The organism is Pandoraea sp. LA3, assembly GCF_022696215.1.
Classification (GTDB): domain Bacteria; phylum Pseudomonadota; class Gammaproteobacteria; order Burkholderiales; family Burkholderiaceae; genus Pandoraea; species Pandoraea capi.
Window position 1 is genome coordinate 230,687 of sequence record NZ_PTPY01000030.1, and the last position, 115,343, is coordinate 346,029.

General features: G+C 63.2%; 92 protein-coding genes and 2 tRNA genes (2 of these 94 running past the window's edge). 45 read left to right on the forward strand and 49 right to left on the reverse strand.

What is annotated here, in order from left to right; all coding sequences use genetic code 11:
• The 4 genes from C5N93_RS11150 to C5N93_RS11165 all read right to left on the reverse strand — a co-directional run.
• Nucleotides 1–141 carry the 5' portion of a DSD1 family PLP-dependent enzyme gene (locus tag C5N93_RS11150; protein ID WP_242559309.1) on the reverse strand. 1,044 nt of this gene lie to the left of the window's left edge, so only the first 141 of its 1,185 coding nucleotides appear in the window; its start codon is at nt 139–141; its stop codon lies off the left edge, out of view.
• 49 nt (nt 142–190) lie between these two features.
• Nucleotides 191–3,292: an FAD-binding and (Fe-S)-binding domain-containing protein gene (locus C5N93_RS11155; protein WP_242559310.1), complete on the reverse strand. Its 3,102-nt coding sequence runs from the start codon at nt 3,290–3,292 to the stop codon at nt 191–193.
• 176 nt (nt 3,293–3,468) lie between these two features.
• Complete coding sequence (locus C5N93_RS11160) at nt 3,469–4,746, reverse strand: MFS transporter (protein ID WP_069343354.1); 1,278 nt, start codon at nt 4,744–4,746, stop codon at nt 3,469–3,471.
• Nucleotides 4,747–4,948: 202 nt separating this feature from the next.
• Nucleotides 4,949–6,169: an aminotransferase class V-fold PLP-dependent enzyme gene (locus tag C5N93_RS11165; protein WP_242559311.1), complete on the reverse strand. Its 1,221-nt coding sequence runs from the start codon at nt 6,167–6,169 to the stop codon at nt 4,949–4,951.
• Nucleotides 6,170–6,356: 187 nt separating this feature from the next.
• Between C5N93_RS11165 and C5N93_RS11170 the strand changes: the two genes are divergently transcribed.
• Entirely contained in the window at nt 6,357–7,073 is a 717-nt protein-coding gene (locus C5N93_RS11170) for a GntR family transcriptional regulator (protein ID WP_150721267.1), read from the forward strand.
• A 153-nt stretch (nt 7,074–7,226) separates the two neighbouring features.
• Here the strand turns inward: C5N93_RS11170 and C5N93_RS11175 are convergent, their stop codons facing one another.
• Both C5N93_RS11175 and C5N93_RS11180 read right to left on the reverse strand, forming a co-directional pair.
• Nucleotides 7,227–7,883 carry a flavodoxin family protein gene (locus C5N93_RS11175; protein ID WP_242559312.1) on the reverse strand — a complete coding sequence of 219 codons (657 nt, stop codon included), beginning with the start codon at nt 7,881–7,883 and terminating at the stop codon, nt 7,227–7,229.
• A 559-nt stretch (nt 7,884–8,442) separates the two neighbouring features.
• Nucleotides 8,443–9,279: an IclR family transcriptional regulator gene (locus tag C5N93_RS11180; protein ID WP_242559313.1), complete on the reverse strand. Its 837-nt coding sequence runs from the start codon at nt 9,277–9,279 to the stop codon at nt 8,443–8,445.
• 288 nt (nt 9,280–9,567) lie between these two features.
• Here C5N93_RS11180 and C5N93_RS11185 point away from each other — a divergent pair, with 288 nt between their 5' ends.
• The 8 genes from C5N93_RS11185 to C5N93_RS11220 all read left to right on the forward strand — a co-directional run bounded on the left by C5N93_RS11185 (nt 9,568) and on the right by C5N93_RS11220 (nt 18,611).
• The gene (locus tag C5N93_RS11185; protein ID WP_242559314.1) at nt 9,568–11,016 is read left to right on the forward strand and encodes an NAD-dependent succinate-semialdehyde dehydrogenase; all 1,449 of its coding nucleotides are present in this window, start codon (nt 9,568–9,570) and stop codon (nt 11,014–11,016) included.
• 122 nt (nt 11,017–11,138) lie between these two features.
• Complete coding sequence (locus tag C5N93_RS11190) at nt 11,139–12,431, forward strand: ABC transporter substrate-binding protein (RefSeq protein ID WP_240493611.1); 1,293 nt, start codon at nt 11,139–11,141, stop codon at nt 12,429–12,431.
• A gap of 187 nt (nt 12,432–12,618) precedes the next feature.
• Nucleotides 12,619–13,515 (forward strand): branched-chain amino acid ABC transporter permease, encoded by an 897-nt coding sequence (locus C5N93_RS11195; RefSeq protein ID WP_069343349.1) that lies wholly within the window; start codon nt 12,619–12,621, stop codon nt 13,513–13,515.
• Nucleotides 13,512–14,519, forward strand: coding sequence for a branched-chain amino acid ABC transporter permease (locus tag C5N93_RS11200; protein ID WP_083254045.1), 1,008 nt, complete (start codon nt 13,512–13,514; stop codon nt 14,517–14,519). Before C5N93_RS11195 ends, C5N93_RS11200 begins: the two co-directional genes overlap by 4 nt.
• Before the next feature lie 16 nt (nt 14,520–14,535).
• Nucleotides 14,536–15,327 carry an ATP-binding cassette domain-containing protein gene (locus tag C5N93_RS11205; RefSeq protein ID WP_242559315.1) on the forward strand — a complete coding sequence of 264 codons (792 nt, stop codon included), beginning with the start codon at nt 14,536–14,538 and terminating at the stop codon, nt 15,325–15,327.
• Nucleotides 15,320–15,961 (forward strand): ABC transporter ATP-binding protein, encoded by a 642-nt coding sequence (locus C5N93_RS11210; RefSeq protein ID WP_242559316.1) that lies wholly within the window; start codon nt 15,320–15,322, stop codon nt 15,959–15,961. Before C5N93_RS11205 ends, C5N93_RS11210 begins: the two co-directional genes overlap by 8 nt.
• A 60-nt stretch (nt 15,962–16,021) precedes the next feature.
• Nucleotides 16,022–17,182, forward strand: a complete 1,161-nt coding sequence (locus tag C5N93_RS11215) for an iron-containing alcohol dehydrogenase (RefSeq protein WP_242559317.1) — start codon at nt 16,022–16,024, stop codon at nt 17,180–17,182.
• Between the two features lie 715 nt (nt 17,183–17,897).
• Nucleotides 17,898–18,611 carry an autoinducer binding domain-containing protein gene (locus C5N93_RS11220; protein WP_242559318.1) on the forward strand — a complete coding sequence of 238 codons (714 nt, stop codon included), beginning with the start codon at nt 17,898–17,900 and terminating at the stop codon, nt 18,609–18,611.
• An 80-nt stretch (nt 18,612–18,691) separates the two neighbouring features.
• On the opposite strand, the gene C5N93_RS11225 is transcribed toward C5N93_RS11220, so the two are convergent.
• The 3 genes from C5N93_RS11225 to C5N93_RS11235 form a co-directional block, all read right to left on the reverse strand.
• Nucleotides 18,692–19,375 (reverse strand): acyl-homoserine-lactone synthase, encoded by a 684-nt coding sequence (locus C5N93_RS11225; protein ID WP_242559319.1) that lies wholly within the window; start codon nt 19,373–19,375, stop codon nt 18,692–18,694.
• Between the two features lie 430 nt (nt 19,376–19,805).
• Entirely contained in the window at nt 19,806–24,188 is a 4,383-nt protein-coding gene (locus C5N93_RS11230) for an Ig-like domain-containing protein (RefSeq protein WP_242559320.1), read from the reverse strand.
• A 310-nt stretch (nt 24,189–24,498) separates the two neighbouring features.
• On the reverse strand, nt 24,499–28,887 hold the full coding sequence (locus C5N93_RS11235; RefSeq protein ID WP_242559321.1) for a hypothetical protein: 4,389 nt from the start codon (nt 28,885–28,887) through the stop codon (nt 24,499–24,501).
• Between the two features lie 211 nt (nt 28,888–29,098).
• Here C5N93_RS11235 and C5N93_RS11240 point away from each other — a divergent pair, with 211 nt between their 5' ends.
• The 3 genes from C5N93_RS11240 (at nt 29,099) to C5N93_RS11250 (ending at nt 33,142) form a co-directional block, all read left to right on the forward strand.
• Nucleotides 29,099–31,468: a hypothetical protein gene (locus C5N93_RS11240; protein WP_242559322.1), complete on the forward strand. Its 2,370-nt coding sequence runs from the start codon at nt 29,099–29,101 to the stop codon at nt 31,466–31,468.
• A 106-nt stretch (nt 31,469–31,574) separates the two neighbouring features.
• Nucleotides 31,575–32,603, forward strand: a complete 1,029-nt coding sequence (locus C5N93_RS11245; RefSeq protein ID WP_242559323.1) for a winged helix-turn-helix domain-containing protein — start codon at nt 31,575–31,577, stop codon at nt 32,601–32,603.
• A complete protein-coding gene (locus tag C5N93_RS11250; protein ID WP_242559324.1) occupies nt 32,600–33,142 on the forward strand; it encodes a hypothetical protein in 543 nt (180 codons plus the stop codon). Before C5N93_RS11245 ends, C5N93_RS11250 begins: the two co-directional genes overlap by 4 nt.
• Nucleotides 33,143–33,275: 133 nt before the next feature.
• On the opposite strand, the gene C5N93_RS11255 is transcribed toward C5N93_RS11250, so the two are convergent.
• From C5N93_RS11255 to C5N93_RS11280, 6 genes are all read right to left on the reverse strand, one after another.
• The gene (locus tag C5N93_RS11255) at nt 33,276–35,528 is read right to left on the reverse strand and encodes an autotransporter outer membrane beta-barrel domain-containing protein (RefSeq protein ID WP_242559325.1); all 2,253 of its coding nucleotides are present in this window, start codon (nt 35,526–35,528) and stop codon (nt 33,276–33,278) included.
• Between the two features lie 171 nt (nt 35,529–35,699).
• Nucleotides 35,700–37,949 carry an autotransporter outer membrane beta-barrel domain-containing protein gene (locus C5N93_RS11260; protein ID WP_242559326.1) on the reverse strand — a complete coding sequence of 750 codons (2,250 nt, stop codon included), beginning with the start codon at nt 37,947–37,949 and terminating at the stop codon, nt 35,700–35,702.
• Between the two features lie 387 nt (nt 37,950–38,336).
• On the reverse strand, nt 38,337–39,461 hold the full coding sequence (locus C5N93_RS11265; RefSeq protein WP_242559327.1) for a glycosyltransferase family 9 protein: 1,125 nt from the start codon (nt 39,459–39,461) through the stop codon (nt 38,337–38,339).
• Between the two features lie 188 nt (nt 39,462–39,649).
• The gene (locus C5N93_RS11270) at nt 39,650–41,230 is read right to left on the reverse strand and encodes a rhodanese-related sulfurtransferase (RefSeq protein WP_242559437.1); all 1,581 of its coding nucleotides are present in this window, start codon (nt 41,228–41,230) and stop codon (nt 39,650–39,652) included.
• A 152-nt stretch (nt 41,231–41,382) separates the two neighbouring features.
• Complete coding sequence (locus tag C5N93_RS11275; RefSeq protein ID WP_242559328.1) at nt 41,383–42,048, reverse strand: cysteine dioxygenase; 666 nt, start codon at nt 42,046–42,048, stop codon at nt 41,383–41,385.
• Nucleotides 42,045–43,316, reverse strand: coding sequence for an acyl-CoA dehydrogenase family protein (locus C5N93_RS11280; RefSeq protein WP_242559329.1), 1,272 nt, complete (start codon nt 43,314–43,316; stop codon nt 42,045–42,047). Before C5N93_RS11280 ends, C5N93_RS11275 begins: the two co-directional genes overlap by 4 nt.
• A 261-nt stretch (nt 43,317–43,577) precedes the next feature.
• Between C5N93_RS11280 and C5N93_RS11285 the strand changes: the two genes are divergently transcribed.
• From C5N93_RS11285 to C5N93_RS11325, 9 genes are all read left to right on the forward strand, one after another.
• Nucleotides 43,578–44,675: an LLM class flavin-dependent oxidoreductase gene (locus C5N93_RS11285; protein ID WP_242559330.1), complete on the forward strand. Its 1,098-nt coding sequence runs from the start codon at nt 43,578–43,580 to the stop codon at nt 44,673–44,675.
• Between the two features lie 49 nt (nt 44,676–44,724).
• Nucleotides 44,725–45,624: a class II aldolase/adducin family protein gene (locus tag C5N93_RS11290; RefSeq protein WP_242559331.1), complete on the forward strand. Its 900-nt coding sequence runs from the start codon at nt 44,725–44,727 to the stop codon at nt 45,622–45,624.
• An 81-nt stretch (nt 45,625–45,705) separates the two neighbouring features.
• A complete protein-coding gene (locus C5N93_RS11295) occupies nt 45,706–46,758 on the forward strand; it encodes an ABC transporter substrate-binding protein (RefSeq protein WP_242559332.1) in 1,053 nt (350 codons plus the stop codon).
• A gap of 25 nt (nt 46,759–46,783) precedes the next feature.
• A complete protein-coding gene (locus tag C5N93_RS11300) occupies nt 46,784–47,932 on the forward strand; it encodes an ABC transporter permease subunit (protein WP_242559333.1) in 1,149 nt (382 codons plus the stop codon).
• The gene (locus C5N93_RS11305) at nt 47,926–48,819 is read left to right on the forward strand and encodes an ABC transporter ATP-binding protein (protein WP_242559334.1); all 894 of its coding nucleotides are present in this window, start codon (nt 47,926–47,928) and stop codon (nt 48,817–48,819) included. The genes C5N93_RS11300 and C5N93_RS11305 overlap by 7 nt, the downstream gene beginning before the upstream one ends.
• A gap of 120 nt (nt 48,820–48,939) precedes the next feature.
• On the forward strand, nt 48,940–50,181 hold the full coding sequence (locus C5N93_RS11310; RefSeq protein ID WP_242559335.1) for a cytochrome c: 1,242 nt from the start codon (nt 48,940–48,942) through the stop codon (nt 50,179–50,181).
• A gap of 75 nt (nt 50,182–50,256) precedes the next feature.
• Complete coding sequence (locus C5N93_RS11315; protein ID WP_242559336.1) at nt 50,257–51,234, forward strand: ABC transporter substrate-binding protein; 978 nt, start codon at nt 50,257–50,259, stop codon at nt 51,232–51,234.
• Between the two features lie 247 nt (nt 51,235–51,481).
• Nucleotides 51,482–52,123: a LysE family translocator gene (locus tag C5N93_RS11320; protein ID WP_242559337.1), complete on the forward strand. Its 642-nt coding sequence runs from the start codon at nt 51,482–51,484 to the stop codon at nt 52,121–52,123.
• Nucleotides 52,124–52,225: 102 nt separating this feature from the next.
• Nucleotides 52,226–52,468 (forward strand): DUF3820 family protein, encoded by a 243-nt coding sequence (locus tag C5N93_RS11325; protein ID WP_069343331.1) that lies wholly within the window; start codon nt 52,226–52,228, stop codon nt 52,466–52,468.
• Between the two features lie 68 nt (nt 52,469–52,536).
• On the opposite strand, the gene C5N93_RS11330 is transcribed toward C5N93_RS11325, so the two are convergent.
• From C5N93_RS11330 to C5N93_RS11340, 3 genes are all read right to left on the reverse strand, one after another.
• The gene (locus tag C5N93_RS11330) at nt 52,537–54,108 is read right to left on the reverse strand and encodes an amidase (protein ID WP_242559338.1); all 1,572 of its coding nucleotides are present in this window, start codon (nt 54,106–54,108) and stop codon (nt 52,537–52,539) included.
• 227 nt (nt 54,109–54,335) lie between these two features.
• On the reverse strand, nt 54,336–55,076 hold the full coding sequence (locus C5N93_RS11335; RefSeq protein ID WP_174981002.1) for a substrate-binding domain-containing protein: 741 nt from the start codon (nt 55,074–55,076) through the stop codon (nt 54,336–54,338).
• A gap of 201 nt (nt 55,077–55,277) precedes the next feature.
• The gene (locus C5N93_RS11340) at nt 55,278–56,597 is read right to left on the reverse strand and encodes an MFS transporter (protein WP_242559339.1); all 1,320 of its coding nucleotides are present in this window, start codon (nt 56,595–56,597) and stop codon (nt 55,278–55,280) included.
• A 363-nt stretch (nt 56,598–56,960) separates the two neighbouring features.
• Here C5N93_RS11340 and C5N93_RS11345 point away from each other — a divergent pair, with 363 nt between their 5' ends.
• Together C5N93_RS11345 and C5N93_RS11350 are read left to right on the forward strand one after the other, a co-directional pair.
• Complete coding sequence (locus C5N93_RS11345; RefSeq protein WP_242559340.1) at nt 56,961–57,929, forward strand: LysR family transcriptional regulator; 969 nt, start codon at nt 56,961–56,963, stop codon at nt 57,927–57,929.
• A 119-nt stretch (nt 57,930–58,048) separates the two neighbouring features.
• On the forward strand, nt 58,049–58,477 hold the full coding sequence (locus C5N93_RS11350; protein ID WP_069343327.1) for a hypothetical protein: 429 nt from the start codon (nt 58,049–58,051) through the stop codon (nt 58,475–58,477).
• 36 nt (nt 58,478–58,513) lie between these two features.
• Here the strand turns inward: C5N93_RS11350 and C5N93_RS11355 are convergent, their stop codons facing one another.
• From C5N93_RS11355 to C5N93_RS11385, 7 genes are all read right to left on the reverse strand, one after another.
• Nucleotides 58,514–59,236 (reverse strand): GntR family transcriptional regulator, encoded by a 723-nt coding sequence (locus C5N93_RS11355; RefSeq protein ID WP_242559341.1) that lies wholly within the window; start codon nt 59,234–59,236, stop codon nt 58,514–58,516.
• A 47-nt stretch (nt 59,237–59,283) separates the two neighbouring features.
• A complete protein-coding gene (gene uca / locus C5N93_RS11360) occupies nt 59,284–62,886 on the reverse strand; it encodes an urea carboxylase (protein WP_242559342.1) in 3,603 nt (1,200 codons plus the stop codon).
• 11 nt (nt 62,887–62,897) lie between these two features.
• Nucleotides 62,898–64,820 carry an allophanate hydrolase gene (atzF, locus tag C5N93_RS11365; RefSeq protein WP_242559343.1) on the reverse strand — a complete coding sequence of 641 codons (1,923 nt, stop codon included), beginning with the start codon at nt 64,818–64,820 and terminating at the stop codon, nt 62,898–62,900.
• 217 nt (nt 64,821–65,037) lie between these two features.
• Nucleotides 65,038–65,457, reverse strand: a complete 420-nt coding sequence (locus C5N93_RS11370) for a type II toxin-antitoxin system HicB family antitoxin (protein WP_242559344.1) — start codon at nt 65,455–65,457, stop codon at nt 65,038–65,040.
• 44 nt (nt 65,458–65,501) lie between these two features.
• Nucleotides 65,502–65,687: a type II toxin-antitoxin system HicA family toxin gene (locus C5N93_RS11375; RefSeq protein ID WP_242559345.1), complete on the reverse strand. Its 186-nt coding sequence runs from the start codon at nt 65,685–65,687 to the stop codon at nt 65,502–65,504.
• A gap of 247 nt (nt 65,688–65,934) precedes the next feature.
• Nucleotides 65,935–67,122, reverse strand: coding sequence for an alpha-hydroxy acid oxidase (locus C5N93_RS11380; RefSeq protein ID WP_150721299.1), 1,188 nt, complete (start codon nt 67,120–67,122; stop codon nt 65,935–65,937).
• A gap of 65 nt (nt 67,123–67,187) precedes the next feature.
• Nucleotides 67,188–67,661, reverse strand: coding sequence for an Lrp/AsnC family transcriptional regulator (locus C5N93_RS11385; RefSeq protein ID WP_058377695.1), 474 nt, complete (start codon nt 67,659–67,661; stop codon nt 67,188–67,190).
• 270 nt (nt 67,662–67,931) lie between these two features.
• Here C5N93_RS11385 and C5N93_RS11390 point away from each other — a divergent pair, with 270 nt between their 5' ends.
• Both C5N93_RS11390 and C5N93_RS11395 read left to right on the forward strand, forming a co-directional pair.
• Nucleotides 67,932–69,020 (forward strand): porin, encoded by a 1,089-nt coding sequence (locus C5N93_RS11390; RefSeq protein ID WP_150721300.1) that lies wholly within the window; start codon nt 67,932–67,934, stop codon nt 69,018–69,020.
• Between the two features lie 279 nt (nt 69,021–69,299).
• Complete coding sequence (locus tag C5N93_RS11395) at nt 69,300–70,784, forward strand: amino acid permease (protein ID WP_242559346.1); 1,485 nt, start codon at nt 69,300–69,302, stop codon at nt 70,782–70,784.
• 144 nt (nt 70,785–70,928) lie between these two features.
• Here C5N93_RS11395 and C5N93_RS11400 read toward each other — a convergent pair whose 3' ends face one another.
• The gene (locus tag C5N93_RS11400) at nt 70,929–71,681 is read right to left on the reverse strand and encodes a CerR family C-terminal domain-containing protein (protein WP_242559347.1); all 753 of its coding nucleotides are present in this window, start codon (nt 71,679–71,681) and stop codon (nt 70,929–70,931) included.
• 244 nt (nt 71,682–71,925) lie between these two features.
• Here C5N93_RS11400 and C5N93_RS11405 point away from each other — a divergent pair, with 244 nt between their 5' ends.
• Genes C5N93_RS11405 through C5N93_RS11415 form a run of 3 tightly spaced genes read left to right on the forward strand, consistent with a single transcriptional unit; the run spans nt 71,926 to nt 76,156 of the window.
• The gene (locus C5N93_RS11405; RefSeq protein ID WP_242559438.1) at nt 71,926–73,110 is read left to right on the forward strand and encodes an HlyD family secretion protein; all 1,185 of its coding nucleotides are present in this window, start codon (nt 71,926–71,928) and stop codon (nt 73,108–73,110) included.
• Complete coding sequence (locus tag C5N93_RS11410; RefSeq protein ID WP_242559348.1) at nt 73,103–74,701, forward strand: DHA2 family efflux MFS transporter permease subunit; 1,599 nt, start codon at nt 73,103–73,105, stop codon at nt 74,699–74,701. The genes C5N93_RS11405 and C5N93_RS11410 overlap by 8 nt, the downstream gene beginning before the upstream one ends.
• Nucleotides 74,702–74,707: 6 nt before the next feature.
• Nucleotides 74,708–76,156: an efflux transporter outer membrane subunit gene (locus tag C5N93_RS11415; protein WP_242559349.1), complete on the forward strand. Its 1,449-nt coding sequence runs from the start codon at nt 74,708–74,710 to the stop codon at nt 76,154–76,156.
• 217 nt (nt 76,157–76,373) lie between these two features.
• On the opposite strand, the gene C5N93_RS11420 is transcribed toward C5N93_RS11415, so the two are convergent.
• Nucleotides 76,374–76,450: transfer RNA gene (locus tag C5N93_RS11420), tRNA-Arg, on the reverse strand.
• 148 nt (nt 76,451–76,598) lie between these two features.
• Nucleotides 76,599–76,675, reverse strand: a tRNA-Arg gene (locus C5N93_RS11425).
• Nucleotides 76,676–77,082: 407 nt separating this feature from the next.
• Here C5N93_RS11425 and C5N93_RS11430 point away from each other — a divergent pair.
• Nucleotides 77,083–78,735 (forward strand): AMP-binding protein, encoded by a 1,653-nt coding sequence (locus C5N93_RS11430; protein ID WP_242559350.1) that lies wholly within the window; start codon nt 77,083–77,085, stop codon nt 78,733–78,735.
• Between the two features lie 309 nt (nt 78,736–79,044).
• Here the strand turns inward: C5N93_RS11430 and tcdA are convergent, their stop codons facing one another.
• Nucleotides 79,045–79,881 carry a tRNA cyclic N6-threonylcarbamoyladenosine(37) synthase TcdA gene (gene tcdA, locus C5N93_RS11435; RefSeq protein WP_242559351.1) on the reverse strand — a complete coding sequence of 279 codons (837 nt, stop codon included), beginning with the start codon at nt 79,879–79,881 and terminating at the stop codon, nt 79,045–79,047.
• Here tcdA and C5N93_RS11440 point away from each other — a divergent pair.
• The 4 genes from C5N93_RS11440 (at nt 79,880) to C5N93_RS11455 (ending at nt 85,486) form a co-directional block, all read left to right on the forward strand.
• Complete coding sequence (locus C5N93_RS11440; protein WP_242559352.1) at nt 79,880–81,970, forward strand: AsmA family protein; 2,091 nt, start codon at nt 79,880–79,882, stop codon at nt 81,968–81,970. The two genes, tcdA and C5N93_RS11440, sit on opposite strands and share 2 nt — an antisense overlap.
• Before the next feature lie 372 nt (nt 81,971–82,342).
• Nucleotides 82,343–82,990, forward strand: a complete 648-nt coding sequence (gene pdxH, locus C5N93_RS11445) for a pyridoxamine 5'-phosphate oxidase (protein WP_242559353.1) — start codon at nt 82,343–82,345, stop codon at nt 82,988–82,990.
• 115 nt (nt 82,991–83,105) lie between these two features.
• The gene (locus tag C5N93_RS11450; protein WP_242559354.1) at nt 83,106–84,317 is read left to right on the forward strand and encodes a cyclopropane-fatty-acyl-phospholipid synthase family protein; all 1,212 of its coding nucleotides are present in this window, start codon (nt 83,106–83,108) and stop codon (nt 84,315–84,317) included.
• Nucleotides 84,314–85,486: a DUF72 domain-containing protein gene (locus C5N93_RS11455; RefSeq protein WP_242559355.1), complete on the forward strand. Its 1,173-nt coding sequence runs from the start codon at nt 84,314–84,316 to the stop codon at nt 85,484–85,486. The genes C5N93_RS11450 and C5N93_RS11455 overlap by 4 nt, the downstream gene beginning before the upstream one ends.
• A 117-nt stretch (nt 85,487–85,603) precedes the next feature.
• Here C5N93_RS11455 and fabV read toward each other — a convergent pair whose 3' ends face one another.
• On the reverse strand, nt 85,604–86,797 hold the full coding sequence (gene fabV / locus C5N93_RS11460; protein ID WP_242559356.1) for an enoyl-ACP reductase FabV: 1,194 nt from the start codon (nt 86,795–86,797) through the stop codon (nt 85,604–85,606).
• A gap of 167 nt (nt 86,798–86,964) precedes the next feature.
• Nucleotides 86,965–88,503, reverse strand: a complete 1,539-nt coding sequence (locus C5N93_RS11465; protein ID WP_242559439.1) for an MFS transporter — start codon at nt 88,501–88,503, stop codon at nt 86,965–86,967.
• Between the two features lie 479 nt (nt 88,504–88,982).
• On the opposite strand from C5N93_RS11465, the gene C5N93_RS11470 reads away from it, so the two are divergent.
• From C5N93_RS11470 to C5N93_RS11480, 3 genes are all read left to right on the forward strand, one after another.
• Complete coding sequence (locus tag C5N93_RS11470; protein WP_242559357.1) at nt 88,983–89,354, forward strand: hypothetical protein; 372 nt, start codon at nt 88,983–88,985, stop codon at nt 89,352–89,354.
• A gap of 80 nt (nt 89,355–89,434) precedes the next feature.
• Nucleotides 89,435–90,268 carry a hypothetical protein gene (locus tag C5N93_RS11475; protein ID WP_242559358.1) on the forward strand — a complete coding sequence of 278 codons (834 nt, stop codon included), beginning with the start codon at nt 89,435–89,437 and terminating at the stop codon, nt 90,266–90,268.
• A gap of 17 nt (nt 90,269–90,285) precedes the next feature.
• The gene (locus C5N93_RS11480; RefSeq protein WP_242559359.1) at nt 90,286–91,266 is read left to right on the forward strand and encodes a hypothetical protein; all 981 of its coding nucleotides are present in this window, start codon (nt 90,286–90,288) and stop codon (nt 91,264–91,266) included.
• A gap of 68 nt (nt 91,267–91,334) precedes the next feature.
• On the opposite strand, the gene msrA is transcribed toward C5N93_RS11480, so the two are convergent.
• From msrA to C5N93_RS11530, 10 genes are all read right to left on the reverse strand, one after another.
• The gene (gene msrA / locus C5N93_RS11485; protein WP_069342682.1) at nt 91,335–91,907 is read right to left on the reverse strand and encodes a peptide-methionine (S)-S-oxide reductase MsrA; all 573 of its coding nucleotides are present in this window, start codon (nt 91,905–91,907) and stop codon (nt 91,335–91,337) included.
• A gap of 273 nt (nt 91,908–92,180) precedes the next feature.
• A complete protein-coding gene (hutG, locus tag C5N93_RS11490) occupies nt 92,181–93,137 on the reverse strand; it encodes a formimidoylglutamase (RefSeq protein WP_242559360.1) in 957 nt (318 codons plus the stop codon).
• Nucleotides 93,138–93,264: 127 nt separating this feature from the next.
• Nucleotides 93,265–94,047 carry an amino acid ABC transporter ATP-binding protein gene (locus C5N93_RS11495; protein ID WP_069342680.1) on the reverse strand — a complete coding sequence of 261 codons (783 nt, stop codon included), beginning with the start codon at nt 94,045–94,047 and terminating at the stop codon, nt 93,265–93,267.
• Nucleotides 94,044–94,712 carry an amino acid ABC transporter permease gene (locus C5N93_RS11500; protein ID WP_069342679.1) on the reverse strand — a complete coding sequence of 223 codons (669 nt, stop codon included), beginning with the start codon at nt 94,710–94,712 and terminating at the stop codon, nt 94,044–94,046. The genes C5N93_RS11495 and C5N93_RS11500 overlap by 4 nt, the downstream gene beginning before the upstream one ends.
• Before the next feature lie 184 nt (nt 94,713–94,896).
• Complete coding sequence (locus C5N93_RS11505; protein WP_242559361.1) at nt 94,897–95,634, reverse strand: transporter substrate-binding domain-containing protein; 738 nt, start codon at nt 95,632–95,634, stop codon at nt 94,897–94,899.
• A gap of 39 nt (nt 95,635–95,673) precedes the next feature.
• Complete coding sequence (locus C5N93_RS11510; RefSeq protein ID WP_242559362.1) at nt 95,674–96,420, reverse strand: IclR family transcriptional regulator; 747 nt, start codon at nt 96,418–96,420, stop codon at nt 95,674–95,676.
• A gap of 266 nt (nt 96,421–96,686) precedes the next feature.
• Nucleotides 96,687–98,216 carry an AMP-binding protein gene (locus C5N93_RS11515; protein WP_242559363.1) on the reverse strand — a complete coding sequence of 510 codons (1,530 nt, stop codon included), beginning with the start codon at nt 98,214–98,216 and terminating at the stop codon, nt 96,687–96,689.
• Between the two features lie 176 nt (nt 98,217–98,392).
• Nucleotides 98,393–99,637, reverse strand: a complete 1,245-nt coding sequence (locus tag C5N93_RS11520; protein WP_242559364.1) for an acyl-CoA dehydrogenase family protein — start codon at nt 99,635–99,637, stop codon at nt 98,393–98,395.
• A 50-nt stretch (nt 99,638–99,687) separates the two neighbouring features.
• Nucleotides 99,688–100,542, reverse strand: coding sequence for an alpha/beta hydrolase (locus tag C5N93_RS11525; protein ID WP_242559365.1), 855 nt, complete (start codon nt 100,540–100,542; stop codon nt 99,688–99,690).
• Complete coding sequence (locus C5N93_RS11530) at nt 100,539–101,585, reverse strand: peptidase M29 (protein WP_150721319.1); 1,047 nt, start codon at nt 101,583–101,585, stop codon at nt 100,539–100,541. Before C5N93_RS11530 ends, C5N93_RS11525 begins: the two co-directional genes overlap by 4 nt.
• A 136-nt stretch (nt 101,586–101,721) precedes the next feature.
• Between C5N93_RS11530 and C5N93_RS11535 the strand changes: the two genes are divergently transcribed.
• From C5N93_RS11535 to kynA, 5 genes are all read left to right on the forward strand, one after another.
• Nucleotides 101,722–102,261, forward strand: coding sequence for a flavin reductase family protein (locus tag C5N93_RS11535; protein WP_069342672.1), 540 nt, complete (start codon nt 101,722–101,724; stop codon nt 102,259–102,261).
• An 8-nt stretch (nt 102,262–102,269) separates the two neighbouring features.
• A complete protein-coding gene (locus C5N93_RS11540; protein WP_242559366.1) occupies nt 102,270–102,716 on the forward strand; it encodes a MarR family winged helix-turn-helix transcriptional regulator in 447 nt (148 codons plus the stop codon).
• A 247-nt stretch (nt 102,717–102,963) separates the two neighbouring features.
• Nucleotides 102,964–103,650: an arylformamidase gene (kynB, locus tag C5N93_RS11545; protein ID WP_242559367.1), complete on the forward strand. Its 687-nt coding sequence runs from the start codon at nt 102,964–102,966 to the stop codon at nt 103,648–103,650.
• A 65-nt stretch (nt 103,651–103,715) separates the two neighbouring features.
• Complete coding sequence (gene kynU / locus C5N93_RS11550; protein WP_069342670.1) at nt 103,716–104,969, forward strand: kynureninase; 1,254 nt, start codon at nt 103,716–103,718, stop codon at nt 104,967–104,969.
• Between the two features lie 16 nt (nt 104,970–104,985).
• Nucleotides 104,986–105,984 (forward strand): tryptophan 2,3-dioxygenase, encoded by a 999-nt coding sequence (gene kynA, locus C5N93_RS11555; protein WP_242559368.1) that lies wholly within the window; start codon nt 104,986–104,988, stop codon nt 105,982–105,984.
• A 362-nt stretch (nt 105,985–106,346) separates the two neighbouring features.
• Here the strand turns inward: kynA and C5N93_RS11560 are convergent, their stop codons facing one another.
• A complete protein-coding gene (locus tag C5N93_RS11560; protein WP_242559369.1) occupies nt 106,347–107,195 on the reverse strand; it encodes an IclR family transcriptional regulator in 849 nt (282 codons plus the stop codon).
• Between the two features lie 153 nt (nt 107,196–107,348).
• On the opposite strand from C5N93_RS11560, the gene C5N93_RS11565 reads away from it, so the two are divergent.
• Nucleotides 107,349–108,542, forward strand: coding sequence for an acyl-CoA dehydrogenase (locus tag C5N93_RS11565; protein ID WP_150721324.1), 1,194 nt, complete (start codon nt 107,349–107,351; stop codon nt 108,540–108,542).
• A 352-nt stretch (nt 108,543–108,894) separates the two neighbouring features.
• On the opposite strand, the gene C5N93_RS11570 is transcribed toward C5N93_RS11565, so the two are convergent.
• Complete coding sequence (locus C5N93_RS11570) at nt 108,895–109,533, reverse strand: peroxiredoxin (protein ID WP_069342667.1); 639 nt, start codon at nt 109,531–109,533, stop codon at nt 108,895–108,897.
• Between the two features lie 225 nt (nt 109,534–109,758).
• Between C5N93_RS11570 and C5N93_RS11575 the strand changes: the two genes are divergently transcribed.
• From C5N93_RS11575 to C5N93_RS11585, 3 genes are all read left to right on the forward strand, one after another.
• A complete protein-coding gene (locus C5N93_RS11575) occupies nt 109,759–110,067 on the forward strand; it encodes a YqjD family protein (RefSeq protein ID WP_069342666.1) in 309 nt (102 codons plus the stop codon).
• A 93-nt stretch (nt 110,068–110,160) separates the two neighbouring features.
• The gene (locus tag C5N93_RS11580) at nt 110,161–110,544 is read left to right on the forward strand and encodes a phage holin family protein (RefSeq protein ID WP_150721326.1); all 384 of its coding nucleotides are present in this window, start codon (nt 110,161–110,163) and stop codon (nt 110,542–110,544) included.
• 13 nt (nt 110,545–110,557) lie between these two features.
• Nucleotides 110,558–111,088 carry a DUF3318 domain-containing protein gene (locus tag C5N93_RS11585; RefSeq protein ID WP_242559370.1) on the forward strand — a complete coding sequence of 177 codons (531 nt, stop codon included), beginning with the start codon at nt 110,558–110,560 and terminating at the stop codon, nt 111,086–111,088.
• 167 nt (nt 111,089–111,255) lie between these two features.
• On the opposite strand, the gene C5N93_RS11590 is transcribed toward C5N93_RS11585, so the two are convergent.
• The 6 genes from C5N93_RS11590 to adeC all read right to left on the reverse strand — a co-directional run.
• The gene (locus C5N93_RS11590; protein ID WP_242559371.1) at nt 111,256–111,744 is read right to left on the reverse strand and encodes a GspH/FimT family pseudopilin; all 489 of its coding nucleotides are present in this window, start codon (nt 111,742–111,744) and stop codon (nt 111,256–111,258) included.
• 19 nt (nt 111,745–111,763) lie between these two features.
• Nucleotides 111,764–112,405, reverse strand: coding sequence for a pilus assembly protein (locus C5N93_RS11595; protein WP_242559372.1), 642 nt, complete (start codon nt 112,403–112,405; stop codon nt 111,764–111,766).
• Complete coding sequence (locus tag C5N93_RS11600; protein ID WP_242559373.1) at nt 112,384–113,352, reverse strand: PilW family protein; 969 nt, start codon at nt 113,350–113,352, stop codon at nt 112,384–112,386. Before C5N93_RS11600 ends, C5N93_RS11595 begins: the two co-directional genes overlap by 22 nt.
• A complete protein-coding gene (locus C5N93_RS11605) occupies nt 113,349–114,011 on the reverse strand; it encodes a hypothetical protein (RefSeq protein ID WP_242559374.1) in 663 nt (220 codons plus the stop codon). Before C5N93_RS11605 ends, C5N93_RS11600 begins: the two co-directional genes overlap by 4 nt.
• Nucleotides 114,012–114,294: 283 nt before the next feature.
• Nucleotides 114,295–114,552, reverse strand: a complete 258-nt coding sequence (locus C5N93_RS11610) for an acyl-CoA-binding protein (protein ID WP_069342659.1) — start codon at nt 114,550–114,552, stop codon at nt 114,295–114,297.
• A gap of 420 nt (nt 114,553–114,972) precedes the next feature.
• Nucleotides 114,973–115,343, reverse strand: the final stretch of a protein-coding gene (adeC, locus tag C5N93_RS11615) for an AdeC/AdeK/OprM family multidrug efflux complex outer membrane factor (RefSeq protein ID WP_069342658.1). 1,111 nt of this gene lie beyond the right edge of the window; 371 of the gene's 1,482 nt are visible here — the last part of the coding sequence; its start codon lies off the right edge, out of view — the gene reads right to left on this strand; its stop codon occupies nt 114,973–114,975.

Genomic DNA, 115,343 nt, shown 5'->3' on the forward strand with positions numbered 1-115,343 from the left:
ATCGAACGCGTCGAGATCGAGCAACAGCGAAGGCGTGGCGACCTGCGCAAGCGCATCGCCCACGCGCGCCACGGGCGGCACGGCAATCCCACCGGCCGCAGCGCTTGCAGACGTCGAAACCGTATTGACTGAATCTGGCATCACAATCCTTTGAAGGGCGTTCGCAGAAATTCGCACAAAACGTCGGCCATCAGACGGACGAGGCAACCGGCGAAGCAGGCAACGCACGCGCCAGCACGCGCGCGACGTGCAACGCCTGCGCCTGCGCCTGCGCACCGTCGTGAATCTGATGTCGGCAACTCGTGCCGTCTGCCACCACGATGGCGTTGTCGCTGCGCTGACGTATCGCCGGCAACAGCGTCAATTCCGACATGGCGCGCGACGTGTCGTAATGCTCCGCCTCGTAACCGAAGCTGCCCGCCATGCCGCAGCACGACGATTCGATCGATGATACCTTCAGCCCCGGCACCCATCCAAGCACCGCCGTGACAGGCGAGTAGGCATCGAACGCCTTCTGATGGCAGTGACCGTGCACCAGCGCTTCGCCCACGCCATCCGGCAGCGACTGCCAGGCGACGTCGAGCCGCCCCGCCGCCTTCTCGCGAACCAGAAATTCCTCAAACAGGAACGCGTTGTCGGCCAACTTGCGGGCCGCATCGCCGAAGCCATACCCCAGCACTTCGTCACGCAGCGACAGCAGGCAAGACGGCTCCAGCCCCACGATCGGCACGCCACGCTCGACGAACGGCATCACGGCATCGAGCAGGCGCCGGGCTTCGGCTTTCGCTTCGTCCACCAGCCCCGCCGCGAGGAAGGTGCGTCCGCAGCACAGCGGCCGCTCGCCCGCGCGACGATTGACATGGACGGTGTACCCCGCCGCTTCGAGCACCCGTTTCGCGGCGAGCGCGTTCTCGGGCTCCATATAGTTATTGAACGTATCGACGAACAGCAAGACCTGCCGCTCACCGTGCGCCACCGCGGCCTCGCCCAGCGCGCGCTGCCGATCGAGAAACGACGCCTTCAGCGCGGGCACCGAACGCTCCAGCGCCAGCCCCAGCCAGCGCTTGGCCGCGTTGCTGCCCGGTAAACGCTGCGCCGCATCCAGCAGCCCGCCCACACGACTGGCCCACGGGGCGTAGCGCGGCAGATACGCGATCAGTTTGTCGCGCAACGACACGCCGTGTCGCCTGGCACGTGCATGACGCGCCTCGATCTTGAAACGCGCCATGTCGATGCCCGTCGGGCAATCGCGCTTGCAGCCCTTGCATGACACGCACAGGTCGAGCGCGGCCTTCACGTCGTCGCTCGCGAGCCCCTCCTCGCCCAACTGACCGGAGACCGCCAGACGCAGCGTATTCGCGCGGCCGCGCGTGACGTGCTGTTCGTCGCGTGTGACCCGATAGCTCGGGCACATCGTGCCCGCGTCGAACTTGCGGCAATGCCCGTTGTTGTTGCACATCTCCACGGCGGACGCCAGGCCGTGCGTCGCATCGCTGCCGGTATCGGGCGCGCTCTGCTCGCCGGTCAGGGCATCGCGTTTGACGTTCCACGCCGTCCAGTCGAGCGCCGGTGTGAGGGGCTTTGCCGCGTAGCCCGGCGCGAAGCGGAACAGTTCGCGCGTGTCCATCTTCGGCGGGCGCACCATCTTGTCGGGATTGAAGCGGTTCTCCGGATCGAACAGTTGCTTGATCTCTCCGAACGCCGCATTGATGCGCGGCCCGTACTGCCATGCCACCCATTCGCCGCGACACAATCCGTCGCCGTGCTCGCCCGAGTACGCACCCTTGTATTCGCGCACAAGCGCCGCCGCTTCCTCGGCGATCTCGCGCATCTTCACGGCGCCATCGCGACGCATGTCCAGAATCGGCCGCACGTGCAGCGTGCCGACACTCGCGTGGGCGTACCAGGTGCCCTCCGTACCGTTGCGATGGAACACCTCGGTCAACCGGCGCGTGTACTCCGCCAGATGCTCCAGCGGCACCGCGCAGTCTTCGATGAAGGACACCGGCTTGCCGTCGCCCTTCATGCTCATCATGATGTTCAGCCCCGCCTTGCGCACTTCCCACAGCGCCTTTTGCGGCCCGGCGTCCGGCATCTTCACCACGCTGTCGGGCAGTCCGAGATCGGCCATCAGGGTGGCGAGGTCGTCGAGCTTCGCACGCAACACCGCAGGATCGTCGCCCGCAAACTCCACCAGCAGAATCGCCTGCGGATCCCCCGTGAGCGCCTTTTCGATCACGGGCCGGAACGCTGCGTTATCCATCGCCAGATCGATCATCGTGCGGTCGACCAGTTCCACCGCCACCGGTCCGAGCTTCACGATGTGCTGCGTGAGATCCATTGCCTGATAGAACGTCGGGAAGTTCACGACCCCGAGCGTCTTGTGCTGCGGCAGCGGCGCGAGCCTGAGCGTGATCTGACGGCTGTACGCGAGCGTGCCTTCCGAGCCGACCAGCAGATGCGAGAGATTGGCCACGCCGTCGTCGGTGTACGCGCGCGGGTTGAGGCAATCGAACAGATCGAGGTTGTAACCCGCCACACGACGCAACACGCGCGGCACACGCTCGCGCAGTTCCGCCTGCTCACGCACGGCGATCTCGTGAACGCTGGCGAGCAGCGCCTTCGTGCGGGCATCCGTCGGGGGCGTGTGCAACGAGCCGAAATGCAGTTGCGCACCGTCCGCGAGCACGGCATCGATGGACAGCACGTTGTGCACCATGTTGCCGTATTCGATGGAGCGCGAACCGCACGAGTTGTTACCCGTCATGCCGCCGATGGTGCACTGCGCTGCCGTCGACACGTCGACCGGAAACCACAGCCCGTGCGGCTTGAGCCACGCATTCAGGTGATCCAGCACGATGCCCGGTTCGACGGTCACGGTACGCGCCTCGGCATCGAACGCCACCACACGGTTCAGCCACTTGCTGTTGTCGATGACGAGCGCTTCGCCGATGGTCTGGCCGCACTGGCTCGTGCCCGCGCCGCGCGCGAGCACCGGCACGTGCTGGTCGCGTGCGATGTCGAGGGCGCGGATCAAGTCCTCCTGATCGCGCGGCACCACGACCCCGATGGGGAAAATCTGATAGATCGATGCGTCCGTCGCATAGCGGCCACGGCTCGCGCGATCGAAGAGCACGTCGCCGCGCATTTCACGGCGCAGGCGTTCCTGCAACGGCGTGAGGGCCACGCCGCCGCGCTGCATCGGCATCAGATGCACGGGCTGGCTGACGAGGTTCGGACCCATGGCGGGATGGGGAGAGTGCGGCTCGCGGGCGTTCGATTGGGGATTCATGGCGTGGCTGGCGTAACAGGTCGGCCGGATACCCGGCTGCCCGGCAGGGGCTTTGCGGGGAGATGTCGCGGCTGTCGAACCTCCGACAGCCGCGACGATCAGGGAGACATCGTGCGCTTCATTTTGACTTCGAATGGCGCGTCATTCGTGCACCGGTTCGTGCACCTATCTGCCCATCAGGCAGGCTGGCGCGCATTACTCGTCTGCGCGGCGTCGCCCGCCACCGAGAACTTGCTCTCGGGCTGCATGCGGAAGGCCAGCACCACACCGACGGCCATCAGAATCATGCTGCCCACGAACGGCAGTTCCCAGTTGCCCGTGCGATCGATCAGATACCCCGAGAGCACCGGCGAGATGATCGCCGCCAGCGCCGAACCGGTGTTCATCATGCCGCTGGCCGTGCCCGAGTATTCCGGCGCGACGTCCATCGGGATCGCCCACATCGGGCCGATCGTCATTTCCGCGAAGAAGAAGCCGAACGCCAGACAGGCCATCGACACGTACAGATGGTGCGTGAACATCATCGGCACGAGCGAGATCAGCGTGAGCGCCATGCAGACCGAGACCATCCAGCTACGGGCGCGCTTCAGATTGCCCGTGCGCTCGTAGAGCTTGTCGGTGACGATCCCGCCGAGCGTGTCGCCGATCACACCGGCAAAGAACACGCTGGAGGCGAACAGCGCCGACTTCTTCAGATCGAGGTCATAGCTGTGCAGGAAGTATTGCGGAATCCACGACAGGAACAGCCACAGCGTCCATCCGTAGCAGAAGTACACGATGGTGACGGGCATCATGCGCTTGAACAGCGGGCCCCACGGCACCGAACCGCTCTTGGCCTTGAGCGCCGGCAGCACGGCAAGTTCTTCCGTCGTGATGCGCGGGTGATCCTGCGGACGCTCGGTGAACGTCAGTGCCCACACCGCTACCCAGACCAGACTCACGATACCGCACAGGTAGAACGATTCGCGCCAGCCGTGCGTGGCCATGATGAACACTACGACAGCCGGTGCCACGGCGTTACCGATACGCGAAGCCGCGTGCGTAATGCCCTGCGCAAAGCCCCGCTTCTCCTTCGGAATCCAGCGCGACATGGCCGACGTGGCCGCCGGGAACGTCGCCCCTTCGCCCAGGCCGAGCAACAGACGCGCCAGCAACAGCGTGACGAGACCGCCCGCCATACCGGTCAGGATCGTCGCCACCGCCCACAACGCGCCGCACACGAGCAACGTGCGCTTCGCACCGAAGCGGTCGCTGACCCAGCCGCCGATGATTTGAAAGACCAGATAGGGATAGGCAAATGCCGAGAAGACAAGACCGATTTCCGTCTTGCTCAGATTGAACTCTTTACCGAAGCCGGCCGCAGCCGTACTGACGTTGACACGATCGAGGTAGGTGATGAAATACATGACGCATAGCATCACCAGCACGACCCTTGTCGCTCTGAAAAGCTTCATTGCATGTCTCCTGAAACATCCTGTGAAGCGCCGCCCGCAGCTAGCCGGCAACGCAAAGGTGTTGCTGCGTCACGGGCTCTTCTGTCATGAAGCCCTGTGACGCGTGAATGACAATTAAAGCGTTTACTTCAGAGGCGCTGCTTACCCAGCATTACCGCCACGCGGCGCCCCTCGTCTCCTGGTAAGGACTACTAACGGCAGATCAGGCAGCGACCTTGAGCGACGGCATGTCATTTGCCTGAGCGAGGTAGTCCATGGCGGCCACGACACCCGAACCGGCGAGCTTCACGCCGGAGATTTGCAGGCCCATCTCGCAGCCGGAGAGCGTGGCCATGAGCGTGAGGTCGTTGCAGTCGCCGAGGTGACCGATACGGAACATCGTGCCGCGAATCTTGCCGAGCGCCTGACCGAGCGACATGTCGAAGCGTTCGTAGATGCGCTTGCGCACTTCGTCGGCGTCCACGCCCTGCGGCATCACCACACCGGTGAGCACGGGGCTGTACACGGCCGGGTCCTGACACTGAATCTCGAGACCCCAGGCGTTCACGGCACGACGCGTGGCCTCGGCCAGACGCTGGTGACGCGCGAAGACGTTGTCCAGCCCTTCTTCGAGAATCATGTCGAGCGCTTCGGACAGCCCATAGAGCAGGTTCGTGTTCGGCGTGTACGGCCAGTAGCCGTTCTTGTTCGCCTCGATGATTTCCTGCCAGCCCCAGAAAGCGCGCGGCAACTTCGCCTGCTTGCCGGCTTCGAGGGCCTTCGGCGAGACCGCGTTGAAGCTGATGCCCGGCGGCAGCATCAGGCCCTTTTGCGAGCCCGAAACGGTAACGTCTACGCCCCATTCGTCGTGACGATAGTCCGCCGAGCCGAGGCCCGAAATCGTGTCGACGAGCAGCAACGCCGGATGACCTGCGGCGTCGATGGCGCGGCGCACCGCCGCGATGTCCGACGTCACGCCCGTGGAGGTTTCGTTATGCACCACACACACCGCCTTGATGGCGTGCGCGGTATCGGCGCGCAGACGCGCTTCGATCATGTCCGGCTGCACGCCACGGCGCCAGCCTTCGGTGCCGGGCAGGCCGATGAACTCCGGCTTGAGGCCGAGGTTTTCGGCCATCTTCTTCCAGAGCGTCGAGAAATGCCCGGTCTCGAACATGAGGACGGTGTCGCCCGGCGAGAGCGTGTTCGACAACGCGGCTTCCCACGCACCGGTGCCCGAGGCCGGATAAATCACCACCGGCTGTTCCGTCTTGAAAATCTTCTTGATGTCGGCGAGTACCTTGCGACCGAGGGCGCCGAATTCGGGACCACGATGATCGATCGTCGGATAGCTCATGGCGCGCAGAATACGATCCGGCACCGGGCTCGGACCAGGAATCTGCAGGAAATGGCGACCCGAGGGATGGAAATCGAGCTTCAACATGAACGTCTATCTCCTCTTCAAAAATTCGCTTTTGAATTTTGCATGCAAAATACTTTAGCAGAGCGCGAGACTTTCGCAAGGGGTGAGAAGCGCTTTTAATACAGTCGTTTACCCTAGAGATACGGTTGCCTGATACCGTGCGTTACAATCCCGCCCATACGGCTTGACGATGGCAGGATGATTTTGAATGCAAAACATGGATAACACGTCGACGATTTCCGCCCCAGAGATTCCGCGTGTCGAGCGTCTTCGCTTGCACGATACGGTCGTCGAGCACCTGCGCCGCCTCATCATCGAGGGGGTGCTCTCCCCCGGCGTCAAACTCAACGAGCGCGAGTTGTGCGAGACGCTCGGTATCTCCCGCACGCCATTGCGCGAAGCCTTCAAGGTGCTCGCGGCGGAGGGACTCATCGAGATTGCGCCGAATCGCGGGGCGAGCGTCGCACGCATGACGGAGAAGGAAATTCGCGAGATGTTCGAGCTCATGAGTGCGCTCGAAGCCTTCTCGGGCGAGTTGGCCGCCGAGCGGATGACGCCGGTCGAACTCGCCGAGATCAAGGCGCTGCACTACGCCATGCTCGCGTGCCGCGCACAACAGGATCTGCCGGGCTATTACGCGCGCAATCAGGCGATTCACGATCGCATCAACGAAGCTGCGCGCAACGGGGCCCTGCGTCAGACCTATGTGTCGATCAACCGGCGCCTGATGGCCCTGCGCTTTCGCTCGAACTTCCGTACGGACAAATGGGATCGCGCCATCGACGAGCACGAGCAGATGATCGATGCGCTCGAAAAGCGCGATGGCAAACGTCTGGGCGAGATTCTGCGCAAGCACCTGCTGGCCAAGCGCGACGCCGTCCTGCAAATCCACGCCGAACCGGCAGAGAGCGCCCCGAGCAACTGACGTCACCGCGGGTTTCCGTACCAGGAATCACATCCCGCAAAGACAAACGGCACGCGAGTGAGATCACTCGACGTGCCGTTTGTCTTCACTGGCCTGGCTGCCCCGACGCACGCCCTGCGTGCGGCCGACGCGGCTGGCTTTCCTTCCTTCGCTTTACAGACGACGCTCCGCTGCCTCCAGCGCCCGACGTGCGAGCACCGCCGGCGATTCCAGCACTTCGCCGGCCAGACGCGCCACCAGCGCTGCGACATTGCGGCCGTACTGCTTGCCGGCAATGACATCGGCCGGGTCGAGCGCGTAGGCCGCGTCGACCTCCACGCCCGGTGCCGTGACCGCCGGAAAATCTCCGGCGAAGCGCGTGATTGGCGAACGCGCCGCGCCGCGCATCTCGAAGTCGGTGTCATCGGCTTCGGCGTCGGCCCACACCATGCCGTGCTGTGCAGCCAGCGCGGCAAAGTAGTCGAGCGTGTTGCGCTTGTCTTCGCCCGAACGGCAGCTGAACGAGAAGCCGCCCGCGACCTTGTTGCGCCAGCTACGGGCGCGCCACATGCCGGTGGTCGCGTCGGCAAACGCCTTGAATGCCGTCGCGATACCGCCCTGGAAGGCCGGTGCGCCGAAGATGATGGCATCGGCTGCGGCCAGACGCGACAGCATGGCTTCGTCGTGCCATTGCCCATCGACGAACTGGTGCGGCTCGATGCTGAAAAGTTGTGCGTGTGCGCCGGCGTCGTTCACGCCTTGCGCGACGGAATGAGCAATCATGGCGGTCGCGCCGCCTTGCGAGTAATAAACGATTGCGATATTGGACATGGCGTAGTGCTTCCCTATTGGATGTCCGCCCCATGGCACCGCCGGGATCGCGCTTCCCTACGCTTCCTCTGGCTTGTCTGGACATCAGTCAAGGCCAGATAATGCCAGTGATAACCCCTAGGGAATAGCCCGCATTCGTGGACATGACTGTTCCGCTAAAGATAACAATCGAATGACTGCGGGACGCTGTCGGACGACGAACGTGAAACTGACAGGCAGATGACGGCACGCTGACAGCGAAGCCGGGCGGTGAAAACACGCCGCAGAGCGAGGGATCGCGCGGTGCGCGATGCGCACGCACGCGCTGGCCGCGACCGAAGGGCGTGAATGCTCAATTCACGTGCGATTCGCCTTCAATTCCCCTGTAAATCGCGGGGCAATTATAGGGAGATTCGCGGCGTCAGGCGCAGCAGGTTGCGTGCGTTTGCGAAACAGTTCCCCGAATACGACGTGAGATCCATTCAATGACACACGAACGTCACGTCCGACACATGACTGCGTTTTCCCCCATCCGCATGAGGGTTTTCGTGACGTTTCGTGAGGATGTCGCCACGCAATCTCAACGCCGCGACGGCGCGCCAAGACGCACCGACAACTGATCGGCCAGCTCGCGCATCTGACGCCCGATCCGCTGCCCGGTCTGCGCGTCGATTTCGTTGGTCAGGAAACTGACCGCCAGTCCCGCGACGGCACGCTCGCCACTCGCATCGAACACCGGCGCGCCGAAACAGATCATGCCCTCGCGCATCTGCCCGTTATCGATCGAGTAACCGTCGCGCCGCACCTGCGCCATTTCCTCCGCCAAAGCCGGATACGTACCCACACTGGCGCGCGTGAGCGGCACCGGCCAGGCGCCCGCGAGCAGGTCGGCCGCCTCGCCCGGCGGTAGCGTCGAGAGCATGGCCTTGCCGGTGGCGGTGTACGGCGCGGGCAAGCGCATGCCAATGCGGAACGTCACGCCCAGCGGGCGATTGCCGTTATGACAGGCCAGATAGATGACCTCGGCGCCATCGAGCACGGACAGCGTCACCGTCTCCTGCGCAAACGCACGCGAGGCTTCCCAGACCGCCCGGAACTCCTCGGTGATATTGGTCTGCGACAGAAACGCGTTCGCCCATCCCATCACGTACGACCCCATCGTCATGCCGCCATTGGCGTGACGCTTCACCAGCCGCAGCTTGACCAGCGTATCGCACAGCCCATGCAGCGTGCTCTTGGGCACGCCGGTCTCCCGCGCCAGATCGGCCAGCGCCACCGGTTCAGACGAGGCCGCAATCACATCGAGGATGTGCACCGCGCGCACCACGGCAGGCGCGGTGGTCTTGAGCGGCTCGTCGGAATGGGGGGCAGCAGCGAGAGAGGCGTTGGCAGGCAGATCGAGTTTGCGCTTTGGCATGAATCGGAAGTCTCGGGGATCTCTGGAAAAGTTGTCGACATCGTGCTGCGGCGCGGGTCACGTCTTCATGCCGGGCGCGCACGCCGCCAGCATGGTACGGGCAAGTCATTCTCATTGACGCCCTAGGAAAACCCCTTAGTTGCACCCGAAACGTTCAATACGTAGAATCACATTCAATACATAGAATACTGTTCAATAGATCGAACGGCAAGCGACAAACTGAGACACTGCCGCGGGCCGCTCCTCGTTCCTTCCAGAAGGAAACGCCGGCATCGCCGGCCAACTGCCATGCAACTCAAAGACACCCAACTCTTCAAGACACTCGCCTGGGTCGACGGTCAATGGATCGCGGCTGACAGCGGCAAGACTTTCGACGTGCTCGACCCCGCCACCGGCGAAGTACTGGCGAAGGTGCCGGAACTCGGCGCGGAAGAAACCACGCGTGCCGTGGCTGCCGCCGAAGCGGCACAAAAGCCGTGGGCCGCACGCACCGGCAAGGAGCGCGCCAATGTGCTGCGCCGCTGGTTCGACCTGATGATCGCGAACACGGAAGATCTCGCGTACCTCATGACCCGCGAGCAGGGTAAGCCGCTGTCCGAAGCACGCGGCGAAATCGCTTACGCCGCCAGTTTCATCGAGTGGTTCGCCGAAGAAGCCAAACGGGTGGATGGCGACGTGCTCGCCACGCCCGCCGCCGACAAGCGCATCGTCACGCTCAAGCAGCCGGTCGGCGTGTGCGCGGCCATCACGCCGTGGAACTTCCCGGCAGCGATGATTACGCGCAAGGTCGCGCCGGCGCTGGCCGCCGGCTGCGCCATCGTCGTCAAGCCGTCGGAACTCACGCCGCTGTCCGCCTTCGCGCTAGCCGAACTCGCGCACCGCGCCGGTATTCCGGCCGGGGTGTTCCAGGTCGTCACCGGTGACGCCCGCGCCGTGGGTGGCGTGCTGACGTCTCACCCGAGCGTGCGCAAGCTGTCGTTCACCGGGTCGACCGGCGTGGGCCGCCTGCTCATGGCGCAGTGCGCCCCCACGATCAAGCGCCTGTCGCTGGAACTCGGCGGCAACGCACCGTTCATCGTGTTCGACGATGCCGATATCGATGCCGCCGTCGAGGGCGCGCTCGCAGCGAAGTACCGCAATGGCGGTCAGACGTGCGTCTGCGCGAACCGCTTCTATATTCAGGACGGCATCTACGACACCTTCGCCGAGAAGTTCGCCGCACGTGTGGCCGAGATGAAGGTCGGCAACGGGCTGGAAGACGGCGTGGTCATCGGCCCGCTGATCGAAGGCAAGGCCGTGGACAAGGTCGTGACGCTCGTGGAAGACGCCAAGTCGCGCGGCGCACGCGTGCTCGTGGGCGGCGCCGCGCATGCGCTGGGCGGCACCTATTACGCGCCGACCGTGCTCGCCGACGCCACCGCGCAAATGCGCATGGCCCGCGAAGAAATCTTCGGCCCGGTCGCCCCGCTCTTCCGCTTCACCCGCGACGAAGACGCCATCGCGCTGGCGAACGACACCGAATTCGGCCTCGCCGCCTATCTGTATACACGCGACATCGCACGCGCCTGGCGCACGTCAGAGGCACTAGAGTACGGCATGGTCGGCCTGAACACCGGCCTCATCTCCAACGAAGTCGCCCCGTTCGGCGGCATCAAGCAATCCGGGGTGGGCCGCGAAGGCTCGCGCTACGGCATCGAGGAATACCTCGAAATGAAGTACCTGTGCCTGCAAGTGTGAGGTAAGGGGCCGGCCGGATGACGTCAACGCCTCCGGCCGGCCCGGGCACCGCACCGGGGCATCAGACTCCGCACGTCCCAAAGTCGACCGGCAAGGTCGCAACACCACCAAAGGAAACCAGTATGAAGCGCGTCATCCAGCGCGGCATGAAGCCGCTCGCTCTCGCACTTGCGGCCGGCGCCGCCATCGCCTCGGTTGCCACCACGGCACACGCCGATGCGAAGCCGATCAAGATCGGCATCGTCACCTTCATGTCGGGCGCCGCGGCCGGTCCGTTCGGTGTGCCGGCGAAGAACGCCGCAGAAGTCACCGCAGCCGAACTCAACGCCGGCAAGGTGCCTGCGCCGTACGCCACGAAGGGCTTCGGTGGCGCGCCGATCGAACTCGTCTACATCGACGAAGCGGGCAGCACGAGCAAGCAGGTCAGCGAGTACCGCAACCTGCTCAATCAGGGCGTGGACTATGTCGTTGGCTACACGTCGTCGGGCAACTGCCTGGCCATCGCCCCGGTCGCCGAAGAAATGAAGAAGGTCACGCTGTTCTTCGATTGCGGCACGCCGCGCGTGTTCGAAGACGCCAGCTTCAAGTACGTGTTCCGTCCGGTCGCCACGGCCACGATGGACAACGTCGGCGCCGCGCGTTACGTCGCCGAGCGCAAGCCCGATCTGCAAACGTACGCCGGGATCAACCAGAACTACGCCTGGGGTCAGGACGCCTGGGCCGACTTCGAAGGCACGCTCAAGGTCCTCAAGCCGAACGCGAAATCCGTGAGCTCGCAAATGCCGCAACTGGGCGCGGGTCAGTACAACGCCGGTATTTCGAGCCTGCTCGCCGCACACCCGGATGTGCTGCATTCGAGCTTCTGGGGCGGCGATCTGGAAGGTCTCGTGGTGCAGGCCGGACCCCGCGATCTGTTCAAGAAGTCGCTGACGGTGCTGACCGCCGGTGAGACCGCCACGCACGGCAAGACCCGTCTGCCTGACGGCGTGATCATCGGCGCACGCGGCATGTACGGCATGTTTGCCCCGGACAACGCGCTGAACCGCTGGCTGCGCACGGCCTACAGCGCCAAGTTCAACGACACCCCGAGCTACCCGTCGTACAAGATGAACCAGAGCATTCTGGCGCTCAAGGCCGCCTATGAGAAGGCGCAGGCGGCCAACGGCGGCAAGCAGCCGACGCCCGAGCAGGTCATCGCGTCGTTCGAACATCTCGCCTTCGACGCACCGGCCGGGAAGATCGGTCTGACGCTGGGCAAGGGCCATCAGGCCGCGCAAGGCACGGCGTTCGGCATCGTGAAGAACGTGAATGGCAAGGTCACCGTGACCGACGTGAAGCAGTACTCGATCGCGGAAGTCACGCCGCCCGAAGGCGTGAAGTCGGCCGACTGGATCAAGGGCGGCCTGAAGCACTAAGTCCAAGCCCTACGCCCGCATCACCGGGGCATCAAGACGTAATTGAAGACGTCCTTCAGGACGTTTTACAAGGCACCAAGCCGGGACGGGCGAGTCCGCTCGCCCTCCCGGAAATGAAGCAGTACCCGCAGAGCCGGACCGACGCACCTAAGTCGCTCCCCGCTCTGCGTTCCAAGGAGAATGCGAGATGTCGCAGATCTACGCCGTCCTGGTGGACGGGGTGATGTACGCCGCGTGGCTGTTCCTGGTTGCTCTGGGACTGACCCTCGTCTACGGCGTGCTCAAAATCTTGAACATGGCACACGGCAGCCTCTACGCGTTGGGCGCGTACGCCGGCGTGACGCTGATCGGCCCGTGGGTCGCCCAGGGCGGCAACCTCTACGTGAGCTATCTGTTGCTCGTGCTGGCGGCCATCGTCGCCGGCGGCGCGATTGGCTTCATCATGGAGCGCGGCATTCTGAAGCGCTTCTACGGGCAGGACCCTGTGGTGCTGCTGCTCGTGACATACGCCCTCTTCCTGATCATGGAAGACGCGATCAAGCTCGTCTGGGGCGTCGATCCGTATTCGGTGTCCGAGCCGTACAGCTTCCTCGGCAACTTCGATCTCGGCGACCTTTCCTATCCGAACTACAACTTCCTGATCGTGGGCGTGGCGCTCGTCGCCGGCATCGGCCTCACGGCGTTCCTGAAGTACACCCGTAGCGGCCGTCTGCTGCGCGCGGTGATTCATGACCGCGAAGTCAGTCAGGCGATGGGCATTCGCGTGAGCCGCTACTTCGTGGTGACGTTCATGGCAGGCGCCGTGCTCGCGGCCATCGGCGGTGCGCTCACCGCCCCCACGGTGTCGGTCGCGCCCGGCATGGGCGTCGAGATCGTGGTGCTCACGTTCGCGGTGGTCGTCATTGGCGGACTCGGCTCGCTGCCCGGCGCAGCGTTCGGTGCGTTGCTCGTGGGCCTGGTACGCGCCAGCGCCGTGCACTACTGGCCGCAAGGCGAGCTGTTCTCCATCTACATCGTCATGGCGCTGGTGCTGGCTGTGCGTCCGAAAGGCATCTTCGCTCCGCTGGAGGCTCGCAAGATATGAGTTCCGCAATCTGTTCCCAACTGCGCGCGCCCGGCACGTGGCTCGCCGTGGCCGGCTTCGTGGTGATCGGCGCCGCTGGCCTCGCACTGCCGCAGTGGCAATTTCTGGTGTCGGTGGCGTTGTCCAAGGGCATCGTCGCGCTGGGTCTCGCGCTGCTGTTGCGCACCGGACTCGCGTCGTTCGGTCAGGCGTTGTTCTTCGCCGTCGGCGCGTATTGCGTCGGCCTTGGCATGAACTATTACGGCCTGACGGAGCTGTTCGCACTGCTTGCCCTCTCGATGGTCGTCTCGGCAGTGCTCGCGTTCGTGCTCGGCTTCCTGCTCGCGCGCTATCGCGACATCTTCTTCGCGATGCTCACGCTCGCGCTGTCGATGATCTGCTATGGCCTGCTGCTCAATAACGTCGAACTCGGCGGCAGCGACGGCTTCAACGTGAACGCGCCGACGCTCGGCAGCAGTGCCGAGCCGTGGCAACTCACGGGCACGAACCTGTTCGCCGTGGGCTTCATTGCGGCCATCGTGTGCGTGATGGTCGTGGCGCTGTACATGCGCTCCACGCCGGGACGTCTGGGCCCCGCCATCAAGGACAACGAGATCCGTGTGGAGTATCTGGGCACGTCGGCTCGCGCGAACATTCATCTGACGTACGTGATCGCCGGCGCGCTCGCCGGACTGGGCGGCGCGTTGCAGGCGTTCAACATCGGGCACATCGATCCGGACATGGCGTTCTGGACGACCTCGGGCGAATTCGTCTTCATCGCCGTGCTCTCCGGCACCCGCTTCGCCTTCTCGCCGTTCATTGGTGCACTGCTGCTGGAAGTCGCACGCGCCATGGCCTATCGCTATGCCCCGAACACGTGGCAGATCGTGATGGGCGCGATCATGCTCGCGATCATTGCGTTCCTGCCGGGCGGGCTGACGAGTCTGGGCCTGGGCCGTCGCAAGTCCACGGCGGCGCATCCGGTCACGCAGACGTCGACCGCCACCGCCTCGGGCGATGCCTGATACGAAGGGGCCCCCTATGACATCGAAACACATCATTGAAGCCACGGGTCTGCACAAGACCTTCGGCAGCGTCACGCCCGCGAAGGACATCACCGTCAACATCGACGCGCAGAGCGTGGTCGGACTGATTGGCACGAACGGCGCGGGCAAGACGACCTTCGTCAACATGCTCACGGGCTATATCAAGCCGGATCGCGGTGAAATCGTCTTCCGTGGCAAGCGCATCACGGGTCTCGCGCCGCGCAAGATTACGCGGCTGGGCATCGCGCGTTCGTTCCAGATTCCGCAGCTCTTCGGCTCGCAGACCGCACGCGAGAACATCGAGATCGCACTCGCGATCTCCGGTCTGCCCGCCGAGCTGGCCAACGAGAGTCTGGCGCGTCTTGGCGTGCTGGAGTTTGCCGACATGATTTCGGGCACGCTGCCTGAAGGCGTTCGCAAGCTGCTGGACATCGCGCTCGCCATGGTCTGCAAACCGGAAGTCCTGCTGCTCGACGAGCCGACCTCGGGCGTGGCCGCGGAAGAGAAGTTCGACGTGATGAACCGCGTGCTCGACGCCGCGCGCGCGCTCGGCATCACGGTGCTCTTCGTCGAACACGACATGGAAATCGTGCGCCGTTACAGCCATCGCGTGCTGGCATTCTGCGACGGCCGCATTCTGGCCGACGGCACCCCCGACGTGGTGCTGGCCGACGCACAGGTGCGCGAATTGATCATTGGCGAGACGGTGGCTGCGACGCCCGCTGCCGGCCATGCAGCCCATTCAGGAAATGCGGGAAATACGACAGCCGGAGTGCACCATGCTTGAAGTCGACAACCTGAACGTGCGCTTCGGCGCGACCGACATTCTTCGCGGGGTGCGCTTCTCGGTGCCGAAAGGCGCCATCGTCGGCCTCATCGGCCGTAACGGCGCAGGCAAGACCACCACGCTGCGCGCGATCATGGGACTGGTGAAGTCCAACGGCGGCTCGCTGTCGTTCGACGGTGTGGATCTGGTCAAGGCGCCCTCGCACGAACGCACGTCGCTGGGCATCGGCTACGCGCCGGAAGATCGCCGTCTGATTCCGGACATGACGGTCGAAGAGAACCTCTGCGTGCCTGCCTGGGCACTGAAGGCGAAAGACGTGCAAACGCGTCTGGACAAGGTGTATCGCATCATTCCGGAAGCCCGCGAATGGGCGCCGCGTCGCGCCTTGCAATTGTCGGGAGGTCAGCAGAAACTGGTGGCCGTCGGACGCGCCCTGATGACGAGTTCGCGCCTGCTGATGCTCGACGAACCGTTCGAAGGCGTGGCCCCTGCACTGTCGAAACGCATTGCCGAAGTGATCGGACAGATGCGTGGCGAAGGCCTTGCCGTGATTCTCTCCGGCGCCGACTTGCAGCACGCCGGCGCCGTGCTCGACGACGTCTACCGAATCGATCGCGGCCAGATGGTCGTGTAACGCCAGCCGTCGCCCCGGTCGTATCGCTCATTACCCACAAGCTTCACAAGGAAAACGATCATGAATGCGTTTCGTTTCCAGACGGTCCCCACCGTCGTCGTCGAATTCGGTGCAGCGCGCCGTCTCGGCGCCCTGCTGCGCGAGCAGTTTCCCGCAGGCAAGCGTCTGTGCGTCGTCACGGACGGCTTCCTGCACAAGAGCGGCTTGCTCGCCCCGGCGCTGGCCGATCTGGCCAAACACGACTGGCAAGTCGCCGTGATCGACGACGTGATCGCCGATCCGCCCGAGCACGTGGTGCTCGAAGCCGCCGAGCGCGCACGTGCCGCCGACGCCGAGATCGTGCTGGGTCTGGGCGGCGGTTCGTCGATGGACGTGGCCAAGCTGCTCGCCGTGCTGCTGCCGGGCACGCAGTCGATCAAGGAGATGTACGGTGTGAAGAAGGTGACGGGCTCGCGCCTGCCGCTCGTCCAGATGCCGACGACCGCCGGTACCGGCTCCGAAGTCACCGCCGTGTCGATCGTCACGACCGGCGAGACGACGAAGATGGGTGTGGTCGCACCGCAACTCTTCGCGGATCTGGCGATTCTCGACGCGGAACTCACGCTCGGCCTGCCGCGCGCAGCCACCGCCGCCACTGGCATCGACGCGATGGTGCACGCCATCGAAGCCTACACGTCTGCGCATCTGAAGAACCCGATCTCGGACATGCTCGCCGTCAAGGCGCTGGAACTGCTCTCGCGCAATCTGCTACCCGCCTGCAACGACGGCAACGATCGCCGCGCGCGTGAAGCGATGCTCGTGGGCGCCATGTTCGCCGGACAGTCGTTCGCGAACTCGCCGGTGGCTGCCGTTCACGCGCTGGCCTATCCGATCGGCGGCATCTTCCACGTCGCACACGGCCTGTCGAACGCCCTGGTGCTCTCTCACGTCATGCGCTTCAACGCGAGCGCCGCGAGCGCGCTTTACGCCGAACTGGCCGACGTGATTCTGCCGGGCGGCGCCACGGGCAGCGATGAAGCGAAGACCGATGCCCTCATCCGGCACATCGAATCGATGATCGTCGACACCGCCATTCCCCGCACGCTGCGCGAAGTCGGCGTCAAGCAGGATGACATCGCGCGCATGGCCAGCGACGCCATGCTCCAGACCCGCCTGCTGGTGAACAACCCCCGCGAAGTGAAGGAAGCCGACGCTTTCGCAATCTACAGCGCGGCGTTCTGAGCGGGGCTTTGAGCGGCCTCACGATGGCTCGGGCGGCGTGCCTGCCCGAACCCCGTGAGTGCCGCGCCGTGCGCTATCGCATATTGTGTGCAAATTAACTCAACGAGATCGAAGACAATAAATCAACTTCTTCAACCATCCGTTTGATAAAGCGATAACACACGGGCACCAGAATCCAAATACCAATTAAATGAAAAATTAATTAACACTTGCAAAATTAAGCATAAACCCCTAGCATCACTGAAAATCATTCTCAACAAAACATCGGGCAAAAAAATACAAGTACAGCAGCCCCATAAACGAGTGTGATTTTCAGACAAATTTTTTAATTCTACGCCGAAAAAAACAACGAAATAATATCTTGAAATTCGAGAGGTCTCGTTTTTCGATATTTTCGATGCGCACATTGAAATCGCCTAACTCGCTTGATATTCTTCAGCGCATCGGTGTACGAATCTAAGTTCATACATGCAACCAGCGTTGCTCGACACCGATACGTAGCTTTCGATTTATTGCATTGCCACGGCGTGCGAAACGATTGCAAACGTCAGCGACACCATCTTTTTTGTATTCAATTTAAAACTCCGACGCATTAAATCGACCCAGGGGCCGGCATGGTGACATTCACCGTGAAGGGGCGTCTTGCGCTTTGGAAAATGGTGTCTCTAACAACAGTTGAACGCACAAGCATCAGCCTCATTCCCCTGGAGACATCATGTCTGCCTTGATGCATTTGCTTGAGACCATTCACGACGATTGCAACGGGATTACCGACTCCCAGAAGCTTTTTCAGCGAATCGATTCGTTTTCCAAACGCATTGGATTCGAATATTGCTGCTACGGCTTTCGTCATCACCGTAGCGCGACACAATCAGAAGTCCGAGTCTTCGACAGCTATCCGACCGGATGGATGGCGCACTATGGCGCGAGCGGATATCTGGACATTGATCCAACGGTCGCCGTTGGTGCGCATACGGATCAGCTTTTGTCCTGGCGCGATCCCGCCTTGCCTGCGGCGCCCGAGTTATGGCGTGACGCTAACGACTTCGGTCTCAACCACGGCGTTGCGCGATCGAGTTGGGGCCCTCACGGCGAGTTCGGGTTGCTGAGTTTCGGTCGCTCGACAGAAATCCTCACTTCCGTCGAGCTGAACTCATTGCAGATCGGCATGGGTGTCCTGGCAAACTACACACACGAGTCGATGAGCCGATTGCTGCGCCCGCAACGGCCGCCATTCGACATCATGTCGTTGTCGACCCGGGAACGTGAGGTGCTGCTCTGGACCGCAGAAGGGAAAACCGCCGATGAAATCGGCGACATTCTGGGTATCTCGACACGCACGGTCAACTTTCATATTCGCAACTGCCTCGACAAGACAGGTTGCAGGAACAAGGTACAAAGCGCTATCCGGCTCGTAATGTGGCGTTAATACGGCGATAGCTTAGGGTTGCCGTCAAGACATCGAGGACACGGGAAGCGCCGGCGCAGCGATGCGCCGACTTAATTACGTTAGTTCGTCATGCTGCGCCAGGACAAGCCCAGGGCAGTGCATGTCGTCGCGTCGATGTCGATCCGGTACGCCGCCACCAGACGGCCATCGATGCGGTAAGCCGCACCGAGCTTGTGTGTCGGCACGCCAATGCGCACGAACAAACGCGCCAGACTGACGAATGTGACACCGATCAGCCGTCGCGCTCCTAACGAACTGGCGGTGAATACCGCAGCACGCAACAATTCCCGAGCCCCTTGCATGGACTGCTGCCCCGGGGCGCAGTCGGACTCAAAACCCTCGGCATGCGGCGGCTCCCAAGCGAATCGTGAAAGCTCCCATACGGGCGTATGCGATGCGCCATGCGCGTAAGCGCCTTCCCCCATGTCGAAACCGTCTCCCATGTGAATCGCCGCCGGAAGATCGTCTACGAGATGGGGAAAATGATCGCCGAGCAGATAGCGATGCGTAGCCGGCAACAGGCGGGCACATCCGACGATAGCGTCCTCATGCCGAAGCGTGACATAAATAGTGTCGTCCCGATCATATTCATCGGATTCCTCACCATCCTTCGACATTCCGAACTGAGATGAAGACTTCATCTCCCATCCAAGTTTCTGCACGAAGACCCGATGGCGAAAGCGCGCGAGTTCGCCTCTTGCAGATGGGATCAACTGAGCACCGCGCATGACATCGACTCGCATTCCAAACCTCCATCGTTAGTAGATGAAGGCAGATTAGCGAGGGCGAAATGCAGCGAAAACTGTCAACGTTGACAGGTATGAAAATCATCAAGCAGACCGCAGGAATTAACCTTCAAAGATCGCTCATTTTTTGAGATAGCCAAGTGAATTCCGGAGTGTTTCGGTTAAGCACTCCGGGATCCGAACGAATCTGCAAGGCAATGATGCCAACAGCCTTTGCAACCCACACGGCCCGCAGGGTCGATAAGTCTGGGGGCGATCTCTCGAATAATGAGGAAGGATGAAAAAATGCAAGAGCGGGCATGGCGATAAGATCGCCATGCCCGCTTTGGTGAGAGAGAAGATTAGACGGCTATCGCGTCATTGCACGCACTGAACATCAATGCTGAACATCCGGCCGACAGTGAAAGTGAAATCGACTGGCCTGCTATCAGGGTCTAGGAACCAGGCACCATGCACTATACGCCGCGCCGTAGCCGTTATAGTTCGCGACACACGTCAGGCCAGCGGTCCCTCTGATATAGAGAAGACCAAATCCTTGCTCACATTGACCCTGCACATCACTCCAGAGATAGTGCTTGGAGCTGGCAGGAAATGGCGTCGTGTACACCTTTTTCATGATGTCCATTTCAGTAGTGCCAATTCTCCGCGCGGTCGATACTGAGTTGATCCAGTTCGCAGCGTGCGCGCGTTCGTAAAATTGCATCGAATGCGCATGAACGATAACTGCATACACATTGCTTACCACAACCGGATAAGACACGGCACTTCCCGCCTGGTCAGTGACTGTAATAGTCGCACTGCCGTTGCGTTCGCCCGAGACCTTCCCATCGATGTCTACCGTTGCGATCCGTGGATTACTCGATACGTATCGGTACGGGGGCACGCCTCCCGTCGCCTGACGCGTTTCGGTGTTGCCATCCGCGTCCTCCCCGGTCGGGGTCCAGTCTCCCATCTTTACGACGAACCCACTCAACGTCATCGTCCCCGGCTCAATCGCGATCGCCTCCGAGAGATCCATCGTATAGCGACGTTGCGGGAAAGTCAGCGCGCGCTGTTCATCGGTGGTGGCGTCGAACGTCACCTTCAATTCCACGCGCAAGTCCGACTTGTCCCGCAACGCTTCGAGCCGCGCACGTGGAATCGCCACATCCAGCCCATCCGTCACTTCCGCGGCCGAGACCGATGACGCTTTCGCCAGCTCGATCATGTCTTCCGTGCCGTTTTCCAGCGTGCCGTAACAGCGCAGCCAGTACTTCTGGCCGAGGGCTATCGCCGGCCACGGTGCTACCGTGACCTGTGCGTTGCCCTGGAAACTCGACAGCTTCAGTACGTTGTTGGCAGCCTGCGGAATGACCGGATCCGGCAGTTCGCCCGCGTCGAAGTCGTCGATGGCCAGATCCAGCACACCGGACGGCGTCGTCGCTGCATTTCGCGTCACCGTGTAATGCACTGGCAACGTTTTTCCGAGGTACGGGACCACCTTATCGGCCACAACGTCGATCTCCACCGAACCGCTCGCATCGCCCGCCACCTGCCCGACAGACTCACCGTCCCAGAACAGCTCGATCTGGTCGGTCGCCGCCATGTCCTCATAGGTCACCTGGACGGTGACACCGTCGATGGCGTCGATGGCATCGATTTCGTCGTTCACCGCACCGATGACTTCCGGCGCGGGCAGCGAGAGTCCCTGCGAGAAGCGCAGTGTTCGCACGCGGAACACCACGGCATCCGCTTCGTTCGGGCTGCCGTCGAGCGTGACCTTGACCTCCAGAGTGAAGTCCGAGCCGTCCTGAAGCTTCTCCAGATCCACACGACGCAGCAACCGGTCCAGAGGCTTGCCCGCTTCGGCGGCCGTAATCGCATGCCCGCTCTCGAACGTGATCGTCAGACGGTTGCCGTTGATCTGCGTGCCGTACAGGCGCCACCAGATTCGCTGCCCTTCGGCCATGAGCGGCCATGCAGGCTGGCGTGCCGTGGCATCGCCCTCGAAGTCCGACAAGCTCAACACGCCGCCCTTTTGCTCGACCACGGTCGCGAGCGGCAAATTGCCCGGCAGGAAGTCCTGGACAATCAGATTGAGCGTCGGCGACTCGGTACCGAACCCGTTACGGTCGACCGTGTACTTCACCGGAATCGTGCGCCCGACGGTGGGGGCGATTTTTTCCGGCGGCACGGTAATCGTCACGGAGCCGGACGGATCGCCCGCGACGGCCGCAAAGCTGGCGTCGCCGTCCCAATCCAACTGGATCGAGTCGTCTGCCGTCATGCCCTCGTAACTGATGACGACGGTGGCGCCCTGACGCACGTCGATAGGCTTGAGCACGCCCTGCGTCGCCTCTCTCACATCAGGTGCCGTGAGGTTCGGCACCGCCAGTGCCACACGAAGATTGAGCACCTCCGATGGCATCACCCGATTGCCGCGTGTGATGGTGTAGTACACCGGCACTTGCTGCTCGAACCACTGGTCGACGATGTCCTTTTCGATCCGGAACTCGTAGTTCTCCGGGTCGTCGATGCCGATGCCGTCGTGGTACTGCTGCGGCGGCTCTCCCCAGTAGATGTCGAGTTCGTCGCCCGGCCGCATGCTCGTATGCCATGTCACGACCATCGTCGCGCCGCGCGGGTAGGCCCCGTCGGGGAGATAGTCGCCAGTGGCTTCCTTCACCGTCGGCGCTGGCCACACGATGGTCTTGCTCACCTCGATCATCAAATCTTCCGACGCCGTGATCACCCCCTCTTTCTCAACCGTGTAGGTGACGATGATCTTCAGGCCATCGAGCCGCTCGACGTTCTCACGCGGCACGTACAGCTTCACCGGGTTGCCCACGCCATTGTCGGTAATCTTGAATTCGTCCCAGAACTCGGCCACGGAGTCCTTGGCGAACCAGATCGTCACGACATCGTTGCGCGCCATGCCTTCGTACGCTTCCACAATCACGGTCGCGTCGAGTTCGAGGTCATCGGGATCGAGAATGCCGTCGATGGCCTCCTCCACACGCGGTGGCGGCAACCGTGCGGAGCCCAGCGGGAGCACGTTGAACTCTCTCGCCAACGACGTCAGCGGCTCGCCCCCTGCAGGTGCGACCTGATACAGCACGCTCACCCGGTCACGGCCGTTGGCGTTCGCTTCGATCACCGCACGCGGCACCACCACTTCGATCGGACCGACCTCAGAGACCTGCACCGTATCCGAGGCACTGCCCCCCTCCGCCATGCCGTTCCAGAACCACGTCGCGTAATCGCCTACGGCCATGCCCGGCCACGCGGGAATCGTGAGCTTGGCGCCATCGGGTACGAGGGCGGGGTCCAGCTCACCGCCCACTTCGCCCTGCACGATCGGCGGGGGGAGCTGAGTCGTCTCCAGCACTGACAGCGTGAGCGTGTCCGAGTCGCGGAAGCTGTCGCCGGAGCGCACCGTATAGGAGACGGTGACCTGTCCGCCCGCCAACGCCAGCACCTTGTTGAACGGCACAATGAAATGCACCGGTTCGCCCTCCTGACCGAATTCCACCAAGGCCTGATCGTAGTGACTCTCGGACTCGCCGTCGGCATTGGTGCCGACCCACTGCAACATCACCAGGTCGCCGGGAGCCATGCCTGCCCAGGCTTCGATGTCGACATTCGCCCCGCCCTGTGCTTTCGCCGGATCCAGTTGATCGCCCTCGGCTTCGCGCACGACCGGAGCGGCTAATTGCTGCGGGGTGCCCGTGATCGTGTAATGTGCCCGACGCGAGCGCCCTTTGCTCACCCCGCCGCTATCGGTCACCCGATAGAACAGCGACCCTTCACCCGGCACGACGGGCGCGAGGCTCGCGTTAGGCAGCAGGAACTCGACCATCGGGTCTGCCCACGGGTGCGTCACCGAGAAGGTCACCGGCAGACCGTCGTCGGAACGTCCGTCGAAGACCAGTTCGACGATGTCGCCTGCGCTCAGGTCGCCATTCATCATCACAATCGCCGTTGCATCGCGCCCGCCCAGTCCGTCGAAGTCAAGCACGTTGCCGGGTGCACCGATCAATGCCGGTGGCGTGTAGATCGCATCGCCCACATCCACTTCGATGAACGCGGGCGGCGCACGCAGCGAGTAGTTCGTGACAGCATCGTAAATGCCGTAGGTAACCGCCAGCTTGTCGCTGTCACCGGCTTCCTTGATGGTCTCCTCGTCGACCATCACCACGATGTCATTGCCGACGTCGCCGGGCTGCATCGTAACCGTGGGCAGCGTTTGCGAACCCCAGTACACGGTGAGCCGGTCGCCCTCGGCCATGTTCAGCCACTTCGGGATCGTGACCGGCAGTCCTTCGGCAGGAATCGGCGGCTCAATCGGACCGGGAGGCAACACCGCTTTGAGCAGATTTTCGTTGATCGACGGCGTGGACTGGTCGGGATCTTCACCGCCGGGGATCGTCTGCTTGACCAGAATCTGCACGACGGGCGACTTCGTGATCTCGCCACTGATGTTCGACACCTGATCGAACCAGACGTCGATCAGGCCGTCGCCGATATCGAGCACATGCTGTACCGGCACGTCCAGCGGATACGACGCGTCGTTCACATTGCGGATGATCGTCGCAGCAGCCGGCACGTCATCCAGCCCCCAGTAGAGCCGCAGCGTGTCGTTCTGCTGGAAATCGTTGCTCCACGGCACCAGCACGACAATCGGTTGCCCGATGTTGTGCAAACTCCGATAGCCGATCCCGCCGTAAGTCTCCGCGTCCAGCACGCGCGGCGCTTGCAGCACCATTGTGCCGACGCTATCGTCCTGAGTGCGCAGTCGCGGCATGAGACGGAACGAATCTCTGAAGTTCATGATCGATCTCCGGGATAAAGCATGGCCATACGGGCGCATGCATGACGAGGCGGGAAAAAACGGCACACGTGGCGATCATCGGGCGCCGCGTGTGCCAATGTCCTCATCTCACTACTGAGATCGATGCCCGGCAACTGTCAACGTTGACAGGCGACGTGGGAATTTCATGAGGTGATCAATGGCATAAAAAATGCCACGGCGTGGAATGCCGTGGCATGAGGTGATGCTCCGTTTATCGGAGATTGAGGATTGATGAAAAGGCGGACTTAGAAAAATGATTGGTCTGCGCTATTCGCTTTTCCGATCGGTGTCATCCATTCCTTGGGACCAAGCAAGCGGCTTTCGCGTGCGTCGTGCCACCGCTTCCCGGAGTCGAACAAGATATCGTGAGATACCAGATGTCGATCATCATCGAGCTATTCGCTCCACAAGTGGAGTTAGTGCATGACCAGTAATAGTAAGACGCCCCATCTGGGTAATATCCTTGTACATAGAGAGATTTGAGCAGCTCGATCTCGGTGTGCGCTATTCCTCGTCCGCCTAAGCTGTTCGCCCACGCGATCGCTTGAGAATACGATATGCCGTAGTTTTGATTGAAGGCAAAGCGATATACGTTGCTGACGACCACCGGATAGGAAACGGTCGCCCCCCGGCTGTCCCGGATGGTAATCGTGGCGCTGCCGTTCCCGATGCCCGACACCTTGCCCGCACCGTTGACTGTCGCCACCGATGGGCGGCTTGAACTGTACGTGTACGGCGGTACACCGCCGGTGCCGACACGCGTTCCCGTATTGCCCGGCGCATCCCGCCCTGTTGATGGCCACCCATCCTGCCTGACCGCAAGCCCGTTAAGCACCATCTGACTCGGCTCAACCCCCAGATCCGGCGCTACCTCGATCTTCAACCGCAGTTCGGGGAACAGACTGGCTTGCGCTTCATCGCTGCCGCCATCGAACGTCACCTTCATTTCTACACGAAGGTCCGAGGCGTCCTTCAACGCTTCCAGACGCGCACGCGGAATCGCCTTCGACAGCCCGGCCGTGACCTCCCCTGCCGTCACCCCCGACGCCTGCCACAGCACAATCGTGTCGCTCTGACCGTTCGCCAGCGTGCCATGCACCCGCAGCCACACTTTCTGTCCCACTGCGATGGCGCGCCACGGCTCAACCGTCACACGAGGATCGCCGTCGAAGTCCGCCAGACGCAATACGCCCCCGTCTGCCTGCGGAATCTCCGGGGTCGGCAGATCGCCCGGCTCGAACTCATTGACGGTCAGATCCAGCACGCCGGAGGCGTAGTACCCCGACTCCCGAATCACCATGTAATGCACCGTCACCGTCTTGCCGATGTACGCCAGCACCTTGTCCGCATCCACTTCGATGTCCACGAAGCCTGCCGCAGTCCCCGGCACCTGACCGAAGTCCGAACCGCCGTCCCACACCAGTTCGATGAGATCGGTCGGCTCCATGTCGTCGTACTGAACACGTACCGTTACGCCGTCGAGCGCGTCGATCGCATCCAGCTCGCCGTCGGGCGCGTCAACGACCAGCGGCTCCGGCAATGGCAGCGTGTGCGCAATGCGCAACGTGCGCACTCGGAACGGCACCGCGTCATCCTCGTTGTCACTGCCGTCGAACGTCACCTTCACTTCGATACGAAGCTCGGATCCATCTTTCAGTTTCTCCAGATCGGCACGTTCGAGCACGCTATTGAAGGGTTTGCCGCCTTCCGCTTCGGTCACGACATGACCGTTCTCCAGCGTGATCGTTGTCGGCCGATCCGTATCCAGCGTGCCAAGGACGCGCACCCAGATGCGCTGTCCCGCCGCCATCAACGGCCAACTCGGCTGCCGCACCGTCGCATCACCCGTGAAGCTCGGCAGCGACACCACGCCATCCTCCTGCTCAACCACATTGGCTAACGGCAAATTGGTCGGCACGAAATTGTTCACGGTCAGGTTCAACGTATCGGAGTCAATCTCCTTTTCCCCTCGCTTGAGCGTGTACATCACCGGCACCGTGCGACCGAGGCTCATCGCAACCTTGCCCGGCGGCACCACGATCTCCAACGTGCCGCTCGGATCGCCTGAAGCTTCAGCGAAGCTTGTATCGCCATCCCAGCTCAGTTGGATCTTGTCGGTGACCTGCATATCTTCGTATGTGATGACCACCGTCGCCCCGTCGCGCGCATCGGTCGGCTTGAGCACACCCTGCTGCGCTTCGGCAACCTCGGGGGCACCCAGCGTCGGCAGGAACAGGCCGACTCGCAGGTTCAGCACCTCGGACTCCATCACCCGGTTGCCTCGCGTGATGGTGTAGTACACCGGCACTTCCTGCATCAGGAATCGATCCACTACGCTCTTTGGCACGATCAACTCATAATCCATTGGGCCGACGATGCGAATACTGTCGTGGTACTCGTCGGCGCCTTCGCCCCAATAGATGTCCAGCATGTCATCGACTTTCATACCCTCATGCCACGACACGACGGTCGTTGCCCCCCGACCGTAAGCCTCTTCCGGCAGATAGTCGCCATCTGCCTCCCGCACGTACGGTGCCGGCCACTGAATCGCCGTGCTGACCTCCAGCAGCAGGTCTTCCGACGGGGTCACAACGTCACCGACTTTCACGGTGTAGTTCACGGTCACGATCAGGCCGTCGACAAGCACCACATTCTCATGCGGCACATACATTGCGATGTCCTGCCCTACCGTGTTGTCGCTCACAAAGAATGTGCGGGTGAACTCGCCGACCGTGCCTTTTGCGAACCACACCGTCACCACATCGTCGCGCGCCATCCCCGGGTAGGCCTTGACGGTCACCGTGGCATCGTCCACGGCATCGCTCGGGTCGAGCACACCGTCGACCGCTTCTTCGACCAAGGGCGCTGGCAGTCGCACCGGCGGCAGCGGCAACACCTTGAACTGATATGACTCCGAATCCTGCTCCGCGCCGCTCGCGCGCTTGATTCGGTAGAGCACCGTCACGGTGTCGCCACCGTTGGCATTGGCCTCTACGACGCCGCGTGAAATCGGAACTTCAACGTGACCCACCGTCGAGACCTGAACGGTTTTGGTCTCTTGTCCACCATCCGACGTCCCCAGCCAGAACCAGGTCACCGAATCGCCTTCCGCCATGCTGGGCCACTGAGGGATCACCATCAGCGCGCCGTCGGGACCAGGTCCCGGATCGTATTCCCCGTCGGCTTCGGATACGACGTAAGGCGGCGGCAGTTCGACGGTCGAGAGCACCGATAACGTGATCGGCTCCGACTGGCGCAGGCTCGTGCCGGACAGGACCGTGTAATACACATCGACCGTGCCGCCCGCCAATGCGTCGACCTTGCTCTTGGGCACCACAAATGTCACCGTCTCCCCGATATGCGTGTCGTCAAGCGTTACCGACTCCTGATGGGTGACCGGCGTGCCGTCGACGGCGGTCCCGATCCAATGCACCGTGACGATGTTGTCTTCCGCCATGCCCTCCCACTCGGCAATGTCCACATGCGCACCGTCCGGCGCCAGCGTGGGATCAAGCTCCTCGCCATTGGCTTCGCGTACGACCGGCGCGGGCAACGACTGCGACGCGCCGGTAATGGTGTAATACGTCCGGCGAGAGCGCCCCTTGCTTGTGCCACTGCTGTCGGTCACGCGATAGAAGATCGACCCCTCGCCCGGCACCACCGGCGCAAGGCTCGCATTGGCGAGCATGAATTCCGTCATGGGATCGGTCCAGGACGCCGTCACCGAGAACATCACCGGCAGACCGTCGTAGGAGCGTCCGTCGAACACCAGTTCCAGCGTGTCGCCGTCGGTGAGATCGCCGTTCACCATCGCGATCGCCATCACGTCGCGACCGTCCAGTGCATCGAAGTCGAGCACACCGCCGGGCGCACCGACCAACGCCGGCGGCGCATAGATGGAATCACCAACTTCCACCTCGATGAATGCCGGAGGCGCGCGAAGCGAATAGTTCGTCACCACGTCGTAGACATCGTAAGTGACCGCCATGTCCTCGCCGTCGCCAGCCTCCTTGATAGTCTCCTCATCGACCATCACGACAATGTCCGTATCAACCTCGTCGAGCGATATCGTTTTCACCGGTAGCGACTGCGATCCCCAATACACTGTCAACCGGTCGCCTTGCGCCATGTTCAGCCATCGCGGAATCGTCAGCGCGATCCCTTCCGGAGGAATCGGCGGCTCGATCGGGCCGGCGGGCAGCACCGCCAGCGCCAGCCGCTCGTTGATCGGCGGCGTCGACTGGTCCGGGTCAAGTCCGCCCGGAATCGTGCGCTTGACACGAATCAATGCCGGCGGCGACCGTGTCACCTCGCCGCTGATGTTCGACACCAACTCGTACCACACCTCCACTTCGCCGTCGTCCTGATTCAACACGTGCTGCACCTGAACTTCCATCTGATACGACGTGTCGTCTGCATTCGTGATGATGATCGCATGCGCAACGAGGTCGGCTCGCCCCCAATACAGCCGCAGCGTATCGTTTCGCTCGAACTCGTTTGCCCACGGCACCAACACCGTGATCGGCTGCCCGATGTTGTGCAGACTCCGGTAGCCGATACCGCCCCACGTTTCGGCGTCGGGTACGCGCGGCGCCTGAAGGACTCGGGTATCGGCCCGCTCTTCGTCGGCGCTCAGCCGCGATAGCTCGGGAAACAGGGATGCATCTCTGATATTCATGACGGACCTCCGGACGAGCATGGCCTTGGGGGCACATGCGTGACAGACGGGGAAAAACGGCACACGTCGCGCGCATTCGGCGTGGCGTGTGCCGACCCCCTCATCTCACTGCTTCGGTCGATGCCCGACAACTGTCAACGTTGACAGTTACCCGGCGAAACTTGCAGGGCGACACTTGGCAAACCCTTCCCTCTCCGAATGGAGGTTTGTCATGACAGTCAAGCGCAAGGCCCTTTTACGCACGGACAACAAGGCGGCGAGCCTCAATGTGCCTGCGACCCAGCCATCTGCGGAGGAAGATCCACTCTTCCAGCCTACCCCCCCGATTATCGACCCGAACGCGCTGGCCGATCGGGAGAACATCCCCGACAACGTCTACCCGTTCAACATCGTGAAGGCGACATTTGAGGGACAGCCCATCAACTTCACTGCGCCCATCGAGGCCCACTACACGCTGGGCTATCGAACCCGGTATTACGTGGACGGTGTGTCTGATGGCGTGGAGGGCTCGATCGGGCAACCGGATTTGGACGCAGGCTTCTTCACCATCGGGGTCCAGCCGACGTTGCTGACGCACGGGATGCACACGCTGACATACGGCGTGAAACCGGAGTTCGACCCCGATTGGGGCGAGAACTCACTGGAGACGTACTTCACACTGGACTTCGAGGCACCGGAGAATCTCGGCGAGGGCGAAGTGCCGGTAGAGGCAGAGAACGGACTGACCGACCAGATTCTCACGGATCTGGATAACGTTTTGGAGGTCACCCTCCCCAGTTGGGGCAACCAGTTCTACCTGGATAAGATCGTCGGCATCATCCGGCAGGTCGGTGGCGCGGATCATACAATCCCGGAAGTCAAGATCCCCTACCCTTACGACTTTTCGGACCCCGTGGTACTGGAATTCCCCCGCGCGCTTCTCGAACAGGTCGGCGACGGGATTCTCGAAATCACCTACAAGATCACCGACCTCGCTGGCAACGAGTCGGACGAAGCGTTCGTCAAACTCATCGACGTGTTCATTCAGGGCGGGATCGACGATCTGGAACCGCCCGAGGTTCCGCTGCACGAAGACGATGGTCTCATTGTGGAAGAGGATGCCCGCACGCCAGTGGTCGTACGGATCCCTGGGCATGCGAGCGTCGAACCCGGCTTTACCATCGTGGTGCTATGGGGCAGTCGCGCGCTGGACGGCGTCGTTTTCAATGGTGATAACACGCAACCGTTCATGCTCGATGTCGAAGTGCCCTATGGCGTGGTCGCCGCCGAATGGAATGAGAACAAGGACGCCGAGGAGTACGCCGATATCGACGTGAACTATGTCGTCTATGGCGCCGGAGGCCGGGAAGTCGGGCGCCCCGACACCGCGACCCCGGTTCGCGTGAATCTGAGTCAGGCCGGCGGCGAAGATCCCGATGAGGAAACCCCGGAAAACGAAGCACTTGGCGCACCCACCGTGCGGCATTCGGCATGGCAGGAAGGGGAGCGCGAGAACCATATTCCCGATGCCTCTGTCCAGGTCGACCATAAGATCATCATTCCCTGGTTCGTTAGAGCAGCAGATGGCACGATCACGGATCAGCATGCCTTCTTGCCCGGCGACAAGATCATCTTCATGTATGACGGCGTTGCCGCAGGTGAATACACGATAGGCAATCACGACGTGGTGAACGAGATCGATCTCGAGCGTCCGCTGCTGTGGCAGACGGTGGAAGCTGCGGGCAGCGGCGAAAAAGATGTCCAGTACATCGTGGAACGCACGCTGATTCCCGACGGACAAGTCAACACCAGTCTTTCTCCCCCCACTGCCGTGGAAGCCGAAGACACCGGCGATCTTCCCGGCGGGGGCGAGCCCCTCGATGACGCATATTTCAACGACGCCGTCATTACCTGGCGAATCGTCGTCGAACATGGCGGCTTCGCGCCGATGACGGTGCCCCTCTATGCAAATCAGGAGATCGGCGATCGCGTTCGGGTACACGTGCTGTGTAACGCATGGGCCAGCGGTCAACCCGACGGCGCGCCTCTGCCCGATGCGGAGTGGGGAGGTCCCGACGAAGTGAACGAGGTCCCCGGGTTCGATTTCGAAACCATCATCACCGACCGGAATGCCGGCGCGGATCTGACATTTGCGTGGCCGCAGGCAGTGCTGGTCAATGCCTATCCCCTGGCCCGGGCACGTATCCAATACTCAGTGTCGCGAAATGACGGTTCCGGCGCCGTGACTTCGAACGAGGGCGGCAGACACATCGTCGAGCTCGGCAACATGCCGAACCCGCCACAACCGGCTGGCACGCAAGCGGTCGGTAGCCGATCGGTACGCCGTCACCGTCCGACACTCGCAGAAGCCCTTGCCGGCGTGGGCAGATCGCCGGAGGCACGGCAGGCCGCACTCAATGCCTACGTGCGCGCCTGGCGAACCACTTCGTCGCAGCGACGTGCCTTCCGGGAATACAAGCAGGAGCGCGAGGCACAACTGCTGAAGCTCAGCAAAACCGAGCACCGGATCGACGATCCGCTGCAACGAAAGCTCGCCGAGATCGCGGCTCGCCCAACGCCAGATCCATTTAAGAAGGAGTAACATTTGGCGACGACGGCGTGACGCTGTCTCAAAACGAAAGCGTCACGACCTCGTCGCACTTCCAAACTCTCTACCGCCAGGGTGTTCCACACCTTGGCGATTTGCTATGGTCAAGTTCCTCATCGGCGACATTGCAGGCTTCGATACGGACACCTTCACGCTAGTCTCGCAGCATGACGCGAGTCTAAGCGTACCGCTCGGCGCCGCCGCCGGGCGTTGCCTTCAGGTGCTGCTAGAGGCCGAGGGCGAGATCGTGACCAAGCGTAATTTGCTCACGCAAGGCTGGGAACAGTACGGCGCAGTCGTCTCCGACAACAATCTAAGTCAGTCCATCGTACGCATCAGACGCGGCTTGCAGCAACTCGGTGTCGACCCCACCGTGCTGGCGACGTTGCCACGAATCGGATACCGCCTGACTAACGCGAAACGAATCAGTCCGTTCGTCGATGCGCTCACGAGCGCTCCGCTCCGCCCTGAAAACGGACCGGCCATTGCCGCCTCACCTTGGGATAACGCTCAAATTGTCGGCATTTCTGAAGCAACGTCCAATGACGGAAGCAACTCCGCTCAAACACCGGTTTCCCCGAACGCATCCAGCTTGACAACGCACCCGGCCTCGGCGCCCTCCGTGGCCATATCACTTCGCAACGTCGAGCCCCACGATGCTTCGCCGAACGCCGATCGAAAGCCGGTCGGCGAAACCGCGCCGGCATCGTCCAACGCCGTTGCGACACCCGCCGCACATCCCCAATGGCGGCCCGGATGGTCCACCGCGAGCGTCTGGTCAGGGGTGGCTATCGTAAGTGCCATATTGGCCGGCTGGGGCCTTCCCTCGTTACGCGGCGACCTGCGAACCAATGCGAGCATCGCTCAATGGACGCCACTCGAAGACGCCCCCGACAATCGCGTCTTCATCGCTCCCGATTTCAAACAGGATACGGACTTCGTCAAACAACGTCTCGCACGGCTCGCAAGTACTCCACCGCTGAGCATCGGCGACGCGCATGAACGATACGTCTACATCAACGGTTCGGGCGGTCTCGACGTCTTCAGTTACTTCCTGTGTCGCGAACCGATCGGACGCGCCAATTCCGATTGTCTGTCTTACTTGCTGATCGACCACACCAACTCATGACGTCCCCTGCCCCCAGCACTTCGCGCGAATCCACCCGACTTCGTCGTCGCACCGTTTGGCTGGGCGTGATCGTAGCTGCCATCGTGCCCTGGGGCGCAGCATGGTGGCTGATACCGGATGACCGTGCCGAATGGCGATGTCTGGCAAATATCGAATTCGACACCCATATTTCCGATGGCACCCGCGTTCAGGTTTTCGGCACGATGGAGTCGAACTATCACCGGGATGGCACAGGCACAGCCCGTTTCACGGGGCGCGTGCGGCAAGGCGAAACGTCGAGCGTCGTCCATCGGGCAAGCGAGTTCGAGTACGTTGCGCTACGAAGCTGGCTGCGTGTGCATACCGTACGTACGAGCCGCCTGAAAAACGACGATACGCCGGACGATCTGGTCTACCGTTTCGTGTATCGCGGCTTTCAGGCGGACTACACCGATTATTTCCAGGCGATGCGCGTGGGCGATGGCGCCAGCGTCGGCTATAACGATCAGCCTCGCGTGTATTGCGCGCCTGAAGCGCCAGAATCGCGCCCGCCTGCCTGAAACACCGTCCGACTTCAAGACCACGCCAAGAAAAAAGCCCGACACCCTTGCGGGCAGTCAGGCCAAATGGAGAACATGGAACAACAACACTTCTCGGGCGACGCGCGCACGTCACCCTTGAACCGCAGACACCTCAGAATCGATAGCGCACGCCGACGTTGACACCCCACGGCTTATCGAGACGTTTGCCGATCGAGTAACTGCCTTCCGCATACGCCTGCAAATTCTTCGCCATCTGCGCGGCGAGACCCGCGCCGACTTCGAAGCGAGTGCCCGAGATGTCCTGCTGCAGATCGATACCGTTCACACGTACCGAGTTGCTGCGCACGAATTCGTGCGTCACCGCAAGCTTGCCGTACGGCTGGAAAGTGCCCTTGGCCGTCTCGAACGTCTTACCGAAGTGCATACCCACCGTACCGAGCAGCGACTTCGTGCTGCTGGTCGTTGCATGCATACCGTTATCGAGCGTGAAATCCGATCCATTTGCCCACATGCCGGCCACCTGCCCGAACGGCTCGATAAACCAGCGATTGCCGAATTCGATCTTGCGCCCGACTTCTGCCGACAGACCCACGCCATGATTGACGAAATCGCCCTTGCTGCGCATACCGTCGCTCATCCGAACATCCAGCTCGGAGCCGAATCGGTTGTACTTGAGCACACCGTCGAAATAGAAACCGTTATTCGCCAGCCAGGTCGCGTATGCGCCGACGGTATGGCTCTCGATCGTGCCGCGCGAACCGTTATTGAACTTCAGGCGGCTGGTGCTGGTGCCGAACATGCCACCGACCAGCCAGCGCCCCGCGTCGTTTTGCATCACGATGGCGTCGCCACCGGCGATGACACCCCACTGGTCCTGACTGTATCCCGTACCCACATCAGGGCGTGCGTTGTACCGGCTACCGAACGTACGCGCCCAAACACCGCCCGTATCGCCCTCGCCCAGACGCACTTCGCCCAGTCGCGAACGCAACACGGTGTGCTCACCGAGCCACGCGGTCGGCAATGCGCTGTGAATGTTCACGACCGCGTCGGTCCCTGGCGTAAGCTCTTCGGTGCGCTCCAGATACCACGATCGCTCGCCACCGGATTCACCGGTCGATTTCAGTACGTACGAATACACGCCAGCATCGACCTTGTCGCCCACGAGGGAGAACAAGCCGTCACCACCGCCCTGTTCGACCAGAAGCTGCGTTTCGACACCGCCGTCCGTACCCGTGTTCTTCACGTGCAACTGGTGCGCACCGGTGGCGTTTTCGACGTCAAGCAAATCGGCGCCGCCCACTTGCAGGTCAGCCTGCATCTGGAACGTGCCGTTGCCGGATAGATCGGTGACATCGAGCTTGTGGAACGTGCCGTCGGCCGCCGTGCCATGGATATCGACGAAGCCGCCGTCCATCGTCATCAGGGCCATGCTGCTGTCGCCAGTCAGTGCCCATTTACCGTTTGAATTCACGGCCAGCGAGTCAACGTTGATCAGTGCCCCGGTCAACGAGCCGTGATTCTGCAACGTCAGATCCAGCCTTGCGCTGCCGTCGCTCACGATGTCGCCGGTCAGTTGGGCGTTGTCGACGGTGACGGTCGAATCAAGCCCCTCCCTGAGTTCGATCAACTTGCCGTCGGCCCCTGAAATCGTCGTGCCATTCGCAATCGTCAGCGATACGGTCTTGCCATCGACATGGTCCTCGTCGGCCTGGATCAGAATGCCAGCGCCCTCGATGCCTTCGATATGCGTTCCGTTGAGCACGGCCACGGATTCGTTGCCGTTCGGGCCGCTGGACAGCCAGATTCCGTTCATCATCCCGGTCACGGATCCGCCATTGATCAATACCCGGGAGTCCCGTGAGTACAGACCAGCGTTGTGCGTGCCGATCACGCCTTCCAGGCTGCTGACATGCGTGTCGTTCAGCTCGATCGTGGCCCCCGCACCCATATGCACACCGAACCCATAACCTTTCACGGTGCTGTTGATGAGCGTCGCAACCGAACCTTCCGTATTTCCCCCGGCGGCACCGAGCCACAAACCGGCGCCTTGTGCACTCGAAATGTTGGAGTTCGCAATCGTCGCGGTCGTATTCTCCAGCGAGATCCCGGCGTTTACTCCCCCAGTGGAGTGGATTTCCGCGCCGTCGACATGCAACTTGCCACCGTTAGCGACCCGAATCCAGTTGGTTGCGGCCCCCGGATGGATTGTCAGCGTGCTGCCGTTGAGCACTTGCCACATCTCCAAGGCATCGCCAGGTCCATAGAGATCGTGCTGGCCGCCATCGATCAGGTTAGCCGCGTTCGCGGTAGTGCTCAGGCAGGCAAGAAGAATTGCGACACCTTGGGCGATCCGGTGTCGATGGGGTGACGCAGCTAAGCGCTGCGGCGTTGTCGTACGCATGATGGTCGTTTCCGAAAAAAGTCAGAACGACGCGAAGCGTACGGAAAAACCCTAAAAAAACACGATTAATGCGATCAAATACACCAATATTCACTGAAATTCACTGACACTTCACCTGAATCGCGAATCACAGCCCTATTTTTTCACTTTCAATACCCGGCATCGAACCGATCAGAAAGTGTAACGAACCCCCAATTGCACACCCCAAGGCTGGTTGATGTGACGTCCCACGCTGGATTCGATTTCTGAGTAAATCTGAAGATTGCGACGCACTTGCCCTGTCACCCCGGCACCGAATTCGAAGCGAGTACCCGAAAGATCGCTGTTGAAACCAATGCCGTTGACCGTAACCTGATTGCTTTTGATGAACTCCTGGACCAGCGCAAGCTTGAGATAGGGTTGAATGACGCCACCGCCCGACAGCGACAATGTTTTGCCAAATGCGGCCCCCACACGCAGTTGCACCGAGCCGGTGCGCGACGTATTGGATTGCATGCCGTTGGTCAGCGTAAAGTCGTCGCCACCGACACGCAACAGCGCGAGGTGGGCGTACGGCTCAAGGAACCAGTCACCATTGAATTTCATGTGACGACCGAATTCGAAGGTCGCCCCGAAGCTGTTTTCGCCAAAGCTGCCGTGCGCGCCTTCACCATCGCTCATGATGACGTTGGCGTCGTTCTGGAAGTGGTTGTAACGCACCACCGTCTCGAAGTAGTAGCCTGTGGCGCCGAGCCACGTCCCGTACAGACCCGCCGTGTAGCTGTTCACACCGCCGGTAGAACCACCATCGAACGAAAGCTTGCTGTGGCTCGTGCCGAGCAACCCGCCGACAAGCCAGGTCCCGCCCCAGGCCTTGCCGACGACGGCATCCGCCCCTCCCATGACACCGTACTGCGTCTGACGGTAGTCGACACCCGACGTGGGTGTCGCGTGAAACTGCTTGCCGAACGTGCGCACCCACGCGCCGCTGTTGCCCTGGTCCTGAAGACGCACGTCGCCGAGTCGGGATCTCAAGATAGCCTGCTCGCCGTACCAGACTGTCGGCGCCACGCCCGAAATGCCGATGACAGTCTGTGCGCCCGGCGTGAGATCCGGTCCACCCGGTTCCCCTGGCTGCGCGTCAGTATTGAGCACCCAATTGTTACCGTCCTGCCGCAAGTCGTAGCTATAGACACCCGCATCGACCTTGCCGCCGACGAGTGAGAACGCGGCCCCACCGCCGCCGGTCGTCACCACCGTCAACGGCGCAATCACACTCGGCTCAGCCCCGGAATTCGTGATGTGAAGCTGATACGTGCCCGTCGCGTTGCCCGTGATCGCCAGCAGATCGCCCGAATGGGTGGCGATGTTGGTGTTCATGTTGAAAGCGCCGTTACCCGAAAGTGTGCCGAGCGTGAGCGTGTGGAACGTGCCGGTGCCTGCAGCGGTGCCGGAAATATCGATCGTGCCGCTATTCATCGTCACAGTCGGCACCGTGTTGTTGCCTGTCAGCACCCACTTCCCGCCGGAATTCACAGCAAGTGAGTTCAGATTGACAAGCGAGCCGGTGAGCGACGCGTTGTTCTGAAGGGTGAGATCCACGACCGCCGTTCCATCGCCTGTCACGTTGCCCGTCAGTTGCGAATTGTCCACGACGACCGTCGAGGTGATTGCACCGACCGCTTTGATGACGTTGCCATCGCTTCCTGTGATCTTGGAGCCGTTTTCGATATTGACGCTTGCGGTTCTCGCGCCGGTGACGCCGGGTTGCGGCTGTATCAGAATGCCCGGGCCCGTATTACCCGTCACTGTCGTGCCGCTAAGCGTCGTGGTAGACGCGGTGCCATTCGTCGCCGTCGCGACCCACACCCCGTTCAACCCGCTCACGCTGCCACCAGTGACGGAAAGCGTCGAATCGAAGTTCGCCAGGCCAGCGTGAAATGGCCCCGTTCCGCTGCTGGTCAAGGTGCTGTTGGTAATCGTAAGGGTACCCTTCGTGCCAACCGTCGCACCGAATGTTGCCCCTGAGATCGTGCTGTTGGAAATCGTGACTACGGGAGCTATCGTTGACCCGCCGAAAGAGCCCATCGAAACACCGGCGCCACTGTTGCTGCTCACGGTCGAGTTCGAGATCGTGCCTGTCGTATTGAGAAACTGGATGCCGTCGTTCGCACCAATCGTGGCCGATACCGTCGCCCCATCGACGCTCGTCGAACTTCCCGATTCGACCGTAATGAAGTTAGTAGCGGCTCCCGGCGAGACCGTGAGCGTTCCGCCGTTGATGACCTGCCACGATTCGGCCGGATCTCCTGGCGCCGCCACCGTTTGGGAAACTCCATCCACGATCGCGCCATGAGCTTGGGCGGCCATACAGGCGACACATACGGCAACGGCCTGGGCTATCGGGCGACGCGTGAGCGCCTTGGGCTTTAGCGTTTTCATACGGTTCTCCCACACATAGGCATGACAAACCGATCGATACGACAAAATCGGCGGACGCTCCCACCAAGCGAACCGCCGAAAACCGAGCCCCTAGCCTGTCCACGCCATCGCCCCCGAGGTCACGGACTGTCGCGCCGCCCTCTCCGTACAAGGGAAAACCCTATGCAATCATGAGGTTGCAGCATCTTTGTTGATTGAACGTTAGGTTCCGGCGCACGAAACCGCACCTGTCAACGTTGACAGGTGTCTCCACGGTGCTTTCGTGTAATGCTCGGGACGCGGCCGTCTCGGCGCGTGACACGCCTAGGGGCGGCGCAACAGGGGAAAAGCTGCCTCAGTTGCAGCGGCGGGAGGGTAAGACGAGGGCCCGTCGGACAGGGATATGGATTAATTCGGCAGGCGCGACGACGTGGCTGCAAGCGTTGCAACGATCGTCTGCGCCAGTTCGACCGGATCGACGGCGCTCACATCACTCTGGGTTTGCAAAGGTGTGGACTGGCAACGCGGCGTGAGGCGCAGATACGGCGGCTCGGCCGCAGCGAACAGCGTGACGCTTGGTGCGCGTGTCGTATGCGCCACGTGCATCAGGCCACCGTCCGCGCCGACGAATAGCGACGCATTCGCGATGACACGCTTCGCGTCACGCAACGTCAGCTCGCCAACGAATGAGACCAGCTCGAGGTGCGGGAACTTCGTCTGCATGAGTTCACGGGCGGCATCTGCACCGTTGCCCGAACCCAACAGCACGATGCCCGTTGGCATGCCCGGTGCCAACGCCACTTCGTAAGCGTCGAGACATTCGCGCCAATGGGTATAGGTGCGGCGCGGTTCGACCCCGCCCATCGCCAGCACAATGAACGGTCCGGACGGCAAACGATTGACGATCGCTTGCGGCAAATCCATCTCTTCGCGCAGATACGGTTTTGCTCGGGCGAAGAGTTCGTCGGGGGCGAGTTGCAGGTCGAAGACGTCGTTGACGGCGGCCAGACTGAACTGTGTCTGATTGCGATCCGGCCCATGGAAGAAGCGGAACAGGCAGGCGAACGGCAGTGCCGCGAAAAAGCGGCGTTTGATGCGCAGCGTCGGGTAGTTGAATTCCTGCAAGACCACGACATCGTAGTTCGCAGGATCGACGGCCGCCGGATCGTCGTAGACATTCCGGAAGATATCGTCGCCGTCGAACACGGCCTTCAGGCCCGACCCGATGAGCAGGTCGACCGGGCCTTCGCGATCACGCAACAAGGCGCGGCCCGACATGTCCATCACGGCATCGCCAACGGAAGCCTTGCCGCCATAGATCCACAACACGCGAGCCTGCGGCGCGACGTGCCGCACCTCCCGACCCGCCTGACCGCTGAGCGCGAGACGCAGGCGGCGATGGAGGTACTTCTTGGCGACGGAGAACTTCGAGGTGCGTTGCAGGAAGACGTCCGGCTCGTGGTACACCCACTCGTAAGGAATACGGGTGCACGGATCGATGAGGCTGGCGAAGCGGCGCTGCGGCTGTGACATGGATGGATCGGTCGGATCGAAGGCAGGTCGGCCGCTGCGCAGGCTCCGCGTCACATGGCGCGCTCATGGAGAACCCATTGAACACTTACGGGGGCGCGCGAAGCGGCTCTTGAAGTTCGGGAGTATGCCACGAGCGCGTTCCCGCGACGGGTGGCTCCCCTCACACGCATCCGTCCATGAGTGCGTCCTTACACGACCTGAAAGTGATGCGTGCCGTCGCGATGCAACTGATCGACGAGACCGAACTCCCAGTCGAGGTAAGCCTGCATGGCCTCGGCGGCATTGTCGGTGCCTTCGTACGGACGACGGTAGCGGTCGTCGCGCGCGCTGGCCAGATGCGTCTCGCCGGATTCGAGCGGCAACCCGGCATTGATCCACGCCTGCGTGCCGCCATCGAGCACCACGATCTCGGCATCGGTCAGACGCCGCAGATCGGCTGCCGCGAAGCGTGCCAGCAGGCTGGAGCCGCAGGTCAGCACGTAACGCTGCACGGGGCCGATCTCACGCAGTGCCTGCGCCAGACGCGCCCGAATCACGAACCATGCGCCCGGGATATGACGCTTGACGTAGTTGACGCCCGACGTGAAGTCGAGCACCGCGATCTGACCGGGCGTCGCATCGTCGAGCCAGCGTGCGAGCAATGCGGGCGTGACCGCGTCCACATCGGGCGCGCTCGGCGTATGCAGCGGCCAGCCGCCCTGCGCGTCGCGCGCCTCGTCGCCATGCGGCTCGACCACATACACCGTCCAGCCCATCTGGGCGAGCCAAGAGCCGGTCATGTCGGCACGCACGCCGTCGTTGTCCGCGAGCACGATCCATGCGCCGCGCACCGGCGCCTGATGGTCCGTCTCCTGCACCAGTTGGCCGCCCGGGGCGTTCGCAAAATCGGGAAGATGCCCAGCCGCGTACTCCTCTGGCGTGCGCACGTCGAACCGGTAGACGGTGCGCCCCGGGGCATTCAGGGACGGCAGCTCTGCCAACGCAATCCGGCGCACCCCGGCACGATCCGCCACGTCGCGTGCGCCTTCGCGGGCGACGGCCAGCGTGGCATCACGCACGGTCGACGGGTGACGACGGTCGGCGCCGCGTTCCAGCGTCTGACCGGCAAGCGTCCAGCCGATGGTGCCGTTGCGCAGGGCCGCGACGGGATTCGGCAGACCGGCGTTGACAAGCGATTGCGTGCCGATGATGCTGCGCGTGCGTCCCGCGCAATTGACGATCACCCGCGTGGCCGGATCGGGCGCGAGTTCGCGCACGCGCAGCACCAGTTCCGCGCCTGGCACACTCGTCGAGCCGGGAATGTTCATCGTCTGGTATTCGTCGAAACGGCGGGCGTCAACGACGACCACGTCCGCGTCGGCATCGAGCAACGCCTGTACTTCCTGCGCCGAGAGCGACGGCGTATGCCGCAGCCCTTCCACCCACTCGCCGAACGCTTTGCTCGGCACGTTCACATCGCGGAAGACTTCGCCGCCGGCCGCGATCCAGCCGTCGAGGCCGCCCGCGAGCAGATTGACGTCGGTGTAGCCGAGCTTGCGCAGCACGGCGGCGGCACGCGGCGCGAGATCCTCACCGTCATGCACGCCATAGACGACGATGCGCGTGTCACGGCGCGGAATGCGCGCCCAGGCGTCGATCTCCACGCGCGAGAGCGGCAGGTTGGCGGCCCACAGCGGGTGGGTCTGCGCGAACGGGTCTTCCTCGCGCACGTCGAGCAAGGCGATTTCGTTACGCGCGAGCAACGCGGCGCGCACCTCGGCATAGGTCAGTTCGGGAAACGCGGCGTCTGCGGTCTGCGACGATACGTCGTTGGATGTAGGGGATGCGGTGGTCGATTGCACGGACACGGTAATTCCTTGAATTCGTCGAATGCCGACGCCTGCCGGCCGGTCAGGCCGCATCTGGCGCGTCGGGCGTTTGTCTATTGTTTGTCGGCGGGCGGCGCAGCCTTGCCCCACGGGTTCGGCAGTTGCGCGTTGGCATAGCCGGAGACGAAGCCCTTACGCTCGCCCGACTCGGTGAAGACGCTGCGGTGCACCGCCCCGATGTTCGCGCCGTAGACGTGGATGCTCACCGACACGCGGTCGTCGTAAGCATTGCTCACGCGGTGGATGTCGCCCAGACGCGGCGACAGCACCTCCACGTCGCCCGGCGTGAGCCGCACCGGCTCCCCTGCGATGACGGGCACGCCTTGCGCGTCCAGCACGTAGGGCTGCGAGTCTTCCGCCCCGCGCAACATGCCGATCAGTCCCCACACGGTGTGATCGTGAATCGGCGTGCGCTGGCCCGGCCCCCACACGAAACTCACGATGGAGAACCGTTGCGCGGAATCGCAGTGCAACAGAAATTGCTGGTAATGCTCGGGATGCGGCGTAGCGAACGCCTCGGGCAACCAGTCGTCGCGGGCGACGAGTTGCGCCAGCAGTCCGGCGCCCTCTTCGAGCAGCGTGGTTTCGTGCGGACGCCGCTCCAGCAGTCGCGAAAACGCAGCGACGAAGGTGCGCAGCGGGTCGAGCGCGTCGTAATCATGTGCGGGCAAATCGCGCGACAAGGCGATGCCATCGAGCACTTCGGTCGTACCTGTCATGCAGATTCCCGGAAAGCGGCGAGCGCCTGCCTGCCGGCAGCGCCCAGAATGGTGTCGTTTTGCGGCGTGTGGATGCGGCTGCACAGCACGTCGCGATGATAGCGCTCAAGCGGGTTGTTGCGCGAAAGCCCATGGTTGCCCGACAGTTGCAGGGCCAGTTCCAGCACCCGGATCGCGTTGCCCGTCACCGTGAACTTTAGCGCACCGCTGGCAATGTCGTCATCGGGTTCTCCCGCATCGGCTGCGTGCGCCGCAGCATCGAGCAGACGCTGATTGACGTGCAGCAGCGTTGCGATCTCCCCCACGGTCTCCTGAACACGCGGCAAGGTCGCCAGCGGCGCGCCGAGATTGCCCGGCACGCGTGTATTCAGGAACGTCACGAGCCAGTCGACACCCGCACGGGCGACGGCGTCATAGAGCGTGCCGAGCAAGACACTCATCCACGCCTGCTGCTCGATATGGGCGTCGTTGTCGCGCTGCCCGATGCCCGCCGGCGCCCACTCGGACGGCGCACGAATGTCCACCGCATTGCCGAACGGCAGATCGACGTCTTCCAGAATGACCTCATGACTGGCAGACGCCCGCAGGCCGAGGTGATCCCAGTTCTGCACCACGCGAATGCCCGGCCGATCGGGCGACGCGTCGGCACCCGCAGGACGCGGCACGAGAAACACGCCGACACGCGGTTCCGCTTCGTCCGTGCGCGCCCACACCGAGAGCCAGCGCAGCGCCGGAATGCCGGTGCAATACAGCTTGCGCCCGGACAGCCGCCAGCCGGTTTCGGTACGCCGTGCAATGGTCGACGGCAAGCCGCCACGCGCCGGCGTGCCGAGATCGGGCTCGACGCGCAACGCATTGATGAGCGCGCCGTCACGCACCGCGCTTTCGAACACCGCGCGACGCTGCGCTTCGGGCCAGCGCGTGCTGGTCCTCACGAGCGAGCGATGCTGGAGATAGGTCATCGTCAGTACGAGCGCCGTGGCCGATTCGCCGGCGGCGACAGCTCCCACGATGTGGCGCGCCGTCGCCAATCCACCGCCACCGCCGCCCTCCGCACGCGGCACGATTTCGGCGATCAGGCCATGACGATGCAGCAGCGCAAAGTTCTCGAACGGAAAACGGGCATCGCGATCGAGCGACGCCGCGCCCTCGGCCAACGCGCGCGTGATGGGCGGCAGCAGCGCGTCCAGTTGAGCCAGGCGTGCGGGGCCGTCGGCACGCGGCAGGGGCAGCACCGCCCCGGAAGGTGCGAGACCGGAAGAAGACATGATTTTGGAATAAGCAAATTCGCGTTCGGCGCCCTGTGCGCTTCACTGCGTGTCGGTATGACCGTGCCCATAGCGTAAGGCCCGGCATGGCGCGGCCCAACCATCCATATCGAATAATCTTTGCGGAAATGATTATTTAACGGCCGGAGATTGTTTGCGTAGGCTCACTCCCATTCACCGTCTGTTCCGATCGATGGGCGTGTAGCGCAAACCGACCCACGTCGCCGTGCACGCGTCCCCTGTCAAGAAATGGAGAGCGTCATGAGCGTCGAAATCATCGGCATGATTCAAAGCAGTAAGCAATCCGAAATTCATCCCAAGAGCGGTCCGGTCGTCGACCGCGACTACGTGCGCAATTTCGCGCGGGCGCACGAGCAATCGGGCTTCGACCGCATTCTCGTGCCGCATCACTCGACCAGCCCGTCGGCCACGCTCACGATTGCCTACGCGTCGGCCGTGACCGAGAACATCCACTTCATGCTCGCGCATCGTCCGGGGTTCGTCGCCCCGACGCTGGCCGCGCGTCAGATCGCCACGCTCGACCAGTTCAGCGGCGGACGTCTGGGCGTTCACTTCATCTCCGGCGGCTCCGACGAGGAACAGCAGCGCGACGGCGACTTCCTGCTGCACGACGAACGCTATGCGCGCACGGACGAGTACCTGAGCATTCTGCGTCGCATCTGGACGGAAGACACGCCGTTCGATCACGACGGCAAGTACTACCGCTTCAAGCAAGGCTTCTCCGAAGTCAAACCCGTGCAGCAACCGCACGTGCCGATTTTCTTTGGCGGCGCCTCCGAGGCTGCGCTGGAAGTCGCGGCCAGGCATGCGGACATCTATGCGCTGTGGGGCGAGTCGCTCGATCAGGTACGCGAAATCACCACGCGCGTACGCGCCGCAGCGGCGGTATATGGCCGCGTGCCGCGCTTCTCGGTGTCGTTCCGTCCGATTCTGGCCGAGACGGAAACCAAGGCCTGGGAGCGCGCCGACAAGATTCTTGCGCAGGCGAAGGCCATTCGCGAAGCCGCGGGGCTGCCGCAGGGCTCGGCACTGCAAAGCGAGGGCGCTCGCCGCCTGCTCGCCGCCGCCGACAAGGGCGCGCGTCTGGACAAGGTGCTGTGGACCGAGATCGCCAAGCTTATCGGCGGACGTTCGAACTCCACCGCGCTCGTGGGCACGCCGGAGCAGGTCGCCGACGCCCTGCTCGATTACTACGACCTTGGGGTCACGACGTTCCTCATTCGCGGCTTCGATCCGCTGGGCGACGCCATCGACTACGGACGCGAGCTGATTCCGCGCCTGCGCACGCTGGTCGCCGAGCGCGACCGTCAGCACGACGCCACGCGCCGCGCCGCCTGACGGGCCAGTCGCCCCGCCACTTCCCCACTCGACGCCAAGGAGAAACTCAATGGCTGCCGTTCTGCCCGTCGACACCCACAGCTTCGGACGTACCTCGCCCACCTCGCCGGCGCCCATCACCCCGGCCACCGTCACCACGCCGACCGGCCTTGTGCTCAACGCGGCCCCGGCGCAGCGCTTCTGGTTCGACGCGCCGCCCGTGCGCAGCGACATCGTCGCCGAGCGGCGCCATCGTCAGACACGTCTTGCCGCCGCGTTCCGCATCTTCGCGCGTCACGGCTTCGACCTCGGTCTGGCCGGCCACATCACCGCGCGCGATCCCGAGCTGACCGACCACTTCTGGGTCAATCCGCTCGGCGTGCACTTCTCGCGCATCAAGGTCTCCGACCTGCTGCTCGTGAACGCCAAGGGTGAGACCGTCGTGGGCGATCGGCCCCTCAACAAGGCGGCGTTCGCGATTCATGCGGCGATTCACGAAGCGCATCCGCATCTGGTCGCCGCTGCGCACACCCATTCGACCTATGGCAAGGCATGGTCGACGCTGGGCCGCGCACTCGATCCGCTCACGCAGGACTCGTGCGGCTTCTTCGAAGACCACGCGCTCTTCGACGACTTCACCGGCATGGTGGTCGACGACAGCGAAGGCAACCGCATCGCGCACGCACTGAACAAGCCCGACGGCAGCGGCACGGTCAAGGGCGTGATCCTCAAGAACCACGGCATTCTCACGGCGGGCCCGACGGTCGAGGCCGCTGCGTGGTGGTACATCGCGCTGGAGAACGTTGCGCACACGCAGTTGCTCGCCGAGGCCGCCGGCACGCCGCAACTGATTGATGAGGCGACGGCGCGTCACACGCACAGTCAGGTCGGTGGCCCCGAAGGCGCGCTGTATTCGTTCGAGAGCCTTTACGAGGGCCTCGTCGAAGCCGAGCCAGATCTGCTCGACTGATTTTGATCCGCTGACTTTGCACCACTGAGGTACACGCAAACTCACGTACAAACATCACAAATCAACAGGGGAGTCGTATCCATGAAGTTCCGCCACACCGACAAGACCATCGATGTCGCCACACCCGTCACACCCGCCACCGTGCACGCAGGCCGCCGCAAGGTGCTGCGCGCGGGCACGGCCGTGGCGCTCGCCGCGCCCGCGTTGCTGCTCGGGCGTCAGGCATGGTCGCAACCGAAGAAGCTCACGTTCGCGTGGAACCAGAACTCGTTCTGCCTGACGCCCATCGTTGCGGCGCAGGAGCGCGGCTTCTTCGAAAAGAACGGCTTGCAGGTCGACCTCATCAACTACAGCGGCTCGACCGATCAGTTGCTCGAATCCATCGCCACAGGCAAGGCAGACGCCGCCGTGGGCATGATTCACCGCTGGCTCAAGCCGCTGGAATCGGGTTTCGACGTGAAGATCATCGGTAGCTCGCACGGCGGCTGCGTGCGTTTGCTCGGCTCGAAGGCGGCAGGGATCACGTCGCTCGCCGCGCTCAAGGGCAAGACCGTCGGCGTGTCGGATCTGGCCGCACCGGGCAAGCACTTCTTCCAGATTCTGCTCGCGAAGAACGGCATCGACGCCGAGCGCGACATCACCTGGCGTCAGTACCCGGCCGACCTGCTCGGCGTGGCCGTGGACAAGGGCGAGATTCAGGCGATTGCCGACGGCGACCCGAACCTCTATCTGCTGGAAAAGCGCACCAACGGCGCTTACGTCGAACTGGCGACGAACCTCAGCGGCGAATACGCCCGCAAGGTGTGCTGCGTGATCGGCGCACGCGGCGATCTCGTGCGCAACGACCGGGCAGCCGCGAGCGCGCTGGCACGCTCGATCGTGCAGGCCACGGAATTCGTCAACGAGAATCCGAACGAGGCCGCGAAGATCTTCGCCAAGTACTCGCCGAAGATCAGCCCCGAGGATCTGCGCAAGCTGTACGCCACGCTCACCTATACCCACCACCCGACCGGTGCCGATCTGCGCGACGAGATCGCGTATTTCGCCGACGACTTCCGTCGTATCGGCGTGCTCAAGAAGACGACCGATCCGCAGAAACTCGCGCAGCACGTCTACGCCAATGTGCTGGGCTGACGCTGCGATTTTTGGATAAGCCACCATGAGTGCAATCCTCGACAATGCCGCACTGCGCGGCGCCTCGCCCGCCGGTGCACTGGAATTGACGGAACACACGGAAGGCTCGGCGCTGCGCGCGACGGCGTCGGCGGTGTCGACGACGTCCTCGCATCTGCCAGTATTCGACGACACCGACATCGATCAACTGTTTGCCGCGCCGCGCGCCCCGGCGCTGTGGGGCGCGGGCTTCGCGGCCGCGCTCGCCTGGGCGGCCTTCGGCTCGCTCACGCTGCGCTGGCCCAACAAGATCGTGGGGTTCGCCGACTGGGCGTTCACCGACGAGTTGGGCGTGTTCGCACTGGTCGTCGCTGCGCTGCTCGCAGTGCTGTCGGTCGCGGGGCGCGCCACACCGCCGCTGCTGCGACTGCGCGAAGCGCTGACCGGCGCGGGACCCTGGCTCGTCGCCATTCCGGTGGCGCTGTCTGCGTGGGAAATCCTCACCGCCAAGACGGGTGCACTGCCCACGCCCTTCTTCGCCCCGCCGCAAGCGCTCATCGAGGTCTACACCGAAGATTGGCGACGGCTTGGCGACAGCGCAGTGAACACACTCAAGCTGCTCGGCCTCGGCTTCGGGTTCGGCGCGATTGCCGGCTTTCTGATCGGCGTGTCGATCGGCTGGTCGCGCGCCATCGGCTATTGGGTGCATCCGGTGCTGCGCGTGCTCGGCCCGGTGCCCGCCACCGCGCTCCTGCCGCTGACCTTCTACTTCTTCCCATCGAGCTATTCCGCCGCCGCGTTCCTCATCGCACTGTCGACGGCCTTCCCGGTGGCAGTGCTCACGTGGTCCGGCGTTGCGGGCGTGAACAAGAGCTACTACGACGTAGCGCGCACGCTTGGCGCCTCGGAAGCGTTTCTGGTGCTGCGTGTGGCGATTCCTGCCGCCTTGCCGAACGTCTTCGTCGGTCTGTTCATGGGCCTCGGCGCGTCGTTCTCGGTACTCGTGACGGCCGAGATGATGGGCGTGAAGTCCGGCCTCGGCTGGTATCTCACCTGGGCACAGGGCTGGGCATCTTACGTGAACATGTACGCCGCGCTGATCGTCATGGCATTGCTCTTCTCGGGCGTCATCACGCTGCTCTTTACCGTGCGCGACCGTGCGCTCGCCTGGCAGAAAGGAACCGTCAAATGGTAAGCGCCGCCACCACTTCACCCACATTCGCCGGCGCGGATGCCGAGACGCCGCAATCCTCGGCATCGCAAACGTCGCCGGAGTCGGTTCAGTCGCCCGAAACGGGCCATCGCCCGAATGCCTCGGCCAACGACACCGGCGCACAAATCGACATCCAGGGCGTGAGTCACTGGTTCGGCTCGCGGCAGGCGCCGTTGCAGGTGCTCGATGGTGTCGACCTGCACGTCGCGCCCGGCGAGTTCGTCGCCTTGCTCGGCCCCAGCGGTTGCGGCAAGTCCACGCTGCTGCGCCTCGTTGCCGGACTGGAGACGGCCACGCGTGGCGCGATCCAGCAGGACGGCGCCGACATCACGCGACCCGATCCGTCACGCATCGTCGTGTTCCAGGACCCGACGCTTTACCCGTGGCGCACGGTGCGCGATAACGTCGCGCTCGGTCTGCAGGCGCGCGGCGTGCTCGCGAAGGAACGTCCCCGTGTCGACGCCGCGCTGGCACGCGTGGGCCTGTCCGAGTTCGCCGACGCCTTCCCGCATCAACTCTCCGGCGGCATGGCGCAACGTGTGGCGCTCGCCCGTGCACTCGTCAACGATCCGCGTCTGCTGGTGCTCGACGAGCCGCTCGGCAAGCTCGACTCGCTCACCCGGCTGGCGATGCAAAGCGAACTCGTCGATCTGTGGCAACGCGCTGGTTTCTCTGCGTTGCTCGTCACGCACGATGTCGAGGAAGCGCTGTTCCTCGCGCAACGGGTGATCGTCTTCAGTGCGCGCCCCGCGAGAATCGTGGCGGAGTTGCGCGTCGATCTGCCGTACCCGCGTCATCGCGGCGACCCTCGCATTACCGAACTGCGCCACGAAGCGCTCCGACATCTGGGGCTCGATGCCAGTTGGTAAACCTGCACGTGTCGTGGCTGTCGTGAATCGATTTACCGTGCGTCGTTCTGCGATGCGGGCGACGTCGACGCGCCCGCCGTCATCGGACTGCTGCCCGACAAAACCACTTCGGCAGCACCGATGACATCGCCGCCCTCTCATCTCTGGCTCAATGCCTTGCTTCAGGCGTTGCAGTTCGCGCAGTCCACATGGCTGAGCGCGATGTATGCGCTCGGCATTACCGACGATTCGCACGGTGCCCCGGCGTGGCCGTGGGCGTCGCGCATCGCCGGTGAAAACCTCATCATCGACGTCTCCCTCGCCCGGCAATTCGCGTGGATGCTCGCAGCGATCGCTTTCGCGCTCCTCTGCCTGACGATCGCCCTGTGCTGGCGGCGTGCCTGGCGCTGGCTGACGGTGGCCGCCATCGGTGCACTGGTCATCGCACCCTGGCCGTCGCCATCGCTGTGGCTTGCCGCCGCCGTGCCGACGAGCTTCCACACGAGTCCGACGGGCTTCACCGTCGAGAGCATCGCGCGCGGCGCGCGGATCTACGCCTTGCAATGTGTCGCGTGTCACGGGGACGACGGGCGCGGCGAAGGGCCACTGGCCCAGACGCTCAGACGCTGGCCGCCCACGATGGCGAGCGCACTGCTGAGTCGTCGTGCTGACGGCGAACTCTTCTGGCATGTGTTGTACGGCATGCACGACGATCAGGGCGTGACGATGCCCGGCTTCGTCGGGCGGCTGAGCGACCGCGAAGTCTGGGCTGCGCTCGATTACATGCGCGTGCTCTCCGCGTCGGGGGGTATGGCGGCGGGCGGCAGTTGGCCGGTGCCGATCGCCATACCGTCCGTTGCCGTGAAATGCGCCAATGGCGCGGACACGCCCGTCGCCGCGTGGCGCGGCCGTCAGCGCGTGCGTGTCGTTGCCGTGGACGCCGCGCATCCCGCACCGTTCGAAGATCCGCGCTTTCTCACGCTGCTGATCCGCACCGCAGATTCGTCGACGGCATCGACAACATCGACCGCATCAACCGTACGTGCCGTTCGCACGGCGGCGTCGCCACGGACACCCGCCAATGTCACACCGCTGTTCGGCGCGCGCGCGGACTGCATTGCCGATTCGCCGGAGGCATGGCAGGTCTTCGCGCAGATCGCCGGGGCGTCGCCTTCGACGCTCGCCGGTACCGAATGGCTGGCGGACCGCGACGGCTGGCTGCGCGCGCTCGCTCCGGCCGGGCGTCGCGGCTGGGCGGACGGCGGTCTCATGTGCACGACGACGACCGCCCTGGCGACCACCACCGGCGACCCACTGACCGCCACGCTGCGTCAGATGGACGACGATCCCGTGCGCTTCGTCAAAGGCGGGTTCGTGCATTAGCGCCGCCGTGCGCTCACCGTTGCCAACCTTTACAACACGTTCTTACGCTTTAGCTATCCACGACAGGCTTTCCTCATGACGATCTCCCGACGCCGATTCTTGCAGTACCTCACCACGACGAGCGCCGCAGGCACCGTAACTACAATGGCCTCGCTGGCCGCCCCCGGTCTCGCCTTCGCGCAATCCGGCCGCCCGGTACTCAAGGCAGGCGACCAGAAAGGCGGTCTGCGCGCGCTGCTCGAAGCCGCCGACGAGTTGAAGCAACTGCCCTACGACATCCAGTGGACGGAATTCCCCGCCGCCGCGCCGCTCGCCGAAGCACTCAATGCGGGCGCCGTCGACTGTGGCCCGATCGGCGACGCGCCGGTGATCTTCGCGCTCTCCGCCGGTGCCGCGATCAAGATCATCGGCGCCAACCGCTCGGACGCCTTTGGGACCGCCGTGCTGGTGCGCCCCGATTCGACGCTGCGCACGGCCGCCGACCTCAAGGGCAAGAACATCGGCACGACGCGCGGCTCCATCGGGCACTTCGTCACGCTCAAGGCGATCACGGCCGCGGGCCTCTCGCCGAGCGACGTCAACTTCCGCTTCCTGCCGCCGGCCGACACCGTCACGGCGCTGGCGAGCGGTTCGGTCGACGCGTGGGCCACCTGGGAGCCGTACACGGCCGTGGCCGAGACCACCGGACGCGCCCGCGTGCTCGTGAACGGCCGGGGGCTCTGGTCGGGCCTGAGCTATCTGGCGGCCACCGACGCGGCGATTGCGGCGAAACAGGAAGTGTTGCGCGACTTCCTCGCCCGGGTCGTGCGCGCGCAGGTCTGGTCGTATCAGCACGTCGACGCGTTCTCCGCCGCGATGGCGCGCATCATCGGCATTCCGCCCGAGGCCGCGAAGCTCCAGTTCTCGAGACGCGCCACGAAATGGCGCAACATCGACGACACGCTCGTCGCCGAACAGCAACGCACGGCCGACTTCTACTCGCAGGTCGGGCTGCTGCGTCAGCCGCTCGATGTTCGGCCGACGTTCGACAAACGCTTTCCGATCAAGGTCTGAACACGCACGGCGATCGGTGCCATGACGAAGCGCCCCGGCCCATCGGCCCCATCCGGCGGTTCGACGATGGCGAACGGGGGATCGGAGGATGAGCCGACGCCCCGTGCGGCGTCCCCGGCGTCCAACTGGCTTGGCGGGAATTCGCCGAAGTGTCTATGGCACGCGCCGTGGCGTGCCCCGACACTTGGACATTGCCCGCTGTGCCGTGTGCGGGCTCGACATCCCTCTGGGTTCGCCGGAATTCGTCATGACTGCCAACGCCGCACTCTCCACGCATTTGCTGATCGCCTTCACGGCGTACTTCGTCAACGCCGCCAGCCCGGGGCCGAGCAATCTGGCGATCATGTCGATTGCGGCCAATCACGGACGTCGCCCGGCGCTCTCCTTCGCACTCGGTGTCATGTCCGGCTCGCTGTTCTGGGCGATGGTCGCGATGCTGGGCATCTCCGCGACGTTGCTCGCCTATGCGCAGTTCCTCGTGGCCATCAAGATTTTCGGCGGCGCCTACCTGCTGTGGCTCGCGTTCAAGTCGGGGCGTGCGGCACTGCGTCCCTCGCCATCGACCACCTTCGTCCCCATGGATGCCGACGGCAAGCCCTCGCTCAAACGTCTTTATGCGCGCGGCACCCTGCTCCATCTGACTAATCCGAAGGCCGTGCTGGGATGGATGTCGGTCGTCGCACTGTCATCCGCACCGGACGGCACGATGCCTGTGGCCGTCGTGCCCGGCTGCGCCGCGCTCGGGCTCACGATTTTCTGCGGGTATGCCTTGCTGTTCTCCACGCGTGCGGCGCGGCAGATCTACCTTCGGATCCGCCGCTGGCTCGACGGCTGTCTCGCAGTCGTGTTCGGTGCGGCGGGCTGGCAACTGCTGACGTCGCGCCTCTGATCGGCATACACAGGGGACGCTAAAGGGCGCGACGCACGACCGCCTGTGGTAGCGTGTTGCCTTCCCTTCGATCTGCGCGCCACGCGCGCGCCCGCACCATCCATGCTGGATTTCGACGCCGACGCCCTGATGCGTCTCGTAACCACGCCCATGCCGTACGGCAAGCACAAGGGCACGATGATCGCCGACCTGCCGGGCAACTATCTGAGCTGGTTCGCCCGCGAAGGCTTCCCGTCAGGCGAGATCGGCCGTCTGCTTGCGCTCATGCACGAGATCGATCACAACGCGCTCGGTGAATTGCTCAAACCGTTGCGTGCACACGCACAGGGCGCGCGGCCGAAGTAACCGACACGCCGCGTGCATTCAATGCAATTTAGTGAGATATCGTTCGACTCGATAAACGGCAGATGACGTCAGACGCCCGTGAGCATCGACGGCAAACGACGTTGCACCCACTGCGTCTGCTTCTCGTGCGCATGCGCCAGTTGCAGCACCGCGAGGTCGGCCTGCGCCGGGCCGATGATCTGCAAACCCATCGGCAAGCCGCGCGCGTCGAACCCGACCGGCACGCTGATGGCCGGCAGCCCTGCCAGCGTCGGCCCGATCACGACTTCCATCCAGCGGTGATAGGTGTCCATCGACTTACCCGCCACCGACGTCGGCCAATGCAGGTCAGCGTCAAACGGGAAGACCTGCGCCGACGGCAACAGCAGGAAGTCGTAACGCTCGAACAGACGCGCCAGCGAGCGGTACCACTCGCTGCGGTCGATGGACGCACGAAACACGTCGGCCGCGCGCAGGGTCTCGCCCCCCGCCGCCTCCCACTGCGCCTCTGGCTTGAGCCTGTCGCGCCGTGCCGGGTCGGCGTACATCTCGCCGAGCGAGCCATTCACCATCCAGTGACGCAGCGTCAGCCACGTCTGCCAGAGGCGATCCGGGGCGAAATCGGGCGCGCAGGCTTCGACCTCGCACCCCATTGCCGCGAAGTCCTTTAGCGACGCCTCGCACAGCGCCATCACGCCGTCTTCCATCGGCAGATGGCCGCCGTAGTCGCCCAGCCAGCCGAGCTTCAATCCCCGCAATTCCTTGATGTCGCGTTGCAGGCTGCCTGCGAAATGCGACGCGTCATGCGCAAGCGACAACGGACTGCGGGCATCGAAGCCCGCCTGCGTGACGAGGAGTTGCGCGACGTCCGCGACCGTGCGTCCCATCGGGCCTTCGGTGCTCAGTTGCTGCACGAAAACTTCCGGGGCCGGGCCGTACGGCACCCGGCCCTGCGACGGCCGGAAGCCATAGACGTTGCCGAACGCAGCCGGGTTGCGCAACGAGCCCATCATGTCGCTGCCATCGGCCACCGGCAGCATGCGCAGTGCCAGCGCGCTGCCCGCGCCACCGCTGCTGCCCCCGGCGACGCGCGTGGGATCGTAAGCGTTGCGGGTGGTACCGAACACGGGGTTGTAGCTATGCGAGCCGAGACCGAATTCGGAGACGTTGGTCTTGCCGATGAAGATCGCGCCGGCAGCACGGATGCGCGACACGCTGATGCTGTCCTGCGTGTCGGGGGCGTCGGACGTCAGTGGCGAGCCCTTGCGGGTCGGCAGTCCGGCGCAGGACGCCAGATCCTTTACCGCGTGCGGCATGCCGTGCATCCAGCCGAGATAGTCGCCATTGGCAAGCTGACGGTCGCGCGCGTCGGCCTCGGCGAGCAGGGCGTCGGCGTCGCGCAGCGACACGATGGCGTTCACCGACGGGTTGTGTCGTGCGATATGCGCGAGGTACGCCTGCATCACTTCGCGGCACGACACGCGCCGTTCGCGAATGGCGGCGGACAGCGCGAGCGCGTCGAGCGCGACGATGTCGTTCAGAGGGGCGTGTGAGGCGGACTGTGAAGCGGACTGTGAAGCGGACTGTGAAGCGGACCGTGAAGCGTCACGCGAAAATTCGGCGGCGTCCGAAGGCATCGGCCGGGTCGGCACTGTGGCCATGTCTCTCTCCTTGGCGGTGGCGTCGTCCGGTGCGACGCCGTTGTCTGACGCATCATTCTCTGCCAAACCTGCGGCGAATGCCGAGCAATAAATAATTATTCATACATTAACGAATATCCGCTGCGCCCGCGGCCACGACTTCTGACCTCCCAAATGCCACGCGGCCCGGGAAACCCCGAGCCGCGTGGCATGACTACCGGATCGCTGCGCCGTGAACGGCGCCCCGATCAGTGCGTCAGCGGATCCAGACCGGTGGACTCGACATCCTTGGCGGCCGACGGCGCTGCCATGTACGTGAGCAACTTCTTGCCCTCGTCCGGGTGCGGGGCCGTCACCGGCACGCCACCCGCAAAGCGCGTGACCGATTGCAGCGACTCCGGAATCTTGCCCGCGTAGGCGATGCCCTTCACCGGCAGCAGTTCGCTCACCTGTTGCAGCCCGATGGCGTAATCACCCGCAGCGACCTTCTCGGCCACCGGCGTCTTCTGCACCATCACCGCCTTGCCGCGCATTTCGTCGGCAATGCCCAGCTTCCTGAACAGTTCGCGCTCGACATACACGCCGCTGGCGCTGTCCGAGTACGCCACCGACTTCGCTGCCAGCAACGCCGCCTTGAGCTTCTCCGGCGTGCTGACGTCGGGCACCGTGTCACCCGCTTTCACCACCACGCCAATGCGCGAATCGGCGAGATCGACGCGCGAATCGGCACGCACCTTGCCCGCCTTGATGAGATCGTCGAGCGCGTAGCCGACCATGATCACGACGTCGGCCGACTCGCCGCGTGCCAGACGATTCGGAATCGCCTCGGGCGCTCGGCCCATCGACGGCCCCCACGCCGTGTCGACGTGATCGCCGCTCGCCGCTTCGAACTTCGGCAGCAGCAGCTTGTACGCCGCCGTGAAGCCGCCGGAGTTCATCACCCGCAGGTCTTCCGCTTGCGCGGCGCTCGCGCCGAACAGCGTCGCCATGACGACACCCGCACCGGCCGCGGCCAGCAAACGACGAACCGTACGCGCGCGCGTCGGAGCACCAGGAATATTCATGATGTTGTCTCTCTGAATTTTGCTTTTGATGACGCCGGAGGCAGGAAGGCATCCGGCAGGGGAAAGCGAGGAAAGCGTTGGCACGGCGCACCGCGACATGGGTGCGCCGGTTGCCGTCTATCCGGATTAGCCGGCAGCGAGTTCCGTGGGCGTGCGTCCCTGATCGCCACGACGGTTGCGATAGAGCGCCAGCGTCGCGCAAATGGCGCACAGCGCCGCGAAGCTCATCCAGTAACCGGGAGCGGCCTTGTCGCCCGTGACGTGAATCAGGTACGTCGACAGTGCCGGCGTGAAGCCGCCGAACAGCGCCGTCGCCAGACTATAGGCCAGCGAGAAGCCAGCCACGCGCACGTCCGGCGGCATGACCTCCGTCAGCGCCGGGATCATTGCGCCGTTGTACATGCCGTACAGGAACGACAGCCACAGCAGCGCGATCAGCATGCGCGTGAAGCTCGGGGCCTGCACCAGGAACGAGAGCACCGGGTAAGCCGTCACCAGCGTGAGTCCGGCGAACAGCAACAGCACCGGACGACGCCCGATACGGTCCGACAGCGACCCGCCGATCGGCAGCCAGATGAAGTTCGACACCCCCACGCACAGCGTGACGAGCAGCGCGTCGGCGCTCGACAGGTGCAGCACGCTCTTGCCGAACGTCGGCGCGTAGACGGTAATCAGGTAGAACGCCGTGGTGGTCAGCGCCACGAGCATGGTGCCGCCGATCACGACGCCGAGATTCGACGCCATCGAACGAAACACTTCCTTCACCGACGGATGACGCTTGCGTTGCTTGAACTCGTCGCTCTCTTGCAGCGAGCGGCGCAGCGCGAAGATCACCGGCACGATCATGCAGCCCACGAGGAACGGCAGACGCCAGCCCCACGATGCGATCTGCTGGGCCGTGAGCGTGAGCGACAGCGTGAAGCCGAGCGCCGCCGACACCACGATGGCAACCTGCTGGCTGGCCGATTGCCAGCTCGTGTAGAAGCCCTTGCGACCCGGCGTGGCGATTTCCGCCAGATACACGGACACGCCGCCGAGTTCGGCACCGGCCGAGAAGCCTTGCAACAGACGACCGATCAGCACCAGCACCGGCGCGGCGAGACCGATGGTCTCGTAGCCGGGCACGAACGCGATGAGGATGGTGCCGCTCGCCATGATGCCCAGCGTGGTGACCAGCCCTTTGCGACGGCCAACGTTATCGATGTACGCACCCAGCACGATGGCGCCGAGCGGGCGCATCAGGAAGCCCGCGCCGAAGACGGCAAAGGTCAGCATGAGCGAGGCGAATTCGCTGTCCGTCGGGAAGAAGACGCGGGAAATCTGGGTGGCGTAGAAACCGAACAGGAAGAAATCGAACTGCTCGAGGAAGTTACCGGCCGTGACGCGCAGGACTGCGCCGGCTTTCGATTGGCGACGCGAAACCGCGTCTTGGGGGCGCTGTGACATGCGCTGTCTCCGTGTTGCCTGCGGCCCGGGGGGTCGGACCGTCAGTATTCGTCGCACTGCGTCTCTGCCAGGGACGTGTCAGACCGTCACGGACGCTTTTTGATCAGCCGCCAATGGTGCGCCGGAAGTTCCACGCTTGTGAATTGCAATTTTTGGAACGATTGATGCGCATACGCTATCAATCGTACGATGCTAATGCACCAACCGAGCGGTAACACGTTACACTCGCGCCGCACTGGATATCGCGCCTTTGCCCACCGATCAAGGGCCTCGGCGCTTTCCGGTACCGGATGACGCTTCCCCGCGCGTTTCAGCCCCTCCGGGCATCTGCCGCTGCTTGCACGGCTTTCATCTCCTCATGTCATGGCGATCAACTTCGATCTGAACGATTTGCAGGCCTTTCGCGCGGTAGCGCAACTCGCGAGCTTTCGCCGCGCGGCCGAATCGATCCACATTTCCCAGCCGGCCCTCTCGCGTCGCATCGACAAGCTCGAAGACGCGCTGGGCGTCAAACTCTTCGAGCGCAGCACGCGACGCGTGGCGCTGACCAACGTCGGCCGGGCATTTGCCCGCGATGCCGAGCGGATTCTCGACGATCTGGACAACGCGCTGCTCGGCATTCGCGACGTGGCGTCGTCGAGCCTCGGGCACGTGACCATCGCCTGTGTGCCGTCTGCCGCGTACTACTTCATGCCGCAGGTGATCTCGCGTTATCACAAGGCGTTCCCGCGCATTCGCATCTCGGTGCTCGACGCGAGCGCCAACGAAGTGCTGGCCGCCGTGGTGAACGGCGACGCCGACTTCGGCCTGAATTTCATCGGCAGCCAGGAACCGAACATCGAGTTCAAGTTGCTGTTGCAGGAACGCTATGTCGCCGCGTGCCGACGCGATCATCCCCTTGCGGGCAAGAAGCGCGTGACGTGGCGCGAGCTTTACGAGTACGACTACATCACCGTCGGCAAGGTCTCCGGCAACCGGCTGCTGCTCGATCAGGCGCTCACGGGACTGCCGCAGCGCCCGCCGAGCATCTGCGAGACGCAGCACGTCACCACGATGATCGGGCTGGTCGAGGCGGGGCTGGGGGTGGCGGCAGTGCCGACGATGGCGATGCCCGGCGGCGACCATCCGGTGCTCACGAGCGTGCCGCTGGTCGATCCGGTGGTGACGCGCCGGGTGGGCCTCATCCACAGCAAATCGCGCCCGCTCTCACCAGCGGCCACGCAGTTGTATCGGTTCGTGGCGGAGATGAAGACGGGCTCACGCCGACGCGCAAGCGGCACAGTGGATGCCGCGGAGACCCAGGATCCGGCCGGTATCTTCGATTCGCGCTGATTGCACCTGTCGAAACACTTTGTTACCTGTCTTACGAGAAGTGAAACATTGGGTCGACGGCAGCGCGGCGAGGCGTCTTTATACTTGCGTCGCGTCAATCCGAATCTTACTCAAGACTCATGTTCAAGCGAATTTTCCCGATGGTGGCGCTGGCCACGCTGGCTGCAACCACTTCTCTGACGGCCACGGCCGGTGATATGAACAATGCCCTCGGCGGTGCGCTGGGCGGCGTGGCAGGCGCGGCGGTCGGCGGCGCGCTGGGCGGCAGCACCGGTGCGGTGCTCGGCGGTGCTGTCGGCGGTGGCGCCGGCGGCGCGATGACGTCGAACCGTCGCGAGCGCACGGGCGCGATCATCGGCGGTGCACTCGGCGGCGGTGCCGGCACGGCCGCCGGCAATGCGATGGGCGGCCGCTCAGGCGGTCTGATCGGCGCGGCAGTGGGCGGCGGCGCAGGTGCCGCGCTCGGCGGCAACATGTCGCGCTCCAGCTCGTATGACGACGATCACTATCGCGGCAAGCGTCGCGGTCATCGCAAGCACCATCATTGATGGCGCGCGGGGGTTGGCAGCCGCCGTCAACCGACTTCAGCCCCCCTCACCCTCCCGGGCCGCGTAGCGTTCGCGTGCGGCCTGCATCATGTACAGCGTGATGCGTTTGACCTCCGCCTGACTCTCCGCGATGTGCGCACCGATCATCTGCTGCGCCAGCGTCGCGTCGCCGGCGAAGATTGCCGTGAGAATCTCGCCGTGCTCCTTGTAGGTCGCGGCGATACGCGGCTTCTTGGTGAAGTCCAGTCGCCGGATGATGCGGATCTTCTCCGTGACCTCTTCGTGCATGCGGGCCATCTCCTGATTGCCGACGGCCGCCACGAGCCGCGCGTGAAACGCTTCGTCCATGGCGGCCACCGTCGCCGGGTCTTCCAGTTGCTGCTTTACCGGCACGCACCAGGTCTCGCGCAGGGCGTCCAGACGCGACGCCGCGTCTGCCGCCACGATCTTCGCGATGGCGGTCGTCTCCATCATCACCCGAATCTCGTACAGGTCCTCGAAGTACTTGAAGTCGAAGGCCCGCACCTGCCAACCGCTGCGAAAGTGCACTTCGACGTAGCCCTCGCGCTGCAACCAGAACAGCGCCTGCCTGACCGGCGTGCGGCTGACCTGCATGCGCGTGGCGATATCGCCTTCGCTGAACCGATCGCCGGGCAGCAGACGGAAATCGAAGATGTCCGTCTTCAGTTGCACGTAGATCTGCGCCGCGAGGTTGCTCGCGCTCTTGGCCACATTGGCCGGGGGAAGGTTGTCCGTCATAGACGTTCGACTCGATGAATCCGGTGAAAACGTTTTGGAGAAGACGCTCATACTAACGACACCAACGGTTCTCCTGCGTTGATCGTCATGCCCGGCATGCAGTGGAACTGTCTCACGGTGCCGTCACACGGCGCGCAGACCTGAAACTCCATCTTCATCGCCTCGAGAATCAGCAGCGGATCGCCCGCACTCACGCTCGCGCCCGGGGCGGCGAGCAGCTTCCAGACACTGCCGGAAATGTCCGCCGATACGGTCGACCCGCTCAGGTCGATGGCCTCGGCGCGTGCACCACTGGCGTGCGCATCGGCATCGTCGGCGCCGGCATCCAGCGCCCAGCGAGCGACTTCCGCCTCGAAGGCATCCTGCTGCTTGTCGTGGAATGCTGCGAGTTCGGGCTCGATCCGCGTGAGGAAGTCATTGTAGGCGCCGAGATCGAAAATCTCCTCCTTGATGCGAACTGCGCTGCGGCCCTCCCGGAAGTCGTTACGCAGCGTTTCGAGTTCCGCTTCGCTCACCGGATAGAAGCGCACCTGATCGAAGAAGCGCAGGAGCCACGGCTTGCCGTCGACGAAGACCTCGTTCTTCAGAAACTTGTTCCAGATCGGCAGCGTGCGCCCCACGAGTTGGTAGCCGCCCGGCGAGTCCATGCCGTAAATGCACATGTAGACGCCGCCGATACCGACGGTGCCCTCCGCCGTATAGGTCCGTGCCGGGTTGTACTTCGACGTGAGCAAGCGGTGACGCGGATCCACCGGCACGGCGCAGGGTGCGCCGAGGTAGACGTCGCCCAGTCCGAGCACCATGTAGCTCGCGCTATAGAGCACGTCGCGCACGTCGTCGACCGAGTCCAGACCGTTGATGCGCCGCATGAACTCGGTGTTGCTCGGCAGCCAGGGCGCCGTGTCGCGCACCGACTGGCGGTAGCGTGCGACGGCATCGAGCGTGGCCGAGTCTTCGAACGCCATCGGCAGGTACACGACGCGGCTCGGCACCTTCATCGTCCGCACGTCGGCGAGCGCAGCGTCGGCAATGCGCAACGCCTCGACGAGCGCGCGCTGCGGAATCACCCGGGAGTCATAGCGCACCTGAAGCGAGCGCACGCCCGGCGACAACTCCAGCACGCCGGGCACCGCATGCGTCTTCAGTTCCTCCATGAGCGCATGCACCCGGAAGCGCAGATTCAGGTCGAGCACGTTCTCGCCGTATTCGATCAGGAGGTACTTGTCGCCTGCCTGACGGAAGACGGTCTTCGGATGCGCGTCCCGCTCCGGCGCTTCGAACAGAATCGGCTCGCCGCGTCCGGCACGGAACACGGGGGCGAGCGTCGCCGTGGTCGGCCAGTCGGTGAGGAATGCGTCCTGTGCGCGCTCAAGTGCGAGGGCGTCGTCGAACGTCATCTCATGGAAACGAATCTTGTCGCCCGGCTTGACCTGACCGACCTTCCACAACTCGGCTTTGACGATGGTCGCTGCGCAGACGAAACCACCGAGGCTCGGGCCGTCACGCGTGAGGATCACCGGCATGTCGCCCGTGAAGTTGATGCTGCCGATGGCGTACTCGCAATCGTGCACGTTCGACGGATGCAACCCCGCCTCGCCGCCGTCGCCACGCGCCCAACTCGGCTTCGGCCCGCTCAGACGGATACCCAGACGGTTCGAGTTGTAATGCACCTCCCACTCGCTCGCGAAGAACGTTTCGATCGACTCGGCGGTGAAGAAGTCCGGTGCGCCGTGCGGACCGTACAGCACGCCGATGTCCCACGTCTTGCCGTAGGTCGGTACCAGCGTATCGGGCAACGCCGACGGCGCGTGCTGCGGTGCGAGTGCCGCGCATGCGGGCAGTGTGATGTCGGCGATGGACAACACGTCGCCCGGGCGAAGCGTGCGTCCGGCGTGACCGCCGAACTGACCGAGGGCGAACGTCGAACGGCTACCGAGATACACGGGCACGTCGAAACCGTGACGCACGGCCAGATAGCTGCGGCAGCCGCTCGTGGCGCGTCCGATGCGCAACGTCTGACCGGCTTTCACGGTCATCGGCGCCCAGAACGTCAGTGGTTCGCCATCGAGATTGCCGTCGGTCGGCGCGCCCGTGAGCGCGATGACGGTGTCGACGTGAAAACGCAGCGTCGGTCCGAGCACGGTGGTCTCGATGCCCGCCGCTTCGGGCGCATTGCCCACGATGCGGTTGCCCAGACGGAATGCCCAGTCGTCCATCGGCCCGGAAGGCGGTACGCCAATGTCCCAGTAGCCGACACGTCCCGGATAGTCCTGCACCGTCGTGTACGTACCGGGCTCGACCACTTCGACGACTTGCGGACGGTAGACGAAGCTGTCGAGATAGCGCGTCGACACGTTGCCCGCGACGAAGCCTTCGCTGTCGATCACGTGACGCAGATAATCCAGGTTCGTCGAGATCCCCGACAGACGCGTGTCTGCCAGCGCCTGCTTCATCTTCGCGATGGCGGCCGCACGGTTTTCCGCGTGCACGATCAGCTTCGCGATCATGGGATCGTAGTGCGCCGAGACTTCGGTGCCGGTGTCGACCCAGCCGTCGACGCGCACGTCCGGCGGGAAACTGGCTTCGGTCAGCGTGCCGGGGCTCGGTGCGAAATTGCGTAGTGCGTTCTCGGCATAGATACGCACCTCGATGGAGGCGCCCTCGGACGCCACCGGCCGATCGAGCGACGGCGGCTCACCGGCGGCGGTGCGAATCATCCACTCGACCAGATCGACGCCCGTCACGCATTCGGTGATGGCGTGCTCCACTTGCAGACGCGTGTTCACTTCGAGGAAGTAGAACGCCTGTTGCGCTTCGTCGTAGATGAACTCGACGGTGCCGGCGGAACGGTAGTTCACCGAGCGTCCGAGACTCGCTGCGGCCGACAGCAAACGCTCGCGTATGTCGGCGGGCAGATTCGGCGCGGGCGTCTCCTCAACGACTTTCTGGTTGCGCCGTTGCAGCGAGCAATCGCGCTCGCCCAGCGCAAGCACGTTGCCCCGACCGTCGCCGAAGATCTGCACTTCGACGTGACGCGCGCGGTCCACGAAGCGCTCGACGAACACGCCGCCGTTGGAGAAGAACGATTGCCCCAGACGTTGCACCGAAGCGAAGGCAGCGACGAGTTCGGCTTCGTCGTTGCACCGCGTGAGGCCGATGCCGCCACCGCCGGCCGTGCTCTTGAGCATCACGGGGTAGCCGATGGTACGAGCCGCTTCACGCGCGGCGTCGATATCGGCGAGCAACCCCGACCCCGGCGTGAGGGGCACGTCGGCGGCTTGCGCGAGTTCACGGGCGGCGTGCTTGAGGCCGAATTGCGCCATCTGCTGCGCAGTCGGGCCGACGAAGGCGATGCCTTCTGCCTCGCATCGCTCAGCGAATTCGGCGTTCTCGGACAGAAAGCCGTAACCGGGGATGATGGCCTGCGCGCCCGTCTGTTTGGCCGCCGCGATGATGAGGTCGGCGTTGAGGTAACTCTCGGCGGCGGTGTTGCCCCCGAGTGCGACGGCGACGTCGGCCGCGCTCACGTGCAGACTGTTGCGGTCGGCGTCGGAATAGACAGCGACGGCGCGGATGCCCATTCGCTTGAGCGTGCGAGCGATGCGACAGGCGATTTCACCGCGGTTGGCGATCAGAACGGTATCGAACATTGGGGGCTCTCTCAGGCGTCGGACGGCGTGGAACCGCGGGTGGTCTTGCCAACGTTGGTGAGGTCGGCGAGGCTCGCGATGTAGGCTGCCCAGCCACCGAAGGCCGTGATGTCCTTCGCCTCATGCAACCCGAACGGCTCGCAGATGAAGCCCTTGACCTGACGTCCGTCGGCCAGCGCAACGGTGCCGATGCCCAGCGGTGCGGGCACGCCGGCGACGAACGACCCGAATTCAGCGGATGGCACGTCCCACAACTCCAGTCGAATCTGCGCGCCGTCGTCGGTACGCAGCAATCCCGGCTTCGGCGGCGAGGTGTTGGCAAGCGCGAACAGGCGGTAGTTCGCGGACGTCGTCGTGCTCTCGACGAACTGCGCGCCGCGACTCGTCAACTCGTGGTTGAGCGGCATGCCGCGAAGGTGCGCGCCGACGACCGCGACGCGGATGGTGGCGGCGGGAGCGGAATCGGTCGCGAGAGCGAAGGCGGCATCATTGGCCGGGCGTGCCGAGGCAGGAGCACCCAGGGTGGCCGGCGGGTGCGGCGCGGCGACATCGTCTGCCGGCAGCGGCTGTCCCGTCGCACCTCGGGTCAGACCGGTGGTGCGATGCCATTCGCCGGCGAACTCGGCGAGCGCGCGTTCGCGCCAGGCATCGGCGATGAACGTGATGCCGAACGGCAGTCCGTCGTCGCGCAAACTGGCGGGCACGGAGAACGCGCTCCAGTCCAGCAGGTTCACGAAGTTGGTGTATTTGCCGAGATGACTGTTCAGACGCACCGGATCGGCCAGCAGTTCGTCGATCTTGTAATGCGTGGGGGCCGTCGGCACGAGCAAGGCGTCGAAGGGGGCGAGCACGGCATCGGCGCGACGTTTGAGATCGGCCAGCCGGTACATCGATGCGAACGTGTCTGCCGCGGAGAAGGCCTTCGCCTTGAAGATGATGTCGCGCACGACCGGATGGATGTCGGCTTCGTTGGTTTGCGCGAAGTCGCGAATGGCGGCGTAGCGTTCGGCGACCCATGCACCGTCGTATAGCAATTGCGTCACCTCGTCGAACAACGAGAAGTCGATGGGCACGCAGGTCGCACCGCGCGCTTCGATCTGGGCGACGGCGTCACGGAAGGCTTTCTCGGCCAGCGCGTCACCGAAAAACTCGGGCGTTGCGGGGATGGCGAAGCGCGGTGCCGCAGGGACTTTCCAGCGCGTTGCTTGGGCCGGGGCTTCGCGCGACAGACCATCCAGCGGGTCGAACGCTGCGGCCACGTCGTAGACGAGTGCGGCATCGGCGGCGGTCGTTGCGAACACCGAGACGCAGTCGAGGGTGCGGCAGGCGGGCACCACACCGGTGTTGCTGAACGCACCACGCGTGGGCTTGAGGCCGATGATGTTATTCAGGCCAGCGGGGACGCGTCCCGAACCCGCCGTATCCGTACCGAGCGCGAAGGGCACGATGCCGCGCGCGACGACGCTCGCCGAGCCCGAGCTGGATCCGCCGGAGATGTAAGCAGGATCGAACGTGTTGGTGGGAATGCCGTAAGGCGAGCGCACGCCGACCAGGCCTGTGGCGAACTGATCGAGATTGGTTTTACCGATGACGATGGCGCCGGCGTCGACGAGACGTTGCACGAGGGTGGCGTTGGTATCGGGGGCATATGCAAAGGCGGGGCACCCGGCCGTGGTCTCGAAGCCCGCGGCGTCGATATTGTCTTTCGCGGCAAACGGCACGCCATACAGCGGCAGCTTGCGCATGTCGCCCCCGACGGCGGCGAGCCGCGCGTCGAGCCGCGTGAGTTGCGCCTCAAGCACGGCGGGCGTGACCGTCGAGATCCACGCGACGTCGCCGGGCACAAGTGCGTCAACCAGTTCACCCAGTAATTGGGCGGGTGTGGCGCCGCTGCGATAAGCGCTCAGCCACTGCGTGATTGTCCAGGAGTGCATCTGGTATTCCTTCTTGTGTACAAGTTTGAGGAATACCTATGCAAGGGGTGTGCCAGACCTTGGCAATACCAGTAAATATAAGGACGTCAGCGCAAACGCCCCGAAAGCGGGCAGCGCCGTAGTTGTGCCGGATGCACGAAGGCGGTGCGGTTTGCACGACGAGCGCGCACAATGACGCACACGTCACGCGCCTCCATCCGGGCGCGTGCCCCAATCGCTACACCGCGCGAACTTCCAGTCGCTTGCCCAACACGGCAAAAGCCGACTCGACGGCGTCCAGCCGAGACGCATACCCCAGCTTGAGCAAGCGATCCACTTGCACCTGATTCACATGCATTCGTCTGGCCAACTCGGCCTTCCGGACGTTCTGCGCGATCATTTCGTTGGCCAGCAACACCTTGATGGATGCCATCATCGGCAAGGTGATGGTCGTCTGCCCTCGTTTGGGACGCGAAGGCCACGGAATCGGACGTTTCTGCGAAAAGTAAAACTCTAGTGCAGCCTCGAGCGCCTCGAGCGCCTGCTCGCGAGCATCTGACTCGTTTTCACCAACCGTGATCGCCTCGGGCACGTCGGGAAATGTGACTAGCAAAGTACCGTTGGTATCGCGCTTGAGCGTGATGGGATAGGTCAACATGACTCACCTCAATAGTTCGTCGCCCTTGGGGGGACCGATCAAGGTCACTTCAGACCCAACTGCTTCTTGATGGACTCCACAAGACCGCGGCCAATCTCCTTGGCACCGTGATCGGGAAACACAGTGGATCGCCCATTGAGGGTCACGCGAAAATGGCTCGACCCGGCCCGGTGCTGCTCAAACGTGGCGCCTTGTCGCTTGAGCCATCGTCGGAACTCGCTGTACTTCATACATCACCCACGATGAAATCGAATAATACAACAGATTTGTTGTGATGATCACCCACACTACACAACACATTTGTTGTAATTTCGAAAACCTCCTTGCGTCGTCGTGCAATGACGTTGCGACATCATGACCTCGTCTAACCTTCACCGGCACACCGCGGCACATTTATCGGAATGCCCCTACGTCAATAAAAAAACCGCAGCACGATGGCTGCGGTTTCGTTGTATCGCGTGAGTGGCGAGAGTCGTGTTACGGCCTGCCCGGTTCCGGAAGGTAGGGACCGATGCCCGTCGGGTAGCTGCCCGGGATCAGCATCGAAGTGTCGAGACGCTCGACGTTCGTACGGCCTGTCAGGGCCATCGTCACGTCCATCTCCTTCGCGATCACTTCCAGCGCACGGCGCACGCCCGCTTCGCCCATCGCGCCCAGGCCATACAGGAACGGACGCCCGATCAGCGTGCCCTTCGCGCCCAGCGCCATCGCCTTGATCACGTCCTGCCCCGAACGAATGCCGCCGTCGAGCCACACCTCCGTGTCGCGCCCCACGGCCGCCACGATGTCCGGCAACGCGCGAATCGTCGAGATCGCACCGTCCAGTTGGCGGCCGCCGTGATTGCTCACCACAATGGCGTCCGCCCCGGTGTCGCGCGCCGCACGCGCATCTTCGGGATCGAGCACGCCCTTGAGCACCAGCTTGCCGCCCCAGCGCTTCTTGATCCACTCGACGTCGTCCCACGACAGACACGGATCGAACTGCGCGGCCGACCATGCGGCAAGCGACCCGATGTCGTCCACCCCTTTCGCATGTCCCACGATGTTGCCGAACGTGCGACGTCGCGTGCCAAGCATGCCCATGCACCAGCGCGGCTTGGTCATCATGTTCGCGATGTTCGGCAGCGTCAGCTTGGGCGGCGCGGACAAACCGTTCTTGATGTCCTTGTGACGCTGGCCGCTGATTTGCAGATCCATCGTCACCATCAACGCCGAACAACCGGCCGCCTTGGCGCGATCGATCAGACGTTCGATAAAGTCGCGATCGCGCATGACATACAACTGGAACCAGAACGGCGCCTTGGTATGCGCCGCCACATCCTCGATGGAGCAGATGGACACCGTCGAGAGCGTGAACGGTACACCGAACGCCTCAGCGGCACGCGCCGCGAGAATTTCGCCGTCGGCATGCTGCATGCCCGTCATCCCCGTGGGTGCCAGCGCCACCGGCATCGCCACCGACTCGCCGAGCATCGTCGTGCGTGTGCTGCGATGCTCGATGTTCACGGCCACGCGCTGCCGGAATTCAATGCCGCCGAAGTCCGCCGCGTTCGCCCGATATGTGGATTCGGTCCAGGACCCGGAATCGACATACTCATAGAACATGCGCGGCACCCGCTGCTGCGCCAGAACCCGTAAATCCTCAATCGTGGTGATCACTGCCATGCTGCGTCTCTTCTTTTAAGAATGTATTCTCAAATTTCGAGAATAGTTAATATGTTTTGTATTTTTTATTTCTGCTTCACGAGATCGACGAGCGACTGCGTGTTTTTAATTGTCTTTAGGACAATGTTCGATTGAATCGACATGACAGCCGGCGCCCGGTATAGCTCATTGACGATAAAGTCGGAGTAATGCGCGAGGTTACGCGCTCTTACCGTCAAGATGTAATTGGCAGAGCCGGTGACGATGCGGGCCGTGACGACTTCCGGCCAGTTCTGCACGCACGCCAGAAACTTTTCATGCCACTGATCGACGTCCGGACGCAATGTGATTTGCACTAGCGCTTCGAACTCCAGACCGATATGCTGTGCGTCCACGATGCAGCGATATCCGGAAATCACCCCCCGGTCCTCCAGCAATTTCACCCGGCGCAGGCATGCCGATGGCGACAAGCCAACGGCGTCGGCCAGTTCCTGATTGGAGATGCGGCCATTGAGTTCCAGATGGCGGAGGATGCGCAGGTCGGCAAGGTCGAGGTTCATTGGCAGAATCCATCAAATTTTCATGGATTCTGGCAGATCCTTCGAATTATTGCCAGTTGCCCGCTAGAAATAGCAAGCAAATTCCATTTTTGCGTTGATATGATAGCTCTCGGCCCCGGGCCGCATGGGTGACATATTCCCGATGGGGCCGTTTCTAATATTGCAGTCGTCGTGCCGAGAAGAATCCGTAATCTCCTTTATCGGAAGGAGCTGCGGATCGTTTTAAGCGTTCACCAAAAAAAACGTCTACAAGACGCACCAAGGAGACCCATGAAGTCTGCACTTCCGGCCAGTCTGGCCATCATTTCGGCCGCTTGCGGCCTCGCCTTCAGCACCACCGCTGCCGCACAAAGTTCCGTCACGCTGTACGGGATCGTCGATCAGAGCGTGCGCTATCAGACCAACGCCAACGCCAATAACGACGCTCTCTGGCAAGTGACCAACGGCGCCGTGACCAACAGCCGCTTCGGCTTCAAGGGCTCGGAAGATCTGGGCGGCGGCATGAAGGCGATCTTCCAGCTGGAATCGGGTATCAACCCGCAGAACGGCACGCTCGCCAACAACCCGCGTCTGTTCGATCGTTACGCATTCGTCGGTTTGCAGAACCAGTACGGCACGATCAAGATCGGTCGTCAGGCGACCGAGGCGTTCAACGTGTACGGCGACTTCGATCCGCTCACGATCGGCAACTACGCGAACAACTCGTGGATGTACAACATCACGCGCGGTCGTGTGGATAACGCCGTGAGCTACGCCGGCACGTTCGGCGGCCTGTCCGTCGGCGCAACCTACGGCTTCGGCAACACGGCTGGCACGATGGCCGCAAGCAACTACTGGGGTGCACGCGCCGCCTACGCCATGGGCCCGTTCCAGATTGCCGGCGTGTATCAGGCCGCCCGCGATGCCAGCAAGCGCGTGCAGCAGATGTGGGGCCTGGGCGGTATCTACAGCGTCTCCATCGCCAAGGTGTTCGTCGGCTACATGGGCGGACGCGACCGCAGCGGCTGGCTCGACAGCACGCTCAACGATCCGGCGCACACGGTCACTACGGGTAACCTGAACGACAACCCGCGCAAGGACATGACGTTCTACCTCGGCACGACCATCCAGGCCATGCCGAACCTCGCCATCACCGGCGCCGCGTACTTCGACGACATCAAGAACATCAACGCACAGGCGGGCGACGCCGGCTCGGGCCGTCGTTACACGTATGTGCTGCTCGCCGAGTACGCGCTGTCCAAGCGCACGCAGGTCTACGGCACGGTCGATTACAACAAGGTCAGCGGCGCCGCACGCGTCGAACTGCCGGGTAACTCGACGCAGGTCGGCGTGGGCACGGGCATCCGCCACATCTTCTAAGCGGCACGCACAGGGCGCGCATCGAGCGCATCAAACGCACGCCCTGCGCCATCCGATCCGCCAGAAGGCTTCACTTTTTGCAGTTCGTATCACCCGCCCCGGTTCCGATCGGGGCGGCGGGGCCCGCTCGCGCCTGCGATTCCGGCATCCTGGCCACAGGCACAGCGCGGTGCATCGGCCAATGCCGTATTGCGTCGCGCAAACGGGCAATGACAAGCAATGTTGTACTCATGCAGATGCCGCGCTCATCTCGATCGTGCGGTGTCCCAGAGGTGTGTCATGACGCGTACTCCCCAGTCTCCCCAGCCGACCCGGTCCACTCAGTCGACGTCCTCGGCCAGGCCCCGCGACTTCTCGCACATCACGAAGCGCGAGCAAGGCCTGCGTCGTTCGCTCACCGCAAGTCAGATGGCCATGATCGCCATCGGCGGCGCGATCGGCACAGGACTTTTCCTCGGTAGCGGTTTCGCCATCGGCTTCGCCGGACCGAGCGTGCTGATCTCCTATGCCATCGGCGCACTCATCGCGCTCATGCTCATGGGGTGTCTGGCGGAGATGACGGTCGCTCACCCGACGTCCGGCTCGTTCGGCGCGTACGCCGAGCATTACATCGGGCCGTGGGCCGGTTTTCTGGTGCGCTATGCGTATTGGTCCTGCATCGTGCTCGCCGTCGGCACGGAAGTCAGCGCCATCGCCGTCTACATGAAGTACTGGTTCCCACAGGTGCCGGGCTGGTACTGGGTCGCGGGCTTTTCCGCCGCGCTGGTGCTCGTGAACGCCATGTCTGTGAACCTGTTCGGCGCCATCGAGTATGGGTTCTCGCTCATCAAGATCACCGCCATCGTCATCTTCATTCTGATCGGCGCGTATGTGGTCTTCATCGCGCCGAACTCGGTCGCAGACGCCGCTCACTCACCCGCAGGTTTCGCCAACTACACCGCACACGGCGGCTTCTTCCCGAAAGGCCTCTGGGGCATGTGGATCGCGGTCATCATTTCGATCTTCAGTTACCTGTCCATCGAAATGATCGCGGTCGCCGCCGGTGAGGCAGAGAACCCCGAGCGTGCCGTGACGCGCGCCTTCCGCTCGACAGTCGTGCGCCTCGTGCTGTTCTATCTGCTCACGCTCGCGCTGATGCTCGCCATCGTGCCGTGGACCGCCGCCGGTCAGGACGAGAGCCCGTTCGTGAAGGTGATGCAGGCCATCAACATTCCGGGGGCTGCCGGCGTCATCAACTTCGTGGTGCTGATCGCGGCGCTCTCGTCGATGAACAGCCAGCTCTACATCACCACACGCATGATGTTCTCGCTCTCGCGCGCCGGCTACGCGCCCGCCCGCTTCGGCGAAGTGAACCGTCGCGGGGTGCCGCTCGCGGCGCTGCTGCTCTCGACGGTCGGCATTGCGCTCGCGACGCTCGTGAACTTCCTGTACCCCGAGTCGTCGTTCACGTTCATGATGGCGATCTCGATGTTCGGCGCGATGCTCACGTGGATGATGATCTTTGTCACGCACTTCTTCTTCCGTCGCGCGTGGCGACGCGAATCGCATCCGCCGCTGGCGTTTCGTATGTGGGGTTTTCCGTGGCTCACACTGCTGGGCGCAGCGCTCATGGCCGCGATCATGCTCACGACGCTCTTCACCGGTGTCTTCCGCATGACGCTGATCTTCGGTGTGCCGTTCGTCGCTGTCGTGCTGCTGGTCTACTTCCTCTGGTATCGCAAGCGCGATGGCGAACCGCAGGGGCGAACGGCCACGCAGTCCTGATCGCGTGAACGTGATGTGGTGACGTTGTCGTTCTTGCTGTTGCTGTCGTTCTCGTTGCCGCGAGGCATCGGCATGCGCCGCAATGCGCTGAAATGAAAATGGGGGCACGTGTCAGTGCCCCCATTTCGTTATGTGCCGCGCAGCTTACTTTGCCGCAGCCTTGCGTTCGCGCACGGTGCGCTCCAACAGGTAGCGCGTCTGTTCCATCACGGCTTCGCGCACCATGCGGTTACGCTCGGGGCTCGGCTCAGTGCCCCACCCCATCGAACAATCGACAGAGCGGCGCATTACGCGAAACGCCATGCCGAGCGTGCTGATGCACACGGCACGAACGCGCATCGCTTCGTTGTCGGGTTCGACACCGGCGAGTCGCGTCACGATATTCGAGCCGACCGCCGCCAGACGGCTGGAAAAGCGATCGTGAAAGACCTTGAAGCCCGCGTCGGGCCCCAGCCCCGCCTGCTCGCGCGCCATGAACATGTTCCAGCCCTCGATCTCCGGGCTCTTCTCCATGAAGCCGCCCTTGCGGCTCTGCAACTCGCAGAAGGCGTCGATCAGTTGCTCGTCGGTCGCATTCGGATCGGCCACCACCTGCTCGGCCAACTCGATGGCTTCGCCCATCTGCCCGAGCACGAGTTCCAGGATGTACTCGACGCAAGCCTTGTACACCCCTTCCTTGTTGTCGAAGTAGTACTGAAGCGCGGGCGCATTCACGCCCGCCGCGTTCGCGATGTCGCGCGTGGACGCCCCGGAAAACCCGAACTCCCCGAAGCACTTGATCGCCGCGAGGATGATGCGCGCACGCGTCTCCTCGCCACGTTGGTATCCCGTATCGACCGCATGTCGCGGGCGCGCGGGTGTGCTCTGAACACGCGCAGCACGTGATGTTCCCGTCATGTATCCCCTTGCTTGCCAAAACTTTCGTCAAAAATATAACACTTGACATAAATCGATCAACTGGAATAATTCTGCCAATTGGAATAATTTGAGGAAAATTCCCATGACCACCGCAGCACAGGTCAAGCCGTCGGAGTCGGTGCAGACGATGGCGCGACCCGCAGACACCCCGGCCGCCAAGGCGCAGGAAAGCGCCGCAAAGCCCGACCAGACAAAGGCGCCGGCCAATCCGCGCCGCAAGAAGATGCTGTTCGGCGCGCTGGCGCTGGGGATCGTCGCCGGCCTCGGCTGGGGGGCGCACTGGTGGTTCGTGGGACGCTTCATTGAGTCGACCGACGACGCCTACCTGCAAGCCGACAGCATGACCGTCGCCCCGAAGGTCGGCGGTTATGTGACGGAAGTGCTCGTGCGCGACAACGAGACGGTCAGCGTCGGCCAGCCGCTCGTACGACTCGATGGCCGCCAGTATCAGGCCGCGTACGACGAAGCCGCCGCGACCGTGGCCGCCCGTGAGGCGGACGTCGCCCGCGCGCAGGCCGAGCTGTCGCAGCACGCCGCGACCATCGCGCAGGCACGTGCCGAACTCGACAGCGCCCGCGCCAATGCTGCTTACTCGGCCGGTCAGGTCAAGCGTTACGCCCCGCTCGTGGCAACCGGCGCCGAGACGGACGAGCGTCTGGCCGAACTGCGCAACACCAGCACCCGCGCGGACGCCTCGCTCAAGAGCAACGAGGCCAGCCTTCAGTCAACGGAGCGTCAGACGGACACCCTGACGGCCGCGCTCGCGCAGGCCAAGGCGCAATTGGCGGTGGCGCAGGCCAGTGCCCGCAAGGCAGAACTCGATCTGGCGGATACCGTCGTCAAGAGCACGCTCGCCGGACGCGTCGGCGACCGCGCCGTGCGCGTCGGTCAGTTCGCGCAACCGGGCACACGGCTGCTGACGGTCGTGCCGGTACAGAACGTCTATCTGACGGCCAACTTCAAGGAAACGCAGGTCGGCCATATGCGCGCCGGCCAGCCGGTGACGATTCACGTCGACGCATTGCCGGGCGAGCCGATCCATGGCGTGGTCGACTCCGTGTCGCCGGGCACGGGCTCGCAGTTCGCACTGCTGCCCGCCCAGAACGCGACGGGCAACTTCACGAAGATCGTGCAGCGCGTGCCGGTACGCATTCGTCTCGAAGCGCCGGAATCGTTGCGTGCCGTGTTGTTGCCGGGACTCTCGGTGACGGCGGATGTCGACACGCACCACAACGCTACGACGGCCACGGCGGCCGCACCGGCCAAGCAGGCGGCACGAGCGGAACCGACACAGGTGTCGCTTAGCGCGCCGCTCGGCTCGGCGGTCGGCCCGCTCATGAACGCACCGTCGAATGCCAATGCGGCCAACGCCGCAGCGACGTCCGGCGACGGAGTCCAACGTGGCTAATACGGGCGCTGGCAGCGTCACCCACGCGCCGGCGGCACACCCGGCGGCCCCGGCAAACGCCACGGCGTCAGACTGGATCGCGGTGGCGGCCGGCGCGCTCGGCGCGTTGCTCGCCACGCTCGACATCTCGATCACGAACTCCGCACTGCCGCAGATTCAGGGGCAGATCGGCGCATCGGGCACCGAGGGCACGTGGATCTCGACCGGCTATCTCATGTCGGAAATCGTCATGATTCCGCTGGCGGCGTGGCTCACGCGCGTGCTCGGTCTGCGACGCTTTCTGATGCTCAATGCCGTCTTCTTCACGCTGTTCTCGATGATGTGCGGCGCGTCGAGCAGCCTGCCCGAAATGGTCATCGGTCGTATCGGACAGGGCTTCGCTGGCGGCGCCATGATCCCGACGGCGCAGATGATCATCCGAACGCGATTGCCGCGTCACCAGATGGGCGTCGGCATGGCGATGTTCGGACTGATCGTGCTGCTCGGGCCGCTACTCGGTCCGGTCGTTGGCGGATGGCTCACCGAAAACGCGAACTGGCGCTGGTGCTTCTTCCTGAACCTGCCGCTGTCGGCCGCCATCGTCACGCTGCTCATCCTCGGTCTCAAACGCGAGCCAACCAACTTGCAGGCCTTCCTCAAGGCGGACTGGCTGGGGATCGTGGGGCTGGCCATCGGACTGAGTTCGCTTACCGTGGTGCTCGAAGAAGGTCAGCGCGAACGCTGGTTCGACTCGCACATGATCATCTGGCTGTCGATACTGTCGGCACTTGGCATCGGCATGATGCTCGTGGCGCAGTTCACCGCCGAGAAGCCCATCGTCAAGCTCTCGTTGCTGGGCAACAAGAACTACGCGAGCGTGATCTACATCGTGTTCACGGTCGGGGCCGGGCTGTATGGCGTGTCGTATCTGCTGCCGCAGTTCCTCGCAACCATCGCGGGCTACAACGCGCAGCAGTCCGGCAACATCATGCTGCTCTCCGGATTGCCCGCGTTCCTGATGATGCCGTTCCTGCCTCGCCTGATCAGCCGAGTCGACATACGTCTGCTCGTGATTCTCGGGCTGTTGTTCTTCTTCGCCAGTTGCATGCTCGACATCGATCTCACGGCACAGAGCGTGGGGCATGACTTTACGCTGTCGCAATTGCTGCGAGGCGTCGGGCAGATGCTCGCGATGATGCCGCTCAATCAGGCCTCGATGGCGGCTGTCGAAGCACAGGACGCCGGTGACGCCGCAGGCCTCTACAACATGGCACGCAACCTCGGCGGCTCCGTGGGCCTCGCGCTGCTGGGCACCCTCATCGATCGTCGCACCGACTATCACGACGCCGTGCTGCGCGAATCTCTCACCGCGAACAATCCGATGGGGCAGGAACATCTCTCGGCGAATGCGGCAAGTTTCTTCGCGCAATCGGGCGATATGGTCCACGCGCAGTTGCAGGCCACGGCGCAGTTGGCCGCCGAGATCGCGAGACAGGCGAGCGTGATTACGTTTTCCGAGACTTTCTATGCACTGGGTATCGCGTTGCTGCTTTGCGTGCCGCTTGCCCTACTGCTCAAGCAACCGGCCGGATTCTCCTCTGGCGGGCATTGATCGAACATGACTTTTTCTCTACGAACCCTGGCGGTTGCGGCCGCCTTTCTCGTCGCCGGTTGCACGGTCGGCCCCGACTATCGCGGTGCCCCCGAGGTGGCGAACGATGCGCTGCGGACCGGCGCGACGTTTGCTCACGCGGGCGAAGGCGTCGAAGCGCACACCCCGGGCGTCGCGCGCTGGTGGACAGGACTCGACGATCCGCAACTCACCGCGCTCATCGACGACGCCATCGCCAATAGCCCTGACATCCGTGCGGCGCAGGCGAAGGTGCGTCAGTCGCGTGCGAGCCTGCGCAGTCACCAGGCCGATCTGTTGCCGAAGGCGACCGTCGATCTGGCCGCCATTCGCACGCGCTCGCCGGACCTCGGCGCGCTCACGGGCAACGGTAGCGGCGGCGGGCGCGGGCCGCTCGACCTTTACATCGCGGGCTTCGACGCGAGTTGGGAAATCGATCTGTTTGGCGGTACCCGCCGGGCGGTCGAAGCGGCAAGTGCCGACGCCGACGCCGCGTCGGAGGATCTCGCCGATGCCCACGTGCAACTCGCTGCCGAAGTCGCGCAGACCTACGTTGCATTGCGCGATCAGCAGGCGCGTCTCGCACTGGTGCGCGATTCTGCGCAGCTCGAAGGCGAGATGCTCGATCTGACGCGTCAGCGCCGGGCCGGTGGCGTGGCCTCGGAGCTGGACGTCGAACGCATCTTCACACAAGTCGAACAGACGCAGTCGCGCGTGCTGCCGCTAGAGGCCGACGTCATCGAGTCGCTCGATCAGTTGGCACTGCTCACCGGCCGTGCGCCCGGCGCCCTGGACAACGAACTCAAATCGCCCAAGGCGCTGCCCCGCGTGCCGGCCAAGGTGGCCATCGGTGACCCGTCGGCACTGTTGCAGGCGCGTCCGGACATTCGTGCGGCGGAGCGACGTCTGGCATCGCAGAACGCGCAGATCGGCGTGCAGACCGCCAACTGGTTCCCGAAACTCTCGATCATGGGCGAACTCGGTTACTCCGCGCTAGACCCCGGCCATCTGCTGCGCAAGGACAACTTCAGTTGGCTGGCGTTGCCGCGTCTGCAATGGAACGCGCTCGACTTCGGACGCGTGCAGGCAGGTGTCGATGGCGCTAAGGCCGGGCGCGATCAGGCACAGGCCAAGTATGAAAGCGCGGTCCTGACGGCGTTGCGCGACGCCGATGTGGCATTGGCGCGCTACGGCCATCAACGCGAAAACGTCTATCGCCTGCAAAGCGTGGAGTCGTCGGCATCGCGCGCGGCGACGCTTACGCGTCAACGCTATCGCGCCGGAACGGCCAGCACGCTCGACTGGCTCGACGCCGAACGCACGCGCTTCTCGGCAGAGCAGGACCGGATTGCCGGCGACGCGCAACTGCTAAAGTCGTTCGTGACGTTGCAGAAGGCGTTGGGGTTGGGATGGCAGGTGAACAGCACGACCGGCTGAACGATCTGAACGGGCTGACCTGCATCGTGGACGCCGCATCGATAACGGTGAGCGTCCACGGTGGCGGTATGGCGCCTATGACGGCGTGACGGTACTGGGAGAAAATCGTCATGCCGCGACGGAAGGGAATGCAAAACAGACGGCGAGCAAGCAAACGACAGGTAAACGAAAAACGCTCCAGAAGCTTTCGCCTCTGGAGCGTTTTTGCCAACTGAGTTGGCGCGGCTGGCAGGATTCGAACCCACGACCCCTTGGTTCGTAGCCAAGTACTCTATCCAACTGAGCTACAGCCGCACTTACTGCACGAGACACCGACCAGACGATCCTGCTGGCTGTCGGCTGACCTTCTCAACAACGTCACCGGTGCATGACACTCGGTACGCCACTGGGAAGGACTCTCCCGAAAAACTAAGGGTCTCCGTGAGGAGACCCTCGAAATAGGTGGCGCGGCTGGCAGGATTCGAACCCACGACCCCTTGGTTCGTAGCCAAGTACTCTATCCAACTGAGCTACAGCCGCGCTGTGAGAACAGAATTATGTAAGAAACCAGTCTGCCACGCAAGTGTTTTTTGCAATTCTTTTGTCATATCCCCGATTTGCCCGCCGCATCCCGCGTTCCATGCGGGATTAGCGCGGAATCGCCCTCAATGGCAAGCCTTTGCCGCTAGAACAATTACTCCACGCAAACCCGCATCAAATCAGGGCTTTCCATGTGCTCGCCCCGGAAACGGCACGGTATGCTACGGCTTTTTGCAACGCATCGAATGGCGCACCCGCTGCGCAGCGAGACAGTATCGGGCAAGGAGACGCCCCGCTCGCACCCCCACACGACATGCGATGAAACGACGCATCGGCCCGCCCGTACTTTGCCTGGTACTTCCCCCGGCGGCCACGATGCGATAAAAACCAAATTCAAGGAGGCGCTCATGGAAAAAGTCTGGCTCAAGAGCTATCCGCCCGGCGTGCCGGCCGAGATCGACGTCAACACCTATCGTTCGCTGAACGACCTGTTCCTGCAAAGCTGCCAGAAGTTTGCGAATCGCCCGTCGTTTACCAATCTCGGTGTCACGCTGACGTTCGCCGACCTAGAACGCAAGTCGCGTGATTTCGCCGCCTATCTGCAAAGCCTGCCCGGCTTACAACGCGGTTCGCGTGTGGGCATCATGTCACCGAACCTCCTGCAATATCCGGTCGCCGTCTTCGGCATCCTGCGCGCGGGAATGGTCGTCGTGAACGTCAATCCGCTTTATACGGCGGGCGAACTCGAACATCAGCTCAAGGACGCGGACTGCGCGGCGATTCTCGTCATCGAGAACTTTGCCGCCACGCTGCAAAAGGCGCTGCCGAATACGCCGGTCAAGCACGTCATCACCACCGCCATCGGCGACCTCGTGCCGGCGCCCAAGCGCTGGATCGTGAACTACGTCGTGCGTCACGTGAAGAAGATGGTGCCCGAGTGGAACATTCCTCATGCCGTGCCGTTCCGCACCGCCATGGCGCAGGGGGCACGCGCCAAGTTGCAGGAAGCGCAGCTCGGTCATGACGACATCGCGTTCCTGCAATACACCGGCGGCACGACCGGTGTGGCCAAGGGCGCGATGCTCACGCATCACAACATGATCGCCAACATGCTGCAGGCGCGCGCGTGGATCGGCTCCGGTCTGGAAGAAGGCAAGGAGATCATCGTCACCGCCCTGCCGCTGTATCACATCTTCTGTTTGACGGCGAACTGTCTGGTCTTCCTCCAGCTCGGCGCGCTCAATCTGCTCATCACCAACCCGCGCGACATGCCGGGCTTCGTGAAGGAGCTGGGCAAGTGGAAATTCACGTTCATGACCGGCGTGAACACGCTCTTCAACGGCTTGCTCAATACCCCGGGCTTCGATCAGCTCGACTTCAGCGCACTGAAGTGCGCGCTTGGCGGCGGGGCCGCCGTGCAACGCGCCGTCGCCGAGCGCTGGCAGAAGGTCACGGGGCATCCGCTGATCGAGGCTTATGGGCTCACCGAGACATCGCCTGCCGTATGCATCAACCCGCTCGGCAGCGAGTTCAACGGGTCGATCGGTCTTCCGATCTCGTCGACGGAAGTCAGTATCCGCAACGACGCCAATGAGGCGCTCGACTTCGGTCAGGAAGGCGAAATCTGCGTGCGTGGCCCGCAGGTCATGAAGGGCTACTGGAATCGCCCCGATGAGACCGCCAAGACCATTACCCCGGACGGCTGGCTGCGCACCGGCGACATCGGCACGATGGATGACAAGGGGTATGTCCGCATCACCGATCGCAAGAAGGACATGATCATCGTCTCGGGCTTCAACGTCTATCCGAACGAAGTCGAGAGCGTGCTGGCGATGTGCCCGGGCGTGCTGGAGTCGGCCGTGGTCGGCGTACCGAGCGAGCGCACCGGCGAAGCGGTCAAGGCCGTGATCGTCAAGAAGTCGGCGGATCTGAGCGAGAAGGCCATCATCGACTTCTGCCGTCAGCATCTGACTAACTACAAGGTGCCGCACGTCATCGAGTTCCGCACCGAATTGCCGAAGACGCCGGTCGGCAAGGTGCTGCGTCGCGAACTGCGCTGACGACAGGCAGATAGGCAGGTCTCGCGCGCTCGCTGAGACTTTTGCATCGACGCGTTGTTTCGGTTGCCTCCATTGTTTCGTTATGCACAACGAATCAACGGCGCATCGATGCTGCGAGGCAGCATATAAATCGGCCCAGGGCGGTTCATTCGCCTCGGGCCGTTTTCTTTTACGTATCGAGAGACCTATCGAGAGGTCTCGTGTCCTTCGCCGCAGCCCAACCCCGCTCGTTTCGTAACTTTTGGTTACAGACGCGAGGCGTGAGGCTTGGGAAAATCTCGGGCACGTCAGTGCCCTCGCGCGCGCCGTTCAGCGTCCGACCTTGGTGACTTGCTTCAAAACGTGAGCAGCGGCCGCCATGCCGAATGTCGCTGTGACACACATGCTCGACCCGAAGCCGGCACAGTTAAGGCCCTGCGGCCCCACAGCGGCATCGGGCGATTCGCCCGGCGCGCACACGGCTTCCGGATACTGCAATGGCTCGTCCGAGTACACGGCGGGCACGTTGAACTTGGCTTTCGGGCCGCGGACAAAACCGTGTTGCTTGCGTAATTGCGCACGCACTTTCGCAAGCAGCGGGTCCTGAATCGTGCGGGCGAGATCGTCGATGCGAATCCGTGTCGGATCGATCTGACCGCCGGCGCCGCCCACGGTGATCAGACGCTGCTTATGCGCCACGCACCACGCGATGAGCGCCGTCTTCACCCGCACGCTGTCGATGGCATCGATCACCCAATCGAAGCCACCGCCCAACATGGCGTCGAGATTTTCGAGTTCGACGAAGTCCTCGACGAGCGTAAGCTGGCAAGCAGGATTGATGGCCACAATGCGTTCGGCCATCGCGGCGACTTTCGGTTTTCCGTAGTTGCCATCGAGTGCATGCACCTGACGATTGGTATTGCTTTCGGCGACGTTATCGAGATCGATGAGCGTGAGTCGACCCACGGCGCTACGCGCCAGCGCTTCGGCCACCCACGAGCCGACACCGCCGATACCGATGACGGCCACGTGAGCGTCGCGCAGACGCGCGAGACCGTCGTCACCATACAAACGCGCGAGGCCGCCGAAACGGCGATTCGCGTCAAAATCCACCTCCGGTGGCGTAGCCGGCACCGGAGCAACAACGATCGACGGGGTACTGTTCATGATGCGATGGGTAACGTCCTTGAAATGGCTGGCGATCACGATGGTCGCCATCGTGCTGGCATTCGCGGCGTTCATCACGTGGTTTGACTGGAACTACGCCCGGCCCTTCATTAACCGGGAGGTGAGCACCGCGACCGGGCGCCCCTTCGAAATCCGGGGCGACCTCTCGCTGCACTGGCTGGCGCCGAATGCACAGGCCCCGGGTCTGGGGCGCTGGCTGCCGAGGCCTCGCCTGATCGCGAATGATATCGTGTTAGGCAACGTCGCGTGGAGCCAGACGCCGAACATGATCTCCGTCGGTCGCCTCACGTTCTCGCTCGAATGGCTGCCGCTACTCGAGAAGCATGTGGTGCTGCCCGAAGTCGCGCTGTCCGCCCCGAAGGTCATCGTCGAACAACAGGCCGACGGTCAGAACAACTGGACCTTCGCGAAGGGCGACGGCAAGCCCTCGCCGTGGAAGCTCCGCATCGGCCGCCTGATTCTCGAAGACGGCGTGATACGCGCCAACATCGTGCCGCAGCAGCTCGACCTGACGGCCAACATCGCCACCATCGACGGTCAGGCACCGTACGGCATCGGCGTCTCTCTGAAGGGCACCTTCCGGAAGGTCGCCGTCACCGGCAAGGCGCGCGGCGGGGATGTGCTTTCACTCGAAGACACCGGCGAGCCGTATCCGCTCGACGCCAGCGTGCGCATCGGACGCACCTTGATCGCCGCGAAAGGCACGTTCACGAATCCGGCCACGCTCTCGGCGCTCGACATGCATCTGAAGCTGGCGGGGCCGACGATGGCCGATCTGTATCCGATCACCGGCGTGCTGCTGCCGGAAACGCCCGCCTACGAAACCAACGGCCATTTGCTGCACACGGCCGGCGTGTGGCGCTACGAGCGCTTCCAGGGCAAGGTCGGACAGAGCGATCTGTCCGGCACGCTCGTGTTCCGTCAGCGCGAGCCGCGCAACATCCTGCAAGGCGCGGTGGTGTCCAATCAATTGCGGCTGGTCGATCTCGGTCCGGCGATCGGCGGACAGAACCCGTCCGGCGGCAGCGACCTGTCGGGCAAGCCGAAAGCGCCGCCGTCCGACAAGGTGCTGCCGGTCGATCCGTTCAAGACCGACCGCTGGCGCGCCATCGATGCCGACGTGCAATTCACCGGCCGCAAGATCATCAAGGACAAGAGCCTGCCGATCGACAACCTCGTGACGCATCTCGTGCTGGACGATGGCGTGCTCTCGCTGCGTCCGCTGGAGTTCGGCGTGGCGGGCGGTCGCATCACGTCGACGCTCGTGCTCAACGGGCAGGCCGAACCGATGAAGGTGGACTCGCAGGTGTCGCTGCGGCATCTGAAGATGAAGCAGTTGTTGCCCGACGTCGACCTGATGAAGACGAGCGTCGGCGAAGTCAATGGCGACGCCGCGCTCACCGCGACAGGCAACTCCATTGCGGCGCTGGCCGGCTCGTCGAACGGCGAGATCAAGACGCTGATCGACCGTGGGTCGGTGAGCAAGTTGTTGCTGCAATACATGGGGCTCAACGTGGGCAACATCGTGCTGACCAAGCTCTTCGGCGACAAGCAGATCGAGATGCGTTGCGCGGCGGCCGACTTCGCCGTGCGCGACGGTGTCATGGACGCCCGTACGTTCGTGATCGACACCGACGATACGAGCATTGGCGTCACCGGTCAGGTCGATCTCAAGCGCGAACACTTCAACCTGACGATCCGTCCGGAACCGAAGCACTTCGGCCTGCTGTCGCTGCGCTCGCCGCTGTATGTGCGCGGCACGTTCAAGCATCCGGACGTCGGGGTGAACGTGCCGACGCTCGTCGCGCGCGCAGGCGGCGCGATCGCGCTGGGCGTGCTCGCGCCGTACACGGCGCTGATCCCGTTGCTCGAACTCGGCCCTGGCAAGGACAGCCCATGCGGCGAGCTGCTCGCCAAGCTGCAACATCCGCCCAGCCGCAATCCGGCGAACGTCAAAGCCGTTCCCGGCGCCGACGGCGCCGCCAGGGCCAACAAGACAGACAACAGGACGCGCACGAACCAACCCGCCGCCGCCGCCGGCATCGACGCCGGACGCGACAAGCCTTGATCCGGTCCGCCCGCCGCCGCTAACGCGGACCCCGGATCGGGCGGCGGTGCCGCGATCGAGCCGACGCGTCACCGATTGCATGCCGCATGCGATATGCGATGCGAGCCATACCCGCAATGCACAAAGCAATGCCCATGCCAACGAGATGGATTTGCCGCCGTCGTCGCGAACGATTTTCGGGACATCTACGGCGGCCCGGCGCAATTACTTCACTCATTAAATATCAAGCACATAGCGCGAGACGCCCATTCCACGGGACATTCGGAGGGTTGATATTCACGCGACGTGACAAATCGTCACGTGCACACATTTGCCGACTCTTCGCTATACTGTGTCGCAACCCCCAACCGCCATAGACCGGCTACGATCGTCGTGACACAGACGCTTTCTCTCGCGGACCTGCGCAAGAACTACGCCCTCGGCTCTCTTTCCGAGACCGAAGTGGCGTCCAGCCCGTTCGACCAATTCCGACTCTGGTTTGAGCAAGCGCTCGCGGCCCAACTGGCCGAACCGAACGCCATGACGCTCGCCACCGTGACACCGGATGGCCGCCCGGATGCGCGCATCGTGCTGATCAAGGGCGCCGACGAACGCGGCTTCACGTTCTTCACGAACTACGAGTCGCGCAAGGGGCAGGAATTGGCGGCGACGCCGTACGGCTGTCTGCTGTTTCACTGGATCGAGCTGGAGCGTCAGGTGCGTATCGAGGGACGTGTCGAGAAGGTGAGTGCAGAAGAAAGCGACGCGTACTATCACTCGCGCCCGGTGGGCTCCCGTCTGGGCGCCTGGGCCTCGGTGCAGAGCGCCGAAGTGGCCGACAGAACCATCATCGAGCAACGCGAAGCGGATTTCCGGCGCCAGTTCGGCGACGCCCCGCCGCGCCCGCCGCACTGGGGTGGTTACCGGCTCGTGCCGGAGACCATCGAGTTCTGGCAGGGCCGCGAATCGCGCCTGCACGATCGCATCAAATTTTTCCGGCTTGCCGATGGAACGTGGCGCGTGGCGCGCCTGTCTCCCTGAACGTTGTTGTGTCGGCTACGCCGACGCGGTACGCCTGCCCGCCCGTTTGACGAGGAGACGTCACCGTGCCGACGGTACGGATTGAAGTTTTTTTGGTGACACTTGGAGCACATCCATGTTGTGGGAGAAAAAACTCGAAAACTGGGTAAGCGGCGTCAAGACATCTTCGAATCTGCCCATCCGCCTCGCGCTTTGGAACGGACAGCAATACGATTTCGGTGCCTTCGACAATCCCAGCGTAACGTTGCGCATCAATGGCCCTGCGGCCATGACGCGTCTACTGAGTCCCAGCCTCGACAATCTCGGCGAGGCCTATGTGAAGGGTGAAATCGACGTCGAGGGCAGGCTGACCGACGTCATCGACATGAGCTATGCGCTCGCCGGTAGCAGTCTCACGACTATCGGCCCGCTGGAGCGTGCCGTACGTCACTTCAATCACAGCAAGAAGTCCGACAAACGCTCGATCGAGTTTCACTACGACGTGTCCAACGAGTTCTACCAGCTCTGGCTGGACAAGAACATGGTCTATTCGTGTGCCTACTTCGAAGATGGCGACGAAGACCTCGACACGGCGCAAGAGAAGAAGATCGATCACATTCTCACCAAGATCCAGCTTCAGCCGGGGCAGACACTGCTCGACATCGGCTGCGGATGGGGCGCGCTGGTGATTCGTGCCGCCCAGAAGTTCGGCGCGAAGTGTATCGGTGTGACGCTCTCGCAGAACCAGTTCGATCTGGCGACCGAACGCGTGAAGAAACTCGGTCTGGAAGATCAGATTGAAATCCGCATTCAGGATTATCGTGACGTGGAAGGTCAGTTCGATCGCATCACGAGCGTGGGCATGTTCGAGCACGTCGGGCGCAAGAATCTCAAAGACTACTTCGCGAAGATTTCGTCGTTGCTCAAGGACGACGGCGTCGCCATGAACCACGGCATCACGTCGACCGATCCGGATAGCGGCGAGACGGCGATGGGCGGCGGCGAATTCATCGACAAGTACGTCTTCCCGAACGGCGAACTGCCGCACATCAGCCTGGCGCTCGAAACGATGCAGCGCGGCGGGCTGGAGGCGAACGACGTAGAAAGCCTGCGGCGCCACTATGCGCGTACACTCACACTCTGGTCGGAACGCTTCGAAGCTAACGCTCCGCGCCTGCGTGAGCTGGCCGGCGAAGAGCGCTTCCGGGTCTGGCGTGTGTATCTTGCCGGTTGCGCGTATGCGTTCGAGCACGATCACGTGTCGATCTATCAAATCGTTTGCCGCAAGGCCGGGCAATCGGCCAGGAATCTGCCCTGGTCGCGCCGTTACATGTACGAAAACCGATGAGCCAGTTCGATCTGTTCGGCGCGCCGCCTGAGGATCTTTCGCCAGGCAAGCGCGCCGGGCAGGTCGACGGCCATCGTGCGGCATTGCCCGATGCCGCCGACAGCACCGAATCCCCTCGCCGCCGTGGCGGCGTCGGTGCTGCCGACAGTCCCCCCGCCATGCACACACTGGGCGAGCACTTGCCCGGCAACATCCGCCTCGGCACCTCGTCATGGTCGTTCCCCGGCTGGAAAGGCATTGTCTGGGACGACGATTACAGCGACACCAAACTCTCACGTCAGGGACTCACGGCATACGCCCGTCACCCGGTGCTGCGTTGCGTCGGCATCGACCGGTCGTTCTACAAACCGATGTCGATCATGGAGTATCAGAAGTACGCCGAGCAGGTGCCGAAGGACTTCCGCTTTCTCGTCAAGGCGCCGAGCGTTGTCACGGATGCCGTCGTACGGGGCGACAAGGGCGAAGGCCTGAGTGCCAATCCCTGCTTTCTCGACGCGCGCATCGCCAACGAACAATTCGTGGCGCCCTGCCTCACCGGACTCGGCCCCAAGGCTGGCGTGCTGGTGTTTCAGGTGTCGCCGTTGCCGGTCGAACTCCTGCGCGACGTGCCCGCACTGATTCAACGCATCGAAGCGTTCTTCGCCGCCCTGCCACCGCTGCCCGAAGGTGAGATAGCGCCTGACGGCACGCCGTCACCGGGGCCGTGTTACGCACTCGAGATTCGCGACGGCGCATTGCTGACCCCACGCCTCATGCGCGCGCTGGGACAGCTAGGCGTGCGCTACTGCATTGGCCTGCACGCGCGTATGCCGCATGTCGAGCGTCAGGCCGCCGCCCTCGCCCTGCTCGATGAGATGAACGCCGGCCCGCTGGTGGTCCGGTGGAATCTGAACAGCGCACACAAGTACGAACAGGCGAAAGCGAAATACGCGCCATTCGACAAGATCGTCGATCCCGATCCGACAACGCGCGACGTGCTGGCGGCACTCGCCACACACTATGCGCTCGCGGGGCAGCCCGTCTATGTGATCGTCAACAACAAGGCGGAAGGTTCGTCTCCGCTGTCATGTCAGGCGCTGGCCGAGCGGATCTTCGAGATGTCGCAGGCGGCGCCCCCGTCCGAGACCTCCGGGACGTCCGAGACGCCCGAGAGCACGCCGGACGCCTGACGTCGCCCTCAGCGCGAAAGTGATTCCCTCAGAAACGACAATGGCCTGAGCCGGCAGTCATGCCGAACTCAGGCCATCGCTCACTATCGATCGCTAACCGGTAGAACGACGTAGCACTTACGCGACGAGGTGCGCAATCGCGACGTCCGGGTTCACATCAGCCTCGTAATCGACGCCCTCGATCTCGAAACCGAACAGACGCAGGAATTCGTGCTTGTAGCCCGCGAAGTCCGTCAGTTCGTACAGGTTCTCATTCGTCACCTTGTCCCACAGCGCCGACACTTCGCCCTGCACGTCCGCTGCGAGTTCCTTCTGGTCGGTGCGCACACGGCCCTCTTCGTCGAGCAACGGCGATGCGCTGTACAGGCTGTCCTTGTACAGGCCATAGATCTGCTCGATGCAACCTTCGTGGGTGCCCTTGGCCTTCATGACCTTGAACAGCAGCGAGAGATAGAGCGGCATCATCGGAATGGCCGAGCTGGCCTGCGTGACCAATGCCTTGAGCACGGCAACGCGCGCGTCGCCGCCAGTCGCACCCAGCTTGGCGCGAATGCCCAGCACCTTCTCGTCCAGATCCTTCTTGGCCGCGCCAATGGAACCGTTCCAATAGATGTCGTGCGTGATCTTCTCGCCGAGATACGTGAACGCGGTCGTCTTGGCGCCCGGGGCGAGCACGCCGGCTTCAGCCAGCGCATCGATCCACATCTGCCAGTCTTCACCGCCCATGACGGCCACCGTGTTCTCGATTTCTTCCTGCGTGGCAGGCTCGAACACCGATTCCTTCACGACTTCCTTGTCCGTGTCGATGCCGCGCAGCGTCACCGACTTGCCAACCGGCTTGAGCACCGAGTTGAACACCTGACCGGTTTCCGGATGCGTGCGGCGCGGCGCGGCCAGGCTGTACACGACCAGATCGACCTGACCGAGATCGTTCTTGATCGTCTCGATGGTCTTGGCCTTGATTTCGCGGGAGAAGGCGTCGCCGTTGATGCTCTTCGCGTACAGACCCTTTTCCGTGGCGAACTTGTCGAAGGCGGCCGTGTTGTACCAGCCCGGCGTGGCCGGTTTGGTGTCGGTACCCGGACGTTCGAAGAACACGCCGAGCGTGGCGGCGTCGCTGCCGAAGGCGGACGTAATCCGTGCAGCGAGACCGTAGCCGGTCGATGCACCGATCACGAGCACCTTCTTCGGGCCGTTCGGGATCGGGCCTTGCGCCTTCACGTATTCGATCTGTTGCTTGACGTTGGCTTCGCAGCCGACGGGATGGGTGGTGACGCAGATGAAGCCGCGCACGCGTGGCTTGATGATCATGGAAACCTCGTTCACAAAATTCGGTGATGCCGGCTCACCCGGCAAACACCGCGCATTGTAAACGAGGTCGAGCCCGGCCCGGCATTTCACGGCCGTTTTGCCCTGCTAGCGGCCGATTTTGCGCCATCCGGCAATGCCGCGTCGGACAGCGCCGGGCGGCACTCGGATTATTCCGGTGCTGCGACGACGGTGCGGTCGACGCGCTTGGGAAATTGAATCTGCCGGATGCGACGCACGAGCAATGCCGCAACGATCGCGGCAAGCCCGGTCAATAGCACCCCGGCGTGGACGGCGCTCACAAGCGTCTGGCGCGCGGTTTCGACCAGCGGTGCGCCATCGATGCCCATTGCGCGCAAATCCGTGAGCAGGTCCGTGCGCAGCGCCGGGTCGATCAGGATGCGCGGATCGAGGGCGCGGGCTACCGCATGCGCCGCGAGCGTGTCGTCATAGGCCGACACCGCACCGGCGACACCTCGGGCGTACCAGTGATTGACCAGCGTGCCCACGATGGTCGTGCCCAGCATGCCGCCGACCATGCGCGTCGATTGCAGCAATGCGGTGGTGATGCCGAAGCGCTCGCGTCCGGCGATTTCCTGCCCGAACACGTTCATGTTGTTCAGGATGAAACCGATGCCGATACCGGCGCAGGCCATCGCCATCGCGAGCAGCCCGTGCGGCGTGTCGCTATGCGACAGACCGACGCCAGCCGAGGCGACCGCCAGCAGACAGAACCCGATCACCAGCATGTTCGTGGGACGCGCCAGACGCACGACAACCGGTGTGTTGATGAAGCTGCCCAGCGCGATACATGCGGCAATCGGCGTGGCAATCAGTCCGGCCGCCTGCGGGCTCAGACCAAAACCGCCTTGCAGCAACAACGGCGCGAAGAAGATCAGGGAGTACATCACGAAGCCGATCAGGACCGACAGCGTGAACAGCACCACGAGTTGCGGGTGACGGAACATGTCCAGCGGCACGATCGGATGCGTAGCGCTGCGCTCGGTACGCAGCAATGCCCAGAAACCGACGGCGACCGCCACGATCAGCGCGAGATTGCCGAGCGACGCACCGTGCGACGGCACGTTCTCGATGAAGACCTGAAAACCGCCGAGCACGACGGCGATCCACAACGCGCCGCGCCAGTCGACGCGAACGTCGCCCTTGTGCGCGGGCGGGAATTTCGGCAAATAGCGCCACACGAAGTAGAGCGCCGCCAGACCGACAGGCAGATTGACGAAGAACGTCGAACGCCAGCCGAAGTGTTCCGAGAGCAGACCGCCCAGCGACGGGCCGGCGGCGGTGCCGATACCGTACGCCGTCGTGATCACGACCTGCCAGCGCACGCGCGAGCGGGCATCCGGAAAGAGGTCGGGCACCGACGCGAAGGCCGTGCCGACCATCATGCCCCCACCGATGCCTTGCAAACCTCGCGCGAAGACGAGGAACGGCATGTTGGGTGCCAGACCGCACAGCAGCGAGGCGAAAGTAAATGTCAGGACCGACGCGATCACGAAACGGCGACGGCCGAAGTAATCGCCAAGACGTCCGAACACCGGCACGGTCACGACGGATGCCAGCAAATAAATGCTCGCGATCCAGGCGTAATACTCGAAACCTTTGAGTTCGGCGACGATGGAAGGCAGGGCCGTACTGACGACGGTCTGGTCGAGAGCGACCAGCATATTGACGAGCGCGATGCCGATCATGGCCATCAACGCATCGCGGAAAGGCAGGGGGCGCACGGCGGACTACCTGAAGACTTCATGAAGGGGAGCGGTCATTTTATGCGAAAAATAATGAATATATGAACGTTCATGCATGGCGCGCATTTCCGGACCAAAGCGCCCGGAACCCCTTGCCAGGGGCCGATCCGCAACCGTTGATCGAGCAACGAATTTACCAATCGCAAATCCTCAATGCCACAGATCAAATAATTCAACCATCGATTTCCTGGCTCACCTTCCCCCTCTCAATCCCCAAACCAAGGCGTTGTCCGATACCGCTTTCGGACGCACCTCAACCCGATTCTCGGCCTGCCCGTGCATCATCTTTCCATCGCCATCGGTGTGGATCGATGCAAATTCGGCAATTCCCGGTGCATTCGCGAAAACCGCTCTCGAACAACGGCCGCACCATCGCTCGACGCTTCGGACAGCGTCGTCGTCACTTCTCTGGAGGCACGTCAATGAAACATCGCCCTGCGCGCGAGGAATACCGTCGCTGGCTGAACGCACAGAGCGGCACGTCCCCAACTGACGGAAAGATCACGGACGTCATGAGAACGGGTATCGAAACGGCCATTGCCGCGCGTCCCGAACTTCCGGCAACGCTGCCCTTCGCCGGGTATGTCGTCTGGTTCCACACGAGCCTGACGTTTCTCGACATCCGTTTCGATCACCACCGGTTCGCCATCGTCACCCAGCAGGTGGAAAACCCCTCGGAAGCGTTCTATTTCGACCATCTCGACGCCGCCTATGGACACGCAGCGGACGTAGGCGAGCCGTGTCTGATCCTGTTTGCCGAGACGGCAGGGGCGCCGGTCAGCGTCGTCGGTTGAGCTGCCGATCCCCGACATAGCCTCGATGCCCCCCCTTATCGCTTCATCGTCATTCCACTCTTTTCAAGGGAGCATGAACCATGCCGTTCCTCGCTTTGGCAATTCCGCAAACACGGGCGAACGCCCTGACGGTACCTATCGAGGCCGATGGCCAGCGACATGAAGTCGTCATCGATATGCAGGAAATCAGGAACCAACTACCCGAGAGACCTCAGTTCGACCCCGTCGCCCCCATGCCGGTGTCGCCCTTCTCGTCGTTCCGTCCGACTTTCGAATGCCGACCGATTCCGGTCGGCGAATACTTCGAACGCGCACTCGCGGAACTCGTCACGCCCCGGTCGACCTGCGTGCTCAGCGCTTATGCGAGTAACGCCGAGCTACGTACCGCCCTCGCGGAAATTCTCCAGTTTCATCCTCACGGCAAAGCGCTTGCCGTGCCCTCGCATATCCTCGCGGCGGGCCTGCCGTCATTGCTGCGCGACGAACCCGAATATCTGCCCGGCACCCTGTCGGCCCTGAGCTACGACGTTGGGGCCAACAGTGTGCGCATCGGTCGTATGGAATTTCTGGGCGTCGATCATCCCGGAGAGGCGGAGTACCTGTTCGCGGGCGAAAGCGAGCTGGCGTTCCTGCACGAAGGCAACCGTTACGCATCGCGCATCCGGCAAGACCACGCGCCGATCCTCGCTTTCCATTACCGGGCCGCAGGCATGCCCGGCCATACCGCACTGCCGCCGATGGGATACGTCGACGCGACGCGAGACCAGACACAGTTGTCGGACTTCACGGCGCAACTCGCACGCTGTCGTCATCGCGACACATCGGGTCGCGCTACACGCCACAGCGCGTCACGTCAGCAGGCGCTCTCGCCGCTCGACGCCGGGCAGAATGGCCTGACGTGCTCGATTCTTTGACCTGAAGGAGCGCACCCATGCACGTACCATCGCAACCGCTGCCGGGTTACTGGCCGCAACTGTCGGACTGGCAAGTCAAGGCGGGGGAAGCACCGGCCACCTCTCGTCCCGCAACGACATTTACAAGCATCAGAAACCGTTTGCCCGAAGGGCACACCATCCGAATAGATTCGTGGAGATCGAAAGCGCATGCGACGCCGAAGGACAACGGCTGCCGTGCCGTGCATGTGAATGAATACACACACCATGTGCTCACAGCGCTGGTCACGCCGCAGGAGGGGTGTCCGTCCCGACGCTATACGCGCAATGCAGAACTGCGGAATTCGGTGGCCACCGCACTGGCACTTCACCCGCAAGGGGGCGATGCGTTGCTCGAAGCGAGACTCAAGGCGCTGGGTCTGCCGTCATTGCTGCGCGACGAACCCCAATACTTGCCGGGGACGCTCGCCGCCCTTCGCTACGACGTGGGCTCGCGCATCGTGGCGATCGGCCGCAGCAAGCTGCCCGACCTCGCGGATCTCGATGCGCCGGGTGATCTCGCGCTGCATGCGGCTGGCGGGCGCGAATTGTCGTATCTCGACGGCGAAAGCCCCCACGCCGCGCAAGTCGCCCACGATCACAAACGGATTCTCGATTTCCACTACAGCGCGGCGGGCGTGTCGACTTGGCAGGCGATGCCCGATAGCGAGCGTCGTCAGGCGTCCTCGGACGATCATCAGCGTCTCGATGAACGTAGACGTCACCGCACCTTCAGTGCGAGCGTTACGTCTCGCCCGCCAGAAGCCAAAGCGCCACGTATCGGCACATTCATTGAGCATCTCGAACAATGCCGGCAGCGCGGCGAACCCTCGCGGGTGCGAAGCAAGCCAAAGGGAAGAATTCCGATTTCGCACGACTTGGAGGCGCAACGAATGCGGCGTAAGGCGTCGAAGCCCACGCCGCCCCCCTATCCGCTTTCGCCGCACCACGACGCGCTCTACAACTGCACGCTGCTTTGACCGGCCCCCTGGGCGGCCGGTCGATCGCGGGATGACGCCGGATGAGATAACGGACGTCGGTCAGGAACTCACGCCGCCGGCTTCAGGCGGCGGGCGAACTTCTCGCGGAATTTCTTGAGCTTCGGTGCGACGACGTAGGCGCAATAGCCCTGATCGGGATGTTGGCGGAAATAGTTCTGGTGATAAGCCTCGGCCGGCCAGAACGTTTGCACGGGCACGACCTGCGTGACGATGGGATGCTGATACGTCATCTCGGCCATCAGTTCGGCGATGAGATGATCGGCAGCCGTCTTTTGCGCGTCGTTGTGATAGAAGATCGCCGAGCGGTACTGGGTGCCGATATCGTTGCCCTGACGATTGAGCGTGGTCGGATCGTGGATCTGGAAGAACACGATCAGAATTTCCTCGAACGTGACGACGTCCGGATCGTAGGTCACCTGTACCACTTCGGCGTGACCTGTATCGCCTTCGCAAACCTGCTCGTAAGTGGGGTTGTCGACGTGCCCGCCTTCGTAGCCCGAGACGACGGACTTCACGCCGTCCAGTTGCTGATAGCAAGCTTCGAGGCACCAGAAACAACCACCAGCCAGCGTGGCGACTTCGGTACGGGTATCGCTCGGAGAGTTCGTCTGCTCTGTCATCTTGACCTCGCTTGTCGACTGCGTTCGTGCGTGCGCGTCAGTGAGCGGTTGTGCGCCCGGCCGTGTCGCACTGCACCAAACAAATAGGGCGGGCGATCGATGGTTCGATCGCCCGCCCTATTGTCGCGCAGAAGTCTCGCGAATGGCGCAAATAACCTTTCAGGCCGCTCAGTCGCCCTGCCACGCTACGGCGCTGTCGCCTTGTGTTCACCGCCCATACCGGCTTGCACCGTTGGATCAGCCGTCAGCAAAAGTGCCGCCAGTAACAGCAAGTCAGTCCTGCAACTGCGTGATCAGCGGATGCAGCAGACGCGCGCCGACACGTGCGGTGAGGCCGTCGCGGTCGTACGTCGGGTTGTACTCGGCAATGTCCGCCACACGCAGCTTGCCCGAACGACGCACCACACCGATCAGCGCCTCGACGACTTCGAGCGCCACGCCGTGTGCCGCTGGCGCCGACACGCCCGGCGCCTTCTCGCCCGGCAGCACGTCCATGTCGATGGTCAGATAGACGTGGCTCACCTTCGCCAGCTTCTTCTCCAGACGCTCGCACATTTCCGGCAGACGGTGCGCGAGCATCGTGTCGTCGAGCCAGTAGTCGACGTTCAGCGACGCCGCACGCTCGAACAGCGCGTCGGTATTGCTGTAGCGGCTCACGCCGAGACAAGCGTACTGGAACGGTGCCTGACGCCCCGCGAGCAACTGCGAGATCTGCCAGAACGGCGTACCCGAGCTGGCGGTCGGCTGGGCGCGAAGATCGAAGTGTGCATCGAAGTTGAGAATCAGGATCGGCTCGTCGCGCAGACGGTCGCCGTAATGCTCGGCCACGCCGAGGAACGTGCCGTAAGCGATTTCATGTCCGCCGCCCAGCACCACCGGACGCGCCCCCGCGGCCAGCACTTCGGCCACGCGATGCCCCAGCGCGGCTTGCGCCGCTTCGAGACGCTCGTCGGCACAGACGATGTTGCCGCCGTCGAACACAGCCGGCGTGCCCTGCACCGGCAGACTCGCCAGTGCCCGACGCAGCATGTCGGGACCTGCCACGGCCCCCTGACGCCCATGATTGCGGCGCACGCCCTCATCGCTACAGAAGCCCAGCACCACGGCGCCACCGGCGATTTCGGATGCGTCACACGCATCGTAGTCCCGCAGCACCTGATGCAAACGCAGCGTGTGACCGGTTTCGCCGGTATCCACACGACCTTGCCAGACTGCTCGATCGATTGTCATACGTTTTCCTGCCTTGCCTTACCTGATCGTTGCCGAATTACCGTACCGCTCACATGACACGCGCGGATCGCACGCTCTCGGCGTGCGCGTCTGTCATGTATCCATCTCTTCACGCCTGCTGCGCGAATTACGCCGAACGCGAAATCACGGCTTGCAGGAATTCGCGCGTACGCGCTTCGCGCGGCGCGGTGAAGATCTGCTCCGGCGAACCGGCTTCGATGATCCGGCCCTGATCCATCACGACCACCACATCGGCGACTTCACGGGCGAAACCCATTTCGTGCGTGACGACGAGCATGGTCATCCCGTCGTTCGCGAGTGCCTTCATCACTTGCAGCACTTCGCCGACGAGTTCCGGATCGAGTGCAGACGTCGGCTCGTCGAACAGCATGACCTGCGGCTGCATGGCGAGCGCGCGGGCAATCGCCACACGCTGCTTCTGGCCGCCCGAGAGCGTGCCCGGGTAGACGTCGGCCTTCGCGGCGAGACCGACCTTGGCGAGCAGTTCGCGGGCCAGCTTGTCGGCATCGGCACTCTTCAGGCCGCGCAGCTTCTTCGGCGCGAGCGTCACGTTATCGACCACGCTCAGATGCGGAAACAGGTTGAACGACTGGAACACCATGCCCACGTCCGTGCGCAATTGGTTCAGAGCGTTCTCGCCCATCATCTTGCCGTGATCGACGAGCTTCTTGCCGACGATCTCGATGGTGCCCTGCTCGGCCGTCTCCAGCCCGTTGCAGCAACGCAGGAACGTGCTCTTGCCCGAGCCGCTGGGGCCGATGACCACCACGACCTGACGCGCCTGAACTTCGAAATCGATGCCCTTCAGGACCTGATGGCTGCCGTAGGCCTTGCCCAGCCCTTCGATCTTCAGGATCGGGGCCTTGCCCGCTTGATTCACTTCGCTCATTGCACGGCACCTCCGGCACGCAGGGACTTCTCGGCGCGCTGCAGCAACAGCGTGGTGACACCGGTCAGAATCAGATAAACAAAAGCAATCGCCAGATACACTTCCAGCGAACGATACGACACGCTGATGATCTTCTGGCCTTCGTGCATCACGTCGTGAATCGTCAGCAGCGACACGAGGGCGGAGTTCTTGATCAGCGCGATGAATTCATTGCCCAGCGGCGGAATCATGCGCACGACAGCCTGCGGCAGAATCACCGAGCGCATGGCCAGACCGTACGGCATGCCCAGCGAGCGCGCGGCTTCCATCTGGCCGCGCTCGATCGACTGGATTGCGCCGCGCACGATTTCCGAGACGTAAGCACCGCTGTAGATGCCCAGCCCCAGCACACCGCACACGAACGCGGGCAGCAAAATGTTGAACTGCGGCAGACCAAAGAACAGGATGAAGAGCTGCACCAGCAGCGGCGTGCCACGAATGAACGTGACGTATGCGGTACAGATGCCGTAGCGAATGCGGTTAGCGGGGTTGAGGCGGCCCATGCCGACCAGCAAGCCCAGCACACAGCCCAGGGCCAGGGCACAGGCAGTGACTTCGACGGTCACCAGCGCGCCACGCGCCAGGTCCGTCCAGTTTGCCCACACCGGCGAGAAATCGAGTTCCATGCGTACTCCGTCAGTTGCTCTACTGCGCTAATGCTTTATTGCTTGGGCGGGCGACGTCGCCCTGCGAAGGGTGACGGCCAGCCCGCCCGGGTAGTGCTCAGGGTGACGACGTGGGCGAGGTCGCCCCGGATCGGTGCGACGGTTCGCGCGTCGTCGTGCCCCGACGTCAGACCTCAGTCAGACCTTACTTCGACGAACCGAAGTACTTGGTGACCAGTGCGGCGTAAGTGCCGTCGGCACGCACCTTTTCCAGCGCCTTGTTCATCTCTTCGGTCAGCGCCTTGTCGTCCTTACGCAGGGCGAAGCCGTAGCGCTCGACGGTCAGCGTCTTGTCGAGCACCTTCACGGCCGGATTGGCCTTCGCGTACAGCAGCGCAGCCGGCTTGCCGGTCACGGCGGCGTCGGCACGGCCGATCTTCACGAGTTCGAACATCTGGTCGTTCTTCTCGACTTCCACGCGCGAGACCTTCGGGTAGTTTTCCGTCAGGAACTGCACCGACTTCGTACCGACCTGCACCGAGATCTTCTTGCCGTTCAGATCGGCCGGTTCCTTGATGCTGGTGTTGTCAGCCTTGACCATGATGGCCAGACCGCCGGTGTAGTACGGGTGCGTGAAGTTCACGGCCTTCAGGCGTTCGTCGGTGATGTAGATCGCCGAAGCGGCCACGTCGACACGCTTGGACAGCACGGCCGGGATCAGGCCCTTGAAATCGATATCCGTCCACTCGACCTTCTTGCCCATGGCCTTGCCGAGCGCTTCGATCATTTCCACGTCGAAGCCGGTACGCTTACCGTTTTCCACGTATTCGAACGGCGGGAAGGTCGCGTCGGTGGCAACACGCAGCACGTCGTCGGCAGCGAAAACCTTGGTCGAGCAGGTGACGGCCAGCGCCATCGTGAACAGGATGTGACGCAATTTCATCTGGTACTCCTTCGTGTAGTCTCGGTTCGGAAAAACCGGTTAAAAGTACTGCAATCGATTCGAAATACGCTCAGCTGCCGCCACCGTCAGGCGGATCAGCTCCTCGTGGCGCTGCGCCACACGCACGGCCGGCGCCATCAGGGTGATGGTGCCTTCCAGACGTTCCTTCGCGGCAAACACCGGGGCCGACACGCCCCACACGCCGAAGTCCACTTCGCTCTCCGACACGGCATACCGCTGCTTGCGAATCTCGTCGATCTGCGCAACGAGACGCTCCTGCGCAACCGGCTGACCCGCCAGTTGGCGACCGATCAGGTTATCGCGGGTGGTTTGGGGAAGGAAGGAGAGCAAGGCCTTGGCCGACGCGCCGTGCACCAGCGGGTGCGCACGTCCCTTGGCGAACGAGCAACGCAGCGACTGCTCGCTCTCGTGCATGTCGAGGCAGACGACCTGACCGTTCGCGGCGACGAGCAGACCGACGGTCTCCCCGGTGCGCTGCACGAGGGCGTCGATCTCTTCACGCGCCTGGGTGACTAGATGCGAGTTGTGGTCGAAACCCCACGCCAATTGCACGCCAACCGGACCCGGTTCATAGAGCGCCTCATGGGCATGCTCTTGCACCAGGCCCCACTTCTTGAGCGGCACGAGGTGGCGGTAAACCGTAGAGAGCGGCAGGCTCGTTTGCGCGGCGATCTCGCGTGCCGCGATCGGGCGTCCATGACGCGCCACAGTCACAAGGACTTGCAGTACGCGCTCGGAGACCGAATGCGCTTCGGTGGTGTCCATCGTCTTCAAAAACTAAAGAAAGCAAAAAAACCGGCAGGCGGTGCCGCCGATGACGACATGGGCGCTATCTTGCGATGCAATTCCCAAAGTAAAAAATGCGATTCTCATCGGATGGTAACAAATTGGGAGATTACGCATAGGGACTTTCCCTTATGCATCGCGGAAGTCCAGCATAAAAAAACGCCGAGTCCCTTGTGTGACAAGGCGCTCGGCGTTTTTAAGCAAAAACTGAATAAAGATTCTGATTAGCGAATACGGGTAGACATTTACGAATCCGGGCCGTCGGATAGCCACTCGATGAGAATCGGTTTTTGCACTTTCCCAAGGGCGCTCTTGGGCAGGTTGTCGAAAACGACCACGCGCCGCGGCAGTTTGAAGCGTGCAATGCGCGTGCCGAGGAAGTCGAGCACCGACGTCTGCGTCGCAGGCGATTCCGCCGTCGGCACAACCACGGCAACGGGCACTTCACCCCATCGCTCGTCCGGCACACCGACGACCGACGCTTCCATCACGCCCGGGCAGTCGACCAGCGCATTCTCGATCTCGGCCGGGTAGATGTTCTCGCCACCCGAGATGATCATGTCCTTGCTGCGGCCAACGACCTCGTAACAGCCATCCTCGCGCAGTCGTGCGAGGTCGCCCGAGTGAAACCAGCCGTCTGCAAACGAGACGTGACCGGGCGCGCGCCAGTACTCGCGCATGACGTTCGGCGCACGCACCAGAATCTCGCCGACGTGGCCGGGCGGCACGTCTTGCCCTGCCGCATCAACCAGACGGACTTCCACGCCCGGACACGCACGTCCCACCGCGCCGGGATGCGCCTTCGCTTCGCCGAAGCGCAGCGCGATCGACACCGGCCCGGTTTCCGTCGCGCCATACACCTGCCCCAGCGGAATGCCTCGCGCGTGAAAGGCGTCGATGGCAGACATCGGTACGACACTCGATCCGGCCATCACGCCGCGCAGCGACGAGACGTCCGTCGTCGCCCACATCGGGTGCATCTGCACGGCGCGCATCGTGGCGGGCACCATCAGCGACAGCGTCGGGCGATGTCGCGCGACGTCTGCGAGCCACGCTGCCGGATCGAAGCGAGGGTGCAGCGTGACGCTGGCGCCCCGCAACAGCGCCGGGAGCGTCTGAATGCACAGACCGCCGACGTGGAACATCGGCAGCGTCGAGAGCACATGATCGTCGGCGCGCATGTCGTGCGACCACCAGCTCGCCTCGGCATTGGCCAGCAAGCCCGCCTGCGTATGCAGCGCGCCTTTGGGCTCCCCCGTCGTGCCGGAGGTGTATGCGAGCAGCACAGGCGCGTCGGGCGAGACGTCGGGGTAATGGACCGGTTTGACGGACGGCACTGCGATCAGGCCTTCGATCGGCGCGATGGCGGGCGGCGGCAAATCGGTGATGACGTCCTGTTCCAGCGTGTCGCGGATCTGGCGCGCGGCGTCACGATGCGCCGCGTCGAACCACAGCACGCGCACGCCGGCATGGCGCACGATTGCGGCCAGTTCAGGCACGGCAAGACGAAAATTCAGCGGCAGGAAGATGGCGCCGGCTCGCGCGCAAGCGAACAACAGCGCCAGTTGCAGTTCGTCGTTCAGACCGAGGCACGCGACACGATCGCCGGGGGCGATGCGCCACGTCTCACGCAGATGACCGCCTACGCGCTCGATGCGCCGCCATAGCGCGGCGTAGTCCGTCGTCAGGGCTTGCTCACCCACGCCGCACCGCAGCGCCAGCCGCTCGGGCGTGGCGCGCGCGTGACGGGCAAGCGCTTCTACAAAAGGCGTCAAACTTGTTCTCCGTGACAAGAGAGACGGCAAGGCGCTCGTCGCCTCGCCGTTTCGCTGAACCACTGACCTGCCGATTTTTTTGCGATCTGCGATCTGCCGTCGACATGTCAACATGCCGACTTGCCAACGCATAACCTCGTCGAGCACTCACCGATGACCCGACGCGTTCGCCGCGATTACTCGTCGCGCTCACCTGGCTCGTAGAGCGCTTCGCGCCCGATACGGTCGAGGCACAGCTCCGCCGTCCACGGCAGCATCAGCGCACCGCAGCGCGAGTCGCGATACATGCGTTCGAGCGGCAGCGTCTTGAGCATCGACTGTCCGCCGCAAGTACGAATCGCGAGACGGCACAACTCATTCGCATTCTCCATGATCGTGTACTGCGCCGCATAGGCGCGCAGACGCGCTTCCTTGCCCGGATCGGCACGACCGTCCTGCAACGCGCGCAGGAACAACGCGCGCGTCTGCTCCAGCATGATGTGCATTTGCGCGACGGCGATCTGCTTGGTCGGATACATACGGCGCTTGACCGGCGCGCCCATGCCTTCGGCTTCGCCGCGCAGATAGCGCACGGTGAAGTCGTAGGCGGCCTGCGCGATCCCCATGTACGTCGGCGCGAGCGTCATGAACATGTGCGGCCAGCGGCTCGCTGCCTGATAGTAGACACCGCGCGGCATCAGTTGCAGTTCATCGGCAACGAACACGTCCTTGAACAGCAGCGTACGCGAGACGGTGCCACGCATGCCGAGCGGGTCCCAGTCGCCGGTGACGGTCACGCCCGGGGCGTCGCCCGGCACGGCGATGTAGAACGTGTCTTTCATCGACAGTTCGGGCTTCTCTTCCGTACAGAGCACGCCGTAGTAGTTCGCGGCGCCGGAGAGCGACGCGAAGATCTTGCGGCCATTGATGAGCCAGCCGCCGTCGACCTTCGTCGCGGTGGTGCCGAACGGCGCCTTGCCGGCAGCCGCCGCACTGCCCTCGGAGAACGGTTGCGCGTAAATCGCACCGTCCTGAATCACGCGCTCGAAGTGATGTTTGCGATACCCCGCGTGCTCGGCGCGTTGCTCGGGGGTCATGTCGAGATCGTCGGCCAGAATGCCGGTCCACATCATCGAGCACGTATGCATGTTGAACGTGAGCGCCGTCGCGCCGCAATGGCGCCCCAACTCGGCGGACACCATCATGTACGTGGCGAAGTCGGCGCCCAGACCGCCGTCCGCTTCGGGAATGCATAGCTTGAGCAGGCCGGCCGCGCGCATGTCGTCGTAGTTCTCGAACGGGAACGACGCTTCGCGATCCCAGCGAGCGGCGCGCGGCGCGAGCGACTCGCGTCCTACCTGTTCGGCCAGCGCCAGCAGGCGCCGCTGCTTGTCCGTGAGCGGGTAGTGCTCGCCGACGATCGAAGGGGGCTGATAGGCCACGGTAGTCTCCTGATAGGTTCTTGGGGTGCCTGAGTGCGGGCAGGCGGTGGCTAGCGTGCCGAGAGGAACGCTTGCACCTCGGCGTCGAATGCCGCCGGATGCGTGAGATTCATGAGATGACCCGCGCCGGGCAGACAGACGTAACGTGCGTCGGGAATAGCTTCGGCCATGCGCGCCATGACCTTCGGCGGTGCGTTGTTGTCGTGCTCACCGGCAATGAGCAGCACCGGCACGGATAGACGCGTCAGCGCGGCACGCTGCTCGAAGCCGACGAGCGCCTGCAATGCCGCACGGTAGGCGTCGGGCGTGAGTGCGCCCATGGCATCGACGGCCAGCGCCTGCGCCTGTTCACGGGTGACATCGTCGGGCTCGCCCAGCATGCCCGGCACGATCGCCTGCGCCATCTCGCGCAGGGTCTTGCCCGCATCGAGCGGCGCGGTGCGTTGGCGCACGAATTCGCGCTGAAAATCGCCGTCCGGCTTGCCGAACGCGGGCGATGTGCCACACAGCACGAGGCCCGCGATATCGCGAGTGAAGGGCTCGCCGCGTGACATCAATTCCTGTACGACCATGCCGCCCATGCTGTGACCGACGAGCACGAACCGCGAAGCGCCGAGCGACGTCAGACGGTCGAGCAACGCGCGCAGGCTGTCGGCGAGCGCCGCCATCGTCGGCGCGGCGGGCATGGCGCTTTCGCCGTACCCCGGCATATCCCAGGCCACCACGCGATAGCCCGCCGCGACGAACGTCCCGAACTGAGCGGGCCAGACATCACGATTGCCGCCGATGCCGTGCAGCAGCACGAGCGTGAGCGGTCCCTCGCCCGCAACACGATAGGTCGGACAGGCCGGACCGTCAGACTGACCGGACTGCGTGGATGATGTGGGCGGAACGGTCGTCGTCATGCGAACTCGCCTTGCAGTTCACCGTCGCGCACGACGACGTCGCCATCGAGCGAGATCGTGCATTTGCGCAGCGGCAGATCGAAGTGGCCCAGCGTGTGGCGACCGGCGACTTCGTTGGCCCCCGTCGAATAGAGGAAGTTGCCCGCGAAGGCGCGCTGCTCCGTACCGTTGCAGTCGCGCTTGTCGTAGCAGGCGAGCGCATCCCAGCGTGCGCGCTGGTTCAGACCGAAGCCGACGTGCGAGACGGCGTACGCCTCGCGATCGCCCCAGGCGGCAAAGTAGTCGCGCATGAGATCGACGTCCACGCCCTCACCGTCGATGGCGACGACGTAATCGTCCTCGACGGTGAGCGCGATGCGATCGCGCAAATACTGTTTGAAGGTGAGGTTGATGTCGCCCGGCGCGAGCACGAGTTGGCCGCTCACGCTGTGCGCGGCGGGGAACGCCAGCGCCAGCCCGCCGGGCCAGTGCGCGACCTGCCCGGGCTTGGCACACCAGCCCCACACGCCGCCCACGCGCGCGTCGCGAAGTCCGATGCGCAGATCGGTGCCGGCGGCAGACGTCACATGCATCTGTGCTGCACTGCGCAAGCGCTTGATCGCGGCACGCACCTTCGGCTCCAGCGCCGGGTCGGTCGCACAGCGTTCCAGAATCTCGGGATGTTCGTTGGAGACCATCAGCACGCGCGCGCCGCCGCCCAGAATGTCGGGCAGTTCGGGGGCATGCAGCAAGCCTTCGACCGTGCAGTCCACAACGAGGGTCGCAGCCTTGAGGGCCGCCACGACGGGGGCGAGTTGCCCCAGGGCGTCGCTCGCGCCGGTCGAGCGCACGGGCACCGGTGCAGACACGCGCGGGCTGGGCACGACCAGCCGGAATGGCCTTGCGCCAAGCGACTCGGCGGCCAGTTGCGCTAATTCCACGTTGACAGGCCGGGATTGCGTTTCAGCTACAATCGCCACCACGTCACCGGGTCGTATGTCGCAGCGCCGCAAAGTCTCGGCAAATACGTCGATCCACTTATGCTCGATTCGCTCGATCAGCATATCGTCTCCTGAGCGCCTGACCTTCTCGCCCCGAAAGGGAGCCATGTTTGGCCATCACGCGTCTTGTCGATCTGTTGTTCGTGCCATAGTATATGAATATTCATACAAATCAACCCGATCAAATTTACCGGACGCAATGGACGGGAGTGCAGGGAAAGTGAACGTCAAACACGCCACAGCGCCGGACTTCGACAGCGCGGCTTTTCGCAGTGCGCTCGGTCAATTCGCCACCGGTGTCACCGTCATTACCACGCGGGCCGACGATGGCTCGCTCATCGGCATTACCGCCAGTTCGTTCAACTCGGTGTCGCTCACGCCGCCACTCATCTTGTGGAGTCTGGCTACGCGCGCCGGCAGCATGCCTGTCTTCCGTGAAAACTCGCACTATGCGGTGAATGTGCTGGCGGCCGATCAACTCGACCTGTGCAAGCGTTTCGCCACGATGAAGGGCGACCGGTTCGCGGGCGTGCCGTACACGCTGTCGGCGTCGGGTACGCCGGTGCTCGACGGCGCGCTCGCCTGGTTCGAATGCCACAACCGCAGCCGGTACGACGAGGGCGACCATGTCATCTTCGTGGGCGAAGTCGAGCGTTGCGGCGTGCATGAGGAAGTGGCGGATCGCATGCCGCTGATCTTCCACGCTGGCGGCTTCCACAAGCCGCAGTCGCTGGGCTGAGGCGCGCGATGTCCGTGGCGGGCGCGCCGTTCGTCGACGACTATCTGGCGTATCTGCTCGCCCGCGCGAGCGCGCTCGTCTCGGACGAATTCCATCGTGAAGTCGCCGCCGCCGGTCTGGGCGTGCTGGAGTGGCGCGTGCTCGCTACGCTCTCCGACGCCCGGGCGCGTACCGTCAATCAACTCGCGGACATCGTGCTTGCCAAGCAGCCCACGGTCACCAAGGTCATCGACCGGCTCGAGGCGGCGGGATATGTCGTGCGAGGTGCGAGTGCCACCGACAAGCGCCAGTCGCTCGTGTCGCTAACCGAGGCGGGCGTCGTTCACGTCACGCCACTGCTCGATAGTGCACGCCGTCATGAAGCGCATGTGCTTGCGCGGTTTGGCGAGACGCAATCGGCGCAGTTGAAGGACTCGCTGCGCGAACTCATCCAGCAGATGACACAGGGCCGGTAGTCGCAGACGCGATTTGCCCCAGCGCTCCTACGCTATCCCCCGCCCTGCCTGAGCGCCCTGTCCGAATTCTGTCGAACTCGCATCGAATTCGACCAATTTCGCGAAAATTAAAATAATCCACCGCGAAAACGGCAAAAATGTTTGCCGGGTTTCAATCTGACGTTTCACGCCCTTCGAATACGCAAGCACCTGCGGCGAGGAATTTCCTACACTATGTGGGACTTTTCCTTTCACAAAACGCTTGCGCATGAACGCTTCGAACGTTTCGAACGCCTCGGACAAAACCGTCGCACACGCCCAGACGCGCAAGCGTCGCGTGTGGGATATCAGCGCACCGCTCTCGGCCAGCACGCCGGTGTGGCCGGGCGACACCCCGTTCACCGAGGAGGCCGTCTGGCAGATCGGTCCGGGCTGCCCGGTCAATGTGGGGCGCATCACGTTGTCGCCGCACACCGGCGCCCATGCCGACGCCCCACGTCACTACGACGATGCCGGTGCGTTCATCGGGGAAGTCGATCTTCAGACGTATCTGGGGCCGTGCCGGGTGATTCACTGCCTCGGCGCCGCGCCGGTCGTCACGCCCGAGATGGTCGAAGCGCACCTGAAGGATGTGCCGCCGCGCGTGCTGCTGCGCACCTATGCGCACGCCCCCGTCGCGCAGTGGGATAGCGCCTTCTGCGCGGTTGCGCCCGAGACCATCGATCTGCTTGCCTCGCACGGCGTGAAGCTCGTGGGCATCGATACGCCGTCGCTCGATCCGCAGGAGAGCAAGACGATGGACGCGCACCACCGCATTCGCGCGCATCGCATGGCGATTCTCGAAGGGCTGGTGCTCGACGCCATCGAGCCTGCCGATTACGAACTCATTGCCCTGCCGCTCAAGTTCATGCGACTCGACGCCAGTCCGGTTCGCGCCGTGCTGCGTTCGCTCTGAGCGTCATCGCACGCCGTTTTTTGCTTCGATTGCCTTTACAACATCCATACCTACCAACGCAAACCATGACGTCTTCTCGCAACGATTGTCTGGCCCTCGACTCGGCCGATCCGCTCGCTCCGCTACGCGCACAATTCGATCTGCCGCCGGGGGTCATCTATCTCGATGGCAACTCGCTGGGGGCGCGTCCGATCGCGTCGGCCAAGCGGGCTCAGGAAGTGATTACCGCGGAATGGGGCGTGGGTCTCATTCGCAGCTGGAACGAAGCCGACTGGTTCGCGCTGCCACGTACGCTGGGTGATGCACTGGCACCGATCGTCGGCGCGGGCAAGGGGGAAGTCGTGGTGACGGACACCACGTCGAGCAACCTGTTCAAGGTGATGGCCGCGGCGCTCGACGCACAGCGCGCACGCGCGCCGCAGCGCAAGGTCGTTGTCTCCGAGCGCAGCAACTTCCCGACCGATCTGTACATCGTGCAGGGCCTGACACGTCTGCTCGACGACGGCTACTCGCTGCGTCTGATCGACTCGCCGGACGAACTGCAAAGCGCGCTGGGCGACGACGTCGCTGTGGTCCTGCTCACGCACGTGAACTACCGCACCGGCGCGATGTACGACATGGCGGCACGTACGGCGCAGATTCATGCGTCCGGCGCGTTGGCAGTGTGGGATCTGTGTCACTCGGCAGGTGCGGTACCCGTCGACCTGAACGGCGCGAACGCGGACTACGCCGTGGGTTGCACGTACAAGTACCTGAACGGCGGCCCGGGCGCGCCTGCGTTCGTGTGGGTCAACAAGAAGCATCAGGACACGTTCTGGCAGCCGCTGTCGGGCTGGTGGGGCCACCGCACGCCGTTCGCGATGACGCCGGAATACACGCCTGACGACGGCATCGGGCGTTACCTTTGCGGCACGCAGCCGATCGTCTCGCTCTCGCTGGTGCAATGTGGTCTGGACATCTTTGCGCAGACGTCGATGCAGGCGTTGCGCAGCAAGTCGCTCGCACTCACCGACCTGTTCATCAAGCTGGTGGAGGAGCGTTGCGCCGAATTCCCGTTGACGCTGGTCACGCCGCGCGACCATGCGGCGCGTGGGTCGCAGGTGAGCTTCGAGCATCCGGAAGGGTTTGCCGTGATTCAGGCGTTGATTGCGCGTGGCGTGATCGGCGACTACCGCGAGCCGCGCATCATGCGTTTCGGCATGACGCCGCTGTACACGAGCTTTGCCGACGTCTGGGACTCGGTCGAAATTCTGCGCGACGTGCTGAGCACGGGTTCGTGGGACAAGCCCGAGTTTCATCGTCGTGGCACGGTGACCTGAGCGAGGAGCGGTCAGCATGAGCAAGACTTCCCCCACGTCTCACGTACCGCCTTCGTCTACCGACACGCCGGCCGGCGAAGGCGCCGCACCGTCGCCGACTCAGGCATCGTCGGGTGGATGCCCGTTCGGGCATCGGAGCGACGAGACGGCAGGTGCGCCGAAGACCGAGGCCCCGGCATCGATGTCGGCGAACGCCAACGCGTGGCACGACGCCCAGCTCGATTTCTCGAAGAGCATGAGCTATGGCGACTACCTGTCGCTCGATCCGATTCTGAATGCGCAGCATCCGCGCTCGACCGATCACAACGAGATGCTGTTCATCATCCAGCATCAGACGAGTGAGTTGTGGATGAAGCTCGCACTGTATGAGTTGCAGGCAGCGCGCACGGCGGTGCATAACGACGAACTGCCGCCGGCGTTCAAGATGCTCGCGCGCGTGTCGCGCATTCTCGAGCAACTGGTGCAGGCATGGAGCGTGCTCGCGACGATGACGCCGTCGGAGTATTCGTCGATGCGTCCGTCGCTGGGCAGCTCATCGGGCTTCCAGTCGTATCAGTACCGCATTCTGGAGTTCATGCTGGGCAACAAGAATGTGGCGATGCTCCAGCCGCATTCGCATCGTCCCGATCTGTTCCAGCAGGTCGAGGCGGCCCTCAAGGCGCCGTCGTTCTACGATGAAGTGGTGCGCTTGCTCGCGCGTCGCGGATTTGCGATTGCGCCGGCGCGGCTGGATCGCGACTGGACGAAGCCGACGCCGCACGACAAGACCGTCGAAGCGGCTTGGCTGGAGGTGTATCGCAATCCCTCGCAGCATTGGGAACTCTACGAGATGGCCGAAGAACTGGTCGATCTCGAAGACGCATTCCGTCAATGGCGCTTCCGTCACGTGACGACCGTCGAGCGCATCATCGGCTTCAAGCAAGGGACCGGCGGCACCAACGGCGCGCCCTATCTGCGCAAGATGCTCGATGTCGTGCTGTTCCCTGAGTTGTGGCACGTGCGGACGTTGTTGTGATTTGGACCTTCACGTAGAGACGGTTTTCGCCGTCTCTTATGCCCGGGGCTGCGGCGCTGAGTGTTTCGGCATTTTGCGGTCCGCCGATGTAACCCATCTTATAGAGACGGCTCTCGCCCTCTCCTATGCCCGGGGCTGCGGCGCTTGCCCGGCCCCTGACTCCGCTCCAATGCTTGTTAAGTCGCTACGTCAGGGGCCGGACAATCACCGCCATCGAATGCCCTATGCGTTGCCGCCCGCAGTGCGGTCGGTGTCATCGCATCGACAGCGGTTGCGAATCGGGTTGGGGGTCGCCCGCAGCGCGACTTAAAACGGTGTCGGAGTGCTGCGGGCGACCCCCAAGCCGATTGACCACTGACCGCTTAAGCGTTTCCGCTGAGCCGAGCGGCCAACTGTTTCAACCGGGGTCCGATCTCCTCACGAAAAACCGCATCGGGAATCGACGACGACGGCCCGCTGCAACTGATCGCGAGCCACCGGTTTTGCCGCACGTCGCGCAACGGCACCGCAACGGCATTCACTCCTTCATGCCAGTCGCGGAACGAGTAACAACACCCCTCCCGCTTGTACGATTCGACGCCCTTGCCGACCCCGGCCCGCAACGCCTCCCATCCCATATTGCGCAGTGCCGCCGGATTCGCATCGTAGGCGTCATGCAAGTCGGAGAGCATCGTCTCGCGCTCAGTTGGCGTCATGGCCGCGAGATAGACGCGCCCCATCGAACTTGTCAGCATCGACAGACGCGACCCCGCCGTCAAACCCAGCGTGAGATGCGCCGAGTCGCTGCGAATCGTCTCGAGATACATCATGTCGAGGCCTTCGCGACAACCGAGTGAAATCGAGCACCCCATTTCCTTGGCCAACGCCCGCATGTGCGGACGCGCCAGCGTGAGCATGTCGGTACCGTTGAGGAATGCGTAGCCGAGGGCCAGCACGCCTGCGTCCAGCGCGTATTTGCCCAGTTCGGCGTCGTAACGCAGATAGCCGAGTTCGGTCAGCGTGTACGCCAGGCGGCTGACGGTCGCCTTGGGCAACCCCGTGCGGGCGGCAAAGTCGCGGTTGCCGAGTAACACGTCGTCGGGCCCGAAGGCCCGCAACAACTCCAGTCCCCGCGCGAGCGCCGTCACGAATTTGCGCTCGTCATGCGACGGCGGCACACCATGCGCCGGGGCACCGGCAAAGGCAGATAGGGACGTTTTGATCACAGCCATGGCGCACTCCGCTCCCAGTCATCACCAACAGCTTCGGCCAGTGCACGCACTGGCCGTTGCCGGGCAAAAAACTTTAGTGTTAAACTAACTTCGATTTCAGAACATTGTTCCGCATTGCGGAACTTCCGTCAAGTTGAATGGAGGAGAAGGGCCATGGCAGGCAATGCACAGTTTCATTGGGAAGATCCGCTGTTGCTCGACGCGCAGCTCACCACCGACGAGCGCATGATCCGCGATGCCGCGGCAGCCTATGCGAACGACAAGCTCGCGCCGCGCGTGCTCGAAGCGTTTCGTCATGAGCGCACCGATGCTGCGATCTTCCGCGAGATGGGCGAAATCGGTCTGCTCGGCCCGACGATTCCGGAACAATACGGCGGCCCCGGTCTGAACTATGTGGCTTACGGTCTGATCGCGCGTGAAGTGGAGCGCGTGGACTCGGGCTATCGCTCGATGATGTCGGTGCAGTCGTCGCTGGTGATGGTGCCCATCTACGAATTCGGCAGCGAAGCGCAGAAGCAGAAGTATTTGCCGAAGCTCGCGAGCGGTGAGTGGATCGGCTGCTTCGGTCTGACCGAACCGAACCATGGCTCGGATCCCGCCGGCATGACGACGCGTGCCAAGAAGGTCGCCGGCGGCTACGAGCTGAGCGGCGGCAAGATGTGGATCACGAACTCGCCGATCGCCGATGTCTTCGTCGTGTGGGGCAAGCTCGCCGACGAAAACGGCGAGGAGAAGATCCGCGGCTTCATACTCGAGAAGGGCTGGAAGGGTCTGTCGGCACCGGCGATTCACGGCAAGGTCGGCCTGCGGGCATCGATCACCGGCGAGATCGTGATGGATCAGGTCTTCGTGCCGGAAGAGAATCTGATGCCGGGCGTCTCCGGTCTGAAAGGCCCGTTCACGTGCCTGAACTCGGCGCGCTACGGTATCGCATGGGGCGCGCTGGGTGCCGCCGAATTCTGCTGGCATATGGCGCGTCAATATGTGCTCGACCGCCAGCAGTTCGGTCGCCCCCTCGCCGCCAATCAGTTGATTCAGAAGAAGCTGGCCGACATGCAGACGGAAATCACGCTGGGCCTGCAAGGTTGCCTGCGTCTGGGCCGCATGAAGGACGAAGGCACGGCAGCCGTCGAAATCACGTCGATCATGAAGCGCAATTCGTGCGGCAAGGCACTCGACGTCGCCCGCCTCGCCCGCGACATGCTCGGCGGTAACGGTATCTCGGACGAATTCGGTATCGCCCGCCATCTCGTGAACCTCGAAGTGGTCAACACGTACGAAGGCACGCACGACATCCACGCGCTGATTCTCGGCCGTGCGCAGACGGGCATTCAGGCGTTCTTCTGATCGCGTCGCCCTGCCGGTCGATCGGTCGCAGTCACCACGATCCGACCGGGGGCGATGATCTCTATGTGTTGAACCGGGCAGACGGCACGAGCAAGGGGCGGGCTTCCGAGCCTTCCCCGGCGGGTGCCGGAGACATCCGGTTCGATGCATCGCCGGAGTTGTCTGGTACGCGCCGTTCTCGCGCCGCATGCCGCGGGCCGTCAATCCCACGAGTGACGGCGCGTACCAAACAAAAATGCCAGCTCATCGAGCTGGCATTTTTTTCGACCGGGATACCGGTGCGTAACGTCGTGAACGTTGAGAACGTTACGTACTGGACGCCCGGCGTACCTACGTATGTCTTGCGACCGGCTTACTTGTTCGGTTGCGGCGTCAGACGCAGGTACGGACGCACGGCCTTGTAGCCCTTCGGGAATTTCTCCTTGAGCACAGCTTCGTCCTTGAGCGACGGCACGATCACCACGTCTTCGCCATCTTTCCAGTTACCCGGCGTGGCAACCGAGTAGTTGTCGGTCAGTTGCAGCGAATCGATGACACGCAGGATTTCGTCGAAGTTACGGCCCGTGCTCGCCGGGTACGTAATGGTCAGACGCACTTTCTTCTTCGGGTCGATCACGAACAGGGAACGCACCGTCACGGTTTCGCTGGCGTTCGGGTGAATCATGTCGTACAGCTGCGAGACCTTGCGATCCTTATCGGCCAGAATCGGGAAGTTGACCGTGGTGTTCTGCGTCTCGTTGATGTCGCTGATCCAGCCCTTGTGCGATTCGGCATCGTCCACCGACAGCGCGATGGCCTTCACGTTGCGTTTTTCGAACTCGCCCTTGAGCTTTGCGGTCAGACCGAGTTCGGTCGTGCACACCGGCGTGTAGTCGGCCGGGTGCGAGAAAAGGACACCCCAGCCATCGCCAAGGAACTCGTGAAACTTGATCGTACCGATCGACGAATCCTGCTCGAAATCGGGAGCGATATCACCCAAACGCAATGTCATTGACGGTCTCCTTGAGAACCTTTCACTCAGTGGGAACAAGACTAAAGGATGCTAAGCTTAGTCAGAACGAATAAAAAATTTGTTCCAAATAACGATTCGAAATATACCGCAGACAGGGTGTTGTTTTCTGGCAACGACGCATTGAAAGCGGTACGATAAGCCCCATATCCCCCGTACCCGCAGCATCGCTATTACGCATTTTCCTCCCAGAATCGGGTAATGACTATGTCGCAAGTGCCCACCAACAAGGAGAAGTTCATGACCGATATCAAATCCGTACTGGCCGACGCAGAAGATCTGCTCAAGCAAGCTGCCAACACGACCGGTGAGCGTGCTTCCGAACTGAGCGACCGCGCCCTGACGCTGCTCAAGCAAGCCAAGGAAAAAGCCTCGGACGTTCAGGTCGTCGTCGTGGAGAAGAGCAAGCAAGCCGCGCGTGCAACCGACGACTACGTGCACGATCATCCGTGGCAAGCCGTTGGCATCGCGGCCGGTATCGGCGTGGTGATCGGTCTGCTGCTCAACCGCAAGTAAGCATCGCCGACGCAAGTCACTTCTCGCCTACTCTGCCGAGGCGGAGCCTGCCTGACCGGTGCGACGGGTCGGGCGGGCCGCCCAGACCAGCCCATGACCGACAATGATCGCACGACCCCACCGCGGCCTTCGCTGCGGCGCCTCGCCGGTGCGTTGCTCGAGATCGTACAGTCGCGCATCGAACTCATCGGTATCGAACTGACTGAAGAAAAGGAACGCCTGATGGGCGTGGCCTTCCTCGGTCTCGCCGCGATGCTCTTCGGCGTTCTCGCCCTCGTGTCGCTGACCGCGCTGGTGATCGTCATCTTCTGGGACACCTATCGCCTCCAGGCCATGACCGGCATCTTCATCGTGTATCTCCTGCTCGCAGGCTGGTGCGCCGCACGCGCACGCAACATTCTGCGCGATGCCCCGATGCCGTTCGAAGCCACACTGGCCGAATTCGAAAAGGACCGCGACGCCCTGCGTCCCGACTGAAGGAGATCTGCCCGTGCCGTTGGAACATCCACAACGTCCACGCCGCCCGCGACAATCGCGACGCTCGCGTCATGACCTGCTTGCCATTCGCAAGGAGCTCGTGCTCACGCGCATCGCGGTCGAGCGCGCCGAGCTGATACAGGCCTCGCACGTCACGCGCGAACGCCTGCGCAATTTCCGCTGGGTTCGCTATCTGCTGCCCGGCGGCCTCGCGAACTTCTCCGGTCTCGGCGGTCTCGCCAATTCCGGCCTCAAGCTCGGTGGCTTGCTCGAACGCTACCCGCTGGTCAGTTCGGTCGCATCGATTGCATTGACGGGACTGTCGCATACGCCCGTCGGTCGCATTGCCCGACGCGGCCTCAAGTGGGGCACGCTCGGCGTGCTCGCCTGGCAAGGCGTCAAGCTCTGGCATGAATCGACGAAATCGTCCGCGTCGCAAGCCAAGGCACCGGAAGGTGCTGCAACGGCGAGCGACGGTGCAACAACCGCATCGGCTAAGGCCAATGCCAGTGGCAACGATCGCGGTACACCGCCGTTGATGTAAACGTATGACGTCACGCTCGCCGGGCCGTCGTGCCCGTCGAGCGGACATCGATCATGCAAGTCCGGTTAAGCCCGTTTCGACAAAGAAACATCTCGCGTCCCGCTTGAGTCACTCCCCCGTATCGCCGCTCCCCTCTTTCGATTTCCGTCGAGACTGACCTCTACCGACTATGCGTCGCAGCGTTTTGCATAGCGAGCGCGTCCGTACGCGTTGATGGTGATGCAGATGCGTCGGTCGTGCCCACTGATTCGCACCGTGCCCGACAGCCGTTTGCGCATTTCGGTCCCCACGAAGCCACTCTCCGAAAGCGCAAGCCCCTCCGTGTAATACAGCCCCCATCTCACGTCGATCGACACGCCTTGCGGAAGCGGCGCGTAACGACTTAGCAACGGTTCGCCGTCATCGAAGCGATGATTTCGATTCTCGTCGACGAACGTGATCCATCCCCCGCTCAGACTCGCGCCGTCGTGTGGCGCAAAGGCGATCTGGCGATGTCGCGCCATCGCCTCCCCTCGCGCGGTCTGCATCGCTGCCATGAAGGCGCGTGCCGTGATGTCCACGCCGACACGACGCCGCACCGCTTCGATCGAGGGCGCAACCGCCAGTAACGCGACGGCCATGATCGCCATCGCCACGAGACACTCGATCAATGTCACGCCTCGCATCGTTCGTGCGCTAGACATCGCAGTGCTCACGACGGCGCCCCGGCACGGCTTTCACAGCCGAACTGTCGTGCCATGCCGCGACCTCTCGCCAGTTCAGCAACCGCGACGCGTAGGACCCGGCCGCCGCCCTGGCTTCGTCCCGACGCGCCGACTGCGCTTTCACCTCGTAGATCGCTTGCAGAAAGACCCGCGTGCCCGGCAACTTGCCGCACCCCATCGCGCTGATCCGATAACGACGTATCGGCGACTCCCTCGCCACCTTTGCCGACCCTGCATCGGGATACCCGCCGGTAAAGGCGATTCGCTCGATGAAGTAACGCGCATTGTCCATCGGCACGACGTCACGGCCATTCCAGTCGACTTTCCCCCATCCGGCCCCACGGTTCGGCTCACGATAGTCAGTGAGATAACTCGCGGCGATGATGTCGCCCGGCCCGGCATCCCATTCGCTAAGCGCCGCTATCTCGGACGCTTGTGAGCCATGCACCAAACGCTCTCGAGCCACGACTAGCGCGTTGTCCGCCGCAACAAACGCCACCATGCGGTCATTCGTGTACGCGACGAAGCGAGTCGCCATCTCGCGATGCTGCATGCCCGACGCCGCAAGCGCCATGAGTGCCGCCAGCCACATCACCATGAAGACGCCAACCACGCCGCCTCCTCCCCCACGCCACCGTCGTTACGTCGATAGGCCACCGCATTGAAAACATGGAGATGGACATTGCCTGCATTGGAGAGCCACTTGTACTCGCGGCCTCCCGTGTCACCGTCGAAGACTTCGACCGAGCGCCCGACACGTTGCTTGCCGCCCGCGCGTGGCGCACCGCGCAACACCAGCGAAAATGCCACGGCGCTCACGTTCTCCCAGCCACCAGCACCCAAGGGCGGGCTCGGGGGTTTGCGGCGCGCGCTCTTGACCGGTGATATCCAGCGCAGCGGCCCGGTCCCGCCGGTCCGGACACCCAGCCGGAGATACATCGCTTCCACACCGATGACCAACGCCTGCGCATTACGCAGATCCGTAAAGCGCCCCGCGCGCTCGCCGTAGCGACAAAACAGCGAGGGAATCCCATCCTCTCCCTTGTCGACGTAGAAGATGCTGACGTTGCGGTTGTCGCCGTTACTACGCGCCCTGACGTTCAGGCCTGCGCAATTCTGCACCGCGCCGCTGCCATTGCCGCTGTCGTCGCCAAATCCCGCGCCGTGAAATTGCACCTCGAGAATCGAGCTTCCCTGCCAGCCGCGCTTCGGACACGTATCCACCGTGCTCGCGCACTCGGCGCTCGCGCGTAGTGACGTCCAGTCGCGCTTGCCAGCGTCGCCTAGCGGACGGATCTGGCCCTCGGTAGGATCCCAATTTCGATAGCCGGCCATGGCGACCGCACGCGAGAGTTGCGTCAAGGCAAAGCTGGCCCGCTCGTTCACGTCGTATCGTTCGGCCTGCACGCGCCACAGTCGAATACCCGCGAGATAGATCGCGGTGGCCGCTATCACGATCAGTATCCCCAAAGGCATGGCGATCACCCATTCGAGCAGCGTGAAGCCACGAGCATGACGCTTTCGCCCCATCAGCGGAAATCGGCGATGCTGCGTCGTCATGGATGACGTCCGAAGTCAGGCGATCCGTCCGACGCCATCTGCGACACCGCGAAGCGATCCCCGTCCGGCATCGCATCAAACGACACAGGCGACACACCGCCGGCACCCGGTAAGTGTTGGTGCGCAGCGAACGCGCCCTCATCGCCAGCAATCAATGGCTTCGCCATCGTCTCCGGCGTCGGGAAACGCTCGGCAGGCGGCATCGCATCGCCCGCTCGCCAGTACCCGCGACCAACAAATGCGCCACCCTCGACGCCCGAGAGCGGCATCGCCATCGCGACCACCTTGGGCGAGATGACGAGCGCCTGAGGCGACATCCCACCCGCTGTCTGCCAGTGCGCAAACCCCTGCGCGCCAGCCATGAGTGTGGTCAGCGTGAACATCACTTCGAGTAGCGCCGCGCCACGCACAGAACGTCGACGGTGAGTCGGCCGCGCACGATGCACGGCGCGCGTGACGCTTTCGGAAGCCGCCGACGCACGCGATCGTTCGCCTCGCTTCACACGCAATCGTAGCCGCTTGCGTGCCTCGCCCTGCGCAGGCTCTCCCGTTTGGCGCTGCGGTAGCCCACGCACACGCGCTATCCGCCGATCGATTCTCGCGTCGCGCGACGTGTGTTGCCCGGTCATGAGCATCATGTAGTGACGGTCCTGCGGCATGGTGCGACTCCTCATCTCGTTGATCGTTAACGACGCCTCCATCGTCGCGCACCCATGCCACCGAGCCAATCGGACACCACCGCAAAACCCACCCCGTTATGGGCCACCGCATTCTTCAGACACAAAGTGAACGGGGGGTGCCAATGCCGGCGCACGCACCCATAAAAAAACGGCGACCGAAGTCGCCGTTTCTGGCATGTCGCACGAATGCGCTGAACGCGCGACATTGCGGCATACCGCTACGTCACGCTAAGCGCGAAGCACGCCACGTGACGCGTCGCCATCATCCCTTGAGGGATTCGATGAGTTCGACGTAAGCCTGCTGCACTTCGTCTTTCGACTTGCCCTTGAGCATTTCCCAGGCGTCGAACTTGGCGCGTGCAACGAAATCCATCGCACCAGGGCGGGAGCCGGTCACGTCGCCTTCCGTGCCTTGCTTGAACAGCGCATAGATGCGCAGCAGCGTGAGATTGTCGGGGCGTTCGGGCAGCGTCTTGGATTGGGCTACCGCTTCGTCGAAGCGGGCTTGAAGATCGCTCATGGTGTCTCTCCCTGAAAAACAGTCAGCTTATAAGTGTCCCGCGTGACGAACGGCGATGCCCGGCAACGCACATGCGCACAGTCCTCCACGCTCGGGGTGTTGCGAATACAACGCGATCAAGGATAGCGACGATGGCCTACGCAAGGTAGGGGCCAGCGTAGAATCCCGCGTCTAAACCTCTCGGGAACTGAATCGATTTTTCAAGGAATTTCGGCACGTGCGTAGCCTGTGGGTCGTGTGTGCGTAGCGCGATCGTGTGCAGGCCTTCGCCCACACGACGCACCAATGCAAAACGCCCGGCATTGCCGGGCGTTTCGATTCACAAGCTTTCCATCGCAGCGAGACATTCGGTCCTGCCAGACTCATCGAACCCATCAGATGAATCCAAGCGGCCTCACGTCTCGCTGTGTCGCTGTGACGTCACGATGCCGATGGCGCTGATGCAGCACCTGCATTCGCCGGTACACTGCGCTCTTCCCAACCGCCGCCAAGCGCCTTGTACAGCGTGACGAGGTTGGTCCAGCGCGCCAGACGCGTTGCAATCAGCGTCTGTTGCGAGGAGTACAGCGAACGTTGTGCGACCAACGCATTCAGGTAGCTGTCCACGCCGTTGCGATAGCGCAGGTCCGAGAGCTTGTAGCTCTCGTCACTCGCCTTCACGAGCGATTCCTGCGCGGCGATCTGGTCGTCGAGCGTGCCGCGTGCGGCCAGCCCGTCGGACACTTCGCGGAACGCCGTCTGAATCGCCTTCTCGTAGTTGGCGACTTCGATGCGCTTCTGCACCTTGGCCA

What these genes read in the sequence shown, in the direction of transcription:
- C5N93_RS11155 (WP_242559310.1), bottom strand. Translation starts at nt 3,292, where the DNA reads ATGAATCCCCAATCGAACGCCCGCGAGCCGCACTCTCCCCATCCCGCC.
- C5N93_RS11160 (WP_069343354.1), bottom strand. Translation starts at nt 4,746, where the DNA reads ATGAAGCTTTTCAGAGCGACAAGGGTCGTGCTGGTGATGCTATGCGTC.
- C5N93_RS11165 (WP_242559311.1), bottom strand. Translation starts at nt 6,169, where the DNA reads ATGTTGAAGCTCGATTTCCATCCCTCGGGTCGCCATTTCCTGCAGATT.
- C5N93_RS11170 (WP_150721267.1), top strand. Translation starts at nt 6,357, where the DNA reads ATGCAAAACATGGATAACACGTCGACGATTTCCGCCCCAGAGATTCCG.
- C5N93_RS11175 (WP_242559312.1), bottom strand. Translation starts at nt 7,883, where the DNA reads ATGTCCAATATCGCAATCGTTTATTACTCGCAAGGCGGCGCGACCGCC.
- C5N93_RS11180 (WP_242559313.1), bottom strand. Translation starts at nt 9,279, where the DNA reads ATGCCAAAGCGCAAACTCGATCTGCCTGCCAACGCCTCTCTCGCTGCT.
- C5N93_RS11185 (WP_242559314.1), top strand. Translation starts at nt 9,568, where the DNA reads ATGCAACTCAAAGACACCCAACTCTTCAAGACACTCGCCTGGGTCGAC.
- C5N93_RS11190 (WP_240493611.1), top strand. Translation starts at nt 11,139, where the DNA reads ATGAAGCGCGTCATCCAGCGCGGCATGAAGCCGCTCGCTCTCGCACTT.
- C5N93_RS11195 (WP_069343349.1), top strand. Translation starts at nt 12,619, where the DNA reads ATGTCGCAGATCTACGCCGTCCTGGTGGACGGGGTGATGTACGCCGCG.
- C5N93_RS11200 (WP_083254045.1), top strand. Translation starts at nt 13,512, where the DNA reads ATGAGTTCCGCAATCTGTTCCCAACTGCGCGCGCCCGGCACGTGGCTC.
- C5N93_RS11205 (WP_242559315.1), top strand. Translation starts at nt 14,536, where the DNA reads ATGACATCGAAACACATCATTGAAGCCACGGGTCTGCACAAGACCTTC.
- C5N93_RS11210 (WP_242559316.1), top strand. Translation starts at nt 15,320, where the DNA reads ATGCTTGAAGTCGACAACCTGAACGTGCGCTTCGGCGCGACCGACATT.
- C5N93_RS11215 (WP_242559317.1), top strand. Translation starts at nt 16,022, where the DNA reads ATGAATGCGTTTCGTTTCCAGACGGTCCCCACCGTCGTCGTCGAATTC.
- C5N93_RS11220 (WP_242559318.1), top strand. Translation starts at nt 17,898, where the DNA reads ATGTCTGCCTTGATGCATTTGCTTGAGACCATTCACGACGATTGCAAC.
- C5N93_RS11225 (WP_242559319.1), bottom strand. Translation starts at nt 19,375, where the DNA reads ATGCGAGTCGATGTCATGCGCGGTGCTCAGTTGATCCCATCTGCAAGA.
- C5N93_RS11230 (WP_242559320.1), bottom strand. Translation starts at nt 24,188, where the DNA reads ATGAACTTCAGAGATTCGTTCCGTCTCATGCCGCGACTGCGCACTCAG.
- C5N93_RS11235 (WP_242559321.1), bottom strand. Translation starts at nt 28,887, where the DNA reads ATGAATATCAGAGATGCATCCCTGTTTCCCGAGCTATCGCGGCTGAGC.
- C5N93_RS11240 (WP_242559322.1), top strand. Translation starts at nt 29,099, where the DNA reads ATGACAGTCAAGCGCAAGGCCCTTTTACGCACGGACAACAAGGCGGCG.
- C5N93_RS11245 (WP_242559323.1), top strand. Translation starts at nt 31,575, where the DNA reads ATGGTCAAGTTCCTCATCGGCGACATTGCAGGCTTCGATACGGACACC.
- C5N93_RS11250 (WP_242559324.1), top strand. Translation starts at nt 32,600, where the DNA reads ATGACGTCCCCTGCCCCCAGCACTTCGCGCGAATCCACCCGACTTCGT.
- C5N93_RS11255 (WP_242559325.1), bottom strand. Translation starts at nt 35,528, where the DNA reads ATGCGTACGACAACGCCGCAGCGCTTAGCTGCGTCACCCCATCGACAC.
- C5N93_RS11260 (WP_242559326.1), bottom strand. Translation starts at nt 37,949, where the DNA reads ATGAAAACGCTAAAGCCCAAGGCGCTCACGCGTCGCCCGATAGCCCAG.
- C5N93_RS11265 (WP_242559327.1), bottom strand. Translation starts at nt 39,461, where the DNA reads ATGTCACAGCCGCAGCGCCGCTTCGCCAGCCTCATCGATCCGTGCACC.
- C5N93_RS11275 (WP_242559328.1), bottom strand. Translation starts at nt 42,048, where the DNA reads ATGACAGGTACGACCGAAGTGCTCGATGGCATCGCCTTGTCGCGCGAT.
- C5N93_RS11280 (WP_242559329.1), bottom strand. Translation starts at nt 43,316, where the DNA reads ATGTCTTCTTCCGGTCTCGCACCTTCCGGGGCGGTGCTGCCCCTGCCG.
- C5N93_RS11285 (WP_242559330.1), top strand. Translation starts at nt 43,578, where the DNA reads ATGAGCGTCGAAATCATCGGCATGATTCAAAGCAGTAAGCAATCCGAA.
- C5N93_RS11290 (WP_242559331.1), top strand. Translation starts at nt 44,725, where the DNA reads ATGGCTGCCGTTCTGCCCGTCGACACCCACAGCTTCGGACGTACCTCG.
- C5N93_RS11295 (WP_242559332.1), top strand. Translation starts at nt 45,706, where the DNA reads ATGAAGTTCCGCCACACCGACAAGACCATCGATGTCGCCACACCCGTC.
- C5N93_RS11300 (WP_242559333.1), top strand. Translation starts at nt 46,784, where the DNA reads ATGAGTGCAATCCTCGACAATGCCGCACTGCGCGGCGCCTCGCCCGCC.
- C5N93_RS11305 (WP_242559334.1), top strand. Translation starts at nt 47,926, where the DNA reads ATGGTAAGCGCCGCCACCACTTCACCCACATTCGCCGGCGCGGATGCC.
- C5N93_RS11310 (WP_242559335.1), top strand. Translation starts at nt 48,940, where the DNA reads ATGACATCGCCGCCCTCTCATCTCTGGCTCAATGCCTTGCTTCAGGCG.
- C5N93_RS11315 (WP_242559336.1), top strand. Translation starts at nt 50,257, where the DNA reads ATGACGATCTCCCGACGCCGATTCTTGCAGTACCTCACCACGACGAGC.
- C5N93_RS11320 (WP_242559337.1), top strand. Translation starts at nt 51,482, where the DNA reads ATGACTGCCAACGCCGCACTCTCCACGCATTTGCTGATCGCCTTCACG.
- C5N93_RS11325 (WP_069343331.1), top strand. Translation starts at nt 52,226, where the DNA reads ATGCTGGATTTCGACGCCGACGCCCTGATGCGTCTCGTAACCACGCCC.
- C5N93_RS11330 (WP_242559338.1), bottom strand. Translation starts at nt 54,108, where the DNA reads ATGGCCACAGTGCCGACCCGGCCGATGCCTTCGGACGCCGCCGAATTT.
- C5N93_RS11335 (WP_174981002.1), bottom strand. Translation starts at nt 55,076, where the DNA reads ATGGCGACGCTGTTCGGCGCGAGCGCCGCGCAAGCGGAAGACCTGCGG.
- C5N93_RS11340 (WP_242559339.1), bottom strand. Translation starts at nt 56,597, where the DNA reads ATGTCACAGCGCCCCCAAGACGCGGTTTCGCGTCGCCAATCGAAAGCC.
- C5N93_RS11345 (WP_242559340.1), top strand. Translation starts at nt 56,961, where the DNA reads ATGGCGATCAACTTCGATCTGAACGATTTGCAGGCCTTTCGCGCGGTA.
- C5N93_RS11350 (WP_069343327.1), top strand. Translation starts at nt 58,049, where the DNA reads ATGTTCAAGCGAATTTTCCCGATGGTGGCGCTGGCCACGCTGGCTGCA.
- C5N93_RS11355 (WP_242559341.1), bottom strand. Translation starts at nt 59,236, where the DNA reads ATGACGGACAACCTTCCCCCGGCCAATGTGGCCAAGAGCGCGAGCAAC.
- uca (WP_242559342.1), bottom strand. Translation starts at nt 62,886, where the DNA reads ATGTTCGATACCGTTCTGATCGCCAACCGCGGTGAAATCGCCTGTCGC.
- atzF (WP_242559343.1), bottom strand. Translation starts at nt 64,820, where the DNA reads ATGCACTCCTGGACAATCACGCAGTGGCTGAGCGCTTATCGCAGCGGC.
- C5N93_RS11370 (WP_242559344.1), bottom strand. Translation starts at nt 65,457, where the DNA reads ATGTTGACCTATCCCATCACGCTCAAGCGCGATACCAACGGTACTTTG.
- C5N93_RS11375 (WP_242559345.1), bottom strand. Translation starts at nt 65,687, where the DNA reads ATGAAGTACAGCGAGTTCCGACGATGGCTCAAGCGACAAGGCGCCACG.
- C5N93_RS11380 (WP_150721299.1), bottom strand. Translation starts at nt 67,122, where the DNA reads ATGGCAGTGATCACCACGATTGAGGATTTACGGGTTCTGGCGCAGCAG.
- C5N93_RS11385 (WP_058377695.1), bottom strand. Translation starts at nt 67,661, where the DNA reads ATGAACCTCGACCTTGCCGACCTGCGCATCCTCCGCCATCTGGAACTC.
- C5N93_RS11390 (WP_150721300.1), top strand. Translation starts at nt 67,932, where the DNA reads ATGAAGTCTGCACTTCCGGCCAGTCTGGCCATCATTTCGGCCGCTTGC.
- C5N93_RS11395 (WP_242559346.1), top strand. Translation starts at nt 69,300, where the DNA reads ATGACGCGTACTCCCCAGTCTCCCCAGCCGACCCGGTCCACTCAGTCG.
- C5N93_RS11400 (WP_242559347.1), bottom strand. Translation starts at nt 71,681, where the DNA reads ATGACGGGAACATCACGTGCTGCGCGTGTTCAGAGCACACCCGCGCGC.
- C5N93_RS11405 (WP_242559438.1), top strand. Translation starts at nt 71,926, where the DNA reads ATGCTGTTCGGCGCGCTGGCGCTGGGGATCGTCGCCGGCCTCGGCTGG.
- C5N93_RS11415 (WP_242559349.1), top strand. Translation starts at nt 74,708, where the DNA reads ATGACTTTTTCTCTACGAACCCTGGCGGTTGCGGCCGCCTTTCTCGTC.
- C5N93_RS11430 (WP_242559350.1), top strand. Translation starts at nt 77,083, where the DNA reads ATGGAAAAAGTCTGGCTCAAGAGCTATCCGCCCGGCGTGCCGGCCGAG.
- C5N93_RS11440 (WP_242559352.1), top strand. Translation starts at nt 79,880, where the DNA reads ATGATGCGATGGGTAACGTCCTTGAAATGGCTGGCGATCACGATGGTC.
- tcdA (WP_242559351.1), bottom strand. Translation starts at nt 79,881, where the DNA reads ATGAACAGTACCCCGTCGATCGTTGTTGCTCCGGTGCCGGCTACGCCA.
- C5N93_RS11450 (WP_242559354.1), top strand. Translation starts at nt 83,106, where the DNA reads ATGTTGTGGGAGAAAAAACTCGAAAACTGGGTAAGCGGCGTCAAGACA.
- C5N93_RS11455 (WP_242559355.1), top strand. Translation starts at nt 84,314, where the DNA reads ATGAGCCAGTTCGATCTGTTCGGCGCGCCGCCTGAGGATCTTTCGCCA.
- fabV (WP_242559356.1), bottom strand. Translation starts at nt 86,797, where the DNA reads ATGATCATCAAGCCACGCGTGCGCGGCTTCATCTGCGTCACCACCCAT.
- C5N93_RS11465 (WP_242559439.1), bottom strand. Translation starts at nt 88,503, where the DNA reads ATGATCGGCATCGCGCTCGTCAATATGCTGGTCGCTCTCGACCAGACC.
- C5N93_RS11470 (WP_242559357.1), top strand. Translation starts at nt 88,983, where the DNA reads ATGAAACATCGCCCTGCGCGCGAGGAATACCGTCGCTGGCTGAACGCA.
- C5N93_RS11475 (WP_242559358.1), top strand. Translation starts at nt 89,435, where the DNA reads ATGCCGTTCCTCGCTTTGGCAATTCCGCAAACACGGGCGAACGCCCTG.
- C5N93_RS11480 (WP_242559359.1), top strand. Translation starts at nt 90,286, where the DNA reads ATGCACGTACCATCGCAACCGCTGCCGGGTTACTGGCCGCAACTGTCG.
- msrA (WP_069342682.1), bottom strand. Translation starts at nt 91,907, where the DNA reads ATGACAGAGCAGACGAACTCTCCGAGCGATACCCGTACCGAAGTCGCC.
- hutG (WP_242559360.1), bottom strand. Translation starts at nt 93,137, where the DNA reads ATGACAATCGATCGAGCAGTCTGGCAAGGTCGTGTGGATACCGGCGAA.
- C5N93_RS11495 (WP_069342680.1), bottom strand. Translation starts at nt 94,047, where the DNA reads ATGAGCGAAGTGAATCAAGCGGGCAAGGCCCCGATCCTGAAGATCGAA.
- C5N93_RS11500 (WP_069342679.1), bottom strand. Translation starts at nt 94,712, where the DNA reads ATGGAACTCGATTTCTCGCCGGTGTGGGCAAACTGGACGGACCTGGCG.
- C5N93_RS11505 (WP_242559361.1), bottom strand. Translation starts at nt 95,634, where the DNA reads ATGAAATTGCGTCACATCCTGTTCACGATGGCGCTGGCCGTCACCTGC.
- C5N93_RS11510 (WP_242559362.1), bottom strand. Translation starts at nt 96,420, where the DNA reads ATGGACACCACCGAAGCGCATTCGGTCTCCGAGCGCGTACTGCAAGTC.
- C5N93_RS11525 (WP_242559365.1), bottom strand. Translation starts at nt 100,542, where the DNA reads ATGACGACGACCGTTCCGCCCACATCATCCACGCAGTCCGGTCAGTCT.
- C5N93_RS11530 (WP_150721319.1), bottom strand. Translation starts at nt 101,585, where the DNA reads ATGCTGATCGAGCGAATCGAGCATAAGTGGATCGACGTATTTGCCGAG.
- C5N93_RS11535 (WP_069342672.1), top strand. Translation starts at nt 101,722, where the DNA reads ATGGACGGGAGTGCAGGGAAAGTGAACGTCAAACACGCCACAGCGCCG.
- C5N93_RS11540 (WP_242559366.1), top strand. Translation starts at nt 102,270, where the DNA reads ATGTCCGTGGCGGGCGCGCCGTTCGTCGACGACTATCTGGCGTATCTG.
- kynB (WP_242559367.1), top strand. Translation starts at nt 102,964, where the DNA reads ATGAACGCTTCGAACGTTTCGAACGCCTCGGACAAAACCGTCGCACAC.
- kynU (WP_069342670.1), top strand. Translation starts at nt 103,716, where the DNA reads ATGACGTCTTCTCGCAACGATTGTCTGGCCCTCGACTCGGCCGATCCG.
- kynA (WP_242559368.1), top strand. Translation starts at nt 104,986, where the DNA reads ATGAGCAAGACTTCCCCCACGTCTCACGTACCGCCTTCGTCTACCGAC.
- C5N93_RS11560 (WP_242559369.1), bottom strand. Translation starts at nt 107,195, where the DNA reads ATGGCTGTGATCAAAACGTCCCTATCTGCCTTTGCCGGTGCCCCGGCG.
- C5N93_RS11565 (WP_150721324.1), top strand. Translation starts at nt 107,349, where the DNA reads ATGGCAGGCAATGCACAGTTTCATTGGGAAGATCCGCTGTTGCTCGAC.
- C5N93_RS11570 (WP_069342667.1), bottom strand. Translation starts at nt 109,533, where the DNA reads ATGACATTGCGTTTGGGTGATATCGCTCCCGATTTCGAGCAGGATTCG.
- C5N93_RS11575 (WP_069342666.1), top strand. Translation starts at nt 109,759, where the DNA reads ATGTCGCAAGTGCCCACCAACAAGGAGAAGTTCATGACCGATATCAAA.
- C5N93_RS11580 (WP_150721326.1), top strand. Translation starts at nt 110,161, where the DNA reads ATGACCGACAATGATCGCACGACCCCACCGCGGCCTTCGCTGCGGCGC.
- C5N93_RS11600 (WP_242559373.1), bottom strand. Translation starts at nt 113,352, where the DNA reads ATGACGACGCAGCATCGCCGATTTCCGCTGATGGGGCGAAAGCGTCAT.
- C5N93_RS11605 (WP_242559374.1), bottom strand. Translation starts at nt 114,011, where the DNA reads ATGCCGCAGGACCGTCACTACATGATGCTCATGACCGGGCAACACACG.
- C5N93_RS11610 (WP_069342659.1), bottom strand. Translation starts at nt 114,552, where the DNA reads ATGAGCGATCTTCAAGCCCGCTTCGACGAAGCGGTAGCCCAATCCAAG.